The sequence below is a fragment of the Bacillus sp. 005/A4HT-01/001 genome (assembly GCF_004634445.1).
Lineage (GTDB): Bacteria > Bacillota > Bacilli > Bacillales > Bacillaceae > Bacillus > Bacillus altitudinis.
The window spans coordinates 55,638-170,980 of record NZ_SEIZ01000004.1; the positions used below are offsets into that span (position 1 = coordinate 55,638).

The 115,343-nt window shown below is 42.3% G+C and carries 107 protein-coding genes, 1 pseudogene and 2 riboswitches (2 of these 110 cut by a window edge); of the genes and pseudogenes, 38 read left to right on the forward strand and 70 right to left on the reverse strand.

Going from position 1 to position 115,343, the window contains the following annotated elements; genetic code table 11:
* Nucleotides 1–446: the start of a D-alanine--D-alanine ligase gene (locus ES896_RS13130; RefSeq protein WP_007496503.1), read on the reverse strand. 637 nt of this gene lie to the left of the window's left edge; 446 of the gene's 1,083 nt are visible here — the first part of the coding sequence; its start codon is at nt 444–446; the stop codon falls past the left edge of the window.
* A 193-nt stretch (nt 447–639) separates the two neighbouring features.
* Between ES896_RS13130 and ES896_RS13135 the strand changes: the two genes are divergently transcribed.
* Nucleotides 640–960, forward strand: coding sequence for a thioredoxin family protein (locus ES896_RS13135; protein ID WP_008346934.1), 321 nt, complete (start codon nt 640–642; stop codon nt 958–960).
* Between the two features lie 339 nt (nt 961–1,299).
* Entirely contained in the window at nt 1,300–1,449 is a 150-nt protein-coding gene (gene fbpB / locus ES896_RS13140; RefSeq protein ID WP_065461547.1) for a Fur-regulated basic protein FbpB, read from the forward strand.
* 99 nt (nt 1,450–1,548) lie between these two features.
* Here the strand turns inward: fbpB and ES896_RS13145 are convergent, their stop codons facing one another.
* The 8 genes from ES896_RS13145 to ES896_RS13180 all read right to left on the reverse strand — a co-directional run bounded on the left by ES896_RS13145 (nt 1,549) and on the right by ES896_RS13180 (nt 10,241).
* Nucleotides 1,549–1,884, reverse strand: coding sequence for a hypothetical protein (locus ES896_RS13145; protein WP_017366657.1), 336 nt, complete (start codon nt 1,882–1,884; stop codon nt 1,549–1,551).
* A gap of 117 nt (nt 1,885–2,001) precedes the next feature.
* Nucleotides 2,002–2,769 carry an ABC transporter permease gene (locus ES896_RS13150; RefSeq protein WP_024720482.1) on the reverse strand — a complete coding sequence of 256 codons (768 nt, stop codon included), beginning with the start codon at nt 2,767–2,769 and terminating at the stop codon, nt 2,002–2,004.
* On the reverse strand, nt 2,747–3,673 hold the full coding sequence (locus tag ES896_RS13155) for an ABC transporter ATP-binding protein (protein ID WP_135226860.1): 927 nt from the start codon (nt 3,671–3,673) through the stop codon (nt 2,747–2,749). Before ES896_RS13155 ends, ES896_RS13150 begins: the two co-directional genes overlap by 23 nt.
* A 126-nt stretch (nt 3,674–3,799) precedes the next feature.
* Nucleotides 3,800–5,041, reverse strand: a complete 1,242-nt coding sequence (locus ES896_RS13160) for a dicarboxylate/amino acid:cation symporter (RefSeq protein ID WP_167764456.1) — start codon at nt 5,039–5,041, stop codon at nt 3,800–3,802.
* 77 nt (nt 5,042–5,118) lie between these two features.
* A riboswitch (cyclic di-AMP (ydaO/yuaA leader) is annotated at nt 5,119–5,253 on the reverse strand.
* 63 nt (nt 5,254–5,316) lie between these two features.
* A complete protein-coding gene (locus tag ES896_RS13165) occupies nt 5,317–6,339 on the reverse strand; it encodes an AI-2E family transporter (protein ID WP_007496515.1) in 1,023 nt (340 codons plus the stop codon).
* Nucleotides 6,340–6,548: 209 nt separating this feature from the next.
* Nucleotides 6,549–7,817, reverse strand: coding sequence for a C4-dicarboxylate transporter DctP (gene dctP / locus ES896_RS13170; RefSeq protein ID WP_007496516.1), 1,269 nt, complete (start codon nt 7,815–7,817; stop codon nt 6,549–6,551).
* Between the two features lie 124 nt (nt 7,818–7,941).
* On the reverse strand, nt 7,942–8,625 hold the full coding sequence (locus ES896_RS13175; protein WP_135226862.1) for a response regulator: 684 nt from the start codon (nt 8,623–8,625) through the stop codon (nt 7,942–7,944).
* Complete coding sequence (locus tag ES896_RS13180; protein ID WP_026050048.1) at nt 8,622–10,241, reverse strand: ATP-binding protein; 1,620 nt, start codon at nt 10,239–10,241, stop codon at nt 8,622–8,624. The genes ES896_RS13175 and ES896_RS13180 overlap by 4 nt, the downstream gene beginning before the upstream one ends.
* 67 nt (nt 10,242–10,308) lie before the next feature.
* On the opposite strand from ES896_RS13180, the gene ES896_RS13185 reads away from it, so the two are divergent.
* Nucleotides 10,309–11,406, forward strand: a complete 1,098-nt coding sequence (locus ES896_RS13185; protein WP_025206786.1) for a TRAP transporter substrate-binding protein — start codon at nt 10,309–10,311, stop codon at nt 11,404–11,406.
* A gap of 25 nt (nt 11,407–11,431) precedes the next feature.
* On the opposite strand, the gene ES896_RS13190 is transcribed toward ES896_RS13185, so the two are convergent.
* Complete coding sequence (locus ES896_RS13190; protein ID WP_135226863.1) at nt 11,432–12,262, reverse strand: EcsC family protein; 831 nt, start codon at nt 12,260–12,262, stop codon at nt 11,432–11,434.
* A gap of 163 nt (nt 12,263–12,425) precedes the next feature.
* Between ES896_RS13190 and ES896_RS13195 the strand changes: the two genes are divergently transcribed.
* The 4 genes from ES896_RS13195 (at nt 12,426) to ES896_RS13210 (ending at nt 15,193) form a co-directional block, all read left to right on the forward strand.
* Complete coding sequence (locus tag ES896_RS13195; RefSeq protein WP_003214275.1) at nt 12,426–12,686, forward strand: GlsB/YeaQ/YmgE family stress response membrane protein; 261 nt, start codon at nt 12,426–12,428, stop codon at nt 12,684–12,686.
* A gap of 229 nt (nt 12,687–12,915) precedes the next feature.
* Complete coding sequence (locus ES896_RS13200; protein ID WP_008346963.1) at nt 12,916–14,193, forward strand: Nramp family divalent metal transporter; 1,278 nt, start codon at nt 12,916–12,918, stop codon at nt 14,191–14,193.
* A gap of 67 nt (nt 14,194–14,260) precedes the next feature.
* Complete coding sequence (locus tag ES896_RS13205) at nt 14,261–14,830, forward strand: GNAT family N-acetyltransferase (RefSeq protein ID WP_008346964.1); 570 nt, start codon at nt 14,261–14,263, stop codon at nt 14,828–14,830.
* A gap of 99 nt (nt 14,831–14,929) precedes the next feature.
* Nucleotides 14,930–15,193 carry a hypothetical protein gene (locus ES896_RS13210; RefSeq protein ID WP_008346966.1) on the forward strand — a complete coding sequence of 88 codons (264 nt, stop codon included), beginning with the start codon at nt 14,930–14,932 and terminating at the stop codon, nt 15,191–15,193.
* A 39-nt stretch (nt 15,194–15,232) separates the two neighbouring features.
* Here the strand turns inward: ES896_RS13210 and ES896_RS13215 are convergent, their stop codons facing one another.
* The 16 genes and pseudogenes from ES896_RS13215 to ES896_RS13290 form a co-directional block, all read right to left on the reverse strand.
* Nucleotides 15,233–15,457, reverse strand: a complete 225-nt coding sequence (locus ES896_RS13215) for a hypothetical protein (protein ID WP_035704197.1) — start codon at nt 15,455–15,457, stop codon at nt 15,233–15,235.
* 191 nt (nt 15,458–15,648) lie between these two features.
* Nucleotides 15,649–16,094 (reverse strand): annotated as a pseudogene (locus ES896_RS13220) (toxin-antitoxin system YwqK family antitoxin).
* Nucleotides 16,095–16,165: 71 nt separating this feature from the next.
* Entirely contained in the window at nt 16,166–16,348 is a 183-nt protein-coding gene (locus ES896_RS13225) for a hypothetical protein (protein ID WP_135226864.1), read from the reverse strand.
* Between the two features lie 268 nt (nt 16,349–16,616).
* Entirely contained in the window at nt 16,617–16,952 is a 336-nt protein-coding gene (locus ES896_RS13230; RefSeq protein WP_046342710.1) for a hypothetical protein, read from the reverse strand.
* Nucleotides 16,953–16,972: 20 nt separating this feature from the next.
* Complete coding sequence (locus tag ES896_RS13235; RefSeq protein WP_135226865.1) at nt 16,973–18,547, reverse strand: T7SS effector LXG polymorphic toxin; 1,575 nt, start codon at nt 18,545–18,547, stop codon at nt 16,973–16,975.
* A 234-nt stretch (nt 18,548–18,781) separates the two neighbouring features.
* A complete protein-coding gene (locus ES896_RS13240; RefSeq protein WP_019743133.1) occupies nt 18,782–20,503 on the reverse strand; it encodes a pyruvate oxidase in 1,722 nt (573 codons plus the stop codon).
* 70 nt (nt 20,504–20,573) lie between these two features.
* Nucleotides 20,574–22,400 carry an APC family permease gene (locus tag ES896_RS13245; RefSeq protein WP_035703793.1) on the reverse strand — a complete coding sequence of 609 codons (1,827 nt, stop codon included), beginning with the start codon at nt 22,398–22,400 and terminating at the stop codon, nt 20,574–20,576.
* Between the two features lie 112 nt (nt 22,401–22,512).
* Nucleotides 22,513–22,660, reverse strand: a riboswitch (cyclic di-AMP (ydaO/yuaA leader).
* 66 nt (nt 22,661–22,726) lie between these two features.
* Nucleotides 22,727–24,808, reverse strand: a complete 2,082-nt coding sequence (locus ES896_RS13250; RefSeq protein ID WP_135226866.1) for a cellulose biosynthesis cyclic di-GMP-binding regulatory protein BcsB — start codon at nt 24,806–24,808, stop codon at nt 22,727–22,729.
* Nucleotides 24,809–24,812: 4 nt separating this feature from the next.
* The gene (locus ES896_RS13255; protein ID WP_202394383.1) at nt 24,813–26,036 is read right to left on the reverse strand and encodes a glycosyltransferase family 2 protein; all 1,224 of its coding nucleotides are present in this window, start codon (nt 26,034–26,036) and stop codon (nt 24,813–24,815) included.
* A gap of 37 nt (nt 26,037–26,073) precedes the next feature.
* Complete coding sequence (locus ES896_RS13260; RefSeq protein WP_135226867.1) at nt 26,074–27,789, reverse strand: DUF2334 domain-containing protein; 1,716 nt, start codon at nt 27,787–27,789, stop codon at nt 26,074–26,076.
* Complete coding sequence (locus tag ES896_RS13265) at nt 27,779–28,630, reverse strand: GGDEF domain-containing protein (RefSeq protein ID WP_025206779.1); 852 nt, start codon at nt 28,628–28,630, stop codon at nt 27,779–27,781. The genes ES896_RS13260 and ES896_RS13265 overlap by 11 nt, the downstream gene beginning before the upstream one ends.
* Nucleotides 28,611–29,693, reverse strand: coding sequence for a glycosyl hydrolase family 8 (locus ES896_RS13270; RefSeq protein WP_116307444.1), 1,083 nt, complete (start codon nt 29,691–29,693; stop codon nt 28,611–28,613). Before ES896_RS13270 ends, ES896_RS13265 begins: the two co-directional genes overlap by 20 nt.
* A gap of 197 nt (nt 29,694–29,890) precedes the next feature.
* The gene (gene topB, locus ES896_RS13275) at nt 29,891–32,077 is read right to left on the reverse strand and encodes a DNA topoisomerase III (RefSeq protein WP_116307442.1); all 2,187 of its coding nucleotides are present in this window, start codon (nt 32,075–32,077) and stop codon (nt 29,891–29,893) included.
* A gap of 72 nt (nt 32,078–32,149) precedes the next feature.
* Complete coding sequence (locus ES896_RS13280; protein ID WP_135226868.1) at nt 32,150–33,205, reverse strand: tartrate dehydrogenase; 1,056 nt, start codon at nt 33,203–33,205, stop codon at nt 32,150–32,152.
* 99 nt (nt 33,206–33,304) lie between these two features.
* Entirely contained in the window at nt 33,305–34,237 is a 933-nt protein-coding gene (locus ES896_RS13285) for a DMT family transporter (protein ID WP_135226869.1), read from the reverse strand.
* Entirely contained in the window at nt 34,227–35,054 is an 828-nt protein-coding gene (locus tag ES896_RS13290; RefSeq protein ID WP_135226870.1) for an AraC family ligand binding domain-containing protein, read from the reverse strand. The genes ES896_RS13285 and ES896_RS13290 overlap by 11 nt, the downstream gene beginning before the upstream one ends.
* Before the next feature lie 153 nt (nt 35,055–35,207).
* Between ES896_RS13290 and ES896_RS13295 the strand changes: the two genes are divergently transcribed.
* Nucleotides 35,208–35,882 carry a GntR family transcriptional regulator gene (locus ES896_RS13295; RefSeq protein WP_167764459.1) on the forward strand — a complete coding sequence of 225 codons (675 nt, stop codon included), beginning with the start codon at nt 35,208–35,210 and terminating at the stop codon, nt 35,880–35,882.
* A 129-nt stretch (nt 35,883–36,011) separates the two neighbouring features.
* The gene (locus tag ES896_RS13300; RefSeq protein ID WP_034664017.1) at nt 36,012–36,308 is read left to right on the forward strand and encodes a DUF3817 domain-containing protein; all 297 of its coding nucleotides are present in this window, start codon (nt 36,012–36,014) and stop codon (nt 36,306–36,308) included.
* Between the two features lie 60 nt (nt 36,309–36,368).
* On the opposite strand, the gene ES896_RS13305 is transcribed toward ES896_RS13300, so the two are convergent.
* Complete coding sequence (locus ES896_RS13305; RefSeq protein WP_240688382.1) at nt 36,369–38,618, reverse strand: hypothetical protein; 2,250 nt, start codon at nt 38,616–38,618, stop codon at nt 36,369–36,371.
* Between the two features lie 160 nt (nt 38,619–38,778).
* Between ES896_RS13305 and ES896_RS13310 the strand changes: the two genes are divergently transcribed.
* The gene (locus ES896_RS13310; RefSeq protein ID WP_024720228.1) at nt 38,779–38,997 is read left to right on the forward strand and encodes a hypothetical protein; all 219 of its coding nucleotides are present in this window, start codon (nt 38,779–38,781) and stop codon (nt 38,995–38,997) included.
* A 13-nt stretch (nt 38,998–39,010) separates the two neighbouring features.
* The gene (locus tag ES896_RS13315; RefSeq protein WP_008347162.1) at nt 39,011–39,193 is read left to right on the forward strand and encodes a hypothetical protein; all 183 of its coding nucleotides are present in this window, start codon (nt 39,011–39,013) and stop codon (nt 39,191–39,193) included.
* A 589-nt stretch (nt 39,194–39,782) separates the two neighbouring features.
* Here the strand turns inward: ES896_RS13315 and ES896_RS13320 are convergent.
* Both ES896_RS13320 and ES896_RS13325 read right to left on the reverse strand, forming a co-directional pair.
* Nucleotides 39,783–40,205: a pyridoxamine 5'-phosphate oxidase family protein gene (locus ES896_RS13320; protein WP_048002381.1), complete on the reverse strand. Its 423-nt coding sequence runs from the start codon at nt 40,203–40,205 to the stop codon at nt 39,783–39,785.
* A gap of 294 nt (nt 40,206–40,499) precedes the next feature.
* Nucleotides 40,500–41,369 (reverse strand): SDR family oxidoreductase, encoded by an 870-nt coding sequence (locus ES896_RS13325; RefSeq protein WP_024720227.1) that lies wholly within the window; start codon nt 41,367–41,369, stop codon nt 40,500–40,502.
* Between the two features lie 155 nt (nt 41,370–41,524).
* On the opposite strand from ES896_RS13325, the gene ES896_RS13330 reads away from it, so the two are divergent.
* Nucleotides 41,525–42,136: a class I SAM-dependent methyltransferase gene (locus tag ES896_RS13330; RefSeq protein WP_017358489.1), complete on the forward strand. Its 612-nt coding sequence runs from the start codon at nt 41,525–41,527 to the stop codon at nt 42,134–42,136.
* Nucleotides 42,137–42,151: 15 nt separating this feature from the next.
* On the opposite strand, the gene ES896_RS13335 is transcribed toward ES896_RS13330, so the two are convergent.
* The 3 genes from ES896_RS13335 to ES896_RS13345 all read right to left on the reverse strand — a co-directional run bounded on the left by ES896_RS13335 (nt 42,152) and on the right by ES896_RS13345 (nt 46,161).
* On the reverse strand, nt 42,152–44,239 hold the full coding sequence (locus tag ES896_RS13335; RefSeq protein ID WP_035390426.1) for a BglG family transcription antiterminator: 2,088 nt from the start codon (nt 44,237–44,239) through the stop codon (nt 42,152–42,154).
* Nucleotides 44,240–44,360: 121 nt separating this feature from the next.
* Nucleotides 44,361–45,443 (reverse strand): C45 family autoproteolytic acyltransferase/hydrolase, encoded by a 1,083-nt coding sequence (locus tag ES896_RS13340; RefSeq protein WP_135226873.1) that lies wholly within the window; start codon nt 45,441–45,443, stop codon nt 44,361–44,363.
* Nucleotides 45,444–45,528: 85 nt separating this feature from the next.
* Nucleotides 45,529–46,161, reverse strand: a complete 633-nt coding sequence (locus ES896_RS13345; protein WP_041091150.1) for a GDSL-type esterase/lipase family protein — start codon at nt 46,159–46,161, stop codon at nt 45,529–45,531.
* 414 nt (nt 46,162–46,575) lie between these two features.
* Here ES896_RS13345 and ES896_RS13350 point away from each other — a divergent pair, with 414 nt between their 5' ends.
* Entirely contained in the window at nt 46,576–47,211 is a 636-nt protein-coding gene (locus ES896_RS13350; RefSeq protein ID WP_024720223.1) for an FMN-dependent NADH-azoreductase, read from the forward strand.
* 34 nt (nt 47,212–47,245) lie between these two features.
* Here ES896_RS13350 and ES896_RS13355 read toward each other — a convergent pair whose 3' ends face one another.
* The 9 genes from ES896_RS13355 to ES896_RS13390 all read right to left on the reverse strand — a co-directional run bounded on the left by ES896_RS13355 (nt 47,246) and on the right by ES896_RS13390 (nt 55,055).
* Nucleotides 47,246–48,019, reverse strand: coding sequence for an IclR family transcriptional regulator (locus ES896_RS13355; RefSeq protein WP_007498093.1), 774 nt, complete (start codon nt 48,017–48,019; stop codon nt 47,246–47,248).
* Nucleotides 48,020–48,033: 14 nt separating this feature from the next.
* On the reverse strand, nt 48,034–49,038 hold the full coding sequence (locus ES896_RS13360) for a 5-oxoprolinase subunit C family protein (RefSeq protein ID WP_135226874.1): 1,005 nt from the start codon (nt 49,036–49,038) through the stop codon (nt 48,034–48,036).
* Nucleotides 49,035–49,781, reverse strand: coding sequence for a 5-oxoprolinase subunit PxpB (gene pxpB, locus ES896_RS13365; protein WP_098680865.1), 747 nt, complete (start codon nt 49,779–49,781; stop codon nt 49,035–49,037). Before pxpB ends, ES896_RS13360 begins: the two co-directional genes overlap by 4 nt.
* 19 nt (nt 49,782–49,800) lie before the next feature.
* Nucleotides 49,801–50,592 (reverse strand): putative hydro-lyase, encoded by a 792-nt coding sequence (locus ES896_RS13370; RefSeq protein ID WP_017366631.1) that lies wholly within the window; start codon nt 50,590–50,592, stop codon nt 49,801–49,803.
* 4 nt (nt 50,593–50,596) lie between these two features.
* Nucleotides 50,597–51,814: an NRAMP family divalent metal transporter gene (locus ES896_RS13375; RefSeq protein ID WP_007498097.1), complete on the reverse strand. Its 1,218-nt coding sequence runs from the start codon at nt 51,812–51,814 to the stop codon at nt 50,597–50,599.
* Between the two features lie 24 nt (nt 51,815–51,838).
* Nucleotides 51,839–52,597 carry a LamB/YcsF family protein gene (locus ES896_RS13380; protein WP_017366630.1) on the reverse strand — a complete coding sequence of 253 codons (759 nt, stop codon included), beginning with the start codon at nt 52,595–52,597 and terminating at the stop codon, nt 51,839–51,841.
* Nucleotides 52,598–53,248: 651 nt separating this feature from the next.
* A complete protein-coding gene (locus tag ES896_RS20420; RefSeq protein ID WP_255816864.1) occupies nt 53,249–53,380 on the reverse strand; it encodes a hypothetical protein in 132 nt (43 codons plus the stop codon).
* Entirely contained in the window at nt 53,370–54,503 is a 1,134-nt protein-coding gene (locus ES896_RS13385) for a response regulator aspartate phosphatase (protein ID WP_041508275.1), read from the reverse strand. Before ES896_RS13385 ends, ES896_RS20420 begins: the two co-directional genes overlap by 11 nt.
* Nucleotides 54,504–54,749: 246 nt before the next feature.
* Nucleotides 54,750–55,055 (reverse strand): hypothetical protein, encoded by a 306-nt coding sequence (locus ES896_RS13390; RefSeq protein ID WP_135226875.1) that lies wholly within the window; start codon nt 55,053–55,055, stop codon nt 54,750–54,752.
* Between the two features lie 69 nt (nt 55,056–55,124).
* On the opposite strand from ES896_RS13390, the gene ES896_RS13395 reads away from it, so the two are divergent.
* The gene (locus ES896_RS13395) at nt 55,125–55,619 is read left to right on the forward strand and encodes a hypothetical protein (protein WP_041091136.1); all 495 of its coding nucleotides are present in this window, start codon (nt 55,125–55,127) and stop codon (nt 55,617–55,619) included.
* 86 nt (nt 55,620–55,705) lie between these two features.
* Here the strand turns inward: ES896_RS13395 and ES896_RS13400 are convergent, their stop codons facing one another.
* Both ES896_RS13400 and ES896_RS13405 read right to left on the reverse strand, forming a co-directional pair.
* Entirely contained in the window at nt 55,706–56,485 is a 780-nt protein-coding gene (locus ES896_RS13400) for a Cof-type HAD-IIB family hydrolase (RefSeq protein ID WP_375831194.1), read from the reverse strand.
* A 103-nt stretch (nt 56,486–56,588) separates the two neighbouring features.
* Entirely contained in the window at nt 56,589–56,840 is a 252-nt protein-coding gene (locus ES896_RS13405; protein WP_370539175.1) for an excalibur calcium-binding domain-containing protein, read from the reverse strand.
* 199 nt (nt 56,841–57,039) lie between these two features.
* Here ES896_RS13405 and ES896_RS13410 point away from each other — a divergent pair, with 199 nt between their 5' ends.
* Genes ES896_RS13410 through ES896_RS13420 form a run of 3 tightly spaced genes read left to right on the forward strand, consistent with a single transcriptional unit; the run spans nt 57,040 to nt 58,010 of the window.
* Nucleotides 57,040–57,417, forward strand: coding sequence for a VOC family protein (locus tag ES896_RS13410; protein ID WP_058336799.1), 378 nt, complete (start codon nt 57,040–57,042; stop codon nt 57,415–57,417).
* Between the two features lie 25 nt (nt 57,418–57,442).
* Nucleotides 57,443–57,736 (forward strand): DUF5316 family protein, encoded by a 294-nt coding sequence (locus ES896_RS13415; RefSeq protein WP_135226876.1) that lies wholly within the window; start codon nt 57,443–57,445, stop codon nt 57,734–57,736.
* 31 nt (nt 57,737–57,767) lie between these two features.
* Complete coding sequence (locus tag ES896_RS13420) at nt 57,768–58,010, forward strand: DUF2651 family protein (protein ID WP_046342672.1); 243 nt, start codon at nt 57,768–57,770, stop codon at nt 58,008–58,010.
* A 244-nt stretch (nt 58,011–58,254) separates the two neighbouring features.
* Here the strand turns inward: ES896_RS13420 and ES896_RS13430 are convergent, their stop codons facing one another.
* Nucleotides 58,255–58,647: a RidA family protein gene (locus tag ES896_RS13430; RefSeq protein WP_007498112.1), complete on the reverse strand. Its 393-nt coding sequence runs from the start codon at nt 58,645–58,647 to the stop codon at nt 58,255–58,257.
* Nucleotides 58,648–58,997: 350 nt separating this feature from the next.
* On the opposite strand from ES896_RS13430, the gene ES896_RS13435 reads away from it, so the two are divergent.
* From ES896_RS13435 to ES896_RS13445, 3 genes are read left to right on the forward strand one after another with little or no spacing between them, the layout of a single operon-like run.
* Nucleotides 58,998–59,462 carry an FMN-binding protein gene (locus ES896_RS13435; RefSeq protein ID WP_099496318.1) on the forward strand — a complete coding sequence of 155 codons (465 nt, stop codon included), beginning with the start codon at nt 58,998–59,000 and terminating at the stop codon, nt 59,460–59,462.
* Between the two features lie 15 nt (nt 59,463–59,477).
* The gene (locus ES896_RS13440) at nt 59,478–60,455 is read left to right on the forward strand and encodes an FAD:protein FMN transferase (protein WP_017366626.1); all 978 of its coding nucleotides are present in this window, start codon (nt 59,478–59,480) and stop codon (nt 60,453–60,455) included.
* Nucleotides 60,413–61,279: an RnfABCDGE type electron transport complex subunit D gene (locus ES896_RS13445; RefSeq protein WP_017366625.1), complete on the forward strand. Its 867-nt coding sequence runs from the start codon at nt 60,413–60,415 to the stop codon at nt 61,277–61,279. Before ES896_RS13440 ends, ES896_RS13445 begins: the two co-directional genes overlap by 43 nt.
* A 44-nt stretch (nt 61,280–61,323) precedes the next feature.
* Here the strand turns inward: ES896_RS13445 and ES896_RS13450 are convergent, their stop codons facing one another.
* The 4 genes from ES896_RS13450 to ES896_RS13465 all read right to left on the reverse strand — a co-directional run bounded on the left by ES896_RS13450 (nt 61,324) and on the right by ES896_RS13465 (nt 66,265).
* On the reverse strand, nt 61,324–63,072 hold the full coding sequence (locus tag ES896_RS13450) for a methyl-accepting chemotaxis protein (RefSeq protein WP_017366624.1): 1,749 nt from the start codon (nt 63,070–63,072) through the stop codon (nt 61,324–61,326).
* A gap of 97 nt (nt 63,073–63,169) precedes the next feature.
* Entirely contained in the window at nt 63,170–64,291 is a 1,122-nt protein-coding gene (locus tag ES896_RS13455; protein ID WP_135226877.1) for a mannitol-1-phosphate 5-dehydrogenase, read from the reverse strand.
* A gap of 1 nt (nt 64,292) precedes the next feature.
* On the reverse strand, nt 64,293–64,727 hold the full coding sequence (locus ES896_RS13460; RefSeq protein WP_019743148.1) for a PTS mannitol transporter subunit IIA: 435 nt from the start codon (nt 64,725–64,727) through the stop codon (nt 64,293–64,295).
* A gap of 95 nt (nt 64,728–64,822) precedes the next feature.
* A complete protein-coding gene (locus ES896_RS13465) occupies nt 64,823–66,265 on the reverse strand; it encodes a PTS mannitol transporter subunit IIBC (protein WP_025206755.1) in 1,443 nt (480 codons plus the stop codon).
* Nucleotides 66,266–66,770: 505 nt separating this feature from the next.
* Between ES896_RS13465 and ES896_RS13470 the strand changes: the two genes are divergently transcribed.
* The 3 genes from ES896_RS13470 to ES896_RS13480 all read left to right on the forward strand — a co-directional run bounded on the left by ES896_RS13470 (nt 66,771) and on the right by ES896_RS13480 (nt 69,763).
* Complete coding sequence (locus tag ES896_RS13470; protein ID WP_025206754.1) at nt 66,771–68,405, forward strand: copper resistance CopC/CopD family protein; 1,635 nt, start codon at nt 66,771–66,773, stop codon at nt 68,403–68,405.
* A gap of 16 nt (nt 68,406–68,421) precedes the next feature.
* Entirely contained in the window at nt 68,422–69,036 is a 615-nt protein-coding gene (locus ES896_RS13475; protein ID WP_025206753.1) for a YcnI family copper-binding membrane protein, read from the forward strand.
* Between the two features lie 130 nt (nt 69,037–69,166).
* Complete coding sequence (locus tag ES896_RS13480) at nt 69,167–69,763, forward strand: NAD(P)H-dependent oxidoreductase (RefSeq protein WP_025206752.1); 597 nt, start codon at nt 69,167–69,169, stop codon at nt 69,761–69,763.
* Nucleotides 69,764–70,011: 248 nt separating this feature from the next.
* Here ES896_RS13480 and ES896_RS13485 read toward each other — a convergent pair whose 3' ends face one another.
* The 3 genes from ES896_RS13485 to gabT are packed head-to-tail and all read right to left on the reverse strand — an operon-like array spanning nt 70,012 to nt 74,107.
* On the reverse strand, nt 70,012–71,406 hold the full coding sequence (locus tag ES896_RS13485; RefSeq protein ID WP_007498133.1) for an NAD-dependent succinate-semialdehyde dehydrogenase: 1,395 nt from the start codon (nt 71,404–71,406) through the stop codon (nt 70,012–70,014).
* The gene (locus tag ES896_RS13490; RefSeq protein WP_017358512.1) at nt 71,381–72,769 is read right to left on the reverse strand and encodes an APC family permease; all 1,389 of its coding nucleotides are present in this window, start codon (nt 72,767–72,769) and stop codon (nt 71,381–71,383) included. Before ES896_RS13490 ends, ES896_RS13485 begins: the two co-directional genes overlap by 26 nt.
* 21 nt (nt 72,770–72,790) lie before the next feature.
* Nucleotides 72,791–74,107, reverse strand: a complete 1,317-nt coding sequence (gene gabT / locus ES896_RS13495) for a 4-aminobutyrate--2-oxoglutarate transaminase (protein ID WP_076822676.1) — start codon at nt 74,105–74,107, stop codon at nt 72,791–72,793.
* Nucleotides 74,108–74,215: 108 nt separating this feature from the next.
* On the opposite strand from gabT, the gene gabR reads away from it, so the two are divergent.
* Nucleotides 74,216–75,640 carry a MocR-like transcriptional regulator GabR gene (gene gabR, locus ES896_RS13500; protein ID WP_135226878.1) on the forward strand — a complete coding sequence of 475 codons (1,425 nt, stop codon included), beginning with the start codon at nt 74,216–74,218 and terminating at the stop codon, nt 75,638–75,640.
* Between the two features lie 66 nt (nt 75,641–75,706).
* Here gabR and ES896_RS13505 read toward each other — a convergent pair whose 3' ends face one another.
* Nucleotides 75,707–76,438, reverse strand: a complete 732-nt coding sequence (locus tag ES896_RS13505) for a LysR family transcriptional regulator (RefSeq protein ID WP_135226879.1) — start codon at nt 76,436–76,438, stop codon at nt 75,707–75,709.
* Between the two features lie 99 nt (nt 76,439–76,537).
* Here ES896_RS13505 and ES896_RS13510 point away from each other — a divergent pair, with 99 nt between their 5' ends.
* Nucleotides 76,538–77,089 carry a DUF4865 family protein gene (locus ES896_RS13510; protein WP_135226880.1) on the forward strand — a complete coding sequence of 184 codons (552 nt, stop codon included), beginning with the start codon at nt 76,538–76,540 and terminating at the stop codon, nt 77,087–77,089.
* 80 nt (nt 77,090–77,169) lie between these two features.
* Here the strand turns inward: ES896_RS13510 and ES896_RS13515 are convergent, their stop codons facing one another.
* Complete coding sequence (locus ES896_RS13515; RefSeq protein WP_035390457.1) at nt 77,170–77,481, reverse strand: ArsR/SmtB family transcription factor; 312 nt, start codon at nt 77,479–77,481, stop codon at nt 77,170–77,172.
* Between the two features lie 123 nt (nt 77,482–77,604).
* Here ES896_RS13515 and ES896_RS13520 point away from each other — a divergent pair, with 123 nt between their 5' ends.
* The 5 genes from ES896_RS13520 (at nt 77,605) to ES896_RS13540 (ending at nt 82,983) form a co-directional block, all read left to right on the forward strand.
* Nucleotides 77,605–77,979: a hypothetical protein gene (locus ES896_RS13520; protein WP_019743157.1), complete on the forward strand. Its 375-nt coding sequence runs from the start codon at nt 77,605–77,607 to the stop codon at nt 77,977–77,979.
* 138 nt (nt 77,980–78,117) lie between these two features.
* Nucleotides 78,118–78,984 (forward strand): TetR/AcrR family transcriptional regulator, encoded by an 867-nt coding sequence (locus ES896_RS13525; protein WP_224559208.1) that lies wholly within the window; start codon nt 78,118–78,120, stop codon nt 78,982–78,984.
* Between the two features lie 16 nt (nt 78,985–79,000).
* Nucleotides 79,001–80,434, forward strand: a complete 1,434-nt coding sequence (locus tag ES896_RS13530; protein ID WP_017358520.1) for an MDR family MFS transporter — start codon at nt 79,001–79,003, stop codon at nt 80,432–80,434.
* Between the two features lie 174 nt (nt 80,435–80,608).
* Nucleotides 80,609–81,985: an aspartate kinase gene (locus ES896_RS13535; protein WP_017358521.1), complete on the forward strand. Its 1,377-nt coding sequence runs from the start codon at nt 80,609–80,611 to the stop codon at nt 81,983–81,985.
* Nucleotides 81,986–82,137: 152 nt separating this feature from the next.
* Nucleotides 82,138–82,983 carry a GAF domain-containing protein gene (locus ES896_RS13540; protein WP_025206746.1) on the forward strand — a complete coding sequence of 282 codons (846 nt, stop codon included), beginning with the start codon at nt 82,138–82,140 and terminating at the stop codon, nt 82,981–82,983.
* A gap of 186 nt (nt 82,984–83,169) precedes the next feature.
* On the opposite strand, the gene ES896_RS13545 is transcribed toward ES896_RS13540, so the two are convergent.
* The 11 genes from ES896_RS13545 to ES896_RS13595 form a co-directional block, all read right to left on the reverse strand.
* Nucleotides 83,170–84,597 carry a sensor histidine kinase gene (locus tag ES896_RS13545; protein WP_017358522.1) on the reverse strand — a complete coding sequence of 476 codons (1,428 nt, stop codon included), beginning with the start codon at nt 84,595–84,597 and terminating at the stop codon, nt 83,170–83,172.
* The gene (locus ES896_RS13550) at nt 84,587–85,282 is read right to left on the reverse strand and encodes a response regulator transcription factor (RefSeq protein ID WP_017358523.1); all 696 of its coding nucleotides are present in this window, start codon (nt 85,280–85,282) and stop codon (nt 84,587–84,589) included. Before ES896_RS13550 ends, ES896_RS13545 begins: the two co-directional genes overlap by 11 nt.
* A gap of 369 nt (nt 85,283–85,651) precedes the next feature.
* Nucleotides 85,652–86,200 carry a GNAT family N-acetyltransferase gene (locus ES896_RS13555; RefSeq protein ID WP_079919132.1) on the reverse strand — a complete coding sequence of 183 codons (549 nt, stop codon included), beginning with the start codon at nt 86,198–86,200 and terminating at the stop codon, nt 85,652–85,654.
* Between the two features lie 273 nt (nt 86,201–86,473).
* Nucleotides 86,474–87,808 carry an MmgE/PrpD family protein gene (locus tag ES896_RS13560; RefSeq protein WP_135226881.1) on the reverse strand — a complete coding sequence of 445 codons (1,335 nt, stop codon included), beginning with the start codon at nt 87,806–87,808 and terminating at the stop codon, nt 86,474–86,476.
* Nucleotides 87,799–88,956: an amidohydrolase gene (locus tag ES896_RS13565; protein WP_135226882.1), complete on the reverse strand. Its 1,158-nt coding sequence runs from the start codon at nt 88,954–88,956 to the stop codon at nt 87,799–87,801. The genes ES896_RS13560 and ES896_RS13565 overlap by 10 nt, the downstream gene beginning before the upstream one ends.
* Before the next feature lie 33 nt (nt 88,957–88,989).
* A complete protein-coding gene (locus tag ES896_RS13570) occupies nt 88,990–89,736 on the reverse strand; it encodes an amino acid ABC transporter ATP-binding protein (protein ID WP_007498162.1) in 747 nt (248 codons plus the stop codon).
* A gap of 12 nt (nt 89,737–89,748) precedes the next feature.
* Nucleotides 89,749–90,423, reverse strand: a complete 675-nt coding sequence (locus tag ES896_RS13575; protein ID WP_007498163.1) for an amino acid ABC transporter permease — start codon at nt 90,421–90,423, stop codon at nt 89,749–89,751.
* A 24-nt stretch (nt 90,424–90,447) separates the two neighbouring features.
* Nucleotides 90,448–91,242: an amino acid ABC transporter substrate-binding protein gene (locus ES896_RS13580; RefSeq protein ID WP_007498164.1), complete on the reverse strand. Its 795-nt coding sequence runs from the start codon at nt 91,240–91,242 to the stop codon at nt 90,448–90,450.
* A 22-nt stretch (nt 91,243–91,264) separates the two neighbouring features.
* Nucleotides 91,265–91,768 carry a GNAT family N-acetyltransferase gene (locus ES896_RS13585; protein ID WP_007498165.1) on the reverse strand — a complete coding sequence of 168 codons (504 nt, stop codon included), beginning with the start codon at nt 91,766–91,768 and terminating at the stop codon, nt 91,265–91,267.
* A gap of 17 nt (nt 91,769–91,785) precedes the next feature.
* Complete coding sequence (locus ES896_RS13590) at nt 91,786–93,111, reverse strand: LLM class flavin-dependent oxidoreductase (protein ID WP_135226883.1); 1,326 nt, start codon at nt 93,109–93,111, stop codon at nt 91,786–91,788.
* A gap of 198 nt (nt 93,112–93,309) precedes the next feature.
* Nucleotides 93,310–95,094, reverse strand: a complete 1,785-nt coding sequence (locus tag ES896_RS13595) for a right-handed parallel beta-helix repeat-containing protein (protein ID WP_053069919.1) — start codon at nt 95,092–95,094, stop codon at nt 93,310–93,312.
* Between the two features lie 263 nt (nt 95,095–95,357).
* On the opposite strand from ES896_RS13595, the gene ES896_RS13600 reads away from it, so the two are divergent.
* On the forward strand, nt 95,358–96,851 hold the full coding sequence (locus tag ES896_RS13600) for a peptide MFS transporter (RefSeq protein WP_135226884.1): 1,494 nt from the start codon (nt 95,358–95,360) through the stop codon (nt 96,849–96,851).
* Between the two features lie 44 nt (nt 96,852–96,895).
* On the opposite strand, the gene ES896_RS13605 is transcribed toward ES896_RS13600, so the two are convergent.
* Nucleotides 96,896–98,329, reverse strand: a complete 1,434-nt coding sequence (locus ES896_RS13605) for an amino acid permease (protein ID WP_008347282.1) — start codon at nt 98,327–98,329, stop codon at nt 96,896–96,898.
* A 288-nt stretch (nt 98,330–98,617) separates the two neighbouring features.
* Complete coding sequence (locus ES896_RS13610) at nt 98,618–99,238, reverse strand: dienelactone hydrolase family protein (RefSeq protein ID WP_052320312.1); 621 nt, start codon at nt 99,236–99,238, stop codon at nt 98,618–98,620.
* A 361-nt stretch (nt 99,239–99,599) separates the two neighbouring features.
* Here ES896_RS13610 and tcyA point away from each other — a divergent pair, with 361 nt between their 5' ends.
* The 5 genes from tcyA (at nt 99,600) to ES896_RS13635 (ending at nt 103,313) form a co-directional block, all read left to right on the forward strand.
* Nucleotides 99,600–100,415: a cystine ABC transporter substrate-binding lipoprotein TcyA gene (gene tcyA, locus ES896_RS13615; protein WP_007498178.1), complete on the forward strand. Its 816-nt coding sequence runs from the start codon at nt 99,600–99,602 to the stop codon at nt 100,413–100,415.
* Entirely contained in the window at nt 100,402–101,094 is a 693-nt protein-coding gene (locus ES896_RS13620; RefSeq protein ID WP_024424286.1) for an amino acid ABC transporter permease, read from the forward strand. Before tcyA ends, ES896_RS13620 begins: the two co-directional genes overlap by 14 nt.
* Nucleotides 101,095–101,106: 12 nt before the next feature.
* Nucleotides 101,107–101,850 carry an amino acid ABC transporter ATP-binding protein gene (locus ES896_RS13625; RefSeq protein ID WP_135226885.1) on the forward strand — a complete coding sequence of 248 codons (744 nt, stop codon included), beginning with the start codon at nt 101,107–101,109 and terminating at the stop codon, nt 101,848–101,850.
* 142 nt (nt 101,851–101,992) lie between these two features.
* Complete coding sequence (locus ES896_RS13630; protein WP_048001285.1) at nt 101,993–102,637, forward strand: YczE/YyaS/YitT family protein; 645 nt, start codon at nt 101,993–101,995, stop codon at nt 102,635–102,637.
* Nucleotides 102,638–102,722: 85 nt separating this feature from the next.
* On the forward strand, nt 102,723–103,313 hold the full coding sequence (locus ES896_RS13635) for a hypothetical protein (RefSeq protein ID WP_017358533.1): 591 nt from the start codon (nt 102,723–102,725) through the stop codon (nt 103,311–103,313).
* Between the two features lie 25 nt (nt 103,314–103,338).
* Here ES896_RS13635 and ES896_RS13640 read toward each other — a convergent pair whose 3' ends face one another.
* Nucleotides 103,339–104,199: an effector binding domain-containing protein gene (locus tag ES896_RS13640; RefSeq protein WP_048001287.1), complete on the reverse strand. Its 861-nt coding sequence runs from the start codon at nt 104,197–104,199 to the stop codon at nt 103,339–103,341.
* A gap of 143 nt (nt 104,200–104,342) precedes the next feature.
* Between ES896_RS13640 and ES896_RS13645 the strand changes: the two genes are divergently transcribed.
* Entirely contained in the window at nt 104,343–105,044 is a 702-nt protein-coding gene (locus tag ES896_RS13645; RefSeq protein ID WP_135226886.1) for a 4'-phosphopantetheinyl transferase family protein, read from the forward strand.
* Here the strand turns inward: ES896_RS13645 and ES896_RS13650 are convergent.
* Complete coding sequence (locus ES896_RS13650; RefSeq protein WP_135226887.1) at nt 105,031–106,368, reverse strand: aminotransferase-like domain-containing protein; 1,338 nt, start codon at nt 106,366–106,368, stop codon at nt 105,031–105,033. The two genes, ES896_RS13645 and ES896_RS13650, sit on opposite strands and share 14 nt — an antisense overlap.
* A gap of 131 nt (nt 106,369–106,499) precedes the next feature.
* Here ES896_RS13650 and ES896_RS13655 point away from each other — a divergent pair, with 131 nt between their 5' ends.
* The gene (locus tag ES896_RS13655; RefSeq protein ID WP_135226888.1) at nt 106,500–107,414 is read left to right on the forward strand and encodes a DMT family transporter; all 915 of its coding nucleotides are present in this window, start codon (nt 106,500–106,502) and stop codon (nt 107,412–107,414) included.
* Between the two features lie 38 nt (nt 107,415–107,452).
* Here the strand turns inward: ES896_RS13655 and ES896_RS13660 are convergent, their stop codons facing one another.
* Complete coding sequence (locus tag ES896_RS13660; RefSeq protein WP_100325552.1) at nt 107,453–108,193, reverse strand: thioesterase II family protein; 741 nt, start codon at nt 108,191–108,193, stop codon at nt 107,453–107,455.
* Nucleotides 108,194–108,199: 6 nt separating this feature from the next.
* Nucleotides 108,200–115,343: the 3' portion of a non-ribosomal peptide synthetase gene (locus ES896_RS13665; protein WP_135226889.1), read on the reverse strand. The gene runs 1,055 nt beyond the window's last position; 7,144 of the gene's 8,199 nt are visible here — the last part of the coding sequence; its start codon lies beyond the right edge, outside the window; the stop codon is at nt 108,200–108,202.

The window sequence follows — 115,343 nt, forward strand, 5'->3', positions numbered from 1 at the left end:
TGCGCAAGTCCAGCTTGAGCAAACACATCTTTCATCATGACTTTATCCATACCCGCAGCAGACGCGAGAACGCCGTTACCAACATACGGGATATTCAATAGTTCAAGTAACCCTTGCATGGTCCCATCTTCACCATTTGGCCCATGTAGCAATGGAAAGACAACATCAATCTTTTCATCAGCTGCTGCAGGCTGTGGAAACATGCTTTCATTTAAAGAAGTTGGTAAAAACGTCTTTGCATTTTGTTCAAATTGAAGCATTTTGACGTTTGATACTGGTTCAGTGAGTTTTTCTCCTCTTAGCCATTCGCCCTCTTCTGTAATATAAATTGGATGTATATCGAACTTCTCAGTGTTAAGTGCTTTTGTAACTGCAAGGGCTGTTTGCAGTGATACATTATGTTCGGCTGACTTTCCGCCGTAAACCAATCCTAAACTTATTTTCAATGGATACTCCCCCCACTAAAATTCATCTTTACTATCTTATCACTTTCAAGCAAAAATGCTCTAATTAATTTTTGTTGTTACGGAATTGAAATGATTTGTAAAGATTGTAAGCGCCCCCCCGAGCATTTGTATGTCATTCGCCTTTATTTTATATTAAAATGACAAAATGACATTGAAAAGGAGTTGTGACAAATTGAAAAAAATTACAAGCACTGAACAATTCAACGAAATCATTCAATCAGACAAAGAGGTCATCGTTAAATTCTTTGCGACATGGTGCCCTGATTGCACTAGAATGGACATGTTCATTCCAGACATCTTAGAGGCTTATGCTCAGAATGAATGGTTTGAAATAAACAAAGACGACTTTCCTGAGTTAGCGGAAACGTATCAGGTCATGGGAATTCCTAGCCTGTTAATTTTCAAAAATGGCGAAAAAACAGGTCATTTACACAGTGCCAACGCTAAATCACCTGAAGAAGTAACAGAGTTTCTTCAAGAACACGTTTCATAACTCATTTGAATGGAGACATCAGCCAACTCATGCTGGTGTCTTTTTTTATATCCTTTTAAATCAAATCTCTTCATAAGACGAGATGTGCGGCTAAAACGTTTCAACATCGGCAGGAATGTTTGATCTGATTTCATGACAAGGTTTGACAGCGAATTATTTCCTGGGAAAGAATTCATCGTCGATATGGATGGGAATATGTCGGTTACGTGAATTTTCTGAATTGAATCTTTACTTATGACATTCTGCTTTGTATAATGGAGTTTCTAATTGGAAATGATTATCAATTTCATCTGTGTGAAATCTTATAGAGTCCATTCTACCAAAGGAGCGTTGAGTTACATGTCTAAGAAGAAAATCAAAACGTATCAGCAATTGATCGAAGAAAACAAGGAAGCAATCATGCAAGATCCTAAAATGATGGAAAGTATATACGAAACCATCGACAAAAAGCACCAGAAGCAGCTTGCCGCTGCTGGACGTGAATCATAAACACAAGAAGAGCAGTCAAACAGATGGCTGCTTTTTTATTTGCCTGAAGAAAAGAAAAAAGCCGATAAAATCTATTCTTCGATTTTATCGGCTTTTGTTTTAATGTGATTTTGCTACACGGTCTTGTTTCATTCCTAAATAGATGAGCATATATGTCAGATAACCCATTGTCATCGTTAAACCACCGAAGAAGAATTGTGAAAACACGGGTTCTTCAAATGTCGTAACGGCAGCAAGCACGATCCAGCTCGCATATAAATAGACCATGAACCATTTCATGTTTCTTTTAAGTGTATACAGAAAGAAAAGACCCGCTAATGAAAAGATCCCTAGCGCTAGTCTGAAATAAACAAGATGATCAAACTGGAAGGCAAAAGACACAAACGAAAACGACAACAGCAACAAAATGGGTAAAGCCGTAATAAAATTTTTCACGATAGTGCCACCTCCATGACTCTGTCTTATTATAAGACAAAATCAGCCGGTTATCGTGAAATACAGACTCGTTTTCACAAAGATGTCACGAATTTTTCTTGTTATTTGACACAATTTTTACACATTTACATCACGCTTCCAAAAAAGGAGCCAAGCAGCACCAACAAAGAAAACAAAATGCGCCCCTACAATGAATAGCGAAAACAGAGGGCTCATGCCCTGAAAGAGCGGCGGACCTTGAAAACTGTATTGTGTGAAGTCCGTATTAGCGAAAAGTAGAATCTTCCCCCACTGATTTTCTAACAGAGACATGATCGACACTAGTGATTTCGCCGCGTATAAGACGAAAAATGAAGTCACAAGTGCAATCAGACTGTTTCTAAACAAACTTGAGCACAGAAAAGCAAAGCTTGCCATCATGACCACTTCCACCCACTGTGATCCAATCACAGCAAATGTATGCAGAAATAACCGCCCAGTGCTTTCATCAAAATCAGTACCAAAGAAAATAAGGCCAAAAAGAAAAGCGAACACATAATAAAAAACAAACAGGTAAAGGACCATCAGCACAAGAGTGATGTATTTTGACAAGAAAATATGAAGCCTTGTCTTCGGCCGGATCAACAAGAACTTGATGGTTCTTTTTTGAAACTCTGTTGAGATCAATGTGGCGCCAATCACGACAGCGAACACTTGTAAAATAAATACAACATTCGTGGAATAAGCAAAATAGTTCGCGACTGTATCTTGCCCGCCAAGCCCGGAAATGACTCGTTTCAATGCTAGAGCCATCGTCAATTGAAAGACAACAATCAGTCCAAGTGCAATGAATGTGATCTTTTGTCTCGTGATTTTTTTATGTTCATTCTTGATGAGTTGAAGCATCTGTCGTCCCGCCTTCCGTCCATTTCATAAAGGCCTCTTCAATTGATTGTTTTTGAGGCGTCATTTCAAGTACATCAAATTCTGCTAAGACAAGCTGTTTATTCAGCTCCGGCACACGGTCTTTATTCAGTTGAACCAGAACATGCTGATCCCTTTGTTCATATGTATATCCTTGCGTATCTAGCCATGAAACTGCCTTTTCTACTGGCTGAATATTCATCAGTACCTGCTCTTGCCCTTCCATGTCGCGAAGGTTTGTATTGGCTTTGATCTGTCCTTTTTGGATGATGATCATACGGTCACAAAGCTCTTCTACTTCATGCAAAAGATGTGTAGCAAATAACACAGAGACACCTTCTTCTTGTACAAGCAGTTGCAAGTGCTCTCGAAACTCCTTCATTCCTGCGGGATCAAGCCCATTTGTTGGTTCATCTAAAATGAGCAAATTGGACTTATGCAAAATGGCTTGTGCAATCCCAAGCCTTTGTTTCATCCCTAGTGAATACGTTTTGACCTTCTGATGAATGGCGTGCTCCAGACGAACTCTTTTTACCACTTCAAGAATGCGCTCTTCTGAAACTCCATCATGCATAGACGCATACAGCTCAAGGTTTTCAAAACCTGTTAAATATGAATAAAATTCCGGATTTTCTATGATCGCCCCAACAGATGACATCGCCTTTTGATGATCATCATCTTGAGAATATCCATTTATGATGATCCGGCCGTTGTTTTTTTTCATCAAGCCAACGATCAATCGAATCAAGGTCGTTTTTCCAGACCCATTTGGTCCAAGTAAACCGACAATTTCCCCTTGCCTAATGTCCATCGAAATATGTTGCAAAATTTGATGCCGGCCAATTTGTTTATCGACGTTCTCTATGTGTAAAACAGCAGACTGCAAAGTGGTTCCTCCTTCTGATGTAAAACCTATGGCGGCAGTTACGGCCGCTCATCCTGTAAAAAGTATATCACGCTAGACAAGCCGTTCCACGAAAAAAAGGGCTGATCCAGTCAGCCCTTCTTGTTGTTACAGTGATAAATTAGGTGTTGGTGCTTCCTTCTCATGTTTCTTTTCGGTTTCAGAAACAATCACCGCACATGCTGCGTCACCTGTAATATTGACCACGGTTCTTGCCATGTCTAATAAGCGGTCTATGCCAAGGATCAGCGCAATGCCCTCAACAGGAAGATTCACGGAATTTAAAACCATGGCTAGCATGATGAGCCCTACCCCTGGGACACCTGCTGTGCCAATACTTGCTAGTACTGCCGTTAAGACAACTGTCAGCATTTGAACAAGGGTTAATTCAACTCCATACACTTGTGCGATAAAAATAGTCGCAACCCCTTGCATGATCGCTGTACCATCCATATTAATGGTCGCACCTAGCGGCTGCACAAAGCTTGAAATAGGTTCTGGCACCTTCAAACGCTTTTGAGCTGTTTCCATTGATACTGGTAGTACTGCGTTACTGCTTGATGTACTAAATGCCACAATCATCGCTGGAGAAAATCCTTTGAAGAATGCCATTGGATTTCGTTTAGCTAATAGGGCAACGGTTGACCCATAGGTCAGGAAGAAATGCAAGATCAGCGCAATTAAGACGACTGAGAAGTAAAGTCCCATCGCTTTCATGGCATCGAGCCCCTGACTGCCAATCGCCGTTGCGATCAAACCGAATGTCCCGTACGGTGCGAATTTCATCACAACACCGACAAGATACATCATTAATTCATTTCCTTGTTCAAACAGCTTCAGCAAACCTTCTGTTTTTTTACCGAGCAAGGCAATGCCAAGACCTAAAAATACACAGAAGACGATAATTTGAAGCATATTTCCTTCAACTAGAGATTGGACTGGATTGGTTGGAATAATATTGAGTAGTGTGTCTGCCATTGATGGGGCTTCCTCAGCGGAGTATTCTGCCGCTTTCGTATCAAAATTGCCAAATGCGCCTGGCTTAATAAGTAAGGCCAATGAAATGCCAATAATGATGGCAAAAGTCGTAGTGAGTAGAAAGTAAGTAATGGTTTTTACGCCGATTCTGCCAAGTTTTTTCGGATCGCCAAGGCCTGCTACACCAAGTGTGATCGAAAAGAAGACAATCGGTACAACTAACATTTTAATCAGGTTTAAGAAGATTTGACCTAGAGGTGTAAATAAATAAGGGTCTAACACTTTGAATACGTTTGGAGCAAAAATGTTGAGTAGTAGTCCTGTGATTGCACCTACAATTAAAGCAATAATAATTTTCGTCGCAAGCTTCAATAAAATCTCCCCTTCCTCGTCAAAAAGGCCCACGAGAGAGTCTTCTCGTGGGCCTGCGTGTCCATACGTGTACCACTGTCTACTCTCTTCACGCTGATGAGGTTAGCTGACGGGTTAGGACGAAGAGATGTCCTTTTTTCTTAAAATAAGAAAAATTCACCCCAAAAACTTGGGTCCCCCATTCCTTTAGAAGGATTAAGCGTGTGGTAATATGATATTTTCATACTATTTATACCTTATTTTTAGAAAATTGTAAACAGGTTCATATGAACTTTTTAATTACTTTCTTCCTTATTCGTGACCTCCAAGATATCTAAGATAAACACAAAGATTGGGATGCCGATAATCAGTCCCCAAATGCCAATATAGTGTTCAGAGAAGATCAGGACAATAAACGTGAAGAAAATAGGGAGCTCTGTTTTAGCTGACATGAGCTTCGGATTTAAGAAGTAGGCTTCAATGGCATGGATGATCACGATCACCAGCACAATATATAGGACGTACATTCCGCCTCCAAGTGTATACGCAATGATGCTGAGTGGAACGAGGGAGATGACCACACCCGCTACCGGAATTAAACCTAACAAGAAGACCATGACCGCTAATCCAAATAATTGCGGGAAGCCCATAATGCCAAGCGCAATTGTCGTTAACACACAGTTAACTGTTGCAATGATGAACTGTGCTTCAAGTACCTTACCAAATGTTCTGGAAAACTTACGTCCAAAGAAGGCAATTTCATGATAGAACACGGAGATTTTACTCGTTTTGAACTTATTCATGAATTGAATGAGGCGTTCCTTTTCGAACAGGAAGAACATGCTTAATATTAAGGACATAATGACCTGGATACTGAACGTGCTGAAATCTGTTAAGTATGTATAGAGGAAATTAAACCCTTTCTCGAAGAAAGAAGATATTTTGAAATCTCCGAACACATTGGTGACGACGTCAAAGAAGGGTAAATCTTGTGGATGATCTGCAATCTTTTTCCCTAAATGAAATAACTGTTCCACCTGTTTCGCGATGATGGGCACAAACACAAAGCCGCCAAACGTCAATCCACCAGCTAGGAGAATGTACAAAATGGTGATGACTGATTTCTGTCCTATTTTCAGGAAGCGATTTAAAAAGCCTCTTATGACCTCTTCTAACCGATTCATTAAAAAGGTGAAAATGAAGGTCAAAAGGATTAAATTCATCATTCCTCTTAATAGATATAATGCTGTGGCTAATACTACAAATACTGAAAACCTCTTGACACCAGGTTTTTCGAACAATTTAAAAAATGCCGCCATACGTTACACACCTGCCAGGACTAAAGTCTATTTTTCGTTGGATCTCATATTCATTATATCGGATCTTTCTGTAAATTATATAACAAAAGGTCAATGAGGTCTTACGATTCGTCCTAAATTTATCAAGCTTTTATGTTTTTTCTTTTTTACACAAGAAAAAACCGAACCCCATGTAGAACATAAGGTTTCGGTTTTTGGTTGTTTTTATACTAAACAGCCTGCTTGATATTTCGCATTTCCTGTAGCGCTGTTTTACTCTTCGCTTCGTCAAATTCCCCTTCACTTTTCGCTACAACAATTGTAGCAATTCCATTTCCAATCAGGTTCGTAATCGCTCTTCCTTCACTCATGAAACGGTCGACCCCTAATAGCAGTGCAAGACCTTCTAGCGGGATAACCTGAAGTGCAGCAAGTGTAGAAGCCAGCACGATAAATCCGCTTCCTGTGACTCCAGCTGCTCCTTTTGATGTGAGCATCAGAACAAGGATAATCGTGATCTGCTGTCCGATGGATAGGTCCACCCCAAACACTTGCGCTAAGAAGACCACTGCCATGGACAAGTAGATTGAGGTTCCATCTAAGTTAAAGGAATAGCCTGTCGGGATGACAAGTCCAACAACCGACTTAGAGCACCCGTAGCGTTCCATTTTATCCATCATTCTTGGCAAGACAGATTCTGAAGAACTTGTGCCAAGAACAATTAAAATTTCATCTTTGATAAAACGGAGGTAACCGAACAGGCTGAAGCCATACATTTTACAAATGATGTTCAGCACGACGAAAATAAACAGGAACATCGTCATATAAACGGAAAGCATCAGACTAGCCAGTGGTTTAATTGAAGCTAAACCGAAGTGTCCGATTGTATAAGCCATTGCTCCAAATGCCCCTAATGGCGCGGCACGCATGATGTAACCAATGATTTTAAAGAAGACAAGCGACAGCTTATCAAGCCATTCGATGATGCCTTTCCCCTTCTCGCCAAGTGCAGCGAGCGCAACACCGAATAAAATAGAGAAGAATAAGACCTGTAAAATATCTCCCTTTGCAAAGGCATCTACCATGTTAGATGGCACAATGTGTGTGACAAACTCCATCCAGTCGATACCCTGTCCCCCATTTTGGGTATATTGCGAGACATCCCCTTTTTCAAGCTTACTATAGTCAAGACCCGCTCCTGGCTTCATGATATTGACCACAAACAGTCCGATGACAAGCGCAAGCGTCGTCACAACTTCAAAATAGATAAAAGCTTTTCCCCCAACTTTTCCAACCTTTTTCATATCCCCCATCTTGGCAATTCCAAGAACAATGGTTAAGAAAATAATGGGTGCAATGACCATTTTCACTGCATTAATAAATGTGTCACCAAGCGGCTTCATTTCTTTCCCGACGTTTGGCCAAACCATCCCAACAATGATCCCGATAATGACAGCTGCAATGACCTGAAATGTCAGGTTCTTCAATAGCCTCTTCATAAAAAATCAACTCCCTCACCCTTTGATGTAAACGCTTAACTGTTATCTGTAGGTAAATGATAGCGATTTCATCAAAGGCTGTGAAGCTTATGGACATATCGTACATTTTGGTCTTTTTGGTCTCTTAGTCAGAATGTACGATATATTTATTCACAGGGCGTCCGACCCCGCCATATTGCATATCTAATTTCAGCTCGCCTTCTTTTACAAGGAAGTCTAAATAACGGCGTGCCGTGACACGTGCAATCCCAAGTGCATTGGCGACTTCCTCTGCAGACTGCGCTCCTTCTTGCAGACGCATATAGGCTTTAATTTCATTCATCGTATGCACATTCAGCCCCTTAGGAAGCCATGTGTCTTCCTGCTTAACTGCAGGCTTTCGTATGATATCATCGAGCATCTCTTGAGAAAATTCTGCTGCGGTACGAATTTTTGATTTGAACGCTTTATAGCTTTCAAGAGATTCTTTCATCCGTTCAAACTTAAATGGCTTAATGATATAATCTCGGGCACCATTTTGAAGCATGGTGCCGATCGTCTCTTTGTCCTTTGCTGCCGAAATCACAATCACATCCACCTGCATCTTTTGCTTTCTGATGTCTTGCAGTGTTTTGACGCCATCTTTTTTAGGCATATACACATCGAGCACCACAAGATCTGGGCGAATGTCTTTGATCAGCTGGATGCCCTGCTCGCCATTTCCTGCTACAGCCGCAACTTGAAAGCCAGGGACACTCTTAATGAACTCTTTATTGACTTCTTGCACCATCGGATCATCTTCAATTAATAGCACCTTAATCTGAGTCATCTGTCTCTCTCCTCTATTGTCATTGGGAATTCGATTGAGAAGGTGGTACCAATGCCGATGCTTGATGTGACTTCTACATTTCCCATTCCTTTGTCGATAATCGTTTTTACAATATACAGCCCGTAGCCTGTTCCGCCTTCTTTACCGTGAGTAAAGCCTTTGTCGAAAATATGAGGAATCATGTCCTCTTCTATTCCAGATCCATAATCTTCAATTAAGATCGCGAGGACATCCTCTGTTTGATCAATACTAATAGAAATGAGTTTTGTGTCTCTTTCTACAGTATCATACGCGGCAAAGGCATTCTCGATCAGGTTGCCAAGTAGCTTCGTCATATCATGCTGATCCAGCCGCTCTGGGAAATCGCGCAGACTGCTATTTTCATCTACTTCAACCTTTATGCCTAGCTCCTTGCCCCTTCTTATCTTGCTCATCAATAAACCTGCAACTGCATCATGCTGTATTACACGGTGGAGAAAGTCCGTCACATGCTCCTGTTCTTCGGTCGTTTGAAACGCTAAATCGAGCGCTTGATCGGCTTTCCCCAGCTGAATTAATCCCGCAATTGTATGAAGCTTATTCATATGTTCATGATTTTGCACCCGCAGGCCATCAACGAAGTTCTTCACCCCGGTTAATTCCTCCGCCAATTTGGCCGCCTCTGTCCGGTCCTGAAAAATCGCAACCGCTCCGATGATTTTCTTTTTCATCACAATTGGAATTCGGCTGCTCATGATCCGCTTTCCGCTCATATGAATTTCTTCATTGTAGACGGGTTCTGCGCGGTCAATGATTTCTGGAAGCCTTGTATCTGACAGCACATCCCAAATATTTCGGCCCACTACATCACCTGTCACGCTGAAAATTTGCTTTGCTTTTTCATTAAAAATGGTGATCATGTGCTGGTTATCAATGGCAATGACCCCTTCATTAATGGAATGAAAGGTAGCGGTGCGTTCCTCTAGCATTCTGACAATCTCATGCGGCTCCAGCTTAAACATTTGCTGTTTAATATGACGGGCGAGCAAAAATGAACCGACAAGACCAAAGCTAAGCGTCAGCAAAAGGATCATGAGGATATCCTGCTTCATTTCTCCTAATATATCTGCCATACTCGGTAATGTTCTTCCGACTAGTACAACCCCTGTTTGGTTAAATTTTTCATCCTTTACTGGATAAAAGGCTCTAATGGCTGTGCCAAGCTCTCCCTGTGCTTCTGAGAAATAGATATGCTCTGCAAAGGCAGGTTCTTCATCTGTCCCCTCTGAGCGCTGGCCAATTCTTGTTTTCACTGGATGTGTCAGTCGCACGTGATCCATATCCATGACAACAATGTAGTCAGCATCTTGGATAATCCGAATCTCTTCAATGGCATGCTGCAAACGCGCACGCTCCTTTGTCTGATCATCCAATGCCTGCTTTACCTCATTCATCTCAGCTACTGTTCTTGCCGTGTTCATGAGCCTTTTTCGAAGTTCTCGTTCCTCTGTTTGCTGAATTCCCCCGACCAGAACAATTCCTCCGATTAAAAGGGCAAAAATGACAACGAAATATGTGAGGATGGTGAGCTTCCATCTAATAGATAATTGTTGTAATTTCAGTCGATTTCTCATCATTTTTTCACCTGTATCTTTACGAATTCTTCCTCTGTCAAGTATCCTTGACATAAGGGGGATCTGACGCATGAAGAATTTACTCGCCTATACGCTATTGCTCATCATCGGTTTTGTAACCGCTTTATACTTTGGTTTTTATCATATGATGCCTAAATCAGCGACGACCTTCGACGATGAACAGACTGGGCTGAAGGATCAGCTTGTGTTCAAATTCAGCCATGTTGTCGCAGATAATACCCCAAAAGGGCTGGCTGCAAAGAAATTTGCTGAGCTTGTTCACGAAAAATCCGATGGCAGGATCAGCATTCAAATCTTTTCAAACGGGAGTCTTTATTCTGATATCGAAGAAATTAATGCACTAAAAGAGAATCAAGTTCAATTTATTGCTCCGTCTACGTCAAAGCTCGGCATGCTGTCCCCTGAATGGCTGGCACTTGATCTGCCCTTTGCCTTTTCTAACTACGATGCTGTCCAAGAAGGGTTACATGGTGCGATTGGACAGAGACTGTTCGGCACACTGCAAAAAGACGGACTAAAGGGAATGGCCTACTGGACAAATGGCTTTAAGCAAATCACTTCGAATAAAGGCCCTATCAAGCAGCCTAGTGATTTAAAAAAGCAATCTCTCCGTATTATGCAAAGTGACATGATTGAAAAACAATTCAAGCTTCTTGGCGCAAAACCCTATCAGGAATCGTTTAATTCAACATTTCAGCTGCTAGAAACAAAAAAAGTAGACGGTGAAGAAAATACAATTTCAAATATTTATTCAAAAAAATTCTATCATATACAAGACTATATGACGATCAGTAATCACGGGTATTTAGGGTATGTCGTCTTAACGGATCAATCTTTTTTTGATCGTCAAACACCTGAGACGAAACGAATTTTACTCGAAGCGATGGAAGAAACAACGGCATGGAACGAAAAACATGCCGAACAGATGAACAAGGATCAGCTGGAGGATATTAAACGCGAATCTCCAATTGCGATACACGAATTAACACCAGCAGAGCGGCAAAAATGGATGAAGGCGCTCGATCCTTTGTATGATGAAGCAGAAAGGATCATCGGTTCCACCTTGATCAAACAAATCCGCGAGCTCCGGGCACGCTATGAATATTCTCCGATTCAAGCGTTTGAAGAAGATGCTGAGACCAAATAAAAAATCCCTTGAGAGAGGGATTTTTTTATGCGCCGGAGTCACGCTGTTCTTGCTGAGCGAGCTCCTCTAATCTTGATAATATTCTGCGCTTTCGATATTGCATGATGCCTGTTTCGGCAATTCCTTTTAACTGTGAGCGGTTGGACGCTGCACCAAACAAAATCCCCGCAATTGGGACAAGTTGAAACAGCTTCTTCCAGCCAAACGAATCACGGTAGTTATATACGACCTCACGCCATCCTTGAATTTGAGAGATCATGTTTTCGTGCTTCCCTTCTGATGCATGATAGCTCTTCAGCTCTTTTAATATTGATTTTTTCCCAACAACGTCAGCAGAATTCAGCTGTAAACATTTAATGATAAAGACTCGTTCTTCTTTATTTTTCGGATCATAGCCATAGGTGACGGCGATATCCTGTAATGTTTTTAAAGAGAGACCGAGGACAGCCGGAATATCTGCCGCTAATGTAAACATACCTCCGACACCTGTTGTCGCACCTTGCACAGTGGCGAGGTTTGTTCGGTTTTTCCCCATCTGATCACTAATGGCATCCATGACCTCGATTGGAGCCGCCTCAATATCTTCAATACGCTGAATCGATTCATCGGCACATTTCTTTTGAAATTGATGAATAATGCCTTTCTCTGACGTCAAATAGACACCGCCTGATTGAGTATAGTGCCCCATCTCATCTAATAACACACCGATTTTTTTTTGAATAAAGGCAGGGGTCAGCTTGTCCAGCATTTGAAATGGAAGCCGGCTAAGTTTCTCCCAAAAGCATACCTTTTGCTGGTCTTTCTCCCACTTTTCAATCTCTTTTAATTGTGCTTTTAACCACTCTCTTTCCTCCATGCGATTTGCCTCCTTAGATGCCGTTCAAGTATATGTCTGTTATTATACACAATCCTTGTCCATCATACGTATCGAACATTGAAGTGGTTCCGAAAGGTTTTAATCTCTTTTAAAACGGTTATTGCTTAGTAAACAATAAACAAACAAAAGAGGAGTGATCAACATGTTAGGATTTCTGATTTCATTAGTTGTGGCGATTGTCATTGGTCTCATTGGGAGTGCACTCGCTGGAGGCAGTGTACCAGGAGGCTGGATCGGTTCAATGATTGCCGGGCTTGCAGGTGCTTGGATTGGTCATGGATTACTTGGAACGTGGGGTCCTAGTCTGGCAGGATTTGCGATCATTCCAGCGATCTTAGGAGCAGCCATTTTTGTCATTATTTTAAGCCTGATCTTCCGCAGCGTTGGATCAAGGGTTTCTTAAAAAACGATAGAAAAGAAGAGGAAGCAGAGGATGCACCGCCTAAGATAAGAGGCGGTGTTTTTTATGTTTTGATTGACAAGGTATCTATTTTTTTCACTTACATATGATAAACAAACCTATTAGTTCAGATAGTTGACTTTTCATGAAGATGGGCATATGATGATTAAAAATTGCATCGAGGAAACTTTTTGTGCCAAAGCAAAACTTTGTAGAATCTAGGTGATGACATATGACAAACAAATACATCGAGGCACAAGCCCACATGTCAGTGGCAGCGGAGCGTGCACTTGAAGGAAAGGTGAAGGGATTTAGAAGGCTCCTTCCTTTTCTCGGACCTGCTTTTATCGCCGCCATTGCCTATATTGATCCAGGAAACTTTGCGACCAACATTGCGGCTGGCTCGAAATATGGCTACCTTCTGTTATGGGTCATTCTCATATCCAATCTCATGGCCTTACTCATCCAGTCTTTGTCTGCAAAGCTTGGGATCGCAACAGGGAAAAATTTACCTGAAATTGCGCGAGAAGAGTTTCCAAAACCAGTCTCGATTGGTTTATGGATTCAGGGCGAACTCGTCATTATCGCCACAGATTTAGCCGAATTTATCGGAGCCGCCCTTGGTTTATACTTACTCTTTCGTATCCCGCTGCTTGAAGCATCGATTATTGCAGCGATCGGTTCTTTTGCCATTTTAGAGCTCCAAAGACGAGGTTATCGAGCGTTAGAAGCAGGAATTACCGGCATGCTGTTTGTTGTCGTGATTGCTTTCGCTGTACAAACCTTTGTCGCCAAACCTGATCTTGCAAGTGTCGCCGGTGGACTGTTCATTCCAAGGTTTGAAGGGACAGACAGCGTACTGCTTGCCGCTGGTATTTTAGGCGCTACGGTGATGCCGCATGCGATCTATCTCCATTCAGCCTTAACGCAAAGAAGAGTCGTCGGCAGAACGGAAAAAGAGAAAAAGCTGATTTTTCGTTTTGAGTTTTTAGACATCCTCATTGCGATGGTAGTTGCTGGCGCCATCAATGCCAGCATGTTGATTGTAGCAGCGGCTTTATTTTTTAAAAATGGTCTTTTTGTTGAGGATTTAGATGTAGCATTTCAGCATTTTGGAACTCTCGCAGGTCCTGTATCAGCGATCTTATTTGGTGTAGGTCTGCTTGTAGCCGGACTTTCCAGTTCTTCTGTCGGTACACTGTCAGGCGATATTATTATGCAGGGTTTTATTCAGTACCGCATTCCACTGTATGTCCGCCGGCTGATTACCATCATTCCCCCTATTGCGATCATTGCATCTGGGGTCAATCCGACATCTGCGCTTGTGATGAGTCAAGTGGTCTTATCATTTGGCATTGCGTTTGCTTTAATTCCGCTCATTTTGTTTACAAGTAAAAAACGAATTATGGGCGATTTGACGAATGCTCGCTGGGTGACAGGAATATCTTGGGTGATAGCAGCTCTTGTTGTCGCACTTAATCTGTTTTTAATTGTGGATACGTTTATGTAAAAGACAGTGATCATGCTGTCTTTTATATCGGGTTGTGGTAAAATTTCCCTTGAGAGGATGTGATCACATGTTTTTTTATCAGGATCAAGATCTATCCATGCGGCTGCTTGAACCAAGAGACGCGAGAAGTCTGTATCTGCTCATCCAACGCTCAAGAGAGCACTTACGTGAATGGATGCTGTGGGTCGATTCGACGCAGACAGAAGAAGATAGCATGGCGTTTATTCAAGGTGCCATGCAGCAAGCTTTGCAAAACAATGGTTTTCAGGCTGGAATCTGGTCACATGGAGAACTCGTTGGTATCATTGGCACCCACCAAATTCATTGGATTAATCGGACGGTTTCCATTGGCTATTGGCTCGGGGAAGGCTATCAAGGAAAAGGCATCATGACAAAAGCATGCAAAGCAGTCATTCACTATTTATTTGAAGAGTGCGGTCTACACCGCATTGAAATCAGGGCCGCTGTCGATAATCAAAAAAGTAGACGCATCGCAGAGCGTTTATCTTTTTCACTTGAAGGCATTTTAAGACAATGTGAATGGCTGGGCGACCACTTTGCCGATCACTGTGTGTACGCACTTTTACAGCCTGAATATATGAAACAAAAAACGAATTCGATCAATCAGCCTACTTAATTGTGTCGATTGGATGAACTATTTTACAAAGTGAAGCTTTGTAGTATCCGTTGTGATTGGCATCTGATAAAATAGAAGGAAAAAATCGAGGTATGATGTATGTCTCTTATTATTTTATTTTACTTATGGATTGTCCCTTTATTATTTGGCATTTTCTTCTCATTCCTAACAAAGAAAGCCACATACAAACGCCGCTTTGTCCCATCATATAGCATGGCAGGACTCAGCATCGTATTTCTCATTCTGGCACTCGTCTTTTCAGCCAGTCATTTTCTATTCATTTGCGGTATGTTCCTATTTGCCACAACACTTGTCGGCACAGGCATTCCGTTATTTTTAGCCTTTACCAAAACACCTTCATAAACAAAACCACCTTTTCGCTATGGAAAGGTGGTTTCTTTTTTACTGCTGAGGCATTCGATAGGTCATCGTACCATTTGGGTTTTTTTCAATTACTTTCACAATGTCTTGAAGGATCTCTGACGCTCGATCATTTGAGTCATACTTGCCGAGCGTCTTGACCCAAGAATCGCCGCCTGCGATAGACCCTTCAATCTTTTTACCGGTTACTGTGACTTCGTGAACATTAACGAAACTTTGTTCGTTTTGTGTGAAAATCCATAGCATTGGTTGATTCCCCTTTTTTGTTAATAGCTCATTTCGAATAATGCGTGTCTCGATATCTGCATATCTTACAGGGAACAGTAGTCAAGATTAATAAATTTTATCACATTTTATATATAAGCCTTCTCTGTATTTTGAGACAGATTAATATTACTCCAATTATTTCAATCATTATTCGAATTTATTTTTCCTTATTAACCATTGAATTTTTCGACGTATTTTAAATCAGATTCATCAGGCTCTGTTTTTTGCTCTACAATACTTCCGTTTTCATCGTACTTTATATAAGTCATTTTCCGACCAGCTATATATTCAGATTCATACTTTTTATTTCCATTTTCAAAAAACTCGACTTGATATCCGTCTGCAGCACTTTTATTCATATTACCTATTTTTTTCACATTTCCATTTGAGTAAAATTCAACATACTTTCCCTGCTTAACAGCTTGCTCTACATAGAAATAACTTTCAATATTTCCATTTTCATATAAATCATAGGCTAGTCCTGTAAAAAGTTTTTCTTCTCCTTCTTTAGTAAATTCTACAATTGCTAGCTCGTAGGGTCCTCCATATTCTAGAGATTTTTCAAACTCCGTACCACTTTCTATAGTTATTTTTTTGTCAGAATATCATCCATCATGTAAACTCCTTTCATTTTATAACTTTCATATTTATTATTTTAGAGCGTTCAGATAAAATATTCTGTTCGCTTTAAGCACAGAGACCCTTCATTATGCCTATTTTAATTAGGAATTTCTTAAAATCTTCAGTTTTCCAATATATCGTTGGCTCTTTTGATATATTCCAATTACCGAACTCTATATTAATCGGTGTATAAAGATCATTTTCAATATTTATAGGCTGACTGTCTTTATATTCTGTTACTCTTAACATCATCATGTCTCCTTTCAAGGCATATACACAGCTTTCTTTATTAATGGTAGTAAGCTGTCTCCACGGAGTCATCTAAAATTATTTCCCATATATCGAGTGCTTTTTCATACCAAAAACGGTAGACTGAGCTTCTTGTTATTCTTTTTGGGATCATTTTTGGCAACTTCTTTTTTAGACAATTATCTAAAGTTTTATTTCATAACAAAAAGCACTTTTTGCCTTGAATAACAATAAAGTGCTTTTTATTTTTCAGTCTCGACAATGATGTTTAACCTTCGAATATTTCCGGTATTTTCTCTCTCCAAATTAACAACAATTCTATGAATTCCTTCGTTTCAATTTTATTTTCAAGAGGTTCTTCAATCCTATAATGATGTTCAACTACTGTCTCATCTTTTTTAATATTTACACTGGTAGCATTCAATGTAATTTCAAATTTCTCATATACTCCATCTATAACATTTTGAATATATCCTATATATTCATCCACTTCTTCTATCGATGAAATATCTTGTATAAAATCTGAGAAAATACTTATTTCTTCGGGTAGTATGATTGCTAAATCACCAAATTGGTCTTCCTTAAATTCATATGGATATCTCATATAAGTTAATCACCTTCATATTATTTTTTATATAATGGATATGCTGTAGCTATTGATCCATCTTTTTTCAAATACATTTCTATTTTAATTCCTGATGATGTTATACCTTTAAATTTATTAGGACCTATCTGTTGTTTATTTTGGTAAGCTTCATCGATAGCTTTTAACACATCAATGCGGTTCCATTCCTTAGGAAAGAAACTTGATTTAGCTACTTTTTCAACTCCTTCAATTTCAACTTTAGCTCTATAAATACCGTTTTTATCAGGTAAACTTTCACTTCCTGGAATAATCTTACCACCTTGCATACTTTCATGATGATAACCAACTGCTTTTCCTCTTTTATTAATTTCACCATGATAAATGTGTTTCATCGTATGGGTATTATATTTTTCAGCACCCTTAATCCCCATCTTCCCATGAAACCCTTTCGCCCCAAACGGTAAAAGCATCCCCAGAGCTGCATTCATACTCGCTTCCTGCTGTTCTTTCGAGATCTTATTTCCAAACATATCTCGACCTGTAATCGCTTCGCTGAAGCCGTTAGTTGCGGTGAGGCCATATAAGCCTTTTTGTGATGTTTTCAGGGCGTCAAAAGACTTCTGTGATGTCTTGTAAATGTCTACTGCTCTGACTGCGGCGGACGTGGCTTGAGTCGTCTTATAAACGGCTTTACCGCCTTTGAAAATACGTCCTGCCCAGCCGACGATCGGGATGTAGCCTGCTGCTGCCATGCCGCCTGCGGCGACTCGCTGTCCTGCGGTGAGTTCTTCACCTGTGATCGGATCGACACCTGTTGCGGCACGTTTTGCATCGTTCACGCCTGTCAGCTCATTAACGATATTCCCACCGTAATCAAGGGCTTTTTCATACCACGGACGGTTGGCGAGCGCTTCTTGTTCCTTTGCGATCTTGCGGGCTTCTTCTTGATCTTTTTTGATTTTTAGATATTCAGAAGTTTGCTTCTCAATATCGCTTTTTGCCTTGTAGATTTCGCTATTTTGATACGCTTTCTTGTCAAAATTCATAGGCGAAATGGATTTTCCGTCATTTGTGGCATTGATCATTTCTGCGTACAATGCCATTGTAGCCTTCTCCTCAGTCTCTGACAAAGCATATTCATCTTTTAGATTTTGATCAAGTTCTATTAAATCTTTAACCGTTTTCTTGCGTTCATCTTCCGCATCTGCAATCTTTTCGTCAAAGGTTTTACTATCAAATACCTCCAGAGAAATGAGGTCATCAATATCTTGAAAAATGGTTTTGAGAGCATTTTTTTGATCCTTTACAATACTTTTGGCATTTTTGATTCCCATATGTACAGCGTTGTCTAAAAAGTGTTCTTCTACAAAGGTGTCGCCGCCAAAGTTTGTATCATCAAGTGTCCCAGAAACACCTTCATGAAAGGCTTTTTGTTTATCAATGAAGCGAATAAACATGTCCACATTTCCGGCGAGTTCTTTGTAGAAGCTTTTAATGTTATCGGCACCTTTTCCAGTGAAGTCGTCACCGAGATTGGCAACACCTTGAAGTGCCTTTTTTAAATCTATCATTTGTTCGCGGAGTTCCTGATAGTGTTTTGCCCTTGTATCCATGGCACTGGTTAGTGCTTTTGCATCAAGTATCTTGCCCAGATTAAGCCACTCCCTCCATTATTGATCATAAAGTCTATTTTACCTTTCTCACTGAATTGGAAAAATAGGCTTTAAGTTACAAAAAATCCAGTATGTATATTTTTATACAGCAGAAAACAAGTGATAATTGAAATGATTTTACCTATTCAACAAAAAAAGTCAGTCTCCCTAATTGGAAGACCGACTACCTGCTGTTTAGAAAAAGCGTTTAAGGCTTTTCTTGAGTGGAGGGATATCCAGCTCACCTTTTTCAAAGAATTTTTTCAATAAATATTTACTAAAGCCCGCTGCTTGTGTGTAAGTGATTTTACCAGGTAACGGTGGTTCATTGGTCACTGCAACATCAATGATCACAGGTTTCTCAGCTTGAAGTGCTTGATCAAAGGCTGGTGCTAGCTCTTCATGTGATGACACCGAGATTCCTTTACCGCCACATGCTTCTGCAAATTTTGCAAAATCAATATCTTCCAGCTCTATACCATAGTTGATGTTGCCTTTTACCTGTTGTTCATATTCAATCATACCAAGGTTGTTGTTGTTTAAGATCACAACGACAATTGGCAGTTTATATTTTACTGCCGTCACAAAATCTTGCATCACCATTGTGAAGCCTCCGTCACCACAGACAGCAATGGCTTGGCGGTTTGGTTCGTTTAATTTAGCTGATATTGCGCCAGGTAAACCACAACCCATTGTGGCAAGCCAGCTGGATATAATGAAATCCTGCTGTTTCATTTCGAAATGACGTGCCATCCATACCGTCACATTACCGACATCAACTGAAAGTATGGCATCATCATCTACCGCTTCTTCTAATCTAGCGATGACTTGCTGCGGTTTAAGCGGTGATGTGGCAATAGATTTTTCCTTATCCATTTCTTCTCGCCACTTCATCATATGCTCTGTACAAGCTTCAAGGAAACCGCGCTGCTCTTTATATTCAATATAAGAGGTTAGTTCATGAAGACCAGTCTTACTGTCACTTACAATCCCCACTTCTACTGGATATCTTTTACCGATCTGATCCGGTTTGATATCCAATTGAATGGCAGGTGTGTCTTCCGGTAAGTAATCCCTATATGGGAAGGAGGTTCCAAGCATGATTAATAAATCGCACTCTTCCATCGCTTCATATGCAGGCTTCGTCCCGATCTGACCTAGGTTCCCTAAAAAGTATGGATGCCTGTCTGGAACAACACCTTTTGCAGGAAGTGTAATGACGATCGGTGCAGCTGCCTTTTCTGCAAACGAAAGAAGTTCTTCTTTAGCATTTCTTAATCCTTTTCCTGCTAAGATGACTGGCTTCTTCGCATTGTTAATGAGTTGAGCAGCCTTTAGCAGTTGATCTTTCTTCGGCCGCACATCTCCCTCTACATAAAGAGGTGATGTATAAACGGGACTCCGCTTAATTTTCTGAGAAAATAAATCATCTGAGACAGTGAGAACCGCCACCCCTTTATGGGTATAAGCAGCTTTGATGGCTTGATTCAATAAGTCAGGCAGAGCTTCTGCTGTCTGTACTTGCTGATTAAAGACAGCAACATCGTCAAACATCCGCTCTAATTTGATTTCTTGAAATGCATCTCTGCCTACTTCAGTTGAGGCAACCTGCCCTGCTATCGCTAATACAGGTGCACCGTCCGCTTTTGCATCGTATAGTCCATTTAATAAGTGGACAGCACCTGGCCCAGCAATTGATAAACAAACTCCAAGTTTGCCTGTTAGTTTCGCATCAGCTGCTGCTGAAAGTGCTGCCACTTCTTCATGTCTTGTTTGTATAAATTGAATTTTGCTTGATTCATGCCTTAGTTCTTCGATTAATTCGTTAATACTGTCGCCAGGCATTCCATAAATATGTTTCACGCCCCACTCTTCCAGTAGCGCTGTTACTTCTTTTCCTGCGGTTCTTTGCGGCATGTGAGAAAACTCCTTTTTTCTTACTCCATACCACCGCACCCTTTTGATCAAACGTTTCAACTTGCTCTTGCTACTTTTTAAAGTGATATGGAAGAGTGGCGACAACAATATCCCGTTTCCATAATAAACGGAATCTTAATAAGAAAGCAGATTGATTATGCAAAATGGTGTGCCATCTTTTTTTCGGAATAAATTGAGGAACGAGCACCATCACTCTATATTGATGTGCATTTGCTTTCGCTTCAATCGTTTCAAGAAATTTATCAAGCGGGTGAATGAGACTTCGATAAGACGAATGTAAAATCACCAGACGCACATCACTATTCAGCTTTTCCCAATCAGCTTCAATTTTCTTGTCTTTCTCTTTATCAAACGATACATGAACCGCTATGACCTGGTCTGATAAGGATTTTGCATATTGCACAGATTGTTCGACGACACGTGTGACACCTGCTATTGGGACGATGACCACATTTCCTTTGATTTCGACAGGCTCGGTTTCATTCAATAAACGTAATTGTTCTCCAACAGACAGATAATGTTTCTTAATAGAATAAAAAATAAATAGAACAATTGGCATGAAAACAAATACTGGCCATACAAGATGGAACTTGGTCAAAATGAGAATCATGAAAACCGTAAATGAAATAAGTGCTCCCACGATATTGATAGGCATTTTCACTTTCCATCCCTGTGGTTTTTCACGAATCCACTTTACACACATACCTGTCTGAGACAAGGTAAATGGAATAAACACACCGACAGCATAAAGTGGAATGAGGTGTTCCGTTTTCCCATCAAATAGCCAAATGAGCAACATAGAAGCTACACCTAAAAAGATAATACCATTAGAATAACCGAGCCGATCTCCTCTCACTGTAAACATGCGCGGCATATATTTATCTTTTGCTAAGTTGACAGCCAATAATGGAAAAGCTGAAAAGCCTGTGTTTGCCGCTAATATTAAAATTAATGCTGTGACAGCTTGAATGACATAGTAGAAAAATGTCCGTCCAAATGTGTCTGATGCAATTTGTGACACAACCGTTTCTTCTGGCTTTGGCGAGATGCCAAAACCAAACGCAAGCAATGTCACTCCTACAAATAGAACGGCCAGTAATCCACCCATCATCAATAAAGTTCTCGCTGCATTTTGTGCAGCTGGTTTTTTAAAGGATGGAATTGTATTAGAAATCGCTTCAACACCAGTTAAAGCAGAACAGCCAGACGAAAATGCCTTTAGTAAAAGAAATAACGTGATGCCTGATACATGTGTGCCAAATGCTGTATGTTCAGGTGCTGGCGGCACTTGCCCAGTTAATAGTTTAAACCCGCCCACCCCAATTAAAATGAGCAATGAAAAGACAAATAGGTACACAGGATAAGCCAAAATAGAAGCCGACTCTGTCAGTCCACGAAGGTTTAACACCATAATCACTAGGACTAATACGATTGAGATCATGACATGATATGGATATAGAGCTGGAAAAGCCGATGTGATCGCATCGGTCCCAGCAGAAATGCTCACTGCTACGGTTAAAATGTAATCGACGAGTAATGATCCGCCTGCAACCAGCCCTGGTTTTTCACCTAAGTTTCTGCTGGAGACGACATACGCCCCGCCGCCTTCTGGATAAGCATAAATAATCTGGCGATAAGATAGAATTAACGCCATTAAAAGAATTAATACACAACCTGCAATCGGGAGTGAGTACCAAAACGCTGCCGCACTAACAACTGATAGAACAATCAAGATTTGTTCTGTACCGTATGCGACTGACGACAATGCGTCTGATGACAATAATGCCAAAGCTTTGATTTTTGATAGTTTTTGTTCTCCTGCTGCCTGTGATTTTAATGGTTTACCAATTAAAATACGCTTCATCAAACTGTACATGTGTTGCCCGCTCCTTTAGTGTCAAACGATTTAAGTTACAAAATTTGGATCGCCAAAAAGACACAGAGGCAATAGAATGCCCCTGTGCCTATTGTTTAGATCACAGGTTGGTCTTTGCTCTCTTTAACGCTTACGAGGTTAGCTGACGGATTCGGGCGCATGAGATTTTGCCCTACCTTAAAAGGATTCACCCCACGTGGTGTTTTATACCACCACAATTGGTTCCCCCGCTCATCGAAATGATTCAGCGATTGGTCTTTTATAAAAGAGATCATACTCCCGTTTGACACCAAAGTAAAGAGATTTTTTCAAGGTCTTTTGATCGTTTAGAACTCAGTCTTTTTACGGTTTTTTCGTACGAAATAGACAATCATCACAAGCACAAAAAGGATGAGTGCAGCGATACACGCAAAGTAAATCCAAGACTCGCCGCTACTTTGTTTTTCACTTGTTTTCATACTGCTCGATGTGCTACTGACGGATTGATGATTAGTAAACACACCTTTGTTTTTACTCTCTATTGCAACTGTTGCTTTTTCTGTATTTGTTTGAAGAAATTGCATGACTTCATTTGACACGTTAGCTTCAGTTGCAGTCATTCCTGAAAAGACTGTCATTGTCTGTTTTTTATTCCAAACAGATGGCTGCGTCCATACAATTCGAGCCGTTGTTTCGTTGATCATGCCGAAAGAAGATACATCATATTGATCCTTTTTCACCGGAACAATGAGATCGGCTGCTTTTTCTTTCAGAAGAGAGAAAGTCTGAATACCTCCGATAAAAATGAGAGGGTGATTTTTCAATTGTTCATTTGTCACTTGAGAAGCTTTCATTAAATGATATTGAGCCACTTCTGGCTGACTAAAAGATTCCGTCACCATGGCCATTTGATTGATTGTTTCACGTTTGATTTGATCTGGTATGATGATCAATGTATTTTTCGAAGTGAACGGGAGCGGCCATGCGGCTAAATCTGGCTTTTCACTCGTTGTTCCTTCTGGTATTTGTAAAGAGCTATTTTTGTCAATGAATATCCAGCCTTCTTCATCCGTATGTCTGCAGGATTCCATGTTTTTAAAACCACTTGTGACAAATTGCAAATCAATATATTCATTTTTTTGAAGTATCTTTGAATCTACTGGAATCGAGACATGATAGAATCCATTCGCATCTTTGCTGCCTAGTTTTGCTAATGGTACGTCGTGCGGTTCGTCATTGATCATAACAGTTAACCGTTCTGTTTTGCTTGCCGCTGTATCAGATTTTTTGAATGAAAGATTGAGCTTTGCACCTGATTTTTGGTTAGCCAGTAGCGCTTTCGGATAATAGTAGTGGTCGGATGCCGTCTTGTTGGTCCCAACCGTGACATCATCTCCGCCAAAATCTTTCAAACGAATCTTGTGAGATGGTTTAGACGTTTGAGCTGCAGCCTTTTGAAGCACTAGGTCTGTTCCAGTCAGTTGATCCGTTAATTCTGACTGAGTCAGAACATTGATTTTTTCAGCGATTGTCACAGGCTTTTCCGCTGTCACAAATAAAATGGGCTGTTCTGTTTTCTTTGCTGTCAAAGTTCTCATCGCTAACGTAAGATGACTGCTTTTCGTTTTAATTCCTGCAGCTTGTTCAATCGTTTTCATCCGTCCATCCCAGCTTCCTATAGCTCCCACAGCAATCGTTGGATGAACCACTTGCTTGATGTCCTTTTCTTGGATAAGTTTGATCTCTTTTTGGCGATCTTTGTTTTTCAACGTACGGTATACTTTGATGGCTGCTTCTAATTCAGTTGCATCCGGTGAATTAGGAATTACAATGTCTGTCTGTTCTTTCTGATCACCTGTTTGAATAAAAGGTGATGGAAAGCTATCTAATGTGAAATCTTTTGTCTGGATTCCTTTGAATGTAAGTTCACTTTCAGGATACACTTTTAGCCAATTAGCAGGTGTCTCTTGGTTGATACACACGCCTTCTTTTAAAACACCATAAAATGTGACCTGAATGCGGTGAGTACCTTTTTTCAATTGTGCTTTGTTCAACTTGATTTGAATCGACTTTTTCTGGTTTTTCCCTGATACAGGGATGGTCTTTTCGATCTCTCCATCAATCATAACAGTGAATGAGGAAGGTGAAATCAATAATGGTGAAGCCTCTATATTGAACGTCAATGTGCTTGACTCTGTTTTTTCCTGATCCACTTGATAGGTAAATTCAGTGCGGTCTTCTTGTCCATATAAGGTCACTACGTCTTCTGATAGATGCTGCGTTTTTGTTTTGCTTTCTTTTGAAGAATGAATCCACTCATCTTTGACTTGAACTCGGTTGGATTGCGCCATTGCTTGACCTGCCATGAAAAAAGGCTGGATCGCTAAGGATAATCCTAATATATAAATCAACCATTTTAACGATTTCAATATGTCACCCGCTTTTCTTTTGTTGTTGATTGTAACGCTCGGTTTTGTACCATTTCACTTCTTGTTTCAATAATCGGCTTTTCACCTCTACACATAAGGAGTACACAACAAGCGCAATCCATACTTGGGAATAGGTAAAGTACATGAGAACGACAATGAGAATGTTTTGTTTGGTCAGCTCTGTTTTCTCTATGCTTAACGTAATCATCACTTCTGTTAAAAAGAGGAAGAAGGCTAACCCCCATAGGATGAGTGCCACAGCTCCAACAGATAAGTGAAGATCAACGAATAAGTTTACGATAAAAATGCCGTTGGAGAGCAGTACACCAAAGAAAAATAAGAAATACGTAAAGAAAAAATAAAATAAATCGAAAATCATTCGTTTTCGTTTTAATTTCATAAACTGTCTTAAAAATTTGAGCACAACATATTGGTTGCCTCTAGCCCAGCGTGTTCGTTGCCGCCACCAGACTTTCCATGTTTCAGGCTCTTGTTCCCATGTAATCGCTGCAGGAAAGAACCGAATCACATAGCCCAGGTTATACACACGAATCGTTAATTCAGTGTCTTCAGCTAGTGCATGGACATCCCAGCCGCCAAGCTCTTCTAAAATGTGCCTGCGGATCGCAAAGTTGGTGCCTGGTATTGTCGCAATGCCAAACCATTTCCATCTCCCGCCTTGCGCCATCCACTGGAAGCAAATGGTTTCAATATTAATGAATTTGGTCAGGAGGTTTTTGGCTGCATTAATGACCCTGAATTTCCCGACAACAGCACCTGCTTTAGGATCATTCAATAATCCAAGAACCAAATGGTAGACGGCTTTCTTTTCAGGCATATTATCTGCATCGTATACACAAATAACGTCTCCTGTCGAAGCCTTTAAGCCCTCATTCAGTGCAGTAGATTTCCCCTTCCCTGCAAATGGCGGCTTTGTTTCAATCATATGAACATGATCGTATTGCTCACTAAATGATTGCACAATCTCCCCTGTACGATCAGAGGAATTGTCATTAATCACAATGATTTCAAGAAGGTGTTTGGGATAGGATAACTGGACCATGGCTTTTAGCGTCTGACGAATGACCACTTCTTCATTATGTGCTGGAATGAGAATGCTGACGGTCGGCAGATCTTTCCCTTGTTTCGTCCATTTAGGCAGCACTTTTTCGTAAGTTAAATAGTGCTGAAAGCCTCCCTGCATCAGAAACATATGATATAGGAGCATGATCCAAATCAGTATTAATGATAGGTAAAATAAGATATCAGCCACCTGATTTTCTCTCCTTAAAGATCCGTTTTTTCATCGTCAGCCTTAAATACAATGTGTAAAAAGCAAATGCCACAATAAAGAGCAGCACCACCATTGTGAGTATTCGAAGCATATTTTCCATCCCGCTTCGTTTGTTTGTTTTTGGTTCGGCTATATTGGATTGCTCTATTTGAATATGTCCATTTCCTGTTGTTTTGATCTGGACATTCTGAGTTTGAACAATCTGTTTTGTTTTCTTTAAATCTAGCCATTCACTAGAAGGGATCGCATCCATTTGTGTGATTACATCTTGTAGCCCATCTATCCCCGCTTCCACATCATAGGACAGCCCAATGGCGGCGGATTGGATATGCTGCATGGATTGAATTGTTTGCTCAGTCAGTATGTTTGCACCTTCTTGGTCAGACGCTGTATCTATAGACTGTTCAGGATATAAAGTCATGCCATGAAGCATGGCGGGTGTCGACAAAAACGGTGATGCACTTCTTGTTTTCCATGTACGGTCTGAGAGCTGCACCTGTCCAAATAGACTGGACACATGGCGGGAAATCACTTCATAGCCTTGCAGGGAAATGGCGTCATTTGGCACTTCAAATGCAAGTGGATATAACCCCTGCTGCGTGAGCAGTTCAATGCCTTTTGTCAGCTTTTCTTCTGTATAGATGGCTTCTTGATGTTGATTGGATGTGATATACGCATTAAAATCTTTTTCATTTGGAAAAAAGCTTTTGTTCAGCTGCTGATCAGCTTTCTCTGGTTCATTTGACGTAACGGGCTGATCGTACTTGACATCCCAAAATTCAAAGCCTTTCCCCGACTCCTCCGCTCGATACGTACGGCTAAACCCATGAAGAACGACACTAGCTCCATTGCTTTGCAATTGTTTTAACACGTGGACAAGTTTAGGTCGGTCACTCAGCGTCACTTCATCCCCTGTTGCTGGATCAATCCATATAGGGGTCACCGCCAGCAGAAAAGGGATATGGCGAGCTGTTACGTATCGTCCAAGTTCAAGTAACTTCTTCTCATCCGTGACGGGGTTAATCTTCCTAATCTGTAAGTACTTTGTCGTCGTTTGATTAGAAGCCGGCAGGAGACTTTCCAGCACCTCTGCAAGAAGCTTGTCGTGCTGAAGCATATTTAGCATTCCGACATATGCCGCACCTTCTTTTGTTTGAATCACAAATGGCTGTTCAGCTTGATTTTTCTTCAATAAGAATGTACGTTGCAGATCTGTCCCTTGAACCGTCTGAGCTGTGATTCCTCTCTCTAGCTGACGGTATTCTTGATCATCAGTATCTTTGATTTGACTGATGTGATCTTGTTTGTGAAAAGTAAGCTTGGAGAATGGGCGAAGCTGTTCCGCATTGTATCCTATTGCGATTAAGCGTTTTGATTCGTTTATAAGACGAATGGTTTGTGCTTTCAACGTTCTCTTTTCTTCACCTATATAGATAACTAGCTGAGAGTCATTGAGGTTCTTTTCAGTGATTTGTTCATCAGATAAAATGGTCGTTCGTGTGGAAAAATGCCCCACAAGTACATCAAGCATATGAACAGTTGGCGTTGTCTCACCTGATTGTGTGGAATAGATAATAAGGGTACTTGGCTCTTTCTCAAGTGCACCGGCTGATGTACTATCTTTGATCGAAAGCATAGAAAAAAGAACGATTAACAAACAACATTTCGTCAAAACATTAAAGTTCATTCATCATCATCTCGTTTTCTAGTTCTTCTAAAAATTGCTCTGGTGTCCGATAGTCCGAGCTGCTTGTTAAATGACAGACATGAAAAGTTAAGGTCACTTCACGACCATTTAGCAGGACATGCGTTTGCAGTTTATCCTTTAGCTTTTCAAGAACGATCGAGACGTTTTCTGCAGGTGTGTGAGTGAGCAGCAGCCCGATTCGTTCTTCGGATAATCGAAATTTCTTATCGGTTTCTCTCACACTTTCGCGAATCTTCATACTGAGTTGCTGGAAAAGATGCTGCATTTCTTTTTCTCCATATAATGTTTTGAATTCCGCTGAGTAGTGCATATGAAGAAGGATAAAGACGAATGGCTGTTTGTATCGTTCTGCTCGTTTCATTTCCTCAGATAACTCGAGCCTCATCCGCTCTGCATTGTCAAAGCCTGTGGTTGAGTCAATCGCTACAAATTGTTTGATGGCCCTCTTTTGTTGGTCAATGGTGTGACGCATCGTTTTTATTCGCTCATGCACGTTTCCAGCAGAAATAGCAAAAAAGAGAAGCGCCACGCCCCATATCACGACATCTTGCAACGTTTGATTAGAAAAGAGTGAATTTGTGTGACCGAGCTCTGTAAAGAACATCCCGCTTCCTATAAAGAACAAAATCAACAAAGTAAAAACCAATGCTGGCAAAATACCAAATAAAATACCGCATCCTATCACGACAAATGTGAGTGTGATGATCATGACACTCTCCGCATCACGTCCATTCAAGTAGCCCATAAATAAAATGAGTCCCGCAAACGTGAGGAGCAGCGTATAATACGTGCGATAGGTGTTACTGAATAACCTTTTCATTTAGAAGCTCCCTTTCTGCAATTAGAGGCAATAAATTATCAAATGAGTGTGTATCTTTTTCGTTCATATAGCCTCCGTAATAAGGCTTGAGAGGATCTTGGATTTGCAGCTCTTTCATTCGGTGATAGACGTCTTTTGCAAAATCATCTTCTCCTTGTTTGAGTGCATATAAGATCACCAGTGCATAGACTGAAGGCGATTCATACGTCACTGCTGGCTGTAATGTGCTCAGTTTATATCGTCCATACAGTTTTCCTTCCTTTTGGAAGTTGGTTTTCAGCCATTTCATGATGACTGTTGTATCAACCTGTGCACGTTCGGCATAAAGAGCCGTATAAAGCTGGTCGATCAAGTTGATTTCCTGATCAAATGAGTAGACTTTCTTCGCTATGTCATAGGATTTTGGAAAAAATCCTTTTTGTCTCGGTGCATTTTGTAGAATGGCCAATTGGTTGTTCATCATTTGTTCTGTGAATAGGTGGAGGGATACTAGTTCTTTGATTGCTTTTGGGTCAAGATATGAAAGTGTGATTGTGTGTGAAGTTTGCTTTGTCGATGCATCATAATAGTCGGTCAACATACCCTTGAACATGTTTTTGTCTTTTAACGCTTTTGCGATTTTTTTAGCTGTGGTTTGATACACTGACTTCTGCCACAATTGATCTGCTTTTTGAAGCGCTGTTACTACACGTAAGTCATCAACTAAAGCATTGACTTGGCTTTTTTGATGAGATTCGATTTGCCAGCTAAGAAGATCATGTTCCAGTAAGAATTGAGTGCGCAGGACGTCTACCTGTTGATCAAAAGATGTTTGATCTTTTTTTCTAACAAGATAATCCATCCAAAGTCCGAGCGATTCTGATAAGTAAGTAGGCTGTTCCGCAAGCGAGGTTCGAATCATGCCTTGGTCTGTCATTAAGTGGTGAGTCATAAAGTACTCTCCTGACAATACTGGCTTTGCAGGTTCTGGTTGAGCTGAATGTTGCTGCTGTTTCCAGGTACATCCGCCTAGTAGAATGACAATGAGTATAGCGATAGCTGTACGATATATGGGTGTATCCATTCGTGTCCCCTTTCAATCCTTATTCTCTCTAAGCATCTAACGATTTATTATAGAGCGTTTCTGTTTAAATGAAAATAAATATTTTATACCAAATTACGAGTCTTTTCGCTTACATATTCCCATTTACAGAAAAACAACATGTCAAAATACTCGAACAAACAAAAAACCCATGCGAATTCACATGGGTTTTTACACAACTATTGATCTAATTTTAGTTTCTTCAATTGTTCTGCAAGTGCGTTATTGATTGGTTCTTCCACTTTCTTTTGTTTTTTCATATATTTAGACACATCGTGCTTACTGGCTCGTTTTTGATTGGATTGTGATTTGCGTTTTTCGAAAACAGACAGTTTCTCTCTATGACCACAAACACAGGCAAATATTTTGCCATCACCTTCTCCTCGTAGCTCAAGCTTTTTATGACAGTTCGGGCAGCGTGCATTTGTTTTCTTTGCCACATTTTTTCGATGTCCACATTCTCTATCCTGACAAACAAGCATGGTACCGTTTTTCCCGTTCACTTTTAACATGAGTTTTCCGCAGTCAGGGCAATGTGTGCCTGTCATGTTGTCATGCTTAAAGGTTTGGTTCGTTTGTTTGATTTCAGATACGGCTTGTTTTGCATATGACTTCATTTCACTCATGAATTGAGAAGCTTTCAATTGGCCTTTCGCAATTTTAGAAAGCTTTTGTTCCCATTCCGCTGTTAACGCAGGTGACTTTAAATCTTCAGGTACTAAAGAAAGCAGCTGCTTCCCTTTCGATGTGATGAAGATGTCTTTGCCTTTTTTCTCAATTAAGAAGCTGTTAAACAGTTTCTCAATGATATCAGCTCGAGTTGCCACTGTCCCCAATCCACCCGTTTCGCCAAGGGTTTTCACTAAGTCTTTTTCCTTGTTCTCCATAAATGCAGACGGGTTCTCCATGGCAGATAAAAGGGTCGCTTCGTTAAAACGAGCAGGAGGTTTCGTTTCGCCTTTTGTCTCTTTTAATTGGCGTACGTCAAGTGACTGCCCCTCTGTTAATGCCGGCAAGTGCTGATCTGCTTCAGCTGATTCCTCGTCTTCATAGGAATCATCGTACACGGCTTTCCAGCCGGCTGATTGCACAATTTTTCCTTTCGCTGTGAATGTCTCACTGCCGATCTTGGCGATCACTGTGGTTTCCTCATATTCAAAAGGGGTCATCAGTACAGCGAGGAATCGCTTGGCAATCAGGTCATATAATTTACGCTCTTTATCACTTAATGCACCCGGATACAGCTCTTCCTCGGTTGGAATGATCGCATGGTGATCTGACACTTTGGCATCGTTGACAAAACCTTTATGTGCTTTAATGCCTGATTGTAGAATGCGATTCACATGCTGCGCGTAAGGTCTAACGTTCATTCCTTTGAGTCGATCTTTTAATGTGGGAACGATATCTGCCGAAATAAAACGTGAATCTGTACGCGGGTACGTCACAAGCTTATGCTGTTCATACAGACGCTGAAGTGTAGACAGTGTTTCTTTTGCTGAAAAACCGTAGCGTTTATGGGCATCACGCTGCAATTCTGTCAGGTCATACAATCCTGGAGCAAAGGCTTTTTTCGCTGTTTTTTTCAGTGCATCAATCACTGCAGGTTTTCCTTTACAGGCTGCCAAGCGCTCCGTCACTACATCCTCTTGGAATGTACGGTTTTGTTTGGTCTTTGCATCCTGCCAAGTCAGCGTCAGTCCGTCTACTTGTGCCGTCAGCCCAAAGAACGACTTCGGCTGGAATTGCTGAATGTCTTCCTCTCGCTTGGCGATCATAGCAATCGTTGGCGTTTGCACACGTCCACAGGATAACTGCGCATTGAACTTCGTTGTCAGCGCTCTTGTTGCGTTGATTCCTACAATCCAGTCTGCCTCTGCACGCGCAACCGCCGAGCGATACAGGTTATCATACTCTCTGCCGTCTTTTAATCGTTTGAACCCTTCTTGAATGGCTTTGTCTGTAACAGACGAAATCCATAAACGTTTTAGAGGCTTTTTCACATGGGCTTTTTCAAGAATCCACCTTGCCACAAGCTCCCCTTCACGTCCAGCATCTGTTGCGATGACAATGTCTTTTACATCTTTTCTCGCCAGCTGCGCTTTGACCGCTTGAAACTGCTTCCCTGTCTTTTTCATCACGACAAGCTTGAGTGGTTCTGGAATAATGGGTAAATCCTCTAGGCGCCAGGATTGAAATTCTTTCCCGTAGCCTTCTGGATCAGCTAGTGTGACCAAATGGCCAAGCGCCCATGTCACAATGTATTGATCTCCTTCTAAAAAGCCATTTCCTTTTTTATGACACTTCAGCACACGTGCAAGGTCACGTCCTACTGAAGGTTTCTCTGCTAACACAACTGTTTTTGACACGAAATTTCACATCTCTTTCTTCTATCCATCCTTTTATTATAGCAGACGTGGAGATGCGGTTCTAATGACGGATTATTTCTTCAATCGTTTGATGATTTCGTTTGTGACCTCTTGTGTTTGATAGGCTCCGCCGATATCTGCCGTTAAAAAGCCGTCTGCTGTGACAGATTCAATCGTATCGAGAAGGTGTGTGCCTAATTCTTCCTCTCCGAAATGATCAAGCATGAGTTTAGCGGTCCAGATTTGTCCAATAGGGTTCGCGATGCCTTTTCCAGCGATATCTGGTGCTGATCCATGTACTGGCTCAAACATAGATGGATATTTACCATTTACATTGATATTGGCTGCTGGTGCGACGCCAATACTACCCATTATGGCGGCACCAAGATCCGTCAAAATGTCACCAAATAAATTGCTGGCGACGATGACATCGAATTTCTCTGGTCTTGTGACAAAGAAGGCTGAGAGCGCATCAATGTGCTGAGAATCTGCCTCCACCTTAGGGTAGTCCTTTGAGACGTCTTGAAACACTTCATCCCAAAATGGCATGGTATGCACGATGCCGTTTGACTTTGTTGCACTTGTTACATACTTTCGTCTCTTTTCTGCTAATTGAAAAGCAAAATGCATCGCACGTTCTGTCCCTTTTCTAGAGAAGACGGCATTTTGAATCGCAAGCTGATCCTCCCCTTGATAGATGCGGCCTCCAATTTCACTATATTCACCTTCACCGTTTTCTCTTACAACAAGAAGATCGAAATCCTTTGGGTGAGCAAGCGGGGAGCGAATGCCGCTCAGCTGTTTTGCCGGTCTAACGTTGATCACCTGCTCAAATTCACGTCTAATTTTAATGAGCAATCCCCAAAGTGATACATGATCCGGCACTAAATTGGCATCTCCGACTGCTCCTAAGAAAATGCTGTCAAAGGCTTTTAGTTGTTCCAATCCATCCTTTGGCATCATTTCGCCATACTCTAAATAATACTCACAGCTCCACGGAAAGTCCTGAAAGGTGAAAGACAGACCGCCATGCACATCTGATACCGCTTTCAAAACTCGAATAGCTTCAGGCACAACTTCCTTTCCAACCCCGTCACCTGGTATCGCTGCAATTGAAACATGCTTCATTGATTTTTCCCCCTTTGTTATTGGTCGACCGTCGACCGTTTCATTTGAGTTTACTAAAGAGTACGTGTTCTTACAATGGACAAAAGACGCTTTTTTTGATCAAAGCGCCTTTTTATCCTGCATCAGCACACGGGGCTTCTGTTTCTTTCTTCCCGCACTTTTTTTATCTGAAAGCAGCAAACCTCCTAAGGTCAGTGCTGTTCCAAGCCCAGACATGAAGGTCAAGCTCTCGTGAAGAACGATCATTGAAATGATCATCGTGATAATAGGCACTCCATAAATATACACACTTGATTTCACCACACCGATCGTCTTCACGGAAAAGCTCCATGTCAGAAAACAAATAGCAGATGCAAAGACGCCTAAAAACAGCAAGTGGAAGGCAAACGATGGATTGGTCAACCGCTCCCAGTCTAAACGAACCTTAAAATGCCAGATCAGTGGAATCATCCATAGCAGTCCGTAAAAGAAGACACGCCTTGTTACCTGAATGATATGGTAGCCATATTGGTTGATCATCTTCGATAAAATGGAATAGAATGCCCAGACGATGGTTGCTGTTAATGCTAAGGCATCACCGAGTGGATTCAATTGAAACGTCGTCATTCCATTCATGCTAATCAGCACGATTCCCGTCATCGCGATGAAAAAGCCTATGAAAAACCGGCTGTGCAGCGGCTCATCTTTTAATAAAAAATAAGCCAATAAAAAAGAGAAGAATGGGACAACGGAGCTGATGACACCTGCATTCGAAGCGAACGTATAAGTAAGTGCGACATTTTCTAAAAAGTAATATAAGACCACACCGCATAAACCTGCCAGTGCAAACATCCCTTCATGCTTTTTACTTTGCACCTTCATCGTAAACGGATAGATGATCATCAGAGCCAAATACCCTATAAAAAAACGGAAAAATAAAATCTCTGTTGGAGAAAAAGCCGTTAATAATATTTTGGTAGAGATAAAGGTAGATCCCCATAAAAAAATGGTGAACATGGCCGCTAAATGACCGAGCAGCTGTTTATTTTTCATCAGCTGTTACCTGCTTTACAAAAATTTGCTGATACTGCCCTGGCGTGAGCCCAATAAATTCTGAAAAGAAATGACTCAAATGACTTTGATCAGAAAATCCAGCGGAGGCAGCCGCATCTACAGGCTTCACTCCTTGGGCGAGAAGCTCCTTCGCAAAGTTCACTCTGACTGTCTGTAAATAACGATACGGCGTGATGCCTCTAAACTTTGTAAAAGCACGTAGCAATGAATATTTGTTCATGGACACAAGCTCGCCTAAGTCATCTAACGATATATTTTCCGTGAGGTGTGTTTCGATATATTGCTGTACGTCTCGGACTTTTTGTTCGTTGGCACGTGTGGCTGATGCTTTTTCCTCTGAGGTATCAGCATAGGCTTCAATCAATTGTTTCATAAAGAAATAGAAGGTTTCCTGTTTATTCAAAGCAGGAGCTTCTTCTGTGATCATTTGATGTAGATCATATAATGGCTTTGTTAGTTCACTTTGTGAAAACACAGGGGCTTTAAAATGCGGTTTGTGCTGAAAGACCTTCTCTAGCACACCTGCTTCAATATTTAAGCAGCGATAATCGAGTGTCCTGTGATCAATTTGTTCACATGCGTGATTATCATACGGATTAAAAAGAAGGATATCACCTTTTTCAATGATGTATTCTTGATTTTGGCAGACCAAACGTCTTTGACCGTCTTCAATAAATCCAATCACATAATATGTATGCAAATGATTCGGGAACTTTTGCATGATGCCATGAAAGCGATATGCCTCTATTTGTAAGTCTTGATCAAAATGTACAGTTCGTTCCTCTTGTGTGTTCATGTCGATCCCTCTTTTCGCTGAACTGATCATAAGTGTAGCACACCCCTTTTCTCTTGGATTGTACGATATTGACTTTTTGATGCAGGCTTGCCTAGAGGGAAAAACTTGGATAACATGAGACAAAAGATGATGTATAAAAGAGGGAATGATGGCATGAATTCATTCGATATGGAAAGACCAACACCGTATCACATACAATTTTATGAACAGCTGAAGCAAATGATTTTTGATGGCCAGTTTCAGCCAGGAGAGCGCATCAATGAAACACAGCTTGCCAAACAATTTGGCGTAAGCCGATCACCGGTAAGAGAGGCGATGAGGCTGTTAGAAAAAGACGAGCTCTTAATCGTGGATCATCGATCAGGCTATTCCGTCTATACGTTAACAGAAAAAGATGTAGAGGAGCTTTATCAAATTCGGGTAGCTTTAGAAACACTTGCTGTTGAGCTTGCCTGTAAGGAAGCCGTGCAAAGAGAAATGGATGAAATTGAGCAGGTTCTCACGCAGGCGGACGAAGCGATCAAGCAGCAGCTGCCCTCTAAAGAGATCGTCCAGTTACATGAAGCCTTTCACCAAAAAATCATTTTGGCGAGTCACAATGACCGCTTATCCAAACAATTGAATCACGTAAATGCACTCATTCACTATTGCCGCATTTTTCATTTTAGCGGCGGGGCTCGTGCTGAAACCATTCAAAGAGAGCATGCAGCCATCTATTCTAAAATAAAAAAGCGCCGCTCCACAGAAGCCGTTCAAGCAATGACGGAGCATTTATTGCATGATGTGATGCACTTAAAGCAAGTACTCTCTGAAACAAACAAGGAGTAAAGGACTTTTCCCATTTTTTAAGCATTCCATGAACATATTTTGAATTTTTCGTAGATTTCAGCATGTCCAGACGATCTTTCGTTTATATTAGAAGATGAGAAACTAGCTTTTATACAGGAGGATTTGTATATGCATACAAGTATTAGCCGTCTGAGACAGGCGGGTTTTATTGAGGGTATGTCTCTTTTAACCCTTCTTTTAATTGCCATGCCTCTAAAATATTTTGCGGATATTCCGATGGCAGTCACTATTGTAGGCTCTCTTCATGGCGCATTGTTTGTCATCTATATGCTCGTTTTGGCATATGTGACCTTTAAAGTTCGCTGGCATTTGAAATGGTCCATCGCTGGTTTTTTTGCGGCTTTCATTCCTTTCGGTAACTTCGCCTACGATAAGGTGCTCCGCCAATATGATACAAAAGCTTAATCAAAAAGGGCTAAAACGAAATTCGTTTTAGCCCTTTTTTTCACGCTGGGGAACGCTTTTTTAAATCGATGCATATTTCACAATGGCTGCTTGACGCGTCATGTCGTGATACGCCACCCATAATTCATCACCAGGCAGTACGCTAGTGATTGGATCGATTGGCTGCTTCACTTCATACATGATGCCATCTCTCTCAACCTGAATGATCGCTAACGGCTGGTTGCCGATGACACCGGAAAATGTGACATGGGTCACTTTTGCACTTCCTTGTTTCTCTTGCATAAGACCCATTTCTCTATCCAGCTCTTCTTTCTTTGTCTGGATCGTGATTTGAGTGCCGGCTGCGACCTGCATATGATCAGGGATGAATTGGCTGACCGTTTTTGTGATAGACTCATCTCCGTTTGAAACCGACACATCAAGCTGAATTGGCTTTTGTTCATGGATGGCCATTGGATATTGCTTCACACGCTGGATCGTTCCTGTTAACGTCACATCTTTCCCCGATCGATTCCGCACTTCATGACCATAGGCTGCCATTTTCAACTGACCGCTGATGTCAACGAGATCAGCTTTTTCTCCCGTTCTAAACTCAAAACCAGCGGCTTGAATCATCGGAATGGTATACCTTTTCTGATCTGCTTCAAATGTAAGTGATAAGACGGTGCCTCGTCCTACGGTTCCATATGATTCTATGTTTCTTAAAATAGCGCCTTTGATGAACTTTGGCTCGCTTGGCTGCGAGAAGTCACCTTCTTTTAAGAGCATCGCTTTTTTCTTTTTCGGATTGTAGAGAATGGCGATACGCTGACCCGGTTGCGGTATCTGAGTATAGGATACAACCGTTTTAACCGCCTTCTCGATATTTCTCCCATCATATTGAAATTGAAGCTGCATGTTGACCAGCGGCTGTTCGTTGATGTAGGTACCCGTTTCTTTGACTGATACAATATTGGCTTCTAATGTGACACTGTCTTTTATCTTGTTCTTTCTCACCAGCCTCAAAATCGGTGGCAGGAAGATCGCTAGCACAAATAACAGCAGTGGGATAAAGAGCCATATCGCCCAGTTGAGAATGAGTGGTCCGCCCTTCATGACATATTGCATAAAGGTGTCAACAGACGTTTGGTGGGCTGGACTGGCATTTTCGATTGAGATGACCTTTTGCAAAGGGAATTCCTTTAGCTGTTTGCTTTTCGTCTCAAAGGCCCCCGTTAATTGGTTGCCAAGTGAATAATAGAGCCAATCGCTCTTCACATTTTTATGAAAAGAGAGATCTTCTTTTTGTAAAGATTCATATGACAACGACTGAGACAGCTTACTGGCAGACGTCGCCTTATTCGTGCGATGATTATAAATATAACCAGTCAGCTTGCCTTTTGCTTCGTCCTTTGCTGTAGAGCCTAAAAGAAGAACTTCTTCTTCATTCAGCTGGTAGATAAAGGTTTGGTACATCGGTTTTGGTGTTGGGACGACTTCCCCAAGCCTTCCCTCTGCATCCACTTTCCTTGGTCTTTTTGGATAGTTGGCTTCGACAGCGACAGCCACGTTTTGTGATGATCCGATCGTTTTTTGCAGCTGCTGCACGACTTTATCTTCGATGAGGCTGAACGGTTCTGCACTTTTGGAGACATAGACCCCAAGCTGATGCTTCTCATTTGAGATTCCGCTGACATACGCCTTTTGGTCATTTTTCAAAGTCAATTCAAACATAGGGAATGGGGTCTGCCCTCTAAAAGAATTCATGACGACATCGATGGAAACAGGTCTTGCTGGCAGCTTCAGCTCGTTGAGATTGTGGACATGAAACTGACCATTCTTTAGCTCACCGAGGACCGCAGCAGCGCCTTCCATTTCTCCTGTAAACACAAGACGTCCATTCCATTGATATGTATTCGTTTTTAAAAATGAGGGAATCTGTAAGTTTTGCTTGACGAGTTCTTTCTTTGCTCCGCTAGGAGACAGTTTCTCGATCAACAGCTGCTCGTCTTTATTTTTTAAAGCAATTAAGAGATGGTTCCCTTGAATGGATGGCAGCATTTCATTAAACGAATCGCTTGCTGTGGTCCATTCACTGATTCTTTTTCCTGATTGAGGATCATACATTGCAAAATGGAGCTGCTGGTTTTTTGATACAGCACTCACCACTCGTTTTCCTTCATCGAATGTAAACATTCGTTTGATGTCATACTCTGTTACTTTCCCTGCGGACAAATCATCTTGGTAATGGTTCCACACCAAGACACTAAGAATGATTGCTGGAATAAAGAAGACAATATACCTGAGGAAAATCACTGGTATTCTTTTCACTTGATCGCTTCCTTTCATGGAGTTCCTTTTTCTTATACGTCAGTGCAGCGAGAATGTTTCATGCTAGAAGAATACCATTCCAACTTTCTAAATCCATATTTTACATATTTGATTGTTTACGATAAAATCCAATCAGATTCAAAAAAAGGATGTTATCTCAATGGATAAGCTATCATCGATCATTCTAGCGGCTTGGCTGCGTGTTCCCCGTTGGTTCAAGCAAGGGGTGCTCGTATCTATTACCATTTTCTTTTTTTATATGTGCTTTGTAAAGGGGCTGACTAGCTGGTACACCTTGCCGCCTGTCACTTTGCTCGCATGCGCCATTTGTTCCTTTTTCATCTGGATGGTGTGGCTAAACAGTCAAAAAAACAAGTGAAAAGGAGAATTTCATGAAAGAATCCATCTTTTATTTTGCTATCTCTTTTGTTCTTCAATGGGTTTGGTTTGGGGTTGTGCATCCAGATAGAGGCGTGACACTGCTGGACATGTTGATCTTCTCTATTTTGTTTACGGTGATGTTCTTTTTTATTGGCCGGATTTGGAGGTATCAGAAGAAAGGGCGAAGTGAGTGATGATGAAGCATTTCCTCTTTCTGTCGATGAGCAGTTCTATTGTGAGCGGAGAATCCTGTTAAAGGTGATGTCATGCGGACGGTGTCCGCTTTTTTTCTTCCTTTTTCCTATTTTATTGTTTAAAACGTAAAAAGGCTGCCAAATAGATGGCAGCCCGTTTCTTACTCTTTTCATGCAAATAAATAATCAATGTTTAATCTCCGTCACGGAGTGTATGAATTAAGATTCGATCATATCAGTGTGTCATATGTGTTCCGAGTGAACCTACGTTTGAAAGTAAACGCCATGGAAGTTCTGGATAACAAGACAACGAAAGCCCTACCTCTCATTCGTCCTTACGGCTCCGAAGCCGTGCCAGTGTGAATTGTAAATCAAAACGTCTTTTTTCCATTCTTCCGCTTTTATAGGGGGGCGGTTGCAGAAGGAAAAGAATAAGTTTGTTCGCTTTGACAGCGTCTCGTTCTTATCAAGTAGAAGCTCTATTGCTTCTCATTATGTCATAGAAAAAAGAAAGTTTACTTTCTTTATTTATTTGCTATTTCAACACTTAATATAAAACTATAACACGTTCCCCCAACTTACGCAAGTGTTAAAGTGATAATTCTGCTGGTGTCCGGTTTCCTTCGTTCATATAACGAATGGAGGTTGGGTCAATCTTAAGGATTACTAGGTTTGGATCATCTTTTCCTTTAAACCATTTCTCCATCTCATCAGACCAAAGCTTGTCGATCAGTTCTGGATCATCAGTTAATGTGGCTTTACCTGCGATTTCTGCATATGTGTCCCCAAATCCTTCACCTGAATAACCAATGAGAATATGAACATTCGGATTTTTTTCAATCTCATCAGCTTTATGTGTTTCTTTGCTTGTTGGTGTATATAATGTCAGCCCTTCATGAAAAAAAGTCATATAGCGGGTATGCGGCTTATCTTGTTCAACAGTCGCCAATGTTCCAACTTTTTGTTCGTCTAATAAGTTCATTACCTTTTGCTTTAACTCTTCTTGTGACATGTATCTTCACTCCTTCAAAATGTCATCCGTACTCTTAGGTTTCCACGACAATCCATTCATTAAACAAAGAAATGTGTTTTTCATAAAAAGACATCTTCTAGCTGATGCTATAAAAAACGGACACATTGAAAGGGGAAGTTGAACATGCATCATGAAACGATGTTCCATTTGAGTTCACTTGTTATTGCAGCGGTTGTTGTGGGCATTATCATATGGTCTGTCTCATCTGTACAGAAGAATCGGAAGAAATACTAAATACACCGCCCAATCAAAGCTGGGCGGCGTGTTTATTGATCATGTATTCATAAAGGAACCGCCGTTGACGTGAAGTGTCTGTCCCGTCATATAAGACGATTCGTCCGAAGCAAGCAGTACATAGCAGCCTACATGCTCCACAGGCTGTCCTGGTCTTCCCATTGGCGTCTCGGCCCCGAAGCTTTCGACACTGTCTTCATCAAATGTAGATGGAATGAGCGGCGTCCAAATTGGGCCGGGCGCTACACCGTTTACCCGAATACCATCTTTCACAAGCGACTGTGCCATAGAACGAGTAAAGCCGTTGATGGCCCCTTTTGTCGCCGTATAATCAATGAGCACTTTGTTGCCTCGATACGGGTTAATAGATGTTGTATTAATAATGGAACTTCCCGGTTTTAAGTAATCGAGTGCCTTCTTCGTAAAATAAAAATAAGAATAGAAATTGGTTCTAAAGGTTTGGTGAAGCTGTTCACTAGAAATATCTTGAATACGTTCTTTCGGATGCTGTTCGGCCGCATTATTGACTAAGATGTCCAGCTGTCCAAAGGCTTCAACTGTCTTTTCTACCGCTTTCTCGCAAAAGGCTTCGTCCCCGACATCCCCTGCAATTGTTAAACATTTGACGCCTTCCTGTTCTACACGTTTTTGCGTATCCTCTGCATCCTCATGTTCATTTAAGTATACGATCGCGACATGAGCTCCTTCTTTGGCATACGCAACAGAAACGGCACGTCCAATTCCGCTGTCTCCACCTGTAATCAGCGCTACTTTTCCTTTTAGCTTACCAGACCCTTTATACGATTCATCCTCATAGATCGGCGCAGGATTCATTTCTCTTTCACTGCCCGGCTGCTGATCCTGCGTTTGGCGCGGAATGCCATTTGTTAAGTATTCACGTAAATCCATGTGTAAGCTCCTCCTTGATTTGTTGATGTATCCTTTCATTACCACTTCATTTTTTTACTCAAACATCCCTATGCGTCATCAATGCGTTTTGAAAACTGACAGGTTTCAGGATGGGAAAAATCGGTTACATAAACATGAAAAAGGAGCGTTCTCACATGCTATCAACCATTTCTAAAACCTTTAGCAGACCAAAAGGTTGGCTCGGAAGCATCGCAGGTTTTATTATGGCAAATGAAAATAAGGCACTGAATCAATGGGCGATCCAGCATTTAGATTTATCAGATGGTGAAAACATTTTGGAAATAGGCTACGGCCCCGGCTATAGCATCAAACATATGCTCAAGCATTATGACGATCTTCACATTGATGGACTAGATGCTTCTTCAACTATGAAGGAACAGGCGCATTCGCGTATAAAGAAACGATCCAAAGAGAAGCAGGTCCGGCTGTATGTCGGGAAAATTGAAAAAACACGCCTGCCGGCGGATCAGTATGACAAAGTACTTTCTGTTAACAATTATACGATTTGGGATGACCCAAAGGCTGGCGCACTCAACCTTTATCACACCTTGAAACCTGGCGGAAAACTCGTCATTGTGATGCAGCCAAGAGAAAAAGGAGCAGACGCCAATCGGACAAAAGAAATGGGCGAAAGCATCCTCAATGATTTAGAATTTGCTGGATTTGATCAGTTTTCTGTTGAATATGAAGAGATTCGTCCCACCCTCGCTGTCTGTGTCACAGCAAAAAAGCCGAGAAGCGAATAAGCTCTCGGCTTTTTCTTACCATTTTGCCTCTTTGACAAATTGATAAAAAAGTTGATGTAATTTCTGTTCAATCTCTTCCTTTGTTCCTTGTCCATAAAGCGCCATGCTTTCTTCGCTTTCAATGATGGATGAACTGATCAGGCTAAACATTTCAGACCCTTCTTTGCCAAGCTCTAGCGGCGCCAGCATGAGGAGCATTCTGGACATGAGCTGTTGCCCGCCATCCATGCTTTTGATCTCGTATGCCTCATCAAGATCATAGATATGAAAGACCGGTTTCTTAATGAGATCATGCTTTAAGTGAAAAAGAGCAAACTCGGTTCCTGGAATGCCTAAACCACCTTGCTGCTCACGCTCAAGTAAACCGGCTGTCACTTCGTCTGCACGTTCTAAATAGCCTTGACTTTCAACCTGACGCATCAGCTCTCTCATTGTTGTCTCATGCTGCTCCATTGTCTTCTTTTTTTCTATTGTAAAATGGGACAAGATGCTGCGAATCACTGACATATAATTCGTGATTTGCTCTGCCATTCCTATCATATCAACCGTTTCCTCCACCGATTCTTTTGCAGATTCCTGCGCTCTTTTTTTCTCAATCAGATAAGGAATTTTTCGTTTAATATGAGACTTGACCCGCACTGCGTCATCCTCGTTTAAGAGCGGGCTGACCATAATGTAATCAATATGCTCATATGGGATCGGAACGGTTGATACGATCATGTCATAGCTCGCCGCGTCGATTTCCTTTAACTCCATTAAGGAAGATAGATCGAATTTGGCGATCTCAGGCAGTTCTTTTTTTAATCGTGATGCGAGCATTTTTGACGACCCGATACCGCTTGAGCAAACGACCAATGCATGAATCTTTGTTTCTTCTTTTTTAATTTCAAGCACCGAACCAAAATGAAGTACGATAAAGGCAATTTCATCCTCTGGAAATTCGATCTCAGGAAAGAAGCGCTCCACACCTTCTTCAATCGCCATGAACAGCAAGAAGTAGTCTTTTTTTATTTGTTGTGTGAGCGGATTGTAAATCCGCATCTTTTCTTTTAAACGGTTCATAGCTGGTTCAAGATGAGACACGAGTCCCTCATACAATGAATCGTTTTCATTTAAATGGTAACCTGTTTTATGAGAAATAAAGTCAATGAGTTTCTTCGTTCTCAGCGCGATATCTAACTCAATCTCATCAATGCGGTATTCTGCCGTAAAGCTTCGATTTGCACTGCGCAAATGGATGGTCATGTAGCCGACCTCCGCTTCAGGAATCTCTACATTAAACATGCGTTCTAATGCTCGTGCGATTCTGAGTGAAGATTCAAATTCCTTCGTCCGCTTTAATTCAAGCAATTCTTCCTCTTCCATCCGAATGGTTTCACCGATTTGAATGCGTTCAATGGCATAGGTTAAGTGAACGACAAGTGCAATATAGGCACTATCTGACAACGAGAGAGAGAGTCTGTTTTTCAAATGAAAGAGCAGCCTTTCTACCTTGAGCAGCTGTCCTCGACTGACTACCCCAAATACCTTTTCAGTCGCTTTCGTTCGATGTTTAATATTCATCTCAATCGTTTCGAGAAATAATTGAATGTCGAGACGGTCAACGATCAGGTTCCCGACAATTTTTCGTTTGGCTTCCTCCGGCCCTTTTAATTCAATGCCGTACCCACGCTTGCGGATAAGCAGTAAACCGTAGGGAGCGATCCAGTCCGTCAGTTCATCTAAGTCGTAGCTGATGGTCGCATTTGTAACCTGCAAGTCGGCTGCAAGTGTATATAATTTCACCGGTTCCTTTGCTTCGAGCAGGGCACACAGGATTAAGAGCTTCCGTTCATCAGAACTATATTCAATTTGATCTTCATTTGAAATATGAGACAGAAGCCGCTGTTTGTCTTCCTGTTCACCGACCGCCTTCAAGCCCTTCCCCGGCTGTTTATCAAGTGATAGGTTGTAATTCTTTAAAATAGGTTTAATGGATTTAAGTTCTCTATGAATGGTTCTTGTACTTACCTGAACAGAATCGGCGATCTCACGAATGGTGACATAACGATTTTGCTGAATCATATATTTGATCACTTTCTGTTCTCGTGCCGTTATGTACATGAAATGCCTCCTTCTGCTTAAATAGGTCTATTGTCACACTTTAATATAAAACGCTTTCACTAATTGATGCAACCTGAAGTTGATCTAAATTTGGCACACAGGCTGTGACAAAATGAAAGACTCACACGTTTCTCCAAAATGATGGTCCATAATCCTTTTGATGAAATTGAATCGTTTGTTCATGAAATGGCAGTGTGCCCCCGACCTTTAATGAATAGGTAGGATGATAGACGGGAGAGCCAAAGCAATACTCCATCGTCCCTTCCTCCGGCCGAAACATGACGGTTCGCATCGTCCCAAACAGCTCTTCATAATTGTGCACAGTCAGACCAGCAGGGTATTCTGCCTGAAATAGTTCCGTAAGAGACTCGCTTGACGGCTGTTCTTCTAAAGCTTGAATTAACATGTCGTACCTGACAACAGAATGATGTTTCGTCAACCCTTTTGCCGTGTGATCAGCAAGCGGATGGTTCGTAGCCGCAATAAATCCACGCTCCGGCCTTCTCACCTTTTTTTGCCCATCAATCATTTCAATCACAGCCGCCTCTCCCTGCCGGTCGGCAAGCATTAGGTGAACATTTGACGCGACGGGCATTTCCTGTACCAAACGGACGGCATCCTCCACCATTTTACAGGACTCTAGCACAGCACGAATGACATGATATACTTGCAAGCCAGCAACAGCCGGCGGCTTTAAGCCTGGTTCGTTGCCAATAGGCGGACCGCATGCAGAAAATGTGACCGATAGACCATGCTCATTCATCCCATCAGATCTGCCAAATAAGATTAATGATGAGCCTGTATGGACTGCTGAGCCCTTCACATGTGTAGATACAAGACGCATATCATCAAACAGCGGAGAAAAATCATAGTTGCGAAGCATCACCGTTTGTTGATTGGCAGCCTCATTTCCCTGCATCACACAATGGGAACAGCCTGGCTGAAGATGCGAAGAATAGAAAAAGGTCAAATTGCTTTCATCTATTTGCATTTCATCACAAAATCCCGTGAGCTCTTCCTCTAACTGAGGAAGAAACGGTCGAATCAGCTGCTTCGTTTCCTTCACAGCCTCTTTTGATAACGGTTCTGATTGAATGTATTGTTTCTTAAGCAAAGGGCGCTCCTTCAGCCAAATAGCCTGCTGCTTTCCTACCTCATAAGCTGTTCCTTTCAATTCATGAAAATACGCACTCATCTCCTGCATGCATCCACCTCTTTTGTCTTGTTTCTTTTATCATATCGAAACAGCCCTTCATTTAAAAGAATGAAAAAACTGCAATCCCGAGGGATCACAGTTGCTTAGCGGATTGTTGAAACAGCGCTTCTGCCATTGCTTCATATCCTTTGTGGTTCGGATGAAATTGATCAATCGATAAGTATGCGCTTTGATGTCCTTCAAATACACCGTAAATATCCACCACTTCTACATGTGGATTCGCAGCAAGCTGGCCAAGGTGATGGTTGTATTGCTTCAGCCATCTCTCGGCGATCGGAATCTCAGGAAAAGGATTATATAAATTCAATAAATATACGCAGTATGGTTGATGCTGTCCTCTTTTTATCAGAGCGATTTCTTGAACCATCTTGCTAAAATTCGCCTGACAATGCATAGACGCTTGCAGCAGTGTTTTTTCATCTTCCCCTTTTTCATACTGCAGAACAGCTTGAACAAGATCATTCCCGCAGCCTGTGATGGTGATGATGTCAGCATGAGCAATCGCCCGTCTTACATCAGACCGCTGAAAAAGCTGCAAGATCTCTTCCGTTGTTAACCCTGATTTCGCAAATACGGACAGTTTCACCGGTATATGCAGCTTCTTTTCAAGCTTCGCCGCATATCGCTCCGTAAAACCGCCGCCAAATAAACGTGCCCCCACCCCAACCGTTAAGGAATCTCCAATCGCAACATAGGATCGTCCCACTCTTATCCCTCACTCTCTCCTGCCTTCTCTTATATATACGAAAAAGAAGAACAAATGCTTGTAGCAGATGGCTTAAAGGCATCCACCTTTTTTTCAAAGAAGCAGGATGAGCGCATTTACAAACACTTTACTTGCGATATCGATCCATTTTTTGTTCAATGGGAGTAGGGTTTTTTTGCTTAAATCGCAGCTTTGAAGCGTTTCAGAAAAATTTACAAACTTTTTATCTTGATTTCAAGACTTTATACCTTGACTTCAAACTATATAGTGATTACAATGAAAATATCAGTTTTTATGTAACTGTGCTTGTTACATCTTTTTCATAGCATTCCAATATGATTAAAGATGCCACATATTCAGTGTATCTTTGGGATACGCTAAAAAAATCATTGAAACAGGAAGGATTGAATGAACATGGCAAAAGTTTTATACATCACTGCACATCCGCATGATGAAACAGTTTCTTACAGTATGGCTACTGCTAAAGCATTTATCGAATCTTATAAGGAAGCAAATCCAAGTGACGAGGTTGTACATATCGATTTGTACAAAGAAAACATTCCTCACATTGATGCAGATGTATTCGCTGGATGGGGCAAGCTTCAATCTGGTGCTGGCTTCGATACACTTTCAGCTGAAGAGCAAGCGAAAGTTGCTCGCCTAAACGAATTAAGCGATCAATTCGTTTCTGCTGACAAATACGTATTTGTTTCACCACTTTGGAACTTCTCATTCCCACCAGTTCTTAAAGCATACATCGACTCTGTTGCTGTAGCTGGTAAAACATTCAAATACACTGAGCAAGGTCCTGTTGGATTACTAACAGACAAAAAAGCGCTACACATCCAAGCACGTGGCGGATACTACACTGAAGGTCCTGCTGCTGAACTTGAAGCAGGTCACCGTTACCTTGGAACAATTGCAAACTTCTTCGGTATCCCTTCTTTCGAAGGTCTTATTGTTGAAGGTCACAATGCTGAGCCTGCAAAAGCAGAACAAATTAAAGCAGATGCGATCGAACGTGCAAAAGCTTTAGGTAAAACTTTCTAATCATGAACACGCACAAAGCCAATGATCTTAACGGTCATTGGCTTTTTATTTGTTCAGATGCAAAACCTAATTCTTTTGAAATGCCACTGGCCGCTTTTTTGACCTGCTCAATTAAATAAGGAAGCCGTTCCTTTTGATAGCCAGCCTCAAACCCTGCAATACTAATGCCTGCTGCCACTTCTCCATGATGATTGAAAATGGGCGCTCCAATAGCCGCAGTATAGTTTTCAAGCTCTGAATAGCTTAACGTATATCCGCGCCTGTTTGATTCTTCGATCATGTTTCGCAGGACATCTTTATCGGTAATGGTTCCAATCCCGATTTTCCCGAGCTCTACCGAATCAATATAGGCAAGTCTCTCTTCCTCTGGCAAAAAGGAAAGAATACTTCTCGCACAAGCTCCCGCATATAGTGGAGATCTTCTTCCGACAGCGGTATAGAGCCGGACTGGCTGCGTTCCTTCCATTTTCTCAACGTAAATGGCTTCATCTCCTTCACGAATAATGAGCTGAACAGCCTCACCTACCTCATCACGCAAGTTTTCCATAAACGGCCTTGCAATTCTACGGATATCGAGGCGGTCGGCGACAAGCTGACCATATTCAAGGAACATCAAGCCTAATCGGTAAACACCTGAAGGATGCTTTTCTAATAACCCCATATCGGCTAACGAGTTGGCCATTCGATGTACAGATGTTTTGGGCATGCTCGAGAGCTCAATCATGTCATTTAACGTTAATTGTTCGTGCGTGATAAAAAGCCGTAATATCTCCATTGATTTCACAACGGTTTTATTTGTGTTCTGCATGTTTCTCACCTTTTCTAAAACGGAAATGCTTCGAGTTTTAATCTTGCCGTCAGGTCCTTCATCTCTGCTTCTTGTGTGAATAAGGCTTGCTCTGCTTCTTGGCGGTCAATTTGTTGAAACGTGAGATTCGCTCCAGGCATCGCCTGCGCAATGAGCGGCAAATCGACTGTTGCCACCTCACCAATACGGGGATATCCACCTGTCGTCTGGCGATCTGCGAGCAAAATAATCGGCTGGCCGTCAGGAGGAATTTGAATAGAGCCAAAAGCAACCGCTTCTGAAATCAATTCAAGCTTTTGCTTTAAACGAATCGGTTCCCCTTTCAATCTGCATCCCATACGATCAGATTGGGGAGTGACCTGATAAGACCGTTCGAAAAAAGCTTGTTGCGATTCTTCCTGAAAATGAGATAGATGTCTGCCTGCCAGCACCCGAATGACTGGTGATTTCCCGAGAGGCAAAAAATGCGCATGATTGACTGTCCATTCTGGCGCACGTTCCCCTTTGCTTTTTAACATGTGAACGAGGCTCACCGCCAGTGGTGACGGTTCTCCAATCGGCAGGACGTCTCCTTTTTCTAGCGGACGCCCTTCTACCCCGCCTATCTTCGCTCTGACATACGTACTTTTACTTTTCATCACCGGCTCAACATCAAATCCACCGGCTACAGCGAGGTAGGAGCGGCATCCCCTCTTACAAGGGCCAAAGGTGATCGTGCTTCCTGCTCGAATGAAGAGCGGTTTCCATAGAGGCGCTTGTTCCCCGTCAATCTCAATCTCCACATCAGCACCGGTCACGGCGATCAGCTGATCCTTCTGACATGTCAACACTGGGCCGGGCCCCATTAAAGTGATTTCCAGCACCGCTTCGTTTTCTTGATTCCCGGTGAGGATGTTGGCGATTCGGAGTGAGAGCGGGTCCATGCCGCCGCTCGTTAACACACCGTACTTCTGATAGCCTATTCTCCCTTTATCTTGAATGGTGGTGAACATTCCTGGCTTGATGACATGCATACTCAACGATCTTCCTCCTTCATGCTGAAAAATTCCTTTTCAGACAGTTGAACAAATCGAACCTCGTCCCCTGCCTTTAGAAGACTAGGTCTCTCAGCATTCGGCCGAAATAAGGACAAAGGGGTTTGTCCAATGAGCTGCCAGCCTCCCGGTGTAGATATCGGATAAACCCCTGTCTGCTTCCCCGCAATACCCACAGACCCTTTTGGAATCGACATTCTTGGTGTTTCTCTACGCGGAGCTGCAATTTTTTCAGAAAGTCCGCCTAAAAACGGGAACCCAGGAGCAAACCCAATCATATAGACAAGATACCTCCCGGATGTGTGAATGCGTACAACTTCTTCAGGCGTCAAACCATTGATACGGGCGACTTCTTCTAAGTCAGGACCGAGCTCTCCTCCATAACATACAGGAATGTCGACGATCCGGCGCTTTGCCTGATTCCCCTCCTGCCAGTTGTCTTCAAGGAGGTTTTCAATATAGTCTTTGACCCATTCATACGGAGAGATCGCACGTTGCTTAAGCTGAGCAGATTGATACACCTTATAGGGCTCATAAAAGACGGTCACGTTTGTAAAGGCTTGAACAGCTTCCACATATCCGTCAAATGGATGCTGTTCAATACATAAAAACAGCTGCTTCACACGCTCATGAATGTCTTCACTTATGTCAGTCCCGGCTTGGATGACAATGGCTGCGTCTCCTAGCGGGTGGAACGTGATCGTATCTTTTATCGTTGAAAATGCCACTTTTATGACACCTCTCTTTCTACAGGACACCGAGCTTTTGATCTCTTACATCTGTGATAAACATATGACCGGGTGCATGGGTGATCGCAATGTCTGGCTTAGTGTGCATGACGATGGCTTGCGGCGTCACACCACATGCCCAAAACACCGGGACTTCCCCTTCTTTGATCACAGATGGTTCTCCAAAGTCTGGTTGATCTACATGTTCAATGCCAATCACAGCTGGATCACCTATATGGATAGGACCGCCATGTACAGATGGGAATCTAGACGTCACCTGAACACTTCTTGTGACTTGATGTGCTGGGATCGGCCTCATGCTGACAACCATCGGACCATGGAATACACCTGCCCTTTCACATGAAATGTTCGTTTGATACATTGGGACATTATGACCGTCTTCAATATGGCGGACAGGAATGTCATTCAGCATCAGTGCATGCTCAAACGTAAAGCTGCATCCGATGAGAAAGCCCACCATATCATCCTCCCAATAGGAAGAAATATCTGTTACCTCTTCTTGAAGAACCCCTTTTTTGTAAACACGATATTTAGGGAAATCCGTTCGAATATCCGCATCAGGTGCTGAACGCCTTGGCACTGGATCACCTGGGTCGAGCACATCAAGCAAAGGGCACGAAGCCGGATTCCGTTGACAAAATAAAAGAAAATCGAAGGCTAGCTCTTTTTTGACGATCATTAAGTTGGCTTGCGCAAATCCCTCAGCAAAGCCAGCCGTTGGGCCTGTGATCTTCTGCTTACGAATCAATTCCCTGATTTGTGACGGCTTATAGGTTTGATATGCTTTCATGTGATCAGCTCCATAGTTTTGGAATTTCATTCATGATGGTATATCCGCCCATGATTGCCATGATGACAACAACAAACGCACCTGTTGCTGTCAAAAAGAATGGATGGCGATAATCACCGACAATTTCTTTTTTATAGGCAGCAATCAGCAATGTTCCGAGTGCAAGCGGCAAGATCAATGCATTGATGGCCCCAACCAAAATCAATATGTTCACAGGTCTTCCAATCGTGATAAAACAAATGGTCGAGAGCGCAATGAATCCAACGATAATGCCTCGTTGATTTTTCTCGATTTTTGGTGAGAAGGTTTTAAAGAAGGAAACGGAGGTGTATGCCGCTCCAATGACTGAGGTAATGGCAGCAGCCCACATAATAATCCCGAACATTTTATATCCAACATTTCCAGATGCTAATTGAAAAACAGACGCAGGCGGGTTCGACGGATCAATCTGCAAGCCTTTTGAGACAACTCCTAGAACGGCTAAAAATAAAGCCACACGCATCACGGATGTGATTAAAATACCGAAAATGGAACTTTTCGTCACTTGCGGCAATGCTTCCTTCCCCTTAATGCCAGCATCCAGCAGACGATGACCACCAGCAAAAACGATATAGCCGCCAACCGTTCCGCCGACAAGTGTGACAATTGATAACATGTCAATTTTCTCTGGCACGAAAGTTCTCATGACAGCTTCTCCAACTGGCGGTGCTGTGGAAATAGCCACATACAGCATCAGACCAATCATGACAAAACCAGCGATTTGTGTGAATCGGTCCATCGCTTTTCCTGCCTCTTTGATGACAAAAATGAGAATGGCAATGACTGCACTGACCCCAGCCCCTATGCGGGGATCGACGCCGAATATGACCTGAAAACCGAGACCCGCACCGGCGATATTTCCAATATTAAAGGCAAGACCCCCAATGACAATCAAACAGGCTAACACATATCCAAGACCCGGCAGAACCATATTGGCAATGTCCTGTCCTCTTTTTTCCGAGACGGCAATGATACGCCATACATTTGTTTGCGCAAAAATGTCTAGCAAAATGGAAATCAAAATGACAAACCCAAAGCTAGCTGCGAGCTGCTGTGTGAACACCGTTGTTTGTGTTAAAAATCCCGGTCCAATGGCGGACGTTGCCATTAAAAAGGCTGCGCCCATCAGCATAGAACGGTTCCCTTTTGGAGCTTTCATCTGTTTGGCTTTCTCTCTTTTCATGCTGTTTCCCCCTTTGATGACGATTTATCGAAAGGCCTTGAGTTGAATAGTGGCTTCTTTTAGCTTCGCTGTAATGGTTTTTGCAAATTGAAGCGCGTGACTGCCATCCCCGTGGATGCACACCGTATCTGCTTTGAGCTGAACATCTTCCCCTTGCACTGTCCGCACTTTCCCCTCTCTTACCATACGGATGACCTGCTGAACTGCCCTTTCATCCTCTTCAATAAGTGCATGAGGTTCACGGCGTGATGTCAGTGTCCCGTCTGGTTGATACGTCCGATCAGAAAAAACTTCATGTGCCACTTGAAGACCGATTCTTTCCCCTGCTAACGCAAGTTCACTGCCTGACAGCGCAAATAACACAAGGTTAGGATCAATATCATACACAGCCTTCGCAATCGATTCAGATAATTCAGTATTTTTAGCCGCCATGTTGTAAAGGGCGCCATGTGGTTTGACGTGCTGCATCGTACCGCCTTCTGCTTTCAGAAAGGCTGATAGTGCACCAATTTGATAGATCACAAGATCATAGGCTTCCTCTGCTGAGATCGCGATTGGACGTCTGCCAAAACCGACTAAATCTTGCAGACCTGGATGTGCACCAATTTGAACCCCTTTATCCAGTGCCATTTTAACCGTCTTTCTCATCACAGTTGGATCTCCCGCATGAAAACCGCATGCAATATTGGCTGAGGTAACATATTCAAGAATTTGTTCATCTGAACCGATGGTGTATTGACCAAAACTTTCTCCCAAATCACAGTTAATATCCACTTGATACATAGGACCCCTCCTTGTCGTTCCGAATTGCGGAATAGAAAGTCCGAATATTCGAATTTATATTGATTATACCAACTTTGGATAGACTGCACATGAAATTGTCAGAAAATATAACAATAGAACTAGTAGAATGTGTCTCTTGCATACTTTCGGTCTCATTCTCAAAAAGGTTATTCTATCAACCTTTTTGAACATTAAAAAAGAACAAACGTTCGTAAATAAATGCAGATAAAAGCATTCATTTGGGGGAGTATTGGGGGAGTTTTTTAATAATGGACAGACGTAAAAGGAGCGTAAAATGAACATAAACAATATAAGATCATTCTTTTATAAGACATCAAAATACCTGGGTGACGTCAATGCCGTTCAAAAGGGTACTATCGGAAAACGTATCATGCGACGTGCTGCGGGTAAAACAACCGGCAAGCTAATGAAAAAGATATTCAAATAAGATAGTCCGTCCAGGGTGGTGATTTTATGAATGATCTTGAGAGGAAGCTATACAGGATCATATATAATATGATCAGGAAAAGACGAACAGTCCATTAGAAAAACCGTTAGAGACCTTATGTCTAGAAATGAACTGGCGTGGGATAAGGAGAAGCAGGAATGGAGATTCAAATAAAAAAGAAGCCCCGAAAAGGGCTTTTTTAATTAAGCAAAATAACCGATACTTGTTGTATGTCCCCGTTGGGCTTCATTATGGATATCGTTAGATGAAACATAACTAAAAGCACCTAACACACTGACAATAATTAATACGGCTGCTACTGATTTAAATTTCATAAAGACAATCCCCTCTCTTAATTTGGAGTTGGAAATAAAGAATCTTCTCATAAAATTCGTTTGCACGCTCTTTATCTCCTGCCTTATTATAATGCTTCGCCGCATCTTTCGATAAATCTTCAAGATTCGCATAAAGAAATTTTGACTCCAAATAAGCCATTGCTTCTTTTAAACGACTAACATTGTTTTCTAAATACAATGATCTCAATAGAGTGAATGTATTTAGAAATATGTCATCTTTCAATTTTCCAGCCAATTCTATTCCCTCGTTTAAGGCGTATAACCCTAAATCATTTTGATCTGTTTTAAAATATGACTTTGTCAACATAACCATCGGATCAAGAATTTTATTTAAATGTTCGTATCCTTGTTCTTTAAATGAATGGATTGATTCGTTAAAGTATTTGATAGCCATTAGTAGTTCATCATTGTGGAAATAACTTAATCCTATATTATAAAGCGCCGATCCTTTTAATCTTTTTGTTGAGTTGTCAGAAGCTTTTTTTAGTGCGTATTCAAAATGAGGCATTGCTTTTTCAGGGCAACCCATATCAATATAATTTAATCCAATAACAAAAGAACACTGTATCTGCCTAACAGTATAAGTGTTTTTTTCTTTGTAACAATCTATTGCTTGGGCTATATGGTGCATAGACATGTGGTTTTGTTTCATGTGGTAATAGATTTCCGCTATCTTGAAATTAAACTCGGCACGTTCAATATCATCACTTACAAGAGATAGCTTTTTTTCTGCTCGTTTGTAGAAGGTAATAGCGTTGAGGTATTCATAGTTTTCAAATTCGTACATGCCGTAGAAAAAGTTAAAATAATAATCTAGCAAGCCTGTTAATTTCTCTTGATCCTTTTTTATTTTCATTGCTAACTCTCTAAAGTTGGCGCGCTCTTTCCCATTTTCCAATGGATTCAAATAATCCAACATTAATTTATGTCGGAACTCCATGAGTGAGAAATACAATAATAAATCTTGATTTTCTTCCATATCATCGAGCAAAGATTTTATTTCTTCTTTATATGCTTCGGCGTCCGGTACGTTAAATCTTTGAATATGATAATACCATTCATTGATTTTCATACCGACATGAGAAGATAGAACTATCTCCATAAGACCCTACCCCTCCCTTGCCATTCCCTATAATGACATATATTATCATTTTCCGAATAATTCCACACCGAAAACAAACCGCAATTTATGTCTACATATGAAAATGAAAAAAAGTGGAATCATGGTTAACTTGAAGGAGAATTGTCTAAATTAAGGGAATTTTAAGGTAACTCGCCTTGTTTTTAATTCCTTTTATATGTACATTTGTAATTAAATACAATGGAAGTAGATGGTAAACAAACAGCTCTATGACCACTTTTCGGGCATTTCCTCTAAAAAATTTAGCAGCTTGGGCTCATGAATTTCTGATATTGCAAATTGAATAAAATCTATATCATCAGTGCCGGGGAAATGAAATAACTGGATACTATAATTTGATGTGTTTTCACCAAGTAAACTGGCTATTTTTAAAGCAATATCGACATTTTTATAATCAACTTGGAAAATAATTTTCCCCCCGGAAGTGTGGAAGTCTTGAATTGCATTTTCAGTTTTTTCAGGGTTTGCCATTAAGTCGAGAAAAGCCTTCAATTTATTCGCATGTTTAATCATCTTTGTTTATTACCTCCTAGATTTTCTATGAATTATAACTCAAAAATAATTTGTAAGGAAGTGTAAATAGTGGTTAAAAAAATGATTAGCCTTGCTTTAGTTTCTGTTCTAGCTTTAACTGTTTTTTCGAGTTCCGTTTCAGCAAGTGAGTCAGAAGTCGTTTTTGGTGGGAAATATGATTCTGTTATAAAAACATTGCCTAACACCTCAATAAGCGAACTTGCTTTACAAAAGAAAGCCGGGGAAGTTTCCACTAACACAACACAATGGGGACCGGGTGGAACGGCTTCATTAAGTGTAACTGGCGATCGTAGGCATATTTATTGGAGTGTTAAGCCAGCCGCAAAAGGTCCGTGGGTTTTTCATGGAAAATTAAAGTTAAGATATAAAAGTGGTTTTAAAAGAGACGTTCCTATTAGAGGCTTTGGCGTTTCCGGGGTTGGTTTTTCAAGTGTTGTAGATATTAATAAAAACAAAGGCGGAAAGGTTTTTCTAACAGGAAGTGCAGAAGATTCCTTTGGGGATAGATTCCCTGTATTACCTGGTTTCTTTGTAAGTTTTTAATAAGGTTTTCTATCACGTAAAAGAAGACAAAGGGCTAAAATCAAGTTCATTTTAGCCCTTTGTCAACAATCTGTTTTTCTACTCGTTTATTTAGACAGCACCCAATGTTGGATGGCTTTTGCTACCCCGTGCTCTGTATTAGGAGCTGTAATCCAATCAGCCGCTTCTTTCACAACTTCTTGTGCATTGCCCATTGCAATGCCTAATCCGGCTTCTTGAATCATCGCCATATCATTCAGACTGTCGCCAAGTGACATGACGTTGTCCATTGTGCAGCCAATGCGTTCTGCTACTTTTGCAAGAGCTGCCGCTTTGTTAATTCCTGCTGCATTGACTTCAATATTGGTTGGACTGGAATTCGTGATTTCTAGCTGTCCATTTGTTTTTAATGTATGGAGGACTTCCTCACGAACAGCATCGTCATGAATATCAAAACCAAATTTCAACCATTCGTGGTCATGAATGCGTTCTGGGAATTCTCCTCTCCACACCTTATCCACAGTAGATGCCCAGTAATCGGTTTCGTATCTGTTTTTTAGATCCCACATCATCTGAACGTGATCGGGATGCAGCAGTTCCCGTTCGATCAACTGGAAGTTTGAATCCCAAATTTCACTTCCGTTCGCTGTAACAAGATAAGAAGAGAGTTTCAGCGGCTCGACCAGCTCTTTGCATGTCATCAGCGTACGTCCTGTGCTAATCACCACATGGACCCCTTTGGCTTCTGCTTCTTTAATGGCTTGTTTATTTTCCTCAGGAATGACGTGCTCACTGTTTAACAGCGTGCCATCCATATCAATGGCAATCAATCGGATGTCTTTCTTATCAGCTTGTGTTGACAAATTGAGTACCCCACTTTGTATCATTTTTTGAATCTATCTTTATTTTAATATAAAGATGAAGATGGCACAAAGGGACGAGTTTGATCCCAAAGAAAAAAGACCTTGTGACAGGTCTTTTTTCTTCTTCTTAACGTTCACACGCAATGCCGTCTTTATCACGGTCAAGGTGTTTATTTTTTAAGTAAAGTGCTTTTGATACATAAGGCTTGTACTTCGTTTTTCCACCTTTGTTTTTCGTATTTTTGCTTTTTGCCACGCCGCCTTTATACACTTTGTTGAGTGCTTTGCAGTTTTTGTACTTGACTGTCTTTGCATCCGCTGTGTGAGTGTCAACTTGTGTAAAGCTAAGTAAAAGACCGAATGATATGACAGCCACCATGATTTTTTTCAACATGTAAGTCCCCCCTATTTTTTCTCGTTTTACATTTTTATCATATGTCACCACATTTTGTTTTTCAAGACGATTGAGGTAGGAATATTGGTTTTTTTGGAATTAAATGAATCTTATTGCCTATGTGGTAAAATGAGTGGGAAACCTTTCCGGTTTTGACACGTATATGAAGAGAGGAGCTTTCCACATGAAAATGAAATATACCATTCTATATGTAAACGATGTTGAAGCAAGTATTCAGTTCTACCATCATATCCTCGGTTTCCCGATTAAATTGAGGGTTGAATCCTATGTTGAGTTTGATACAGGAGAAGTGACCTTATCGATTAATTCACGCCAAGATGTGAAAGAGTCACTTGGTCTGCCTGTTCCAGAGGCAGTTAGCTCGTCACAAACGTTTGAGATTGGCTTTGTTGTGGATGATGTGAATGAAACAATTGCATCCTTGAAGGAAAAAGGAGTACCTGTCATCAAGGAACCTGCCAAGAAGCCGTGGGGACAAACGGTCAGTTATGTGTCTGATCCTGATGGACATTTCATTGAAATATGTGATGCGGTCTCCTAATAGCTGTCTGAAGGAGTGAAGCATAATGAGAAAGAAACATGCTTTTTTTGCTGGTGTTTGCTCCATGCTGTTGATTTGCAGTGCGGCGCTCATATTACAGCACCATGAATGGATTGGATTCGTCAGTGGTGGAACCTCTATTATTGCGTTCGTTGCATCTGGATTTCTTATGGGTGCATGGACCAACGGGGAAGAGGCACGAGCGGCCTATCACTCTGAAACAAAAGAACACCGGATGTTTCGTCTTGATACGGCTTTTCTTTTCATCATCTTTGCCCTTCCGCATATGGGTGCAGCACTGTTATATGTTTTTATGTAAATAGTTGATTTGGTTCAAAGGAGTAATTAACATGGCTGTTTTTGTCTTATTCGTTGTATTTGGTTTACCTATGATCTCTGTGCTGATTGGTATTTTCGGTACATTGTTTTTAAAGAACATTTGGTTTCCCACCTTGATTGTGCTGGTAGCGAGTGTGATTCTGATGTTCACCTCTATTGGTGGAAATAAAACCTTTCTCATTTGGGTCATCGTCTACACAGTCTGTGCATTTCTCGGTGCGTTCATTACAAAGCGATTCAAAGCTGTTTCATAAATACTCATCAAAAAAAGAACAGTTTGCACTGTTCTTTCAGATTGTTGACAAAGGGCTAAAATGATTCTTTATTTTAGCCCTTTGTCTTCTTTTCAGCGTGATAGAAAACCTTTGCAGCCCTAGGAAGGACAAGTACTGGCGCGGAGCGAATTTGACATTCGTGAGCACCAGCACGCAGGACTGCGGGCGAATGCGAGGGTTTGTCTACACGCTGAAAGAACAGTTTGCACTGTTCTTTTTTTGATTAAATATCCGCACACCATAGCTCTATTTCGATTTTCAGCTCTGGCCACCCTAATGCAGTCACATAGGCAACGGTCATTGATGGATATGCCGTTTTGAAGATTGCATCCCACTGTGGATATAGATGATCCCAATCAATTTCTTCTGTTGCCCAAATATTGACTTTGATGACGTGTTCTTCATTCAATCCTTCTGATGCAAGGATTCTCTTTATATTTTCAAACGTATTGGTGACTTGGTCGTTTAAGCTTGATGGGATCTGTCCATCCGCTCCTGTCCCTACTTGACCTGATGTCACAAATAACCCCGCACCCTTTGGCACCCTTGTGATATGACTGTAGTTGCCAACGGGTTTCGGCATACTTTCTGGGTTTTTTCTCGTGATTTTTTCCATGTAAATCCCTCACTCACTATGATTTTTCTGCGTGTTTTTCCTCCTGTAGACAGACTTCACCAATTTTTGTCTATCCTAAAAGAAAACAGCAGTGGAGTATCCGTAGCCACAAGGTAAGAACATCAATATTTTCTTTTTCATGGCCGAAACACTCCTTTTTGATTGCGTGAGCAAGGTTTAGATTCATTTCATCCTACCTGATAAATGAACCACAGTCAAAAATAAATGATAAATGATATCGTGCAATATTTTGATTCTTCATACCCATTATCTAAAATCGTTCTTTTCTTGTTCATGGTTTGTTCAAATTTCTTCTATATAGTAGATCGTAATAGGAGGTAGGATACATCATGGCAAAAATAAATAAGAAAATGATTAGTCTTTGCACCGCAGCCATTAGCAGCTTATACATCACTGGTTATGCAACTACCCATCACGCTCAAGCCGTTCAAACAGCACAATCAAATACACAAGCAGACGCTTCTTCAAACGATACATCTCTCACATCAGATACTACCGCCACTCAAAAAGAAGATACCACTTCAGAAACTGAACTCAAAGATGGTACTTTCTCTGGTACTGGATCAAATGAAATTGGCTCTATCAGTGTATCTGTTACCATCAAACAAGGAAATATCACTTCTGTCGAGATTACGAGTGATAACACTAGATACGGGCAAAGCTCCATTTCATCATTACCTAATGAAGTGGTTATCAGACAAAGTGCTGATGTAGATACGGTGAGCGGTGCAACATTAAGTACTCAGGATTTTGAAACAGCCGTTGCTCAGGCTTTAGAGCAGGCAAAGGCATAGAGAGGAGACACTATGATGAAATGGTTAGGACAACAAAAACTGATGACTTATCAAAAATCCATGCTGGCTATGGGAACTGTTATCAATATTCAAGTGGTTGCCTATGAAGAAGATCGACGAGCTGTTTTAGAAGACATCAATCGCGCTTTTTCCATTTTTTATGATATCGAACATCGGTTTAGCCGTTTTCGCTCTGATTCGGAAGTCATGAAGTTAGCCAATCGCTCAAATCAAGAGGTATTAGTCAGTGAAATGCTTTTCGATTTAACAGCCTATGCGTTAGAGTTAGCTGAATTAACAAATGGAAAGTATGATCCAACCATCGGGAAAGTCATGGAACAAAAAGGATTCGATCGTTTATATACGACAGGACAAACTTTTTCATCAGATGACGTTCCACATACAGCTGTTCATTACCGTGACGTCCAGTTAAACGAGACGAATCGGACGATTTATTTGAACAAACCGCTGATTTTGGATTTTGGTTCTATTGCAAAGGGATTCGCGTGCGATCTTGCGGCAAAAGAACTTGAAGCATGGGAGGGCTTTATGATGAATGCTGGCGGGGATGTGTTGGTATCTGGATTTAACGAACAACAAGAAGAGTGGACAATTGGGATTCGGCATCCCATTCACAAACAGACCAACATTTCGGTCATTCAAACGACTAATTGTGCGATTTGTACATCTGGAAGCTATGAACGGATCAGCCGTAATGATCCTCATACGCACCATTTGATTCTCCCTCAAACGAAACAGTCTGAACAAAGTTTGTTAAGCTGTACCGTCATTGCACCACTCGGTATGCTCGCCGATAGTCTATCGACTGCTGCTTTTTTATTAGGTAGAGAAGGAGGTTATTCTTTTTTAGCCGAACATGAAATACCTGCCGTGATGGTGGATCAAGATGCTGATATGACCCTAACACCGGAGATGAAGGAGGTTCCATCATGGAATTACAGCCAGCACCAACCACAGACCAAACATTTTTGAAATCATCGCCTTCACTAAAAACCTACATTCGGACGCCGAAACGGTATGTCATTGCCATTCTTTTGGTTCTTCTAGCCGCCGGCAGTCTGCACACTGGATTTCTTAGTGGTCTCACTACAGTTGCCACCAGCATCGGGACAGCACTAATTCTTGACACTTTTATTACAAGAGTGATTCGGAAACGTCATAAACACACATTCCCTGATGGAGCTCTGCTCACAGGGCTGATTATTGGCATTGTTCTCAGTCCAGCCACTTCTTTTGCTGCATCTGCTTTCACAGCCGCAGTAGCCATTTTATCTAAGCATGTCATCACTTATCAAAAGAAACCAATTTTGAATCCAGCCGCATTTGGTTTGTGGCTCTCAGTCATTTTATTTTCTTCCAATCAAAGCTGGTGGGGCGGTATGTCTCTTCTACCTTGGTGGACCCTATTCCTAGTGGTGGTCGGCGGTTATTTGGTGACAAGCCGCGTACAAAAGTTCCCGCAAGTTTTCGCCTTTCTAGCCGCATACGGCCTGATCCACCTCATATTGGGATTCATCGGCCTAACGGATGCTTCATCTGCTTTTATGACGCCCTACTTAAATGCCGTCTTGTTCCTTGCATTCTTTATGTTGACTGATCCACCTACTTCACCAGCAAAGAATCGTGATCAAATCATCTTTGGTATCCTCTGTGCTGTCGTTTCGTGTGTGGACTTCTATTTATTTAATAGCTTATCTTACTTACTCACAGGGCTTTTATGTGCCAATGCTTGGAAAGCCTATCGAACGTACCAAACAAATCAAAAGCGACGGGCAATACGGACGAAAGTCGTTTAAATAAAAAACGGACATCGACTTTTCGACGTCCGTTTGACCATACCTTATAAACGATAACGTGCAATATCTTGATTCAATCGCATGCTTAGCTCATTGAGCCTTTCTGCTGCCTTCGCCACATTGGAGATGGCGGTGACTTGTTCGTCAGTAGATGCAGTGATTTCTTCAATCGCAGCGGCATTTTCTTGAGAAATATGCGCTGCACCATGCATCGCTTTTGTGATGAGGTCGTTTTGTTCCAGTAATGTGTTCAGCTCTTTTGCCATCGCATTCGTTTCAACGATGGTTTGTGAAATCGATGTAGAGATGGAATTGAATTCTTGTTCTGTTGCATGAACCGCTTCATCAAGCTCGGCAAAACGATCCATTGTTTTGGACATCATGCCAGCTGTAGCCGTCGTTTCTTCTTTAATGCCTTGAATCATCTGCTGTATTTGAACAGCTGATTGCTTTGTCTGTTCAGCTAAATTCCGCACTTCACTCGCCACAACCGAGAATCCTTTGCCATGCTCTCCTGCACGAGCTGCTTCAATGCTCGCATTCAGGGCCAGTAAGTTCGTTTCGTTTGAAATGCTTTCAATGGTATCTGTGATTTGAGAAATATCTTGTACTTTTGTACTTAACTGCTCAATCCCTGATCGAATGCCTTGAGATGCCTGAATGGATTGCTCATTTGATTGTTTTAATTGCTGGACAATTTGCTGACCCTGCTGGGAAGATTGGTTCGACTGGTCTGAAATTCGTTTGATCTGGTCGCTTTGTTCTTTGACGTTTTCAATGGATTGATTGAACTGAGTCATTTGTTGATTGGCTACCTCAAGGTCTGATGCCTGATGAAGGGTCCCAGTTGAGATATCTCCAATTGCTCGGCCAATTTCTTCACTGCTGGCGGATGTTTCTTCAGAGATGGCGGACAAATCTGTCGCAGATTCGACGAGCTGGCTGCTCGTTTCCTGCAAACCGCTCACAAGTGCTCTGAGCTCTCCTGACATATGATTAAAGCCTTTTGCCAGCTGTCCAATTTCATCCGAGGTTTCTTTTAAGCTGGTGCGTTCAATATTGCCCGCCGCAATTTCTTTTGAAGCAGCCGTGACTTGCTTGAGCAGTCTCACTTTACCTCGGGCTGCCAAATAAAAGACACCCATACTTAAAAGAGCGACACCTGCTGTAATGAGAATAATATAGAGCTTCATCTGCTCTAGTTCTTTATAAAATTCATCCTGAAATACGGCGATTCCTATACTCCAATTCCACGGTGTAAACTGGTTCATATAAGCGAGTTTTTGCTTTTCTTCCCCCGTGGCATCGTCTTTATCCATATAGGTGATATAGTGTGCATCCTCGCCTTTTGCTGTGGCGCCAGCGACCATTTTTTGACGATTTGTCGTGTTATCTGGGATGACGCCGATGTCGTTAACCGGATGAACCTGTGATGAATAATCGGCTCCATATGCGACAAGGTAGCCTTTATTTTTATAGATGAAATCTGATTTTTGAAATTGATACCCTTTGCCGTTGTCATTCTTCGGCCCGCTCAAGTAAATACGGGCTTGTTCCTGCGCCTGTTCAAGCGTCAGTTCTTTGTTCTCCACACGGTCGTTCAATTGTTCAAGAGTGGCCATCGCTCCATTTACGATGTGTTTTAAATCTGCTTTCCCTGCATCAATTAAGACATTTTTCGCTAAAAAATACCCCGTTGTTCCTACAAGTCCGCCTGTTAAAATTGTAATAACGATAATGGCTGACATCAATTGAAAAAAGACACTCCTTGAAGCAAACGCTTTCTTTTTCATGTTCTAATTCCCCCTTACTACATATATCGTCATGCAGGGGAAAGTATTAAAAAAGTCATAGAAAAAATCCCTTTCACGTTAGAAAGGGATTTTTTGATTATCGCTCGATTTCTTTGAGGATGTCTTGATAGAGATCGTCTTCAGGTTTGAGTCCACATACCTCTTGAAGCACACCTTCAATGCCTTTTTCTTTCCTTAATGCCTGCAAGCGGACCGCTTCTTCGTCTTCTGCAAAGTCGTAAGCCAAGGCAGCAGCGATCCCTTTGATTAAGTACACTGGCTGCTTGATCTTTTTCGCTGGACCGATTAAACGGTCATCTGCTCCCAGCTTTCTAAGAGGAGAGCGTGCGACACGAGTCACTTCATCGGAGATAAAAGCATTCTCAAATCGCTTGATAATTTTTTGAATGTACGCATCATGTTCTTCTTTTCGGAAGCCATATGCGTCAATTAAATAACTGCCCGTTTCATGAAGGGCACCTTCGACAACTTGACGAATGTCTGGTGTATCAACAGCTTCTTTAATGGTTTTTACGCCTTGCTGATACCCGACATAAGCCGCTAGTGCATGTCCTGTATTGACGGTGAAAAGCTTCCGTTCAATATACGGCGTCAAATCTCGGACAAAGGTCGCTCCGTCAATTTGCGGAACATCTCCAATAAAGCCCATCTCATCAATGACCCACTCGAAAAATGGTTCAACCGACACTTTGAGAATGTCCTCATGGTGCTGAATCGGAACAATGCGGTCAACCGCAGCGTTTGGAAAGCCAACGGTTTGTGATATCACTGCTTGCTCATCTGCTGTTAAATGAGAGAACACCGCTTCTTTTAAATGAGCACTTCCCCCAATCATATTTTCACATGCCACGATGTTGATGATATGGTCTGGCTTTTTTCGTTTTAATCCTTCAGCAATCGATGAGGCAATGATCTTCAATACGGCTGGTCCAACAGCTGTTGTAATCAAATTGGCTGTGGCAATCGCCTCTGTTAATGCTGCTGGATTTTGTGAAGAATTGATCGCTGATACGGGCCCGACGATTTCTTGCTTCTGCCCTGGTGCTGCGAGTTCAACCGTGTATTCTCCTCTTTCATTCAGCTCATTGATGACCGCTTCATTCACATCGGTAAAGACAAGCTCAAAGCCCGATGTCTTTAACAAAGATCCGATAAACCCTCTGCCGATATTCCCTGCTCCAAAATGAAGTGCCTTCATGTTAGTTCACCTCGTTAAAGATGGCGATCAGTTCATCCTGATCCTTTGCATGAATGATCCGTTCTACATTTTCTTCTTCTGAACAGACAATCGCAATTTGAGACAGAATATCAAGATGCTCGTTGTTTTTCCCAGCGATCCCAAAGACGACTTTCGCCACATTTCCTTCACCATATTCAACACCATCTGGAATTTGGATAATCGAAATCCCTGAATGAAGGACAGCCGCTTTCGCATCCTCTGTTCCATGAGGGATTGCAATGCCGTTCCCCATAAATGTAGAAGAAATCTCTTCTCTTTCAAACATTTTGTCGACATAATCACTTGTGACGTAGCCGTTTGCTACGAGGACTTCGCCTGCTTTTTTGATGGCTTCTTCTTTAGAACCTGCCTGTTCGTTTAGAAAAATATTGTCTTTAGAAAGTACTTGTTTCATACATGATCACACACCTTTTTTAGAATAAAAATCAGGAAAACAACCAAAACGGGGAGTTCAATTAGGAAAAATTGGACTCAACCCGTTTCGTCATGTTATTTTTTCAATTTCTCAATCAGCTCATCATATTTCGGGCTGTTTAAGAAATTATCCACTGAGATATGCACAGCGCCTGGCAGCTTTGCCTTTGCTCTGTCTGTTAAATCTTTATGAGTAAAGACCACATCCGCATCGTCTGGGATGTTGCTGATCGATGTGTTTGTCACATCGATATCAAGCTCTGCCTTTTTCACTTTGTTTTTCAGAATGGACGCACCCATTGCACTTGAACCCATCCCTGCATCGCAGGCAAAGATGATTTTGTTCACGTCATCTGGATTGACGTCACTTGGAGATGCTGCTTGCTCATTAGCTTCAGCATTTTCATTTTGTGCTGTAAGAGCAGCGGCTGCTGCACTTTTCTTGCCTTTCATGTCCTGCATCTTTTCTGTTGCTGCTGTTAAATCTTCGTCAACTTCTTTAGATGCTTTCAAAATGACCGATGCGACAAGGAACGATACGATAGCTGCTACGACAACACCTGCTAAAACGGCAAGGTGACCGCCTTTTGGAGACATCAGCATAAGCGCAATAATACTTCCTGGTGACGGCACAGCTTTTAATCCTGCATTTAATAATGTGAACGTCAGGACACCACTTGCTCCCCCTGCAATGACAGCCAAAATAAGTTTTGGTTTCATTAAGATGTACGGGAAGTAAATTTCATGGATTCCTCCTAAGAACTGAATGACAATGGCACCTGGTGCAGACTGTTTCGCATTTCCTCTTCCAAAGAACATATACGCAAGAAGAACACCTAAGCCTGGCCCTGGGTTTGTTTCAAGCAAGAACAGAACAGACTGCCCTGTCTTCGCTGCTTGCTCGACCCCTAACGGCCCTAAAATACCTTGGTTAATCGCGTTGTTTAAGAATAATACTTTTGCAGGTTCAATGAAGATACTTGCCAGCGGTAGTAAATGAGCATTGACAATGATATCTACACCTGCCGCAAGGGCTTTATTCAGACCTAGTACCACTGGGCCGATAGCATAGAATGCAATGGCAACAAGAATGGCACCGAGGATACCTGCCGTAAAGTTATTCACAAGCATTTCAAAGCCAGATTTGATTCGGTCTTTGAACAGCTGGTCGATTTTCTTAATAAGATAACCGCCCAGCGGCCCCATGATCATGGCACCTAAAAACATTGGAATGTCTGAGCCAACAATGACCCCAATCGTAGCCGTAGCACCGAGCACTCCGCCTCGATGGTCATAGACGAGTTTACCGCCTGTGTAACCAATTAAGAGCGGCAGTAAGTAGTTAATCATCGGTCCAACGAGTGTAGCTAATTGCTCATTCGGAAGATAACCACTTGGAATGAACAAAGCTGTAATGAGTCCCCATGCAATAAATGCACCAATATTCGGCATAATCATACCGCTTAAATAGCTTCCAAAGCGCTGTACTTTCACGCGGAATCCGCTTTTTTCCTGCATCTGTGAAAACCCCTTTCTTCTCTCCCTTTATTTCGGGCTTTATAGGTCAAAAGATATAAGAACAAGAGTCAGTGAAGCCCTTATACCTATCGTAAAACGCTTTCACTTTCCCTTCAATTGAAACTAAATGTCACTTTGTCACTTAGTGTGTGACAAAATTGAAAAATGATGTGACACTTCTCGGCATACCATAGATGATAGCGGGGTAAAAGTTGAATCTACTGTTGTTTTGGCGCAAAATTCATTGGAATTTCACAACTTTCAAATCGTCACTTCTTGTTTCCTCTACTTAAATCGAATAGGCTTATATTGATCAAACATTCAAGAAACGTCTGCGCAGACAAGACATGACACAGAAAAAGTGAACCATCTTGCTATTTGTTTCGTTTACCTTTTAGAGTGGGCGGTACAATAGAAAGAGCGGTTTTTCTGTGACTCACAGTTTACTGCCGCTTTCTTTCTGATACATGAGACATTTTCATAGGTAGAAAGGCGGTTATTCACATTGTTGAAATATCGGAAGTGGCTTCTGCTGCTCATCTTCATGTTCTCATTTTTCATGCCAAAAGAAGCATTTGCTCATGCATATGTGGTGAGCTCAAATCCAGTAGCAAATGAAGAGCTGGATCAGCAGCCTCCTGCAGTCTCGATCACCTTTAGTGAAGGGATCGAAAGTGGATTTCATGCCATTAAGGTGTTCAATGCAAAAGGGGATCGTGTGGATCAAGGAGATACGGTCATCAAAGAGCAAAAGATCATGGAAGCAGCTTTAAAAAAGAATTTACCAAAAGGCATTTACACCATTCAGTGGAATGCGGTATCAGCCGATGGGCACTCTGTGTCTGGCATGATTCCGTTTAGTATCGGAAAAGCGGATGGAGGATTTGATCAATTAGATCAAGGACAATCAAGTGAATCCATCGATATGGCTTCAACCATTGACAAAGCCTTTCTGTATACGTCATTTAGCTTATTTCTTGGAACCATTTTATTTGGGCTTCTATGGTTTAAAGCGGCCATAACCGACGTTTTAGCTCGGCGAATGAAGCGACTCTTAACTGTTTCATTGATCATGATGGGCGGAGCACTCTTGTTCCAGCTGCCGATTCAAACTAAGTCAGCGGCAGACGTGTCCTTTTTAGGGGCATTTCAACCATCACTTTTACAAGAAACCATTGCGTCGACTTCGGGCGGGAGTCTGTGGATGATGCTAATGGCGTCATTTGTTCTACTGTCGATCTGGACGATTGTGGCGATGAAAAAAGGAAACTTCACTTCCTTCCGGGTATGGCTGTTTCCACTGCTCATTTTCACTGTGCTCCTATGGCTAAAAGCACAAATCGGTCATCCAGCCGCAACAGATAATAAAATACTGACAACGTCACTTGACTTCATTCATCTCATTTCTGCATCTATTTGGGTCGGCGGCTTAACAGCCATTGTCCTTCTTTTGATGAAGAAACTGCCGAATGAAGATCAGCCGCTCATACGCAGCACCCTGACAGCTTTTCATCCGTGGGCACTGCTCTCAGTTGGACTGATTGTGTTTTCTGGGTTTGTGAATGCGATTTTTATTCTGCAATCATTTGATGCCCTTTTCCAATCAGCCTATGGACGCACCTTCTTAATCAAACTTGGTTTATTTATCATCATGGGTCTACTTGGGCTCGTCCATTATTTGATGCTGAGATGGGAAAAGAAGCAGAAACGAAACGTATCTTTACGAGCAGAGTGGATTATTGGGATCGCTATTTTACTATTAACAGCCGTATTCACCAATATCCCAAGCCCTCCGCCGCCTGCACCAGAGCCATTCTTTGGAGCCAATCAGGTGGAGCATCGTGACCTTGTGTCTTTGAGCATTACCCCGAATGCTCCTGGTAAAAACACGTTCGAGGTGGCATTTACGAAGAAGGATGGACAAACGATCACAGACATTCAATCAGTGACAGCTAAGATCCACAAAGTCTCCTTGTTCGGTGATGAAACGCCTAACGAATTTCAGCTGAAACGATTAAAGAATGGACACTTCTCGGCTGAAAACCTCTTACTAAATGAAAAAGGCACTTGGAAAATTGAGATTCATGCATTAACTGGTTCTTTTGACAACATCGATACGACATTCATTAGAAGAAACTAAAAGGAGTTCATATCATATGAAAAAATACGTTAAAGCTTTATTACCAATGCTTCTCGCTTCATTTTTACTGGCGATTCCTGTGAGTGCACACGTGACAGTCAAACCTGATACATCTGCAACGAATGCTTGGGAAACCTATACGTTAAAAGTACCTTCTGAAAGCGACAGTCCGACAACAAAGGTTGTCATCATGATGCCTAAAGGCGTAGAATTCCAGCAATACGAGCCAGTGCCTGGCTGGAAAACAACAACTGAAGAGAAAAACGGAAAAGTCACAAGAGTCACTTGGGAAGCAACTGGCGATGGTGTCCTTGCTGGCCAGTTCCAGCAATTCGTGTTTGTCGCAAAAAACCCTGAAAAAGCCGGCGAAGCGGCATGGGATGCGTATCAATATTATAAGGATGGAACAGTAGTTGAATGGACTGGCGACAAGGACGCTGATAAGCCTCATTCGATCACAAACATTGTTGCGTCTAATACCGTAACGGATTCACATGGTCAAGAAAAACCAAAAGAAGAAAAGGCATCTGAAACAGCCTCTGCTTCTTCTTCACCACTTCTTCTTGGTCTGTCCATTGCAGCCTTAGTTGTGGCATTAATTGCACTTGGACTTGCTTTTAGAAAGAAATAAGCCTTACATGAGCGATCGTTTTTTCAAGCGGTCGCTTTTTATTTTCCCAACCTATCATTTCCAATATAGGATTGAATAGGATACTCGTGCATGCCATAATGAGACACATGACCACCTAGGAGGCTATGAGATGAACCATCTAATCATATTTGCTCATCCCCAGCAAAGCTTAAATCAAACCCTATTAGATCTTGTTGTAAGCACTCTTTTGAACAATGGTCATGATGTGACGGTTCGTGATGTGTATAGCATTGGCTTTCCGCCAGAGCTGACAACAGCAGAAAAGGTTGCCATGAGAAACGGACATGTGCCGGCACCGGTTCAAAGAGAGCAGAAGCTGATTCAACAAGCTGATGTCCTCACGTTTATCTTTCCAATATGGTGGACAGGCTTGCCGGCGATGCTAAAGGGTTATGTAGAGCGCGTTTTTTCAGAGGGGTTTGCGTATGAGATCAATGAAAACGGAGTGGTGAAAAATCTGCTTCGAGACAAAAAAGGGGTCATTATTAATACGCATGATGCACCGAGGACCTTTCTTAATTCAAATATGATCATCACCCCCAGCCATCACATGACGACAGATACAGCCGCCTTCGATCTGATCGGCGTTGAGCCAGTCGAACGGCTCTTGTTCAGCAGCATGGAACAAGCATCTGCAGACGACATCCACGAGATTCTCAGAGAAACAAAAGAAACGGTGGATCAACTTTTCCCACCGGCTGTTTAACATAAAAAAGACTGCCGAAGCTTCTCGGACAGTCACAGATTGTTGACAAAGGGCTAAAATGAACTTGATTTTAGCCCTTTGTCTTCCTTTTCAGCGTGATAGAAAACCTTTGCAGTCTAGGAAGGACGAGTACTGGCGCGGAGCGAATTTGACATTCGTGAGCACCAGCACGCAGGACTGACAAAGAATGCGAGGGTTTGTCTACACGCTGAGACTACCGAGGCTTCTCGGACAGTCTTTTTCACATGTTATTCGTCTAAACCAATTGACACATACTTCGTTTCTAAATAAGGCTCGATGCCTTCGATGCCACCTTCACGGCCAATACCGCTCTCTTTCATACCGCCGAAAGGTGCCTGCACAGCGGATGGTCCGCCGTCATTCCAGCCAATAATCCCGTAATCTAGATTCTCAGATATATAGAGACCATTGCGGTAATTCTCTGTAAAGAAATAAGCCGCAAGTCCAAAAGGTGTATCGTTCGCTAATTCAATGGCTTCATCTAATGTGCTAAATGTCGTAATGGGTGCAACTGGACCAAACGTCTCTTCATGCATAATGTTCATTGAAGGATCGACATGAGTTAGCACCGTCGGCTGAACAAAATAATACGACTTCTCATCGTCAAAATGTGTATCGCCGCCGACAAGAACTTTCGCCCCTTTATCCACGGCATCTTGAATTTGGTCGACAATTTTATCGAAGCCTCGCTTATTGATAATCGGTCCGATGGACGTGCCTTCCTCAAACCCATTTCCTACTTTCAGCTTTTCCACTTCTTTGCTGAAACTTTGCGCAAATGCTTCATGAATTTCTTCATGGACAATTAATCGATTGGCACAAACACACGTCTGACCTGCATTACGGAATTTAGATGCCACTGCTTGTTTCACAGCCAATTCAAGGTTGGCGTCCTTATCTACGATCAGCGGGGCATGACCGCCAAGTTCCATAGAAACGTGTTTCACTGTGCTCGCACTGTTTTTGATGAGATGTTTTCCAACTGGTGTTGAGCCAGTAAACGTGATCTTGCGGATCAATGGACTATCTGTGAAGATTTCCCCCACTTCTTTTCCATCTCCAATCACCCATTGCAAGGCATCCTCTGGAATTCCGGCTTCATGGCCTAATTTCACAAGCTCAATGGCCGTAAGCGGCGTGTCTTCAGCAGGTTTCACGATAAACGTACAGCCCGCCGCAAGCGCTGGTGCAGCCTTCCTTGTAATCATCGCCGCAGGGAAATTCCATGGTGTAATGGCGGCAACAGGACCGACTGGCTGTTTTGTGACAAATAGGCGCTTGTTTGTCGTATGAGACGGGATCGTTCTGCCGTAAATCCGCTTTGCTTCCTCTGCGTACCATTCAATATATCCAGCGGCATAGACGATTTCCCCTAATGCTTCTTGATACGGCTTCCCGTTTTCTTCTGTGATGATTTTTGCAAGTCTTTCTTTATGCTCGATCATGAGATCAAACCATTTGCGAATGATATTTGCACGTTCATGGGCTGACGTTTTTGCCCATGTTTTGAATGCTTTGTGTGAGCGAGTGATCGCATCTTCAATCTGTTCTTTTGTATGCTGAGCAACTGAGGCAATTTCTTCTCCGGTTGCAGGATTATACACTTTGAGTTCGTTTGTCATGCTCTACCTTCTCCTTCGTTCTTGGATTCATTACATATAGTATATACCCAATGAGTGCCCAACCTAAAAGCAAAATCCATTCAGCTGGCCATGATAAGGAGGCCGGCATCCCTGGAAAATAAAATGAAAGAAAAAGGAAACTAAGTCCAATGGCTAAAACGCCGGTCGTCCGCCAATATTTAATGCGGTATGGTCGCTCAAGCTCAGGTTCTGTCTTGCGAAGTCTCATAAAGGCAATGGACACAATCAAATACCCAACGATGATGCCCACACCGCCTGCATTAACAATCCACACGAGGGCAGGTCGGCCTAGTAATGGTGCAAAAAATGCAAGTGCACCTAAGAACAAAATGGCATTTGTCGGTGTTTTATACTTCGGATGAATATACGCAAACCATTTGGAAATCATGCCTCTTTCCGCCATTGCGTAGAGGATACGGCTTGCACCAATGATAAATGCATTCCAGCTCGTCACAATGCCTGCTACACCACCAATGACAAGCACAGTCCCAAACGCCTGATGACCAAGAAGCTGTACCATGGCATCTGCTGTTGCCAGTGATGAAGCCTCAAGCTGACCTTTTGACAATCCTGCCGCTACTCCAAAGACAATGAGCAGATAAAATACAACCGCACTCACAATGGAGATAATCAAAATTCTCCCGATGATCTTCTTAGGTGCGTTAATCTCCGCCGCTACCTGCGGGATGACATCAAACCCAACGAATAAAAAGGGAATCATCACTAACACAGCCATCAGACCGCCAACCCCGCCCTGAAACATCGGCTCAAGGTTTGCAAAATCTCCATTAAATGTAGCTCCGCCTAATAGAAGAAAACCTGTCAGGATAATGGCCACTGTGAACACCGATTGAAAAATGGCAGCAGGCTTTGCGCCAATGTAGTTCAGAGCTGTTAAAAACAGTGCACCGCCAGATCCAATCAATACCCATGTAAAGTAAACATCCCATCCTCCTATATTCCATAGGAAACCAACATGCTGTGTTGGAATGACATAGTCAATGACTGTCGGAAGTGCGACAGCTTCAAACGTAATCACGGACACATAACCGAACAATACGCCCCATGCGGAGACAAACGCTGATTTGATCCCAAATGCCCGCTGGACAAAGACGAGTCCTCCGCCTGTTTCTGGAATCGCAGAGGAAAGCTCTGCATACGTTAGCCCAATAAAAATGACGAGAATGCCCCCTATGACAAAGGCAATCACACTTCCTAAAAATCCAGCTGTTAAAATCCAATCTCCCGAAAGTACAACCCAGCCCCAGCCAAGCATTGCACCAATGGATAAAAACAGTACGTCTGACTGCGACATGGTTTTAGCCATTTGTTGTTTTTGCATACAACCATCCCCCTTTGTTGTTTAGCGTGCTGTGAAGGCGTCTTCGATAATCCCTAGTCCTTCTTGCAGCAGCTCATCTGTGATGACAAGTGGTGTTAAAAAGCGAATAATATTCCCATTGATCCCTGCCGTTAATAAGAGTAGTCCGTGCTTGTTTGCATAGGCTGCAATCGCTGCGGCTGTCTTCTTATCTGGTGTACGCGTTGTTTGATCTTCCACAATTTCAATGGCCGCCATTGCCCCTAATCGCCGGACTTCCCCGATGAATGAGTACTTACTTCTCCACTCATTCGCTTTGTCCTCAATGACTTGTCCAATGTGTTCAGATCGTTCATTCAGTTGTTCTGTTTCAATAATATCAAGTACAGCCAAAGCTGCCACACAGCCTAATGGACTGCCAGCATACGTTCCTCCTAGCTCCCCTGGGTCCGCTGCATCAAGTAATTCTTTTCTGCCAACAACACCGCTCAGCGGCAGGCCAGCTGCAAGTGATTTTGACACAGTGATTAAGTCTGGCACCACATCGTAGTGTTCAATCGCAAAGTATTTCCCTGTTCTTGCGAATCCTGTTTGGATCTCATCTGCCACGAATACGATTCCATGTTGCTGACAGAATGAAGCGACATGCTGGACAAAACGCTTCGATGGTACAATGAATCCGCCCTCCCCTTGGACTGGCTCCATCACCACACAAGCGACTGTTTCTGGTGCAACGGTTGCGACAAAGAATTGATTGAACTGATCGATGATGTATTCGTCGTAGGCTGCATCGCTTAATCCTTCAGGTTTTTGATAGTAATAAGGATACGGCGCTTGATACACCTCTGACGCAAATGGTCCGAATCCAAATTTATAAGGCTTGACCTTGCTTGTCATGCTCATCGTCATATTCGTTCTTCCGTGGAACCCTCTTGTAAAAGAGACAACCGCTTGTCTTTTTGTATATTTACGGGCAATTTTCACTGCGTTTTCAACTGCTTCTGCACCTGAATTTAAGAAAATGGCTTTTTTGTCGTGGTCGCCTGGTGTGAGGTGGCATAGTTTTTCTGCCAATTCGATATAGGATTCGTACATCATGACATTAAATCCTGGATGAATCAGGCTATCTGCCTGTGCTTTGACTGCTTCCACAACCTTTGGATGGGAGTGTCCTACATTTAATGTACCGATGGCGCCTGCAAAATCGATAAAACGATTGCCATCAATATCGAAAAGCTCGGCTCCCTTCCCTTTCGCTGCAAGATGACGGTTGCCATTACTTACGCCTCTTGCGACGTATTGATCTCTTTTCCCCTGCCATTCCTCTGTTGAAAAACGGTTTGTTGTCGTTTGACTCATTGTCATCCATCCCCTTTATGTCTTTTTTATTATTCTGAATATTTTTTGGTATGATAGAAAGTACCAATATCATTTTTTTCATGGTACCAGAGAGGATGGAATGACGAGATGCTGACAATTCAACTAGATCAAACAGGGGAAAACGGGTTTATTTATCATCAAATTTATACAAAAATTAAAGAGGAAATTTTAAACCGCAACCTGCAGCCGCACGATCAATTACCGTCTAAACGAGAGTTAGCCGATACCTTAAATGTCAGCGTCAATTCAGTGAATGGCGCCTATCAACAACTGCTTGCCGAAGGATATTTATATTCAGTTGAACGGAAAGGTTTTTTTGTGGAATCACTTGAAACATTTCATGAATCAGGTCAACTGAAACCCTCTTCCCTTCCAGCGGATTTAAAAGAGAATTCGATTGAGCGAAATGACTGGTATTCCTTTTCACATATTTCTGTTGATACAGCCAATTTTCCTTTTAAAAGCTGGCTGAAAAGTGAGCAAAAAGCGATTCACCTCCACCAAGAAGCCTTTGGTGAGCTGCCGCACCCACAAGGCGTCTATGAGCTGCGGGAAACGATTGCCCGGCTGATTGGACTTGCACGAGGGGTCAAATGCTACCCTGAACAGCTCATTTTAAGTGCGGGTACACAGTCGCTCATTCATTCGCTATCAAGCATTCTTCCAGCTGATCAAATATACGGATTAGAAAACCCCGGCTACCGCAGACTGTATCAAATGCTGAAAAACAATCATCACCGCATTGAAACGATTGGCATTGATCGAAAAGGGGTGCGGATGAGCGACATTCACAAAAAAAAGCCGAATGTCTTGATCATTACGCCTTCTCATCAGTTCCCAACAGGGGTGATCATGCCGATTTCCCGGCGGATACAGCTGTTAAACTGGGCAGCTGATCAACCAGACCGCTATATCATTGAGGACGATTATGACAGTGAATTTAAGTACGGCACAGACAGCATACCGGCGCTGCAAAGCCTTGACCGCTATGACAAAGTCATTTATATGGGGACCTTTTCGAAATCATTGCTGCCCGGCTTAAGGATAAGCTACATGGTACTGCCGCAGCATTTATTAAGACGCTATAAGGAAGAACAGCACTTTTTCATCCAAACGGCTAACCTGTTTACACAATACACCCTTCTTTATTTTATAAAAGATGGCGCCTATCAGCGGCATATTAAAAGAATGAATGGGCTATACGAGGAAAAACGAAAACAGCTCATTGGAGAGCTCGACACTGTCTTTTGTGACAACGTACGGATTATCGGGGAAAATGCAGGGCTACATTTTATCGCAGAATTCCGCTCAGATCGTACGCAGCATGAGATTTTACAGCGTGCCAAAGACCGAAAGCTGAAAATGTACGGGATGGACCGTTTTACCCTTGATGAGCATGTGCCTGGTCACAAAGAAGGCTTTGTCCCGCTTGTCCTCGGTTTCTCTCATATGCGGCCAGAGGATATTAAGCCAGCGGTGAAACGCCTGTATGACTCGATTTATGGGAAATAAAACAGCTCATGTAGATGAATCGTGGCACTCCTTTGACGGGACTATCCCCATAGAGGAGTGTTACGATCACATTCTTTCATAAACGTAATAGTTGATGTGAATATTTTTTTCTAGCAATTTCACGAGTGTTTGAAGGCTTTTTAAGTTTGTTGGCAGTAACGCAATACCATCTCCCTGTTCAACGATTTTGATCATTCCTTCAAACGAATCTAACTCAAATAGGGTTCGATCACCCAGCATACGCGTGGCCTCATGTCTTAATGGGCAAAGCTGATCACGATTCACAACCAATGAAATATCATCATCGTATATCTCTTTGGATTTTCCATATACGTTCAATGCCAAGCTCTTTACCTCTTTTAATTGATATTCCGCTTTTTCCATTTGATTAAAAGAAATAATTTGATCATACACATCCTCTGTTAACTTTTTGTTGATCGTACTTGATGAAGCAATGATAAAATCAGTTGCTTGAATATCCTCTAAAACTCGTTGCTCGTATAAAACGTTAAATAGAAGTTCAGAGCATAAAACGTTCTTTTTCTTTGAAGTCAATTTTTGTTGAATGGACTTCGTTTCTTTTACGATTTTTTGAGCGTATTGATAAAATAAATCCCCCTGTCCTGTTGAACTGATTCCATGATGATGCCGGATAAAAAATGTTGCATCATATAAAGTTTCAAGCGCTTTGATTCTTTGAGAAATATTGGATTGCGCATACCCTAAAGCTTTAGCCGCTTGATTAATCGATTCTTTTTGATACACCTCTATAAAAATAATCAAATCATTTATATTCATCATGATCACCTATCACTTTTTGTGATAACAATAACACAAATATGTATTATTCAACTGGTTTGAAGTCGATTATGATGGCTATTGAAAGGGAGTGTTTCAATGCATGCCATGCAATATCATATGGATCTGCCTGCGGATTATGATATGAATATCGTTAGAAAAAGAGTACGAAACAATGGATGGAAAACAGATGGATATCAGGATTTATTATTTAAAGCTTATTTGATCACTGAAAAAGACAAACATAGAAGTTTACACAATGGCTATTGCCCATTGTATATTTGGAAACAATCTGAGGGCATGACGGATTTTGTATTTAAGGGGTCATTTGATCATATTTTACGTTCTTTTGGCTGGAAACAAATCAATATTGGCATCACGTATTCCGTTCATTTAACAGATGATTTTCATCGTAGCACATTCGTTCTTGAAGAGTATGTGACGATTCATCCTACTGATTGCCTGGAAAACCTAGATATCGCCCATCTCTTTTCTCATTTTAACGACAATAAGGGTGAAGTCATCGTATATAACCCCGATAAATGGAAGTGCGTCAAATATTCTTTTCTGGACTCATTACCAGAGAATATAGAGCAGCAGATTCACATTTATGACATTGTCCATCTGTCTATGGATCATTCATTGGCCTAATTCATTTTACACGAGACGCATCACAAATCCCCAAGGTTACAATGCCTTGGGGATTTGTCATTTGTTGATGCAAGATTCTCTTACCACCGCTCCTTGTCTACAGCTAAAACGGATGACAAGAGGCCTGGAAAAGCGGAATCAATGTCATCCTTTCTGAGAGAGTAGTAACGGTGCTTCCCGTCAATTCTCACTTTCACGATGCCTGCCTCTCTTAGTACTTTAAAGTGATGCGACAGCGTGGACTTGGCAATGTTCATATGATACGTACCGCATGTTCTCTCACCCGCTTCTGCTAAGCAGCGGACAATCTCCAGCCGAACAGGGTCAGCCAATGCTTGCAGCACAGAAATGAGTCTCATGTTTTCTTGGGTTGGATGATTTGGATTATTCATACGATAAATGTATCGTATTTTGTTCTAACATACAATCTCGTTACTCGCCTATGACATTGTAACGCGACAACCTATGGAAACGACTATGACTCATAGACACTATTTTGAAGGGAAGAACCTTATTTGACACGGACAATATGGACTTGCTTATTCATGCTCTTATTGGCAACGAGCTTATGCGCCTGCCAATCTGTTCAGCAATTTGAGTCAAAACCACCTAGTGCAGAAGAGTTATTAACTCTCGATCCACAGGCAGATTTATTTCAATGGGAAGAAACGATCTATGAAACAAACATAGATTGGACAAAATCATTAAATGTAACAAAACACCAGCAAGTAGGTGTCATTCAGAAAACAGCTGCCAAACATTTTGAACATGGAACAGCTTCTCGGTTGAAAAAAGGAACACCTATTTACTCTGTCAAGGAGCGGAAAGACCTTTTGATCATCGAACGTAACGGACAAATCCACATATATGCCGCACATGCGGAAGGATAAATACCTGTCATTGGGCCAGGTATTTTTTTAAGTTCATTTTCTTGTCATGTGCCATTGGTTTTGTTATCATAGCAAAAGTGACCACTCGGTTTCCATTGTGACCATATGGTTTTGCCGATTCGGAAAGGACTTATGAAGATGAACGAAAAGCAAGAAGAGATTTTGCGGGTATCGAAGAAATTATTTTCTCAAAAAGGCTATATGAGTGTCTCCATGCAGTCAATTGCTGATGCCTGTAAAATATCAAAAGCGTCTATTTATAAACTGTTTGATTCAAAGGAAGCTCTTCTATTGGAACTGATTAAATACAATCAGCGCAAAATGAGAGAGATTTCTCAGATCATTCATTCCGAAACGACGCTGTCCAAAAAGGAAAAATTCACAAAAAAGATTAAGCTTGAGCTTGAAGAGTTTAAAGAGAATCATAAATTTTTGAATATGCTGTCCTTTGAAGCCTTTTCACAGCATTCGCCCATCGTCATTAAGCATTTACGTGAGACACGCTCCATTATCATGCAGCGGCACAGAGACATCATTTTAAGCACATATGGTGAATCTGTTGCGCCTTATGTGTGGGATCTTGTGATTGTCCTCAACGGATTAATGAGAGAATTCATCTTGATGTTGGCGATTGAGCACAAGAACATCCAATTAGAAAATGCCGCCGAAATGATCATCGGTGTGATGGACCGTGTGTCAATAAAGCCTTGCTCCATTGAGCCTGTGTTAACAGATCAGCTGATGGACTCTTATTTGCTTTCCACACAGGAAGAATATGATGAAGAAAAGCTTGTCATCTCGTACTTAACAAAGATGAAACAAGAGCTTCACACACTCTCAAATGGAGAAGAAAAGGACGATCTCCTCTCTGCGTTTGAACTGCTGAGTCAAGAACTGTCAAAGGACCAACCGAGAACCTTTTTAATCAGCTCATTGCTTGATTATTTAGGCAAACACAGCGTTTTATCTCAAAACGTGTCACAGCTGAAAAGCATTATTTTATAGATAAAGAAGGGATAATATGAACCAATCAACAACATCGTATAACCGGTCTGTGATTGTTGGGATTTTCCTCGTTGGGGCGTTCGTTGCGATCTTAAACCAAACGCTTCTCATTCCAGCGATCCCGCATATCATGGAAGAGTTCAATATTGATGTCAGTAAAGGCCAATGGCTGACCACAGCCTTTATGCTGACAAACGGGATTCTCATCCCAATTACGGCCTTTTTAATTGAGAAATTTTCAAGCCGTTCCTTAGTCTTAACGGCTCTTAGCATTTTTACAGCAGGTACCATTCTTGCTTCGTTCGCCACGAATTTCCCGGTGCTACTTGCAGCACGTATCGTCCAGGCAGCTGGCGCAGGAATTTTGATGCCGCTCATGCAAACGATCTTTTTAACCATTTTCCCAAAAGAAAAACGCGGGCAAGCCATGGGTATGGTCGGACTAGTGATTTCATTCGCACCGGCGCTTGGACCAACACTTGGCGGCTGGATTGTCGATTCCTTTAGCTGGAAGTTCTTATTCTATATTGTTCTTCCAATCGGTATTATTGATCTCATTCTTGCTTTCTTCTTAATGAAAAATGTCACACAGCAAAGAGACACTCGTATCGATGTCTTATCGGTGATCCTGTCTTCCTTCGGATTTGGCGGACTGCTGTACGGATTTTCAAGTGTTGGAACGTATGGTTGGACGAGTGCGACCGTTCTGATTTCACTCATTGTCGGTGCTGTGAGCTTGTTCTTCTTTATCCTGCGTCAGTCGAATTTGAAAAGACCGATGCTTGAGTTTGGCGTCTTTAAGTTTGCGATCTTTAGCTTAACGACCTTCCTCGGTATGCTCGTCTTTGCCTTACTGATTGGAACAGAGACGATTCTGCCGCTCTATACGCAGAATGTCAGAGGGTTATCTGCCCTTGATACAGGGCTGATCTTATTGCCAGGGGCTCTCTTTATGGGATTCCTATCACCGATTATCGGACGAATTTTTGACAAAGTAGGCGGTAAAGGGCTGGCTCTAGGCGGGTTTACGATATTAGCTGTCACTTCCCTGCCATTTATGATGCTGAACCTTGATTCATCGATTGCCCTCATTACAGTGGCCTACACACTTCGCTTAATCGGGGTTGGGATGATCATGATGCCGCTGACAACAGCCGGCATTAACTCGTTACCACCGCATTTGATTCCGCACGGGACAGCAATGAATAATACGATGAGACAAATGGGCGGCTCTATCGGGACGGCTGTGCTTGTCTCCATTATGAGCAGCTCTGCTGCCAATGCAGCATTATCCGATCCAATGAAGTCAGCCGTTCATGGTATGAATACGTCATTTATCGTGTCTGGTGCTATTGCGGTCATTGGACTCGTTCTCTCGTTCTTCTTAAAAGAAAAACGTAAAAACAAAGTGATGAAGCAGGAGCTATCTTCTTCGTCCTCTTCTTCATAAAGACAAAGAGCTCGGCATATCGCCGGCTCTTTTTTCATCTATTCACACATAACGTCCTCCCCAAGAATACATTTGTTCATTCAGAGAAGAAAAACCTTGATAATTTGAAGAAAAGAGTTGATAATAGAAACTATTCAATTTGTGAGAAAATTTTTACTATAGGAGATGTATGCATTGAAGGTCGTTAAATTTGGTGGCAGTTCTCTTGCTTCTGGCAAGCAGCTGCAAAAGGTATTTGACATTGTCACAGCAGATCCAGCTCGAAAAGCAGTCGTTGTTTCCGCACCAGGAAAACGGCATTCAACGGATACGAAGGTCACCGATCTATTAATTAGTTGCGGTGAACAATATTTACGTTTAGGTGAAGCACACGATTTACAAGAAGCTGTCATCGAGCGATATGCCTCGATTGCGGATGAGCTGGGGTTAGGTCAAGACATTATTGACACCATCCGGCAAGATGTAAACACGTTATTACAGGCTGATTCTTCTCATCCTGAGCGTTATCTTGATGCGATTAAAGCAAGCGGTGAAGATAATAACGCAAAGCTGATTGCAGCCTACTTTCAGCATCAAGGCGTCGAAGCCCACTATGTGAATCCAAAAGAAGCCGGTCTATTTGTCAGCGACGAGCCTGGTCAAGCGCAAGTCCTTCCAGAATCGTATGATCATTTGTACAAATTAAGAGAACGCTCTGGCATCATTGTGTTCCCTGGCTTTTTCGGTTTTAGTCTAGCGGGTGATATCGTCACTTTTTCCCGCAGTGGATCAGACATTACCGGTTCCATTTTGGCAAATGGACTGAAGGCAGATGTGTATGAAAACTTTACGGATGTGGATGCAGTCTACGCCGTCAATCCAACGATCGTTCATGAACCAAAGGAAATCACAGAGCTGACATATCGTGAAATGCGTGAATTGTCCTATGCGGGTTTTTCTGTATTTCATGATGAGGCACTTATTCCAGCCTTTCGGGCAGGCATTCCTGTTCAGATTAAGAACACCAATAATCCAACGGCCAAAGGCACGAAAATTGTAAATCAACGGGATCATACGAATGGCCCTGTTGTGGGAATCGCATCAGACAATGGATTTTGCAGTATTTATATCTCCAAGTATTTGATGAACCGAGAAGTGGGCTTTGGACGTAAGGTGTTGCAAACGTTAGAGGAATATGGACTTACGTATGAACACGTGCCTTCTGGCATTGATGATATGACCATTATTTTAAGACAGGATCAGCTGGAGGAGCAGCAGATTGAACAAGAGCTTTTAGACCGATTAAAGCTTGTACTTGATGCAGATGAAGTCGTTCTAGAGCGGAACCTCTCGCTTATTATGGTCGTAGGAGAAGCGATGCGTCATAATGTTGGTACAACAGCAAGAGCGGCAAAAGCGCTGTCAAAAGCCAAAGTGAATATTGAAATGATCAACCAAGGCTCTTCAGAGGTGAGCATGATGTTTGGCGTCAAAGCGGCTCAAGAAAAAGAAGCCGTTCAAGCCTTATATGAGGAATTTTTCTCTATGTCCACGGTGCCTGTCTCCATTTAATCAGCAGACTGTCAGATCTCCGGATCGGCAGTCTTTTTGATCTCGCACGATTTGCGCATTAAAGTATATCTATTTCTCGTTTGATTTTGTATGATAGAGACAAATCAACTATTGTTCCGGCCATTGATCGGAGCTACAAGGAGTCCTAATCCATGCCTCGTCAACAACTATTAAAACAGTTTCGCAATTTTCATGATGCTTCTACAAGTATTTTAAACATGATGAGTCAATTCATTCATGTGAATACACTGTTTATTGCTAAAAATGATCAAAACACCAATCAGATTGTGAAAGTGCTAAATCAAGACGAGCAGCTTCTTGAAGAAGGGGAAGAAAATCCTTACGAGAAGACATTTTGCAAGCTGGCGGTCGATCATCGCGATACGCTGTTGATCCCTGATATCCGCTTGGACGAGCGTTCAAAAAACTTAGACGTCACGAAACAGCTACAAGGCGGATCATTTATTGGGGTTCCCATCGATTTTACTGATGGTACGAACTATGGAACCATTTGTGGACTTGATCTAAGGCCGCAGCAATTTACAGAAGAGCATGTTCATATGTTTGAAACGATGGCATCTTTGTTGAGTTACGTCTTAGAACTCGACCAGGCCAATCGGCAGATTCAGCAATTATCTGTACCGATCGTACCTGTTGTTGACGGTGTCGCCGTGCTCCCTCTTCTTGGTGATATCGAAGAGACACGTGCGCAGCATATTTTAGAAACCATTTTACAGGAAAGCTACAGGCTGTCGCTCTCTCATTTGGTCATTGATGTTTCAGGGACAAAACGACTCAATGAACAAAGCATTCAATACTTGGTCAGCTATGCGCAAACGTTAAGACTTTTAGGCATTTCAGCTGTTTTAACAGGAATAAAGCAAGACCTTGCGCTAAATGCGATTCAATCGAATATTTCATTTAAAGACATCACCATTCGTAAGGATTTACCGCAGGCACTTGCTCATATCGGCCTAACGTTTTCCAAAACAGAATAAGTGATGATACACCAAAAAGGGCTAAACCGAGTTTAGCCCTTTTCTTCTTTTCAGCGTGATAGAAAACCTTTGCAGCCCTAGGAAAGACGAGTACCGGCGCGGAGCGAATTTCACATTCGTGAGCACCGGCACGCAGGACTGACACCGAATGCGAGGGTTTGTCTACACGCTGAGGCTAAACGGAGTTTAGCCCTTTTCTTGTGGTAGCGGTAAACGAATGATAAATGTTGTTCCTTTATGTTTTTCGCTTTTTAAATCAATCTGTCCGTCATGCAAGTCCACAAGCTGCTTGACAATCGACAATCCAAGTCCGTATTCTCCATATGGTGTATTCGTTCTCGAAATATCCGCTTTATAAAAACGTTCCCAAATGTGTTTGACTTCTTCAGGTGCAATGCCGATTCCCGTGTCTTCTACTTCAATGATCGTTTCCCCATTCTCTTCTTTCCCTCTCAAAGAAATACGGCCGCCTTCTGTAAATTGAATGGCGTTCTTTGTGATGTTGACGAGAATTTGAATGAGCCGGTCATAATCTGCGTATACCTTTTGTTCAGGGTGAACCTCTACCATGAGCTGATTGTTTTTCTCTTCAGCCATTCGGCTCAGCTGCTCCTTAATCACTTCAAACGTATCAATGAGTGGATAGTGAAATTTTTGAAGAGTGATTTGATTCGACCTGATTTTCTCATAATCCATATTTTCATTGACGAGACGCAACATTCTTTTTGTTTCATCAGTGATGAGCGCATAGCATTTCTCTTTCTCTTCTGCCGGCACATCCGCAGTATTCAGCCATTCGACCAATCCTCGAATGGTCGTCAGCGGTGTTTTCAATTCGTGAGACACATCCGCAATGAATTGGCGTCTCCGTTTTTCAAGCCGGTCAATTTCCTCTCTTGACCGTTGAAGACGATTGGCCATCATATTAAAATCCTCACCTAGTGTGCCAATTTCATCAAGGTGTTTGTTTTCAAGATGAATGTTGTAGTCACCATGCGCAATTTTCTCAGTTGCCTCTCTCAATTTTTTGATACGATTCACATGGAACTTCGACAGAAACAGACTGAGAATAAAGGTAATCGTCAATGCCACAAACACGATGATATATAAATACCGGTTCATTTGAGCAATCAACTCTTCTGCTCCTTGAATAGGAGCTATGAGCACCACCCCGCCCTTCAGCTTTCCGTCTTCCATGACAGGAAGTGCCACAAGTGATGCTTCTTGATCAAGCCGGCGTGAATCACTCCGCTTGACTATGATTTCTTCTCCTTTTGAGAGCTTTGCCCACAAATCCTTTGTGAGTAACGCTTCATGCGGCGGCATCTCTTGCTGCTGAGACAGCACAGTCCCTTTTTCATCAAAGACGAAAAAGCGAATTTGTCTTGTCGAGAGAATGTCTTCAAATGGACGAAGGCGGAAGTTCATCTCGGCTTTCGGCAGCTGCTGAAAATTCTGCAAAATTTCATTCCCATAAGATTTCATTTCATCCACTCTGTTTTGATAGGCCATATCTTTTACAAAATGAGACATGAGGGTGCTGATAATAATGATGGCGATGAGCAATAACCCAAGGTGACTAATCAGCAACTGGTAAAAATATTTAATCTTCATCGAACTTATACCCTACGCCCCATACCGTATACAGAAAGGGCTTAGGTCCGTCTCCGATTTTTTGGCGCAACCGTTTAATATGAACATCAACTGTTCGTTCATCACCATAAAATTGGTATCCCCAAATTTGCTCAAGCAATTGTTCTCGTGAAAATACTTGCCGAGGATGCTGTATAAAAAAGCACAGCAGATCGTATTCCTTTGGCGTTAAATTTTCGATCCGTTTCCCCTCTAGAAACACTTCTCTCGTTTTTTTATCTAACTGAAAATGTTCGGTCTCTAGCCGTTCACCCTCTTTCGCTCCTTCTTGAGTAGATGTTGTTTGAGCAAAACGTCGTTTCACTGCTTTGATTCTTGCCATTAAGGTGAGCGGACTAAAGGGTTTTGTCACATAATCATCTGCCCCAAGATCGAAGCCCAGCACCTGATCAGATTCCGTTTCCTTTGCTGTCAGCATAATAATCGGAACATCACTGATCTGCCGTACTTTTTGACAAATGGTCAGACCATCCATTGAAGGAAGCATGACATCTAAGATGAGCAGATCCCAATCCTCCTCTTGCTTAAATCGATTCAATCCTTCTAATCCATCATGGACGAATTCCGCTTGAAATCCTTCTCGTTGAAAAAACATATCCGTCATTGTACAAACACTCTGGTTATCTTCAATCATTAATATTTTCATCATCAGCCTCCGCTGTTGCCTTTGTTTTTCTTTATGTAGCTTTATTTTACATGTTCCTTCTCAAATCTCAATTGGATTGATACGATTTCATGAACTTATCATGCTTTGGTCATCTTTTATTCATACTTTTTGATGGAGTTGACATTTTGGGGAATCACATTGTTCTTTTTTAATATAGTAGAATGGCAAAATGAAGGAATTGCAGAGGATAGTCTAAGATGAGGACAGTGTCATTTACGTTCTTTCAGATGAAGAAGTCTCCCATTTAGTAAAAGAATGAAATGACACGCTTCCTGATCGTTATAAATGGTCTATATAAAACAGTTTGGAACTGGACATGCATATCGAGGGCGGTGTGCCCTAACGAAGCTAATTGTGATTTTCTATAAGGCACCCCATTTCGATGCGAATTTCCTTTTTCTTTATATCTTCATTTGAATAAGAGTTGACATTTAATCCAATCAGTTGAAAGCCATTTTTCAAATAAAACTGGATAGCTGGAAAATTGGATGATTGGGTTTCTAATACAATCATTCTAACTCTCAATTCACGAGCGCGTTTTTTTGCCATTTTAATGAGAGTGCTGCCAATACCTTTTCTTTTAAATTGTTTATCCACATATAAATCATGAATGAGTAATGTATTATTCCATTTCATGTGTTGAATGACTATAATTCCAGTTTCTTCACCATTCATCTCTGACACGTAAACCTCTGAATCCTCTTTATATGGATCGAAAATCTCCTCTTTTAGATTTTTTTTAACTGGCGCTTCAAATTCTTCTTCTGTAAGGGAGATGTTCCAACCATTGTGACTGGTTTCCAAATGAATATCATAGTATTTTTCAGATGTATATTGATAATATACTTGTTTTCCTTTAGGATAATTTTTTTGATAGATACGACGAATCGTTAACATTTCATACTCCCTTCATATCAATGATTTAAATCTTTAAACGTACTACTAAATTCGTCGATTTGCGATTTGATACCTTTAAAAATACACCTAAAAGATAAAACTCGTTTTGCCTCTGTCATAGAATAGGGTCGTTTTTAAATGTGATTGTTGTAGATCAAGATCAATTGTTACCTGACGAAGAGAATATCTTCTTTGACGTCATAGAGTGTATTCACTCTTATAAGAATAAAGACATTTAAAAAAGCTCATCTCCAAAGATGAGCTTTTTTCATATCACACGAGCAACTTCAGATAGGCAGCGTCATTTCCCTCTTCAACCGCCTGTAAAAGCTGCTTTGCCTTTGATGTGCTGGTGACGCTGCTTAACTTTTGTATGATGTCTTCTGTCGATAACGCACAGCCTGGTGCTCCCCGAGGAATATCGACTCGTTTGCTGATGATGGTGCCGTCAGATAAGGTGAGCTTTACAATCGTAAAACGTCCTTTTGGCACTGCGTCTGGATGGGGTTCTATCGTTTGATCATATACTCTATTCACCCGCTTCATCCATGTCCGCAGCTCTGGTGAAATGTTTTTTTTCGTAAAAGCATCCAGTGATAAAGGTTGTCCAAACACTGCTAGTACGATGACATACTCGACACTAAATCGTCCCTCTTCTCCCGTCAAAGGTGTCCGCTCCGTGAGTGCGGCATCTCCGCCAGGCGGAAACATGACGTCGACCTGTACGATCTTCTTCTGTAAGGAAGAGTGTTCTTGTACTAATGACTCGATCGCATCGGCTGCATGATGCGCCGCTGAACAGAACGGATACACTTTAAACCATAGACCTGGCGACACGATACGCCATGCAGTGCCATATTCCTCTAGCAGACGTCTTTCCGCCAGTTTCTGATCCCCATAGAGAGAAAAGAAGCCCAGCTCCCCATCTAGAAGCGATTCACTCCCGCCAAAACCTGAGCAAGCTAAATCCATGGACCATACGGCGGTTTGAGCGGCGAGTCCAGCTTGTAATGGTTTCATATCAGTCCCAAACTGCTTTCGCATTCCAGCTGATTGCGCACCAGCAAAGCCGATCGCTTTCGCCAGCTCTTTCTGTGAAACTTGTTTCAAATAACCAATCGCACAGACCGCTGCAATGGCTCCGAGCGTTCCGGTATTATGCCAGCCCCGCTCATAATGCGACTTACCGATGGATTCACCTAGCCTTGCCATCACTTCGACGCCAGTAATGTAGGCTGCTAAAAATCGATCACCATATGCCTCACCGTCTGTCAGCTGGGAAAGCAAGGCCGGAATGATCACCGCACTTGGATGTCCTCTCACATCTGAATGCACATCATCATAATCAAGGGCGTGAATCAAGTAGCCATTTAGCATGGCTGCTGCTTGGCGGCTGACCTTCTTCCCTTGTCCAATGACGGGAATTTGAGCCGCGCCGCCTTCTTGTTCCACGAGCGCCATGAGCTTCTGAATCCCTTCATCCTCTTTTGCAGCAAGCGCTGCTGCCGCAGCGTCTAATAGACCGTTTCGAGCCATTTGAATGGCCTGTTGATCTTGCAACGGATCAGCAGAGAGCACTTCCTCTGCGAGCTGTTTCGTTAGTTCCATGTTCTTGACTCCAACGCCCGAACCGCAAGCTCGGAGAAGAAAGCAGCGGCAACAGGGAGTGCCTCTTCATTTAACGTAAAGGCAGGGTGATGCCATTCCTCGGTACCGCTTGTCCCCATCCAGACAAAAAAGCCTGGAATGCGTTCTTGGTAAAGGGCAAAGTCTTCTCCGCCTGGTGACTGCTCTGCCTCTACTACTGCGAGATCAAGTGCTCCTGCCGTTTCTTCCACAACCTTTGTCAAACGCTCGTCATTCATCACAGAAGGCAAATACGGATGCCATTTCACATCTGCCTTTGCGCCAAACCCTTCTGCGATACCGCTCACGATTTGTTTCATGAGATCTGGAATCATCGCTCTCACTTCAGATTCAAACGTCCGAACGGTCCCTTCCATCTCGACGCGATCAGGTATCACATTCCATGATGTGCCACCTTGAATACGTGTGATGCTGACAACCGCATGATGCAAAGAACTAATGCGGCGGCTGACAATTTGCTGTAGGGCGCTTGTGATCTGACCGCTGATGGCAATCGGATCAATTGTGTGATTTGGAATTCCAGCATGACCACCCGTTCCTTGAATGTCAATTTCAAAGCGATCGACGCTCGCCATTAATGCTTTTTCTCTTATCCCGATGGTGCCAACTGGCAGGTTAGGTTTATTGTGCATACCAAATATCGCATCCACTCCATTTAAGACGCCTGCCTCTATGACGTGTTTCGCTCCTTGCGCCACTTCCTCAGCCGGCTGGAACAAAATGCGCACTGTTCCCTTGAGCTCATGTTTCCGTTCGTTTAATAGGACGGCCGCACCAAAAACCGAAGCGGTATGGAAATCATGACCGCATGCATGCATTTTTCCTTGTATCTTTGAAGAAAATGGTTCGCCAGATGCTTCTTCAATTGGAAGTGCGTCAATATCGGCTCTCAGAGCAATCGTTGGTCCCTCTTGTTCTCCTTTGATTTCACAAACGACCCCTGTTTGAAGATCTGGAAAATCGAGTACAGTGATCCCTTCCTCTTCTAACCAGCCTCGTAGTTTTTTTGTCGTTTCATATTCTTCAAATGCCAGCTCTGGATGCTCATGAAGCGCTCGGCGTATGTTAATTAAACGTTTGTTTAAAGCTTGATTTCCTAATGATTTCACTGATACTCACCCCTCTAAAGAGTAAAAAGCAGCTTATGCTTCTTCAGCCGCTGCTTCTTTTTGGATAAATCGTTTTGTTCGTTCATTCTTCGTTTCGTCAAATAGTTCGGTTGGCGTTCCCTGCTCAATGATATGACCATCTGCCATAAAAATCACATGATCTGCTACTTCTCTTGCAAACGCCATTTCATGTGTCACGATGATCATCGTCGTTTCTTGAATTGCAATGGATTTAATCACTTGAAGCACACCTGAAACAAGCTCTGGATCTAGTGCTGACGTTGGTTCATCCAGCAAAATCGCATGTGGATCGACCGCTAACGCACGGGCAATCCCGATTCGCTGCTGCTGACCGCCGGATAGTGTGACCGGATAGCTGTCAGCTTTTTGTTCTAGCCCTACTTGTTTCAATAGCTTCATACCAATTTCATTTGCCTGCTGTTTTGTCATTTTTTTCGTCACAAGCAGTGACTCTGTAATGTTTTGCAGGGCTGTTTTGTTTTTGAATAAATTATAGTTTTGAAACACCATGGCCGTTTGCTGACGCAGGTGATGGGCTTCTTTACGTGTATATTTAGACGCATTCAGCTTCGCATCGCCAATTTCAATCGTACCTTCATCTGGCGTTTCTAATAGATTTAGACAGCGCAGCAATGTTGATTTACCGGAGCCAGAAGGTCCGATAATGGCCACAACCTGCCCTTTTTGCACGTCAAGATTAATTCCGTCTAAAACGACAAGGTCGCCGAATGATTTTTTCAAATTGGTGAGCTTGATCATGTCCACACCTCCTTAATTCCGGTAAGGTTTGCTGATTTTTCGTTCAAATAGGTCTTGCAGGAAACTATAAATGATGGTGAGCACCCAATACACAATGCCAACCGCTAAATACGTTTCAAAGTACTTATAGTTGGCCGATGCAATCATTTTTCCTTGCGCAAACATTTCTGCTACCCCAATGGTAAAGGCAAGCGATGTTTCTTTTAAAAGACCAATAAAGGTATTCCCCGTCGCTGGAATGGCATTTCTGACGGCCTGCGGGAAAATAATTCTGACGTAAGACTGCCATCTTGTCATGCCGACAGATAAACAGGCCTCAAGCTGCCCTTCATCCACTGAATTAAGAGCCGCTCTAAAAATTTCTGCTAAGTACGCTGAGTTTTTAATACTTAAACCGATAATGACCGCTGTTAAGGCATCCATTGAGGTCATCGCAGGGAATAGCTGCGGAAGACCAAAATAAATGAGAAAGAGCTGAACCAAAGTTGGAACCGCTCTGAAAAAAGAAATATACAGCTTGGCAAATTGGTATAAGACAGGTATCCGGTTTTTCGTTATAAGCGCGAATACCACACCAATGATAATGGCAAATACCATGGAGACAATCGCCATGAAGATCGTTATCGGCAAGTATTGAATCAAGGTTGGAAAAACCGTCACCATATACTGCCAATCAATGTGATTCATGTCTGCTTTTCACCGCCGCTGTTGTTATTTTTTAATCGGCACTGTGACATCGTCTTTGAAATATTTCTCAGACAATTTCTTCAGTGTTCCGTCTTCTCTTAATTCTTTGATCGCTTGATTGAATTCTTCTCTTAGCTTGTCGTGCTTTTCATCTTTGGCAAATGGGTAGCCGACTTCTTCATATACGATTGGGTTGCCGACGATTTTGAGTGGAAGTCCTGTTTTTTCAATTTGAGCTAACAAGACACTGCGTCCGTTGACGTAAGCATCTACACGGCCATTTGCAACTTCATTTAAGACACCGTCTTGTGTTTCATATGTTTTGATGTTGATTTTCTTGTCTGGGTCTTTGCTCTCTAGGTTTTTGGCATGGTTTGAGCCAAGAACAGCCGCCACCGTTTTTCCTTTTAAGTCGTCAAGTCCTTTAATGTCCTTGTTGTCCTTCTTGACAATGATTTGTGTTCCTGCGTATGCATACGTATCTGTAAAGTTGAACGTTTGTTTACGCTCATCTGTAATCGCAACTTGGTTTGATACGGTATCCAGCTTACCAGATGTCAGCTGGCCCATCAGTCCGCTGAATTCACTCAGCTGCCAGTCTAGTTTGTAGCCTAGCTTTTTCGCAATGGCTTCTGTGACCTCGACATCAAATCCTACTAGTTTGCCGTTTTCTTTATAAGCAAATGGATAGCTTTGGCCTGTAGCGCCCACTTTAAGCACTTTCTCATCTTTGCCTTCACTCTGATTACCCCCGCCGCATGCCGCTAACACCGCAAGCATTGCCGCAAATAAAACAACTAGCCACTTTTTGTTTTTCATGTTCGTACACCCTTCTTTCCTCTTATGGTTGTGTAATATCTGATCGTAATTGTTTTTTAAAATAAATGGTGATATGGCCTTTGCCTAGATCCTTTTCACCTGCTCTGACATAGCCTTTACGCTCATACATGTCCATGAGCCACGGATGCTTATCAGCTGTCCCAAGAGAAACATACGGTACCTTTAGTGTGTCCCTTAGCACTTCCGTTTCAACCCACTCAAGCAAGGCTGAGCCTGTGCCTTTTTTTGCCGCTGGTTCTGAAGCAAACCACCATATATGCGGAACGCCGAATGGTCCTGGCTGTTCTCCCCAAGGCATACGGAGTGATAAGGTGGAGAGAAGCTCTCCGTTTTCTTCCATTACATAGCAAAGGTTCTTTTGTACATTTTTCTGAACGAGGGCGATATCTGCATGTGCTGCTTGGAACTGGATGCCGAGCTCACGAATCGGCTCATAGGCTCTTGTTGTCAGTTCAAGCAACGCTTCTATATCATCCTCAGTTGCCAGACGAAACGTATATCCCAACGTTAGTCACCTCACCTTTATGTCGTGTAGCGATTTTTTGGCTGTTTTAATCCGAGATTTTCTCGTAAAGTTTGTCCTGTGTATTCTGTTTTGAACAGGCCTCTTTCCTGAAGGATCGGAACGACGCGATCTACGAAGGCATCAAGTCCTTCTGGCAATAATGGCGGCATCACGTTAAAACCGTCGGCTGCTTCCTCAACGAGCCATGTCTCAATCACATCTGCTAGTTGCTCTGGTGTTCCAATGAAGATATGGTGCCCACGGGACCCTGCAACAGATTGGTAGAGCTGGCGAATGGTCAGGTTGTCCTTTCTCGCCATATTCATCACAAGGTCAAAGCGGCTTTTCACGGCATTTGACGCGCTTGGATCAATCTCTGGAAGCGGTCCGTCTAGTGGATACTGCGAAAGATCAATACCCCCTAAGTAGTTTTGTAAAATGCTAAGGCCGATCTCTGGAACAATCAGCTCTTGTAATTCTTCATACTTCGCTTTTGCCTCTTCTACTGTCTCGGCAATAATTGGGAAGATGCCCGGCATGATGCTGACATCTTCTCTCGCTCGTCCAGCAGCCTCTACTTTCCCCTTCAAGCTTTGGTAAAATTCCTTCGCTTTGTCGAGATCGTTTTGTGCCGTGAAAATGAGCTCAGCCGTTTTAGCCGCAAGCTTTTGACCATCTTCAGAAGACCCTGCTTGAATGATCACCGGCTGTCCTTGAGGGGTGCGTGATACGTTAAGCGGACCCCGTACGGAGAAAAATTCACCTTTGTGCTGCAGCTCATGAAGCTTACTAGACTCAAAGAATTCTCCTGTTTCTTGGTTTCTGATAAGTGCGTCCTCTTCCCAAGAATCCCACAGACCTTTGACGACATCGACGAATTCTTCAGCTCGCTCGTATCGTTTGTGGTGCGCTAAATGCTCTTCTCCGCTAAAATTTTTCGCTGTTTCTTCAATAGAAGATGTGACCACATTCCATGCTGCTCGTCCGCCTGATAAATGATCGAGTGAGGCAAACTGTCTCGCAATATGGAACGGCTCACTGTATGTAGTTGATGCTGTTGCTGCTAAACCAATTGTTGAGGTAGACTCTGCAATCGAAGAAAGCAGGGTGAGCGGTTCAAATCTCGTTAATACATTTGGATGAGATGTATGATTAATTGATAAGCTGTCGGCTAAAAAGAGCAAATCCAGCTTCCCTTCCTCGGCCTTTTTCGCTAATTGTTTAAAGTAATCAAGATTCATGGCTGCGTCTGGTACTGCTTTCGGATGTCTCCAAGAGGCGACATGATGTCCAGTTCCTGCGATGAATACGCCTAGCTTGAGCTTCCGTTTCGGCTGTGACACTTGTTCTTCATCCTTTCTATATCTTCCTTGTATCAAGTGATTATTTTACAAGATACATTTTTCTGATTGAATTAATCGGTTTTATCCATAAAAAAAGGGCAAATGTTGTGAAAAATGAAAAATAATTATTACTATATGCCCTTTTTACATGATTGTCAACCGCCTTCTGAACCTCCAAAAAAAGGGATTTACAGGCGTTTACGGCGGATCAATTTCAATATTTCCGATGAGCCGGTCCGTGGAGTGCGTCATCAATTGACTGCGCTCTAGTACGTTATGGGCAATCACCGAATGAGTGGAAGATACGGTGCGGACGGCAATCGCTTTTTGAGGAGAGAGATTAATGATGTTATTCCGTAGCACACGTGCTGAGACAACCTCATCAAGAAAAACGGCTGTCGGCTGTCCGATCGAACGATTTAAATAAAAGCGGTTATCTCCAATTTGGGGTGAGCCATTTTTAATATACATCACCACATATAAGGACGTTTCTTCAAAGGAATTGTCTTTAATCTCTAAAGGAGCGGTCGTATTGCTGTAGACGGCATAGTTTTGATAGTGCTTAAAACGATTCTGCCATATGAAAGCCTTTGCATTTCCTGTCACGCTGATCGTATATGAAGATGCGAGCTGTGAATGTCCTTCTTGAATAAAGTGATTGCCGTTGATCCCCGCTTCTCCCTCCTGCACCCATATCCCTCGGCTGAATTCCTTGAATTGATTATGCTGAATTAAGATATTCGTTCCTCTGACCATCGCCGCATCGATGACAGAGTAGACGGTATTGTTTGAAAAGACAATGCTGTCTGATTGATAAATACGCAGCGATGTACTTCTAAGCCGTGTGTTTGTCCCTGACTCAATATGATTTCCTTCTATTAAAATACGATTGGCCATATAGACAGACACAGCCGCATCTTCAAAAAGACTAATTTTATTACCTGTGATGTGCACGCTGTCTCCCCTCACATCAATCCCCTTTTCAAACCCTTCAATCATATTGCCAATAATGATCACATTGTTTTCCGATTGATCAAGCGGCACGCCTAAGCTCGTAATCCCTGCTTTTGTCACGCCCCCTCCCACTGCACGAATCAAATTATTCGCAATGATCATTTCAGTGGCGAAGCCATAGGAGATACTGCTGTCCGTTTGATTGCCTTCAATGATCACACCATAGCCGTTGAAATTATAGATAGAGCTGGCTGCGCCGCCTCTGACTATGTTGTTTCGAATTTGAATATTCAGCGGTTCCTCCAAGTTGGTCGCATTTTCTCCGTATCCTTCAATATCAATGCCCATTTTTGGCTCGACCCCGTTTACCCCTGCCCTTTCAAGCAAACAGTCTTCCACAATGACACCATCACAGCCTGTAATAGACATATTGTTTCGCCTTGAGTCAGTGATGGTGCAACCAGAAATATGAATAGACGAAGCTGGCGAGTACGATTCGATATGGGTCAATAAACCGTGCGGACTGACAATGATGCCGTCTCCCGTACAATTGTTGATTTGAACACGATCGATATTCACATGGGAAGCACCTTCAATACACACCCCGAAGCCCCATTCATGTGTTTTTCTTTCTGGCGGGAGTGCCTTGTACACATGCTCATCACGGTCGCCTTCAATCCGCCCGCCCCGAATGGTCACATGCTCTACCTCTCCAATATAGAAGGCTGCATATCCCCACGAATCATTTGGTTTCACTTTGATAACGGCATCTGATGCCATCTCAATACAAATATGACTTGGCACTCGTATGCCGGCATTACGAAAAGGAAAAAATTGATCCCCCCTGTACACCGCATCTATTAGATACGTTCCACTCGGCAACCAGACGTGGGAGTAGCCCTGTGCTTTTGTCCATTCCAGGCATTCGTTCAGTTTCGCTGTACAGTCCGTTTTCCCGTCAGCAATCACGCCAAAGTCTATTACATTGACAACGGGTTTCTTCAGATCAGATTTATTTACATCCCCCAATGAAAACCCCTCCTTTTTTCACATGTCCTCTTGTCATCCTATGCATGTGGGAAAGGTTTGCTTGTACGATATTTCAAATTTTATATAAATTCTTCCGAAATAACTTTCCGATGATTTTTACTTGAGCGAATTTTTCATCTTTTTGAGTCTTTACGCCTATTGAACTAACATTTTCCTGTTTTAGAATAGTTTTATATTGACACAAGAACTATACAAGAATATCATTTTTCTCATATCTCTTTTTTTAAGAAAGGATCTATGCCATGTCTACAATTGACCACGATAAAATTGTTAAAAGTGTTCCTCAAAAAGGGTTTTTTGGACATCCTAAAGGGCTTTACACACTGTTTTTCACTGAATTTTGGGAGCGTTTTTCTTATTATGGCATGCGTGCACTGCTTATTTATTATATGTACACAGAGGTGACAAAAGGCGGTCTTGGTTTCGACCAGACAACCGCTAATTCGATCATGTCTGTCTATGGTGCGCTTGTCTATATGTCAGGCATTATTGGCGGATGGCTCGCCGACCGGGTATTTGGTTCGTCCAGTACGGTCTTTTATGGCGGGGTTTTCATTATGCTTGGTCATGTCATTTTGGCACTGCCTAGCGGTGCAACAGCGCTCTTTATTAGTATGGGGCTGATTATTATTGGGACAGGTCTCCTAAAGCCGAACGTATCAAACATAGTCGGTGACCTGTATACAAAAACAGACCCTCGCAGGGATTCTGGATTCAGTATTTTCTATATGGGGATCAATATGGGTGGTTTTATCGCCCCATTAATTGTCGGAACACTCGGTCAAAAAGTGAATTTCCACCTTGGTTTCTCACTCGCTGCCGTTGGTATGCTTGTTGGACTGATTACGTTTGTCATCACGAAAAAGCCGAATCTTGGACTTGCCGGCACTTATGTCACAAATCCACTATCAGCTGCTGAACGCAAGAACTTCAAAATTTTCGGTACATTGATCGTGATTGTCCTTGCTGTTTTTGCTGTCATCGGTATTCAAACAGGAGCGCTCACGATTAATCTATTCACTTGGTTTGTCAGTGTCCTTGGTGTGCTGATTCCAATTGTTTATTTTATTGTGATGTATTTTAGTAAAAAAACGAGTGCAGTGGAGCAGTCGAGGGTACTCGCTTATATTCCATTGTTCCTAGCTGCGGTGATGTTCTGGGCCATTCAAGAACAAGGCTCAAATATTTTAGCGACATATGCAGATCAGCGAACAAACTTGAATTTCCTTGGCATGACATTAGCCTCTTCTTGGTTCCAATCATTGAACCCAATCTTTATTGTGCTCCTATCACCAGTATTTGCTTGGTTATGGGTCAGACTAGGTAAGAAACAGCCGTCTACCCCGATTAAATTCTCACTTGGCCTTCTGTTCGCAGGATTATCCTTCATCATCATGATCATTCCTGCCTACATGTCTGGACCAAATACACTTGTAAGCCCACTATGGCTCGTTCTAAGCTTCTTCCTTGTCGTGATTGGGGAGCTTTGCTTATCACCAGTTGGGCTGTCAGCCACAACAAAACTGGCACCTGCTGCCTTCTCAGCGCAAACGATGAGCCTTTGGTTCCTTTCCAATGCAATGGCACAGGCGATCAATGCACAAGTGGTCAAGCTGTTTGATAAAGTGCCAGAAACCGTCTATTTCGGGATCATCGGATTGCTGGCCATCGTTTTATGTGTTGTGATGCTATTGCTGACACCAGTGATTAAGAAAGCGATGAAAGGCGTGCATTAAATTGAAAAAGAAGCCTCCCAAATGGGAAGGCTTCTTTTTTGGAATTAAAACCGAATCTCATCATCTCCGTGGATTTGCAACTGGAGCGGTTCACTTTTCACCTGATGTTTTTTCACATAGCGGTGATAGACAACATATCCAATGATCATGAGCGGTACGCCGACATACAGCCCAATCCGCTGCTCCGCATCAAAGGCAAGACTGATTAGCACAATCGAGTTCAGCGTGATCGCAATGATCGGCAGTACCGGATAAAGAGGGGTTTTAAATTTTAGGTTTTCCAGCTTCCCGCCTGCTTTCAAATATCTTCTGCGGAAAAGCAGTTGTGATAATGTAATCGTAATCCAGCCGGTTTGGGCGCTCATGCCTGCAATAGACACGATCCAAGCAAAAACGGTTTTCTCTGCAAAGAATCCTGATAATAATGAAATACCTGTAAACAGGAAAGTGAGCAGTAAGGCATTCATCGGGATGCCCCGCTGATTGACTCGTCTAAACGCCTTGCCTGCCATTCCTTCCTTCGACAAAGAGTACAGCATTCTCGTAGAGGCATATAGGCCAGAGTTCGCCACAGATAATAAAGCAATGATAATGACAAAGTTCATGATATCTGCCGCATAAGGAATGCCCGTTCTCTCAAACACAGTGACAAATGGGCTTTGCAGCACACTCGCTTCTTTCCAAGGCACCATACCCGCTAAGACAAAAATAGATAAAACGAAAAAGACAAGTGTGCGCCAAACCGTCTGATGAATCGATCGAGGCACGGTTTTCTCTGGATTTTCACTTTCTCCTGCCGCAATCCCGATCAACTCCGTTCCTTGAAACGAAAAATTCACCGTGATCATCGTGACGACTACTGCGAGCAAGCCATTCGGAAACAGCCCGTCACTCACAAAATGACTAAAGTAAGGAGCTGGTTCCCCGCTCGTCGTTTGAATAAAACCAAACATCGCCGCTCCGCCTACGCCAATAAATAGTAAGATGGCGACAATCTTAATGGTTGAAAAGAAAAACTCCGACTCCCCGAACGCTTTCGCTGACCTGGCATTTAATAAGAACAAACACAGCCCAAATATGAGACACCAAATCCACACATCCACTTGTGGAAGCCAGCGTCTCATCAGCTGCCCTGCTGATAAAAATTCCAGCGCCACAGTGGCTGCCCAGCCAAGCCAATAAATCCAGCCAACAGCAAATCCTGCTGCAGGACTCACAAATTTCGTCGCATACGTATGAAACGACCCCGACACAGGAAGCGCGACTGACAGCTCTCCCAGACACAGCATGGTTAAATACATGATCAATCCGCCCACAATATAGGAAAGAACAGCTCCGACTGGCCCTGCTTGTCCAATCGTATAGCCTGTTCCAAGGAAAAAACCTGTCCCAATGACACCGCCAAGAGAAATCATAAATAAATGGCGGGAGGTCATCGCCCTTTTCAATTGTTCAGGCTGATTTTGTCCAACATCCACAATGATGCCCTCCTTCTTCTAAGATGTTCTGTTATCAAAACATGTCTCCATGTGATTATTCCATTTTTAAAACAACCTACTAATTATACATCTTTTATAATAAATATGCTTCCTTCTATCGTCACTGTAACAAAGTCTTTATTTTAGTAATGTTCGCACAACTATACGGTGATTCTGATCATTTGATAGGATGCCTTATATCCAAAAGAATTGCACGAAAAAACCAGCATGCAAACTTACATGACACACTGGTTTCATTTCCCTCTATTCGAGTCTCATTTCAAACAGTCATGAGTCATTTTTCTTTTGTAGACACTCTTTGATAAAACCATCGATTTCTTGAAAGCAGCGATTTTTAGATTCAGCGTGAAAAGTCGTAGAATCTGGATTGGCGAACCCATGCTGCCCCTTTACTATTTTCACGCAAAGCTTTTCCTTTTTCTCCAAAACATTCGCAACCTCCCGTGGGTTAAAAGATGCTTCAACTTCCGGGAAAAATAACAACGTATTGCAGGCAGGCTTCATATCGAGAAAATCTCTTATCCTTGAACCATAAAATCCAATGACTCCGGTAAACAACTGATCATATTGGCTGCATTGCCAAGCAATTGTTGCCCCCACACTAAAACCTATCAGACATATGTCTCTCTCTGCATTTTTCGTTTTTAACTCTTTTGCCACATTCAATACGATCTTTACCGATTCATCAAAACCAACTTTATTCATAAAGTAGTCATATGCCTCATTCTCACTGGCATAAGGGAAGTGTTTAGCCTGTCCTAATAAATGAGGACAATAAACCTCAAAACCAGCTTTGTCAAAATGATCGATCATACTCTTCATATGATCATTTATTCCGTATATTTCGTGTACTAAAATCATGACAGGTTTTTGTTTCGATGTATGCAAATGATCACACTTCCCTTTTATTCCGTTTGTTCACTGGAGGATCGTGTACTTTAAAAAGTCATTTAAGTCGACTGATCAACACTCACATAAACTTCTTTCGATGTGAAAATCATAGCATATTTTTCCATTAAATAGTCTATCTCACATTCTCATCAATCGAACTCTCTTCATCATCGTTTGAGAATGCGTTTGGTTTTATCCACCTTTTGTTTTGGGTATAGTTCTATCGTTTATCCGTTCAACCAGTTCAAGGCATAAAGTTGGTGAGATTCGCTCAAGCTAGTTTCAAATGCTTTACTTTTAGGTTGCTTCTCTGTAAGATCATATGTTGTAAATACCAACAAGAAAAGTGGGGAATAAAATGAAAAAAATGTTCTTTGCCATTATTTTAGGCGCTTGTGTTGCATTGATCACGGCATGCGGATCAGCTGCAAACGACAGCGCAAATAAACAATCTGGGTCTAAGGAATCAGGTGACCTTTGGAAATCCATTCAGGATAAAGGCGTATTAACCATCGGTACAGAAGGTACATATGCTCCTTTCACCTTCCATGACAAAAAGACAGATAAACTAACTGGCTATGATGTCGAGGTCATCACAGAAGTTGCAAAACGTCTTGACTTAAAACCAGAATTCAAAGAAACACAATGGGACAGCATGTTTGCTGGTCTGAATTCAAAACGTTTTGATGTGGTAGCGAACCAAGTTGGTAAAACTGGACGTGAAAATCAATATGATTTCTCTGATAAGTACACAACGTCTCAAGCCATTGTTGTGACAAAATCAGATAACAATGACATCAAGAAACTTTCTGATGTGAAAGGCAAAAAAGCAGCACAATCATTAACAAGTAACTATAACAAATTAGCTACAGATGCTGGCGCTAAAATTGAAGGGGTTGAAGGTCTTGCACAATCCATTCAATTGATTCAGCAAGGGCGTGCTGATTTGACGTTCAATGATAAATTGGCTGTCTTGAATTACTTGAAAACAAGCGGTAACAAAAACCTAAAAGTTGCATTTGAAACAGGAGATCCACAAGAAACGTATTTTGCCTTCAGAAAAGGCAGCGGCGAAGTCGTTGACAAAGTGAATGGCGCACTAAAAGAAATGAAGAAAGACGGTACACTCGCTAAGATTTCTAAGAAATGGTTTGGTGAAGATGTTACAAAATAATATCCTCGGAGTCGTCATTCCGTGGGATCTTCTTCAGCAATCTTTTTGGCCAATGGTGATGCAGGGGATTTATTATACAATCCCCCTTGCCATCATTGCCTTCATTATTGGTATTTTTATCGCGCTTGTGACAGCTCTTGCTAGAATGTCTAAAATTAAAGCCCTCAGATGGATTTTCTCCATCTATGTGTCGGCCGTTCGCGGAACGCCGCTTTTTGTGCAATTGTTTATTATTTTCTATTTCTTTCCGACATTTAATATCACACTTGATCCATATCCAAGTGCTATCATCGCTTTTTCTTTAAACGTAGGTGCGTATGCTTCGGAAATTATCCGTGCATCCGTCCTATCTGTTCCAAAAGGACAATGGGAAGCGGGGTATTCGATTGGGATGACCCATCGCAAAACGCTCGTCCGCGTGATTTTACCGCAGGCAGTGCGTGTATCGATTCCGCCGCTGTCTAATTCATTCATTAGTTTGGTGAAAGATACATCGCTTGCCTCCCAAATCCTCGTGGCAGAGATGTTCCGTAAATCACAGGAAATTGCTGCGGCGAACTTGGATCAAATTTTATTTATTTATATGGAAGCAGCCCTGATCTATTGGGTATTCTGCTTCATTCTATCGCTCGTTCAACACCAAATTGAAAAACGACTTGATCGATATGTCGCAAGGTAAGGAGGGAACGACATGCTAACAGTCAAAGGCTTAAACAAATCCTTTGGTGAAAATGAGATTTTAAAGTCGATTGATTTTACGATCAACAAAGGGCAGGTTGTGGCGATTCTTGGTCCATCAGGTTCAGGAAAAACAACGATGCTTCGCTGTTTAAATGCACTTGAAATTCCAAATGCCGGCTCCTTTACCTTCGATGATTTCTCGATTGATTTTTCTAAAAAAAATAAACAAGCTGATTTGCTCAAGCTTCGCCGGAAGTCAGGCATGGTGTTTCAAGATTATCATCTGTTCCCACATCGCACTGTTCTTGAGAATGTGATGGAAGCTCCAGTCCAAGTCCAGCGCCGTCCGAAAGAAGCGGTGCGAAAAGAAGCGATTCAGCTTCTGCAAAAGGTAGGACTTGAGGATAAAAAAGATTTGTATCCCTTCCAGCTGTCAGGCGGTCAAAAGCAGCGTGTCGGCATTGCCCGTGCACTTGCCATTCAGCCAGAGCTTATGCTTTTTGATGAACCAACCTCTGCGCTTGATCCTGAGCTTGTCGGGGAAGTCTTAAAGGTCATGAAGGATTTAGCGAAAGAAGGCTGGACGATGGCGGTTGTCACACATGAAATCAAGTTTGCCCAAGAAGTGGCGGACGAAGTGATTTTTATTGATGGCGGCGTCATCGTCGAACAAGGTCCTCCGGAAGAAATCTTCAAACGACCAAAGGAAGAACGAACAAAACAATTCTTAAACCGGATTTTGAATCCAGTGTGATCAAAAAGGCTGTTCTCATCATGTGAGAACAGCCTTTTTTTACCTCTTTCAAAGTAAGCGATTACATTAAGCAAAGCCATTTAAAGGGGCGTGCGAGTATGTTACGATTGAAATCGAGTGTTTAAGAAAGAAGGGAAAGCTTTTGAAGCGGGAACATCTTTTACGTTGGTTTTTTTATTTTGTTGGATTGGTTGTACTTGCTTTTGGACTATCGCTGACAGTGAAGGGAAAGATCCTTGGCATTGGTCCGTGGGACGCTTTTCATTATGGACTGTTTCAGCATTTTGGTTTAACCATTGGACAATGGTCGATCATTATTGGTGCACTGATTGTGACACTGACATCTGTTTTCACGAAATCTTTTCCAAAGATCGGCGCCCTGCTCAATATGGTGCTGATCGGCGTGTTTATTGATTTCTTTAATGCAGTATTACCTGCACCACATGGGTATTTACCTGCTTTATATGTGTTTATTACGGGCGTGATTGTGTCTGGGTATGGCGTTGGCATTTATGTCTCAGCCAACCTTGGCGCTGGGCCAAGGGATTCATTAATGTTGCTCATCTCAGCAAAAACGGGGCTGAACGTGCAGTGGGTTCGAAATGGTATTGAGTTAACCGTGCTCCTATTTGCATGGATGCTCGGCGGCCCGATTGGCATTGGAACGATTCTGACGGCCATCTTTACCGGACTCGTCCTTCGCTTTTCATTGCCACAATCGACACGGCTCTTGCAACTGCTCATTACAAAAACAGCGGAGAAACCTGTTCAGACCCTTACCCGATAAGAACAAGCCATTCTACTAAATGAATGGCTTGTTTTGTGCTAAACTAAATAGACGCAATATTCTTAAAACAGGAGATGATCCTCTGATGCAGCTTTTCCATTATCATTACTGGACACCATTTGTTGAGGAGACAGAGAAGGCGTACACCTCATTAGGCTTTGAAGTAAAGGGACGTTTCGCAAAGGAAGGTTCCTTTCCCCCTCCGCAGACATGGGATGATTTTAGAGAGAAGAAGCCCTCTTTCCGAATCATTGAGATGAGAAAGGGACAGATCAATATCACATTTGGTTATAGTAAAAAAGTCCTTTTTGATCACATCGGCTTTCTAGTGACTGATGATGAATATGATCAGCTGCTGGTACAAGCGCAAAAGAGAAACTGGGCAATCCAGACTGGGGAGCGAAGAACGTTTCTTTCTACACCGATGCGCTTAAGGCTTGAATTGCAGCGGCGGACAGATGTGATTGAAACTGGTGAAGAAGCAATTGCCGAGATGACGATCGCAGTACCTGATTTGACTCATACACCTACGGTCGATCAGTTGCTGGACGGTTTGACACAACCTATTCATTGGAAAAAGGGAGAACGTCTCTCTTTACTTGAAGTGAAGATGATAGATTCTCATGGGATGAATACGACCGATCCAAACGGTGTTCACGTCCTCACACAAGGATAAAAAGCAGCGAGATACGCTGCCTTTTTTATGATTGTTTACGGATTGGAATCCAAATCAATGTCACATGATCTGGAGAATTTATCTCTCCATCTAAAGGATACGTTTCCATCTCCATTCCCCCAGCATGCTCATATCCTGAGGCAGGAAACCATTCTGTGAAAATACGTGTCCATGTTGAATGCACAGCGGTTTCGACAGGCCCTTTTGCCTGAAATACAGCCCACGTACTGGCCGGAATCTGTTCGACTGTCATGGTCGAATCTGGTTCTTCCTCACCTTGCTCAATTCCAATGATATAGTCAAATGTTTCAAGCGTTTCATCAAAATGCGCACATACACCGATATATCCGAGTTCTCCAGCTGCATGAGCCAGTGAATCCGTCCATCCTTCTTGATTGACACGCTTCCAAAAGGCGGGAATATCCTGTTTGTTTTGGCTATTCTTTGTTGTTGTCTTTAGTCTTCTGCCCATGATTAAAAATGAATCCTTTTCCACAATTCGATAATGCATCGGTTCGACTCCTTTTATTTGAAGTTCGAAGGAGAGACGGGGGTAGGCTTTCACTGTATACTCGCCTGTTTTCACTGCTGCCGGTGTATATCCGTGATGCCGCTTGAAGGCTTTCGCAAACGACTCTGGGGTTTCATAGCCATACTTCACCGCCGCATCAATGACTTTCACTTGCTTGGTCATGAATTCTTCTGCCGCAAGGGTTAATCGTCTTTTGCGAATATATTCTGCTACTGCAATTCCCGTCAGCATATGGAATAGCCGCTGATAATGAAATTTAGACATACAGGCGGCCTCTGCCACTTCTTCGATCTGCAAAGGCTGATCCAGCCTCTCTTCCATATAATTGATACTATCCATGATCAAGTGAATCATTTTTCCCTCTCCTTCCTTTTCCACTATATCGAGAACCGCCAGCACCTTCCTGTCATTTTGTGCTTTCATTGAACAGGATGTCTGTTTCTCTTTTGCATGGGTTCATCCAATGGTACAATAAATGTAAAAAATTGAGGTCCGTTATGAAGATTTTCGCTATTCAATTACAACCTTTAGATGATAAAAATGCACGAAAACAAATAGAACAGCTGAAGCCTTTTGTGTCACTTGAAAAACGCGCCGCCGCTGAGCGCTTTCGTTTTTTGATCGATGCAAGAAGAACGCTTTTAGGTGAGGTACTGATTCGTCACATCATTCATGAGATGTACGCACTGCCTATGGAACAGATCATTTTTGAAACAGAAGGGAATGGAAAGCCTGTTGTCCGGCAAATTCCTTCTTTTCATTTTAATCTTTCTCACTCTGGTGATTGGGTCGTGGGCGCAGTAGATGATGCGCCTGTTGGCATTGATATTGAAGAGATTAAACCGATTGATTTAGCCATTGCCAAACGATTTTTTTCAGCTGACGAATATCAAGATTTACTCTCACAGCCGGCAGACCAGCAGGAAGCCTATTTCTTTCATTTATGGTCCATGAAGGAGGCTTTTATCAAGCTGACAGGGAAGGGAATATCCTATGGTTTTTCATCCTTTACCGCTCGCTTGTCAGAGGATGGACAGGCTACTTTGAGATTACCTGATCACGAAGCCCCTTGCATTGTCCAAACATATTCACTTGATCCTGCCTACCAAATGGCGGTTTGTACAAGAAAACCCGCTGCGGCTGAGCACGTCGAGATACTCACTTGTGAGAACATGCTGTCTCGCCTTAATAACGTGTGATTTGTTGAAGTGATGACTTTAGCAAATCGACGCCTCGTGCGATTTCCTCTTCTTTTACATGCCAAATGTTCAGTTGAAGTATAGGATCCTTTTGATAAGTAGAAATGAAATGGCGGTCGATCGGCTGAACCATCACAGAAGCCTTTTTTAGCTGCTGAATGAGCTGATTCATCGGAATGGACCGGTCGACACGAACGTGGGTATGAGTAGCTGGCTCCTCTTCTCCCAGCTCATAAGCACCTTGATCATTTTTCAAACAGGCCACAAGTTGTTTGGATCGAGCTCTATAGGTCGCCTGCATCCTTTCTCTATGACGCTCAAACATCCCGCTTTTCAAATAAATTTCTAAAGCAGCCTGTGAGAGCATCGAGCTGTCGATATCAATCAGCCGTTTATGTTCACTAAAGGGGCCAATCAGCTCGTTTGGTAAGACGACAGCACCTGTTCTAAGCCCCGGAAAAATGATTTTTGAGAAGCTTTTTAAATAAATGACCTTCCCCGCCTGATCATATGAATAGATCGGGTCTCTTTTTGTATCGAATTCTAAATCAGCCAAATAATCGTCTTCAACGATGTAGACATCATATGCTTCCGCAAGGGCTGCAATCGCTATTTTTTCTTGTTTCGACAGACTCGTTCCAAGCGGGTTTTGAAATCTTGGCATCGTATAGAAAAAGCGAATATCATCCTCTCGGAAGATACGCTCCAATTCCTGAAGATCGAGTCCTTTTTCCGTCCGCTGGATTCCCCGGACAGGTAGCTGGTTTTTCTCTAAGTATTGGAGGAATAGGTGATAGCCTGGCTGTTCGACCAATATGGTCTGTTTTCCATTCGGAAACGGGATGGTGCTTAAAATCGATAAAGCCAGCTGAATACCAGAAGTCATGACGATCTGTTCTGGAGAAGCAAACACTTGATAATCCGTTAAACGCTTTGAAATGATTGGCAGTAAAGATGGTAATCCATTGGTGGTCCCATAGATAAATAAATCATTTTGATACAGATCAATCGCTTGATTGATGCAATGCTGAAAATCGACATACGGAAACACAATGGGATCAGGCGCAGAGGAAGCAAAATCAATCCATGTGCTGCCCTTCTTAACGGCTGACTGATTGGTTTTCACGACAAAATAGCCACTTCTTTCTACAGAGTACAGCAAGTGTTCACGCTCTAATGTGTCTAGTGCTTTTATGACAGTGCTTTTGCTCACAGCATATTGAGCCGCTAAGTGACGAATGGATGGAATTTTCATTCCAGCATTGTATTCACCGCTCTCGATTTTGTTTTTTATATTCAACACAAGGTGATCATATTTCCTCACAGCACTACCCTCCTTGTACCGGTACAGATATCAATAACTCTTATTGTACACTTTACTTGATCCGTTTACGATAAAAAGACAGAACCGGTCAATTCAACTGAAGCATGCATGCTCGTGTAAGGAGAATTCAGATGGATATGTCAAAACAAAAAGCGTATGCTGCTTCGATCGCATACGCCTGTATTATTGGTTTTTCATTCTTGTTTGTCAAAGTAGCCTTAGCATCAGCGAATCCAATTGATGTATTGGCACACCGATTTACTGTTTCTTTCGCAGCCGCTCTTTTGTTATTTCCATTTTTACGAAAAAAGTATCGTTTTTCCATTCAATGGCGTGATCTCATTTACATTGTGCCATTTTCCTTGCTTTATCCTGTGTTGTTTTTTGCATTTCAAGTGTGGGGGCTGATGTTTACCTCTTCATCAGAGGCCGGCATTATTCAGGCGACCATCCCTATTTTGACAATGGTGCTTGCAGCATGGTGTTTAAAGGAACGTCCTACCTCGATCCAGGTGCTGTTTACCATTCTTTCTGTGTCCGGGGTGATGCTCCTCTTTGTGGTGAAGGGAATTGATGTGAAACATTCTCATCTCATTGGTTATGTGCTGATCTTACTTTCAGCCTTATCATCCAGTGCCTATAGCGTATTTGCCAGGATGATGACACGGCGATTCCATGTCATTGAACTGACTTTCGTGATGACATTCTTTGGATTTGTCTTCTTTAATGCTGCTGCTCTCATTCGGCACTCGGTAAATACTACACTACCGCAGTTTTTCAGTCCGTTTACGCAGCCATCCTTTGTATGGTCTATGCTCTTTTTAGGCATTCTCTCATCACTGCTCACAGCGTATTTATCAAACTATGCTCTTTCCCACCTTGAAGCAGCAAAGGTGAGTATCTTTAACAACCTTTCTGCTTTCATTACCATTGCCGCTGGCGTGCTTATTTTACATGAAACGATTGATATGGTTCACCTCATCGGGGCTGTGCTCGTCATTGGCGGAGTGATTGGCGGGAATGTGGTGAGGAAGGGGAATTCATAAAGAAAACGGCCCTCGTTTGACGGGGCCGTTGTTTTCTTTTATTGGCTGATGAATTGCCTTTTTGTTGTCTGCTCAATGACATGCCTCATATGTTCTGCGAACTGCTCGAGGTGTGTGTTGATATACATGTGCCCTCCTTCGAAATCAGTACGTTCGATGGCGTTTGCCCATGTTAGCCAGCCGTCTGCGTCTTCCATGCATTTCTTATCTTGCTTTCCGTTCAATAAATAAACGGGTGATTCGATGATTGTTTTGTCTGTGTGCTGGAAGGATTCTAATGCTTGATAGTCGGCACGTAAGGATGGTGTAAAGTAATCCATCATTGGCTTGTTCTCTAACAATTCTTTTGGAATCCCGCCCATTTCAGCGATATGCTGAACAAATGCTTCATTCGATAAATGGGTCAATATTTGTCTTTTTGTTTGCGGTGGCTGAATGGCAGAAATGACAACCGCTGCCGGATCGATGCCTTCCCTTTCTAGCAACTGAGTCAGCCTGTACACCACAAGTCCGCCCATGGAATGTCCGAACAAAATAAATGGACGGTTTAATTTGCCTGTCAGTCCTTCTTTATACAATTCAGCCAGCCGGTCAATGCTTGTTTCAAGCGGCATGAGGTTCGTTCCATGACCCGGAGGCTCTGCTGCTGTCACTTCGGCCGTGTCCTTCAGCTGTTCAAAGAGCGGACGGTAAGAGGCGGAATATCCGCCTGCAAAAGGAAAACAAATAAGCTGAATCAGATCTGATTTTTTTTCAAAGGTTTTAAATAATTGGTTCATACGTCCTTACCCCTTTACGATCGTTTCAAGAATCTGCGCAAGTTGATCTGCCTGCGGTCTTTTCATCATGGTCACATGGTCGCCTTTTATCTGAAAATACGAGCACGTTTCTCTCGTGTAAGCTTCCCAATCGGCAAATTTCTTCTGGAAATCTGTGGCGTGATCGCTGCTTTGTATAATATAAAACGGCACAGAGAATGGGTCTTTTTCTAATTCAATGGCTTGTGACATGATGGTATTATGTGTCTGCATTTGCAAGTATTTATCTAAATAGTGATCATTCATAAATTGATGAACGACTTCATCCTTTTCTGCTTCTTTGAGGATTTTCTGCTTCACTTCTTGGAAGCTGAGCCCTTGTAATGCTTCTGGTTTGATGCCGACGAGGTTCCCCATACCTAGGACGAGGGCGAGCATTTTCACTTCTTCTTCGTTCATATCGGCATGAAGCGCTTGATCTGCCTCATCTCTTAATACCGGAACCGTATCTAAAATGATCAATCCTTTTGGCGCTTTTCCTGCATGACAGAGTCTCTGATTCATTCCGTAAGCAAGATGTCCGCCCATAGAATGCCCTGCCAAATAATCAATGCCTGGTCGATAGAATGTCTCAATGGCTTCAATAAAAATGGTGACAAGCTCTGTATAATGAAGGAATTGTGGTTCTTCATCCTCATATAAGCCTGGAGACTGCAAGGCGTAAACAGCTCCTTCATGTGTCATGAGCTTGGCCACATCGATATACCCCATCACCGTTCCACCAGCAGGCGGTGCAAAGAAAATTCTCGGTTCAGCCGGATCCCCTTTTTTCAACTCGATTACATAGTCTTTCGGCGCTCTTTCGACAGGCTCGCCTATTTCTGGTACTGTGTCCAAATATGCCGCTAACTGTGCTGGCGCTGGGTGCATAAAAATCCATTTCGGATCAACACGGACACCTTTTTCTTTTAATTTGGCAACGGCTTGAATACTCATAATGGAATCTCCACCTAAATCAAAGAATGAATCATGAATTCCTACTCGTTTGACACCAAGCACTTCACTGAAAGCTGTCACAATCAGCTGCTGTGTTTCTGTTGCCGGTTGATCGTCTTCATGTGAGGATGAGACTGCGTCTGTCGGCTCCGGCAAAGCTTTTTGATCGACCTTCCCATTCGTTGTGACGGGAATTGCGTCAAGTACGATAAAGTAACTTGGAATCATATAGCCTGGCAGGCTTTCCTGTAAAAATGCTTTCCATCCGGGAACAGGCTCTCCCCCATCTGTGACAAGGTAGGCTGCCAGCCGTTTTGAGCTGCCGTACGTTTTAGCAATGACGGTACATTCTTTTACTTGTGGGTGTTTGAGCAGGGCTGTCTCAATTTCTCCACATTCAATTCGGTAGCCTCTAATTTTGACCAAATTGTCTTTTCGGCCAAGGTATTCAATACTGCCATCAGACCGCCATTTCCCTAGGTCACCGGAACGATACAGTTTGTCCCCTTTTAATGCCGGGAATGGATTGTCAATAAACCTCTCCTTCGTGCGCTCTGGGTCATGCAAATATCCTTTTGCCAGCCCTGTTCCGCCGATATAGATTTCTCCTTTGACGCCTGTTGGTACTGGATTGAGATGATCATCTAGTATGACAACCGTTGAGTTGGCGACTGGCACACCGATTGGCACTGATCTTGCATCCTCCGGTACGTGTGTGACTTGATAAGTGGTCGCTAATGTTGTGTTTTCTGTTGGACCGTAAGCATTGATCAGCACACCCTTCATATGTGGCAATGCCTTTCGTGCATGCTCACTAGACATGGCTTCTCCGCCAACGAGTAATGTACGGTATCCAGCCACACTTTTTGGATCATGCTCAATCAGCCGGTTGAATAATGCAGTTGGCAAACAGTTGGCTGTGACTTGATGCGTTTTGATTAAACGAGTTAATTCGTCCATATTCAGCGCAGCATATTTCGGGATCAGAACCAGCTGACCGCCACTTAGCAACATTCCCCATAATTCAAAGGTAAAGGCATCAAATGCATAGTTAGACAGCTGAAGCATTTTATCTTCTGAACCAAGCTCAATATAGTTTGTTTCTTTCACTAAGCGGACCACTCCTGCATGAGGAAGCATCACGCCTTTTGGTGTGCCTGTTGAACCTGAAGTGTAGTTCACATAGGCAAGCTGGTCTTCTCCTACAATCGATTTTTCCCTTTGATACACTGCGCCTGTTTCTGGTAACGGCTTGTCCATTTCAATCTTTGTGCCGCTCAGATCTTCTAAACGATTGATCAGATGCGACTGGGTTAAAATGATATCGCTTTGTGTATCGCGAACGATCAGACCGATGCGGGCATCTGGATACTCAGGTGACATCGGTACATAAGCAGCACCCGACTTGACGATCCCTAGAACTGAGACCATCATGTCAAACGAACGATCAAACAGCATCGGGACAAGTGAACCGGGTCCAACGCCCTTTGACTGTAAATAGGCAGCCAGTTTTGTCGCCTTCTCGTCTAAATCTTGATACGTCATATGCTCTTCCATATAAGATACAGCAATCCGGTGCGGATCACGCTGCACTTGTTCTTCAAATAGTTCTTGCAGCGTACGCTTTGGATAAGGCGTGTCGGTTTGATTTTTTCCTATGATCATGGCATTCTGTTCTGTTTTGTCCATGACGCAAAAGTCAGCGAATGTCCGTTCAGGCTGAGCCGTCATGCCATCTAACAAATTGAGATAATAATTCATCATACGGTGGATCGTTTCTTGCTCAAATAAATCCGTATTATATTCCACATGGATAGACAGCTTGTCCTCCTGCTCAAATACATGCAAGGTGAGATCAAATTTAGAGACGGTATGATGGACCATCACTTGTTCCGATGTCAGTCCTTTTAGGTTGATATCCAGCGAATCAGTGACATACCCCATGGCGACTTGGAAGATCGGTGAACGACTTAGGTCTCTATCCATTGAAAGGTCATCCACAAGCTTGTCGAATGGATAATGCTGATGCTCAAAGGCTTTTAACGTCATTTCTTTCACCTTTGCCAGTAAATCGGCAAAGGTATCGGCTTTTGAAACGTCCTGTCTCAGCGCCAATGTATTGACAAACATACCGACGAGCTTCTCTGATTGCTCGACATCACGGCCAGCGATCGGCGATCCAACAATGACATCTGTTTGTCCAGACAACTTGTGAAGCAGGACATAATAGGCTGACAACATCGTCATAAATAGTGTTGTCCCCTGCTGCCTCGACAAGGCATGTAAACGACGAACAAGCGGTTCATCTATCACGATTTTCTCTGTAGCCCCATTAAATGTTTGAACCGGCGGACGAGGACGGTCAAACGGGAGCTCTAATACCGGCAACTCTCCTTGTAACGTTTCAAGCCAATAGCTCTGGGCCTCATGATGGTTCTTTAATTGCTCATTCTCCCAATGAACATAATCGGTCCATTCAATCTCAAGTGCAGGTAGCTCAGGCGTTTTCTCTGATAATAGCGCACCATACACGACTTCTAATTCTTGAATAAGCAGGCTGAGCGACCATGCATCGGAAATGATATGATGCTGCGCACAAAGCAAGTAATATTCCTCTTTCCCCATATCAACAATTGTCCATTGTGCAAGCGGTCCCCGTTCTAAGTCATAGATGCGGTTCGCCTCTTGCTGAATCAGCTGTTCCAATCTTCTCGCTCTTGTTTTTTCATTAAATAATGAGAAATTCGCAACGGTTACTGATGGCGGAAGATCTTCACGGATGACTTGAACCGGCTTGCCGCCAATGGTTTGAAATGTTGCGCGAAGTGCTTCATGACGTTTTGTTAAGAGACCGATCGCCTTTGTTAACGTTTGGATGTGTAATTGACCCATCAGCTTCCAAGCACCTAATATATTGTAATGATGGCTCTTTTCTAATGTAGATAAGAACCAAATTCGCTTTTGAGCATGTGACAGCTCATAGCTTGTTCGTTTTTCCAGCTTTGGAATGCTGGCTTCCTGAATGGCTGGTGCTCCATTGATGTCATCGACCATTTGTGCCAAGTGTGCCAGATTCTTGCTTTCAAACAATATTTTTAGCGGTGCCTTTATTGAAAACTCATGATTAATACGTGAAATCGTTTGAGTGGCCTTTAATGAATGTCCACCAAGGTCAAAGAATTGATCCTCTTTGTACACACGATCGACTTCTAAAATATCCTCCCATATGGCCGCAAGCACCTGCTCTGTCTTCGTTTCTGGCAATTGCTTTTCAAACGGCTGTGCGTGTTTGTGATGGAACTGTTTGAGGGCTTCGTGATCAATAGAGCCATCTTGTTTTTTCGGTATATCTTCCACTTGCCTGATGTCCCAGTTCCCCTCTATGATGTCTGTGATCTTGTCAGCATCCACTTCTTTGCCTGATTGCACCGTATAGTACAGTTTCTTTTCAAAAAATGGTATTGGTGCTGGTTGAAGATGTTCAGCGATTTCTTGATTCGCCCCATCTAGGCCGATAAATAGATGCGCTTCATTCAGCCGAACACCTAGACATAATGAATGGAGTCCTTGTTTTTTTCCAATCAATTGAAAGCCCTTGCGAACGGTTAGCGCGGCCCCAGTATGTCCCTGAGACAAACCAAGATTATCCCACATGCTGAAATTCAAGGAAATCGCTCTTCTTCCCTCATGATAGGTAAGGGCATGTGCGAGTCCATCTAAAAAGCTGTTTGCCGCAGAATATGCACCAAATGTTGTGCCGCCAAAATAGCCATTCACTGATCCAAAAAAGACGAGTGGAACTGACGGGTCATGCTTGAAGGCTTCTTGCAGCACCCAAGCGCCATCTGCCTTCCCTGAAAGTTCTTTGACGAAATCTTCTTCTGTTGTATGAGCCAATGTGTACGTATCCACATGCTGAAAGTGCTCAGATACATTGCCAGCACCGGCTAAATGAAGCGCTCCTCGGATCGACTGTCCGAAATGCTTTTCTGCTTCATAAATCGCCTGCTCGACGTCACATAAATTCGTCACATCGGCTTGTACATAAAGGACGTCTCCCAGATCTTTAAGTTGTGAGAATGACGCCTCTTTTTCTCTGTCTTCTTCAAGGGATGTCCGTCCAATTAACACGAGCTTCAAGCCAAATTGGAGCATTTGCTTAGACAGTTCAAATCCAATACCGCCAAGCCCGCCAGTCAGCAAGTACAAGCCTTCATATTCTAAAAACCCTTCTGTCTGAGGTGCCGTCATCATATTCACTTTTTCCAGCTTTGGTACGAGGCGCTGGCCATGCCGGTAAGACACTTCTGCTTTCAAATGAATCGCACCTAGTTCGTCCGCAATATGCTTGGCATCCTGTTCCACATTCTCCGCTTCAATATCAAGGTGAGACACTTCTGCCCCTTCCCATTCTTGCGGGATGGTTTTTAATAATCCGGCAAGAGACGTTTTCTCCACATGAAGCTCATCTTGCGGTTTCACCAATTGACCACCTTTTGTGACAACAACGAGACGCATCGGCTCTTTATTTTCTTGTCTCAATGCTTGATACAAATATAAAATGGATTGGCTAGTGCTTGCATTCAGTTCTTTGAACTGCGCAGGGCTCGCAATCATCTCCTTGTCTGACACATTCCACAAGTGGAGCATACGGTCAATTTTTAATTCATCGGCTTCAAGCGCCGCCACAAGCCTGACGTAATCCCCCTTGATTCGAGGGTTCATCTGATACATCCCTTTTGACAGGCGTAAAAATTCATGACCCTTTTTCACAGAAACATAAGGCAGGTTCATTTGTTCAAATTGGGCATAAAGCGATGGATACAGCCCTTTTTCATCCTCAAATACGAGTACATGATCAGTGGATACCGGCTGAGATGAACCGATATTCTCTTTTACCCAAATACGTTTAAAGAACCAATCTGGGAGGGTTTGTTCATTTTCCGAAGCAAGATCAAGTGCACGTTCAATGTCATGAAACACCCCATCTTTCAGTGCTGCACCTAGTTGGGCACGTTGGATTTTTCCGCTTTCTGTTTTCGGAAATTGGTCTTTTTTCACCGGAATGATGTGGTCAGGTTCGATTCCTATTTTGCGAATGATGCTCTCTCTAATCTGCTGAATGATTGTGATTTGATCCTCTATCGAATCCTTCTGTGTGACAAAAAAGACGGCGAGTGTGTCATTACTTGATTCGGGATTGTAAATACCGTACGCAGCGGCAAAGGTGACTTCAACCCCCTCAACTTCTTCCACAACGGCTTCAATTTCGTAATTCAAATAGTTCGCTCCGTTGATAACGATGATATCCTTTTCTCGTCCTGTGAGGACTAGGCGCCCTTCATGAATAAATCCTAAATCTCCTGTATGAAACCAACCGTTTTCCGCAAATACTTCTTCATTGGCTTCCTCATTTTGATAGTAGCCCATCATAATCGTTGGACTCTTCACCTGCAAGCGGCCGACTTGATCTTCTGGCAACACTTGGTGATGCTCATCTACAATCCGAATCCATACAGAAGGGATGGGTGCACCGACTTCTGTAAAAGTCATCTTGTGCGGATGATCGTGCGTCACATATTGAATCTCACTTGTTAATGAGGTCTGATCAATGGTCAGCTGTCCACCCTGATCATCATGACGCATGAATTCTTTTGACTGGACAATGGCTGATGATGTTTCTGACATGCCATAAGCCGGCACCATCGCATGGCGGCTTAATCCGTGCGCACCCATGATGTGCATGAAACGCTGCGTCACTTTAGGAACAACTGCTTCGGCGGCGTTCATGATATAGGTCAAGGTGGAGAGATCCCAGCTCCCTTTGCGAATGTCGTCTTCATATTCATTCATCATCGCAAAGGCAAAGTTTGGCGCCCACGTCCTTGTGACACCGTATCTTTCTACCCAATCCAGCCACACCATCGGCCGTTCGATAAATTGATCAATGGATGGACTAATTTGCTGGCAGCCGAGGTAGACATCATGGACATGAAACATGACAATGCCCCCTACATGATCAAGCGGCATCCAGTTCATTGATACATCCTCATGCGTGAAACCATTTGCCTGCTCAAAGGAAATGATTCTAGATAAAATGCTTTGATGGTTGTGCCGGATACACTTTGGCACACCCGTACTTCCTGAGGACAGCAGCTGAAGCACAGGCTCATCC

Bases quoted from the DNA above. Each gene is read 5' to 3' on its own strand.
- ES896_RS13410 (WP_058336799.1), top strand. From the start codon at position 57,040: ATGAAAATGAAATATACCATTCTATATGTAAACGATGTTGAAGCAAGT.
- ES896_RS20420 (WP_255816864.1), bottom strand. From the start codon at position 53,380: ATGAAATTTAAATCAGTAGCAGCCGTATTAATTATTGTCAGTGTGTTA.
- ES896_RS13555 (WP_079919132.1), bottom strand. From the start codon at position 86,200: ATGTTAACGATTCGTCGTATCTATCAAAAAAATTATCCTAAAGGAAAA.
- ES896_RS13480 (WP_025206752.1), top strand. From the start codon at position 69,167: ATGAACCATCTAATCATATTTGCTCATCCCCAGCAAAGCTTAAATCAA.
- ES896_RS13570 (WP_007498162.1), bottom strand. From the start codon at position 89,736: ATGATCAAGCTCACCAATTTGAAAAAATCATTCGGCGACCTTGTCGTT.
- ES896_RS13600 (WP_135226884.1), top strand. From the start codon at position 95,358: ATGTCTACAATTGACCACGATAAAATTGTTAAAAGTGTTCCTCAAAAA.
- ES896_RS13225 (WP_135226864.1), bottom strand. From the start codon at position 16,348: ATGTTAAGAGTAACAGAATATAAAGACAGTCAGCCTATAAATATTGAA.
- ES896_RS13505 (WP_135226879.1), bottom strand. From the start codon at position 76,438: ATGAATATAAATGATTTGATTATTTTTATAGAGGTGTATCAAAAAGAA.
- ES896_RS13285 (WP_135226869.1), bottom strand. From the start codon at position 34,237: ATGAAAAATAAACAGCTGCTCGGTCATTTAGCGGCCATGTTCACCATT.
- ES896_RS13235 (WP_135226865.1), bottom strand. From the start codon at position 18,547: ATGGATACAAGGGCAAAACACTATCAGGAACTCCGCGAACAAATGATA.
- ES896_RS13335 (WP_035390426.1), bottom strand. From the start codon at position 44,239: ATGTACATAACGGCACGAGAACAGAAAGTGATCAAATATATGATTCAG.
- ES896_RS13440 (WP_017366626.1), top strand. From the start codon at position 59,478: ATGAAATGGTTAGGACAACAAAAACTGATGACTTATCAAAAATCCATG.
- ES896_RS13560 (WP_135226881.1), bottom strand. From the start codon at position 87,808: ATGGAACTAACGAAACAGCTCGCAGAGGAAGTGCTCTCTGCTGATCCG.
- ES896_RS13190 (WP_135226863.1), bottom strand. From the start codon at position 12,262: ATGGAGGAAAGAGAGTGGTTAAAAGCACAATTAAAAGAGATTGAAAAG.
- ES896_RS13295 (WP_167764459.1), top strand. From the start codon at position 35,208: ATGAATTCATTCGATATGGAAAGACCAACACCGTATCACATACAATTT.
- ES896_RS13315 (WP_008347162.1), top strand. From the start codon at position 39,011: ATGAAAGAATCCATCTTTTATTTTGCTATCTCTTTTGTTCTTCAATGG.
- ES896_RS13245 (WP_035703793.1), bottom strand. From the start codon at position 22,400: ATGTACAGTTTGATGAAGCGTATTTTAATTGGTAAACCATTAAAATCA.
- ES896_RS13645 (WP_135226886.1), top strand. From the start codon at position 104,343: ATGAAGATTTTCGCTATTCAATTACAACCTTTAGATGATAAAAATGCA.
- ES896_RS13370 (WP_017366631.1), bottom strand. From the start codon at position 50,592: ATGAAAGCATATCAAACCTATAAGCCGTCACAAATCAGGGAATTGATT.
- ES896_RS13580 (WP_007498164.1), bottom strand. From the start codon at position 91,242: ATGAAAAACAAAAAGTGGCTAGTTGTTTTATTTGCGGCAATGCTTGCG.
- ES896_RS13185 (WP_025206786.1), top strand. From the start codon at position 10,309: ATGAAGAATTTACTCGCCTATACGCTATTGCTCATCATCGGTTTTGTA.
- ES896_RS13310 (WP_024720228.1), top strand. From the start codon at position 38,779: ATGGATAAGCTATCATCGATCATTCTAGCGGCTTGGCTGCGTGTTCCC.
- ES896_RS13435 (WP_099496318.1), top strand. From the start codon at position 58,998: ATGGCAAAAATAAATAAGAAAATGATTAGTCTTTGCACCGCAGCCATT.
- tcyA (WP_007498178.1), top strand. From the start codon at position 99,600: ATGAAAAAAATGTTCTTTGCCATTATTTTAGGCGCTTGTGTTGCATTG.
- ES896_RS13515 (WP_035390457.1), bottom strand. From the start codon at position 77,481: ATGAATAATCCAAATCATCCAACCCAAGAAAACATGAGACTCATTTCT.
- dctP (WP_007496516.1), bottom strand. From the start codon at position 7,817: ATGAAGAGGCTATTGAAGAACCTGACATTTCAGGTCATTGCAGCTGTC.
- ES896_RS13390 (WP_135226875.1), bottom strand. From the start codon at position 55,055: ATGATTAAACATGCGAATAAATTGAAGGCTTTTCTCGACTTAATGGCA.
- ES896_RS13525 (WP_224559208.1), top strand. From the start codon at position 78,118: ATGAACGAAAAGCAAGAAGAGATTTTGCGGGTATCGAAGAAATTATTT.
- ES896_RS13215 (WP_035704197.1), bottom strand. From the start codon at position 15,457: ATGCTATGGATTTTCACACAAAACGAACAAAGTTTCGTTAATGTTCAC.
- ES896_RS13460 (WP_019743148.1), bottom strand. From the start codon at position 64,727: ATGAAACAAGTACTTTCTAAAGACAATATTTTTCTAAACGAACAGGCA.
- ES896_RS13180 (WP_026050048.1), bottom strand. From the start codon at position 10,241: ATGATGAGAAATCGACTGAAATTACAACAATTATCTATTAGATGGAAG.
- ES896_RS13450 (WP_017366624.1), bottom strand. From the start codon at position 63,072: ATGAAAAAGAAAGCGTTTGCTTCAAGGAGTGTCTTTTTTCAATTGATG.
- ES896_RS13530 (WP_017358520.1), top strand. From the start codon at position 79,001: ATGAACCAATCAACAACATCGTATAACCGGTCTGTGATTGTTGGGATT.
- ES896_RS13625 (WP_135226885.1), top strand. From the start codon at position 101,107: ATGCTAACAGTCAAAGGCTTAAACAAATCCTTTGGTGAAAATGAGATT.
- ES896_RS13400 (WP_375831194.1), bottom strand. From the start codon at position 56,485: ATGATACAAAGTGGGGTACTCAATTTGTCAACACAAGCTGATAAGAAA.
- ES896_RS13635 (WP_017358533.1), top strand. From the start codon at position 102,723: ATGCAGCTTTTCCATTATCATTACTGGACACCATTTGTTGAGGAGACA.
- gabT (WP_076822676.1), bottom strand. From the start codon at position 74,107: ATGAGTCAAACGACAACAAACCGTTTTTCAACAGAGGAATGGCAGGGG.
- ES896_RS13475 (WP_025206753.1), top strand. From the start codon at position 68,422: ATGAAAAAATACGTTAAAGCTTTATTACCAATGCTTCTCGCTTCATTT.
- ES896_RS13290 (WP_135226870.1), bottom strand. From the start codon at position 35,054: ATGAACACACAAGAGGAACGAACTGTACATTTTGATCAAGACTTACAA.
- fbpB (WP_065461547.1), top strand. From the start codon at position 1,300: ATGTCTAAGAAGAAAATCAAAACGTATCAGCAATTGATCGAAGAAAAC.
- ES896_RS13210 (WP_008346966.1), top strand. From the start codon at position 14,930: ATGTCTCTTATTATTTTATTTTACTTATGGATTGTCCCTTTATTATTT.
- ES896_RS13175 (WP_135226862.1), bottom strand. From the start codon at position 8,625: ATGACTCAGATTAAGGTGCTATTAATTGAAGATGATCCGATGGTGCAA.
- ES896_RS13240 (WP_019743133.1), bottom strand. From the start codon at position 20,503: ATGCCGCAAAGAACCGCAGGAAAAGAAGTAACAGCGCTACTGGAAGAG.
- ES896_RS13265 (WP_025206779.1), bottom strand. From the start codon at position 28,630: ATGAAAAGGTTATTCAGTAACACCTATCGCACGTATTATACGCTGCTC.
- ES896_RS13415 (WP_135226876.1), top strand. From the start codon at position 57,443: ATGAGAAAGAAACATGCTTTTTTTGCTGGTGTTTGCTCCATGCTGTTG.
- ES896_RS13455 (WP_135226877.1), bottom strand. From the start codon at position 64,291: ATGAAGGCACTTCATTTTGGAGCAGGGAATATCGGCAGAGGGTTTATC.
- ES896_RS13575 (WP_007498163.1), bottom strand. From the start codon at position 90,423: ATGAATCACATTGATTGGCAGTATATGGTGACGGTTTTTCCAACCTTG.
- ES896_RS13550 (WP_017358523.1), bottom strand. From the start codon at position 85,282: ATGAAAATATTAATGATTGAAGATAACCAGAGTGTTTGTACAATGACG.
- ES896_RS13405 (WP_370539175.1), bottom strand. From the start codon at position 56,840: ATGGTGGCTGTCATATCATTCGGTCTTTTACTTAGCTTTACACAAGTT.
- ES896_RS13465 (WP_025206755.1), bottom strand. From the start codon at position 66,265: ATGCAGGAAAAAAGCGGATTCCGCGTGAAAGTACAGCGCTTTGGAAGC.
- ES896_RS13660 (WP_100325552.1), bottom strand. From the start codon at position 108,193: ATGAACCAATTATTTAAAACCTTTGAAAAAAAATCAGATCTGATTCAG.
- ES896_RS13485 (WP_007498133.1), bottom strand. From the start codon at position 71,406: ATGACAAACGAACTCAAAGTGTATAATCCTGCAACCGGAGAAGAAATT.
- ES896_RS13380 (WP_017366630.1), bottom strand. From the start codon at position 52,597: ATGTATCAAGTGGATATTAACTGTGATTTGGGAGAAAGTTTTGGTCAA.
- ES896_RS13150 (WP_024720482.1), bottom strand. From the start codon at position 2,769: ATGCTTCAACTCATCAAGAATGAACATAAAAAAATCACGAGACAAAAG.
- ES896_RS13165 (WP_007496515.1), bottom strand. From the start codon at position 6,339: ATGGCGGCATTTTTTAAATTGTTCGAAAAACCTGGTGTCAAGAGGTTT.
- ES896_RS13490 (WP_017358512.1), bottom strand. From the start codon at position 72,769: ATGCAAAAACAACAAATGGCTAAAACCATGTCGCAGTCAGACGTACTG.
- gabR (WP_135226878.1), top strand. From the start codon at position 74,216: ATGCTGACAATTCAACTAGATCAAACAGGGGAAAACGGGTTTATTTAT.
- ES896_RS13445 (WP_017366625.1), top strand. From the start codon at position 60,413: ATGGAATTACAGCCAGCACCAACCACAGACCAAACATTTTTGAAATCA.
- ES896_RS13640 (WP_048001287.1), bottom strand. From the start codon at position 104,199: ATGATTCACTTGATCATGGATAGTATCAATTATATGGAAGAGAGGCTG.
- ES896_RS13330 (WP_017358489.1), top strand. From the start codon at position 41,525: ATGCTATCAACCATTTCTAAAACCTTTAGCAGACCAAAAGGTTGGCTC.
- ES896_RS13205 (WP_008346964.1), top strand. From the start codon at position 14,261: ATGTTTTTTTATCAGGATCAAGATCTATCCATGCGGCTGCTTGAACCA.
- ES896_RS13325 (WP_024720227.1), bottom strand. From the start codon at position 41,369: ATGGATTTACGTGAATACTTAACAAATGGCATTCCGCGCCAAACGCAG.
- ES896_RS13300 (WP_034664017.1), top strand. From the start codon at position 36,012: ATGCATACAAGTATTAGCCGTCTGAGACAGGCGGGTTTTATTGAGGGT.
- ES896_RS13420 (WP_046342672.1), top strand. From the start codon at position 57,768: ATGGCTGTTTTTGTCTTATTCGTTGTATTTGGTTTACCTATGATCTCT.
- ES896_RS13355 (WP_007498093.1), bottom strand. From the start codon at position 48,019: ATGCAGAACACAAATAAAACCGTTGTGAAATCAATGGAGATATTACGG.
- ES896_RS13340 (WP_135226873.1), bottom strand. From the start codon at position 45,443: ATGCAGGAGATGAGTGCGTATTTTCATGAATTGAAAGGAACAGCTTAT.
- ES896_RS13230 (WP_046342710.1), bottom strand. From the start codon at position 16,952: ATGAGATATCCATATGAATTTAAGGAAGACCAATTTGGTGATTTAGCA.
- ES896_RS13255 (WP_202394383.1), bottom strand. From the start codon at position 26,036: ATGCTCCTATATCATATGTTTCTGATGCAGGGAGGCTTTCAGCACTAT.
- ES896_RS13510 (WP_135226880.1), top strand. From the start codon at position 76,538: ATGCATGCCATGCAATATCATATGGATCTGCCTGCGGATTATGATATG.
- ES896_RS13385 (WP_041508275.1), bottom strand. From the start codon at position 54,503: ATGGAGATAGTTCTATCTTCTCATGTCGGTATGAAAATCAATGAATGG.
- ES896_RS13430 (WP_007498112.1), bottom strand. From the start codon at position 58,647: ATGGAAAAAATCACGAGAAAAAACCCAGAAAGTATGCCGAAACCCGTT.
- ES896_RS13260 (WP_135226867.1), bottom strand. From the start codon at position 27,789: ATGAACTTTAATGTTTTGACGAAATGTTGTTTGTTAATCGTTCTTTTT.
- ES896_RS13350 (WP_024720223.1), top strand. From the start codon at position 46,576: ATGGCAAAAGTTTTATACATCACTGCACATCCGCATGATGAAACAGTT.
- ES896_RS13540 (WP_025206746.1), top strand. From the start codon at position 82,138: ATGCCTCGTCAACAACTATTAAAACAGTTTCGCAATTTTCATGATGCT.
- ES896_RS13545 (WP_017358522.1), bottom strand. From the start codon at position 84,597: ATGAAGATTAAATATTTTTACCAGTTGCTGATTAGTCACCTTGGGTTA.
- ES896_RS13280 (WP_135226868.1), bottom strand. From the start codon at position 33,205: ATGAAGCATGTTTCAATTGCAGCGATACCAGGTGACGGGGTTGGAAAG.
- ES896_RS13320 (WP_048002381.1), bottom strand. From the start codon at position 40,205: ATGTCACAAGAAGAGTTAAAGCAAAAGGTAATGAACTTATTAGACGAA.
- ES896_RS13375 (WP_007498097.1), bottom strand. From the start codon at position 51,814: ATGAAAAGAGAGAAAGCCAAACAGATGAAAGCTCCAAAAGGGAACCGT.
- ES896_RS13200 (WP_008346963.1), top strand. From the start codon at position 12,916: ATGACAAACAAATACATCGAGGCACAAGCCCACATGTCAGTGGCAGCG.
- ES896_RS13195 (WP_003214275.1), top strand. From the start codon at position 12,426: ATGTTAGGATTTCTGATTTCATTAGTTGTGGCGATTGTCATTGGTCTC.
- ES896_RS13620 (WP_024424286.1), top strand. From the start codon at position 100,402: ATGTTACAAAATAATATCCTCGGAGTCGTCATTCCGTGGGATCTTCTT.
- ES896_RS13655 (WP_135226888.1), top strand. From the start codon at position 106,500: ATGGATATGTCAAAACAAAAAGCGTATGCTGCTTCGATCGCATACGCC.
- ES896_RS13270 (WP_116307444.1), bottom strand. From the start codon at position 29,693: ATGGATACACCCATATATCGTACAGCTATCGCTATACTCATTGTCATT.